We start from the raw sequence: 115,343 nt of genomic DNA, 5'->3' as shown, positions 1-115,343 counted from the left end.
AATCATTCATTATTATGCCGAACAAAAGATACAATTCATTTAATGTCGAAAATTTTCTAGATGATGCAGATTTTCTGCGTTACGTTAAACACAATAATTCTGTTGATGTTTCTTTTTGGGATAACTGGCAAGCTAACATCCCTGAAAATTTAGCATCTTTTAAAGCGGCAAAATTACAGCTCCAGCTTATTTTAAGCGATCAACCTAAAATTGCAACAAGTAATTTTCGGGATCAGTTATTGGCAGACATTAACATTTCAATTGATACCATCCAAAAAGCGAAACGGAGCAAAACAATCCGTTTAATAGTCACATCGGGTATTGCGGCAAGTTTATTTGTTGTTGCTTTTGTTTCCTGGTTTTTCCTTTCTACGGTTACAGTGAAATCTAATTTCGCTGAGAACCGCCTGGTGCATTTGCCAGACGGTTCAGAAATTCAACTCAATGCAAATTCGGTGTTAAGCTACGCCCGTGCCTTTAAATGGAAAGCGCGCAGAGAAGTACGTTTAAAGGGCGAAGCTTATTTCAAGGTAAAGCACATTAATATAAATCCGGATCAGATTAAAAAAGGAGAGTTGTTTGTGGCGATAACCGATGGAGCAAAAGTTCAGGTTCTGGGCACCGAATTTAACCTGAAAGATCGACATAACACGACGACCATAGCCTTAGTAAAAGGTAAAATTCAGGTGAGTTCGAATAAGACAGGCCAAAGATATATTATGCATCCTGGTGATTTTATCGATTTTAATCCGAATGGAAATCGCGTTAAAAATGCTGTTGGTTCAACTAATCAAACCGCCTGGTTAAGCGGAAAAATTATCCTGAATCAAACTACCGTAAGCGAAATTTTAAGAGAATTTGAAGACTTGTATGGCTATAAGGTAATTCTTGACAGCCCTGCACTCGGAAATAAAAAAATAGATGGCGCCATATCTATAAAAAGCGAAGAAAGTTTACTCTTTACCCTTAAAAACATTTTAAATGTAGACATACAAAAAGAAGGAAAAACAATCTACCTGAAGAACAGATGATAACTGTGTAATTAAAATCAACAACCAACCAAACCAATACAAAATGAAAAAAAGATTTACCCGATTATTCGGTTGTATCTCTATGCTATTGATTATTGCTTTTGTACTGCCTTTAAAGGCACAGCAAACGGGGAATAGAATAACATTAGAAGCTGCATTAAATACCATTTCTAAGAAGTATAACACCAAGTTTGCTTACGAACATGATATTGTTCAGGGAAAAACCACATCTGCTGAAAGTGTAAAGGCGAAAAATTTAGATGAAGCACTGAAACAGGTGTTATACCCAAATAATTTATTGTTTTTATACGTGAGTGATGGAAATTATACCATTGTTACCCGTGATGAACGTCTTTTTACTCCGAAAAAGTTCCTGCCGGGCAATCAGTACCAGAAAATAACGATATCTACATTTCCGGAAAAGTTGTAGATGAAACTGGTAATGCATTACCAGGCGCATCCATTAAAGGCAACACATCTAATGCGGTAATCGCTACCGATGCAAGCGGGAGGTTCAGTATGCGGGTTCCGCCTGGAAGTACAATGCTTGGCTTTTCTTATATCGGCTATGAAAATTACAGTTACCCCATTGCGGGTTCGCAAAGTAACCTAAACATTGTTTTGAAAGTATCTACAGGTAATCAACTGAGCGACGTCAATGTAATTTCTACAGGTTTACAAAGGATATCAAAAGAAAGAAGTACGGGTTCAGCGGAATTGATTACGGCCGTACAATTGGAAAAAGTTCCGGTTCCGAATTTATTATACCGTATGGAATCAATGGTGCCTGGGGTTAAAATTAACATCAACGCTGGTGATAATAGTTTTCTATATGGTAACACACGCAAGTCGATAAATGGAGGCTCGCGTACCCGGGGTGCTACAGATTACAGCTTTTTTGTAAGGGGAAAGAGCACCATATCATCTGAAACAGAATCGTTGCCATTAATTGTTGTTGATGGTGCAATTACCGAAAATGATATTTCTGCGATTAATCCTAATGATGTAGCTTCTGTAACTTTCTTAAAAGATGCAGCTGCGGCCTCTATTTGGGGAACAAGAGCCGCTAACGGTGTGATGGTTATTACTACAAAAACTGGTAAAATCGGGCAAACGCCGGTAATCAGTTTCTCACTAAATGCATCAGTTTCAAATCATCCAAATTTGGGCTATTTAAGAACAATGAATGCGGCCCAGGCCATTGCTTATGAGCAGGAATTAGTGGCTAAAAATGTAATTGTTGCGCCACTTAGTACAACTGCTTACAGTACAAACGTAGCTGATGTAAGCGATTTGACCTTCAAACTCAGGGCAGGCACAATTACGCAGGCAGCATATAATAGTATGATTGAACAATATGCTACAAGAGATAGCAGGGATCAGATTGAACAATATTTGTTAAAACCTGCAACATCTCAAAACTATAACTTTTCAATAAGTGGTGGTAATAATTTCTCCAGCTATTTCTATTCGGCATCTTATTCAAAGGAAAATCCTTATGCAACAGGCAATAGCGGCGACCGCCTTACGGTTACTTTAAACAATACATTTAAGTTATTTAAAACTGCCACCTTAACTACAAATCTAAAAGGATCCTTTTTAAATTATAAAAATAACGGCGTTAGCTTAAGCAGTCTTTTTAATCCAAGCCTGGCAACATTTATGCCGTACAATCAAATTGTTGATAGTAACGGCAACCGTGTTTCTTACTCAAAAAAATATTATACGGGTTGGCTGAACACCCTATACCCAAGTGGCTTTCTAAATTGGGGTTACAATGCGCTGGATGAAATTGATAATGCTGATAATAGTCAGAGAGACAATAACTATTCTGCAAACTTCAATCTCAATGTACCTATTGTTAAGGGCCTTTCAGCCAATGCCTTTTTTAATACCGAGCGTAGCTTTACCACAAGTAGAAATTTTTATAACGATAATACCTATTACTATCGCGATTTTTTAAATGGATTTACTCCAATACCTACATCTGGCAAAGCGATTAATAGCTTGGGTTTATCTGGTGGAAGCGGGATTTACAATACAGGCAATGGAACTACGAATAATTACACACTTAGGGGGCAATTAAATTACGATACAACATTAGGTGCTGATCATCAGATCAATGCAATTGCTGGTTCAGAAATCAGACAAACACAGCAGGGTGAAAGTTTGTCTACGCTGTATGGCTATAATATGGGAACCGGTATTTCGCGTCCGGTAAATTTCTTTACACCGTATACAAATATTTTCGGTTTTACGAATAATTTGGGGGGCAATCCAAGTCAGCAGGATAAAACCCGAAGATACTTATCTTATTATAGTAACGGGGCATACACTTATAAATCTAAGTATACGGTTTCTGCAAGTGTAAGATATGATGATTACAATAACTTTGGAGTTGATCGTAAATTCAGAGCAACTCCGCTCTATTCGTTTGGAGGAAAATGGGATGCTGCAAGGGAATCATTTTTGAGGGATGTGAAATGGATTTCTAACTTCAGTCTGAGGGCAACTTATGGGGTGAATGGTAATATTTCGACTTCTATTTATCCATTTACAAATATTGCTTTGGGTGGGGTTGATAATACTACTGGTTTAAGTATTTCAAGTATCATCGCTCCGGCAAACCCTGAATTGCGCTGGGAAAAAACTTATGTTACTAATTTAGGCTTGGATTTCGGTTTTCTACAAAACAGAATTAACGGATCGGTTGAGGTTTACCGCAAGCATGGTACTGACTTGTTTTACAATTTTCCAATCAGCGGAACTTATGGTGTAATCAATTTAATACGTAATACCAGTGAATTAAACGGAAGAGGGGTTGACTTATCTCTTGGAGGTGTTTTTTATACGGCTAAAAATTGGGATATTAACGGAAGGTTGACCTACGCCTACAATACCAATGATGTGAAGGATACCCGATTTATACCTACATCGTCATTTTATTCAAATCCAGCTTACAGTACATTAATTGCAGGTTACCCAACAGATAAGCTTTTAGTTTATCGTAATGCAGGATTAGATGCAACGGGTATGACTTTAATTTACGATCAAAACGGAAATAAAATTGCACCAAATGTAAACTTAAACTCAATTGATGCCCTGACTTATGCCGGTAGATCAACAGCACCCCATTTTGGTAGTTATACACAATCTATCCGTTACAAAGATTTCACTTTAATGGCTGTTGCAACCTATCAATTCGGAAATGTGTTCTTAAAGCCTACAATCAGTTCATACCCTTCATCACGAGCGGGCGTAGTGTATGATTTAAGTGAGGATGTTGCCAAACGATGGCAAAAAGCCGGGGATGAGCAATTTACTTCGGTTCCTGGTGTTGCGGGTACCTTTGCAACAGTTAGTTTAACGCGCTACCAGCAATCAGATATTAATGTTTTAAAAGGAGATTATATTCGTTTACGTGAGCTTTCACTATCTTACAAGATACCTGTTGAGCGTATATCCAAAATGGTTAAGGGGGCAAATTTTGCATTTTCAGCTCGTAATATAGGCTTATTGTGGACGGCTAATAAGGAAGGAATAGATCCTGATTTTACCAGCGGATTAAGCTCCTCATCATTGGGTTTACCTGCAACAGTTTCTTATAATTTTTCACTTAATGTTAACTTCTAACCGAAACCAAAATGAAACCATTATATAAGCTATTTATTGTTTTTATTGGCGTCACGCTCATCACCGGATGCAAAAAATATGTCGATATTAAGACTCAAGGAAGCCTAGTTCCAAATCAGGCAATCAATTATCGCTACCTGCTAAATGGAACGAGTAATTTTGAATCTAATCCAAACCTGGCTGATCTTGCATCTGATGACATCAATATTGTTGATGCAGCCCAAATCAACTCCCTTTCTGGAAGTTTATTCTATGCTTTTTATATTAATTCTTACACCTGGAAACCTGTTATTTACACGTTGGGTACATTATATGAGCAAGACGATAACTGGAACCGAATGTACAATAACATTTTATATTGCAATACCATTATTTCGGAGTTACCCGCGGCAACAGGGACTGATGCAGAAAAAGCGGAAATGACAGCCGAGGCGAAAGTACATCGTGCCGATGCCTATCTGGCATTAGTTAATACCTATGCCAAACCCTATAATAGCGCAACAGCAGCAACAGATTTAGGTGTGCCACTAATCCTTACACAAACGGTTAGCCAAAGTTTAAACCGCGCTTCCGTCCAGGCGGTTTATAACCAAATTATCGACGACTTAACCAGTGCTATTCCTGCACTGCCAACGGCTCAGTCATATAATACCCTGCCATCAAAAGTAAGTGCTTATGGTGAGTTGGCCCGTTGTTATTTGTATATGAACGATTATTCAAACGCAAATCGTTATGCGGATTTAGCTTTGTCGTTACGCAATACTTTGAACGATTTAGGCGCATTAACCAGTGTGAGCAGTGCCAATTACCCCCGCCGCATTGTTGATCCGGAGATTTTATTATCTAAAACAGCTTTTGGTAATCCCTTTAGCTTTTCGCCAACAGCTTTAAGATTAAGTGATGATCTGTTAGCGGTATTAGGCACAACAGATCAACGATATGCTTTATTTACCGTTCCTGCATCAACTATATCATCAACTTATACAGGCCGCTATGGCTATAGAGAAGCCAGGATTGGGGAGGTTCGGAATGTTGGACCCAATGTGCCTGAAATGATGTTGATCAAAGCGGAATACTATGCAAGAAATAACGACGCCACCAATGCTATGCTTTGGGTGAATAACTTAAGGGTTAAGCGTTTTAAGCCGGCTGATTATGTTTTACTTACCGCAACATCTGCGGCTGATGCTTTGAACAAAGTGATTGATGAACGCAGACGCGAGTTTTTCTGCCGTATGTTACGCTGGTGGGATATGCGCCGTTTAAAAAGTGAAACTGCTTTCCAAAAAACTTATACCCGCACAGTAAATGGTACTACCTATACTTTGGCACCAAACAGCAATCGTTATGTCTTTCCGATAGCCGAATACCTGACCAATTTAAATCCTGAATTGGAGAAAAATCCATAAACACAACACACCATAATAAATTACTGCCGGGTGAAAGCCTGGCAGTAGATCAAACGCAGATGAAAAAACAAATAAAATCCCTTGTTGTGCTAAGTGTGGTCTTCCTTTTTTTAATACCACCTCAGCCCAAACAAAACCTAATTTTAGATCAGTTCCTGAAATTGTGAACAATGGCGACACGATTAAAGTTGAATATGATGCAAGTAAAACCTTGTTAAAAGGTCGTAAAGCTGTTTCGGCAGTAATGTATAGTTATCAGGATTATAAATGGTACGCCAAAGATATTACGTTGACCGGCTTTGAAAATAATTGGAGTGTTTCCATAATCGTTCCAAAAGATTGTGGTTTGCTGGCCTTTAAATTTAAGTCGGATACGCTTGTAGATAACAATCGCGATCAGGGATATTTTCTGATGATGCATGATAAGAAAAGGAAAGGTTTGATGGCGAAAGGAGCATACGCTGGCTGGGGATTGTCGCGATCGCCAAAATATGGAATGGATATACCAAATTATATAAAATTTAAAGGCATTTCTGACTCGGCGACCTACCATTGGTTAAACCAGGAAATTTCATATAATCAAGAATCGAAATCAGTTTTGGTTTATCCATACGCGCTCGCTGCTAAAGCAACCTTTAAAGATGATGCATTTCCCAGGTTACAACGGGTTTTAGCTTATCTGAAACGAGCTGAAGCAACAGAGAGCGATTTACTAAATGCCAGAAAGATTTTGTCGGGAATACTTCAGGATAAAACAACAGCCGATTCGGTTGATAAAGCACTGATGCAGAAATTCCCCAACGGCAGTTTAGCAAGATTAGCAGCTTTTAAAGCCATACCCAGAGGCAACGATATGAATGTAATGCTGGCTGGGTTTAAAAAGTTTTTAGCTGATTTTCCAGAGACCGGAACAAATAAAACATTTAATGAAGAGAATCGGATTAATTACGATGTCATTAAACAAAACATTATTATTTTTAGTAGCTACGTTGAAAAAAATTATGCTGACCTGGATAAATATTTAAATGGACTTTCTTTTGGAATGGTTAACTTTCTCTACTATAAAATTGTAGATATTCCATTGAAAAGAAAGGAAGTAGATGAAAAAACCTTACTTCAAATTTCGGAAAAGCTAGTGAAGAGACTGGAGTTTATCAGATCAGATAAGCCAGAAGAATATGGTTATTTATCTAATAAAGAATGGGTCGGAATGGTCAATAACGCATTGGCAACGCAAATTTCTACTGATCACATTCATCTTTTAAATCGTGCAGAAAAATACCCGGTTGCTTTAAAGTATGCCGGTATTGCACAACCCATTTTAGGCTATAAGAGCGCCGCATTTAATAATGAACTTTCCATAACACTAAATCATTTAAAAGAAAATAAAAGGCTCGCTGTGTTATTGGAAAGAAGCATTTATGAAAATCAGGCGAGTACAGAAATGATTGCTTTGTTGAAGTCTTCATATATAAAAGCCAAAGGTAGTGAATTGGGATTTGACACTTATCTTGAAGGTCTTAAAAACTCTACTGGAAGCAAAAAAATGCAGGCTGAAATATTAAGGCATAAAATTGAGGCGCCCATGGTAGATTTCGCCATGCAGGATTTGAAAGGAAAAATTGTGAAATTAAGTGATTTAAAAGGTAAAACCGTGGTGATGGATTTCTGGGCAACCTGGTGTATTCCCTGCAAAGCGTCTTTTCCGGGAATGAAGCTTGCCATTGATAGATATGCCAAAGACCCTAATGTGGTTTTCTATTTTGTAGATACTGAAGAAAGGGGCGACAGCTATAAAAAGGAAGTTTCTGATTATATTAAGTCAAATAATTACCCTTTCAATGTATTGTTCGATAATATGGCAGCAGATGGTAAAGCTACCGGCGAGGTTTTTGACAGATATTGTAAAGCATTTAAAATCTCAGGTATTCCACAGAAGCTTGTTATTGATCAAAATGGTATTATTAGATTTCAGTCAACTGGCTTCAATGGAAGCGCAACGCAACTGGCTGATGAGATTTCAATGATGGTAGATAGCACAAAAGCAATCAAATGATAAGCAAACTAATTTTTGGCTTTGCCCTGCTTTGTAATATGGTTTCGTTTGCGCAAACAACAAAAATTGTTTGCGACAGCGTAACATTTAAAAGTACAGATGGAAAAATTACTTTCGGAGGCACATTTAGTAAACCTGAAGGAAAAAAATCTTTCCCTACAGTTGTGATTGTTTCTGGAACCGGAAAGCAGGATCGGGACGGTACCATGGCGGGGCATAAAATTTTTCTGGAAATTGCCAGCTATCTTAATAAAAATGGCATTGCAGTTCTTAGAACCGACGACCGCGGAACAGGCAAAACTAACGGCACCTATGAAACTGCAACTACAAAAGATTTTGCCGACGATGCATTAGCTGCCATTGCCTATCTGCACACCAGAACGGATATTAATCGTGCGAAGATTGGTTTAATGGGGCATAGTGAAGGTGGAGCGGTAATATCGCTGGCAGCTGTGAGGAGCAAAGAGGTAAAGTTTCTCATCAGTCTGGCCGGATTGGCCATGGGCGGGTTTGATGCCCAGATCAAACAGAACGAAGACCTGGTTGCCCACTCGGCCTTGCCCGACTATGATAAAAAACGTTCGAATGATATCAATCGCATCATGTTTGAAACTGCATTAAGATATGCGAATTCTGATAGTATGGAAGTGAAGTTAAATGACGCTTACAAACGTTGGAAGTTAAAGGATGATATTTATTTCAAAACTTTAAATATACAGTTCGATCATTTCCGATTCCCGGTATATAGTTTTATTAACAACTCAACAGGGCCCTGGTACCGCTATTTTATTCAGTATGATGCCAAAAGAACCATAGCTAAAATTAAAGTGCCTATTCTGGCTTTAAACGGCGATAAGGATTTGATGGTAGCCGCGGATGAGAATTTGTCTAACTGGAAAAATTATTCTTTAACGGGAGGAAATAAGAAAGTAACCACAATGAAGTTGCCTGGTTTAAATCATTTGTTTTTAGCCTGTGTAACGTGTGATAATGCCGAAATTTCAAAAATTAAAACTGGTTTTTCTGAGGATGCATTGTTGATCATCAAAAATTGGATAAAAAAACGATTCAGTAATTCAGGTAATATTAAGATTAGTATAGTTAATGATTAGATCAATGGCCAGGATGGATATTCTGGCCTTAGTTTTGAAAGCGTTAACGAAATTATAATCATTATCCTGTCGGATAATTGGAATGTAGGGAATATTATGATCCAGATCAAATGATTAAGTTCAAAAAAATGGTCTTCTCAAATCCTGACTATCTATTCAAGATTTACTGAACAAATCACTTTGTTTTTCCTTCAAAAAGATCGGTAGTAACAAGTACTAAAACGAAAAGATTGGCCTAGTAACTTTTCAAAAACATATTCGCTTGGAAATGATATGAACCTCAATTCTGTTATTAATATTCCTCTAAAAGGCTACTACAGATATTTTCGTTCATAGCCGTCATCCCGAGACCTGTAGCGCAGCTGAAAGCTACGAAGTAAACCAAGCCCTAATGCGGGCTCATCAAGGTAATTTATTTCTGGAGCTTAATAGCAGGAAACATGAGGCCGTATCAAAAGTAAAATCTAGCAGTTGAGGCCGGAATTTAATTTTGCTCTGGGTCATTCTCGCGCAGATGGACCACGCGGTGTTCAGCGACGCTAATCTTAAATTGCTTTGCAATCGCATTAGAATTCTCAATTAAATTGGGGATGACGATGTATCAAAATATAATTGTTTAGCGGAGCCAGCTTAAATCTTTTTGATAAAGCCTTAAGGCAATCGCGCTAACTTAACGGCTTAAAATCAGTCAGTATGAATAAACATTAACCGAACTCAGGTTAATAACTTTTCAATGGCATTCTTCCTTGCAGTTGGCCTAATTAAAGAGATGTTAACCCAATATCTCCGTTAACTGGTTTTTGAATTGTCACCAAATCAACTTTGTCAAAGTGGAGAAAAGCAAATTTTAAATAAAAAATCGTTTATAATCATAGCTTGAGAGGCGGTATATGTTCATTTGTTGAACATTTGTCTTGTAATATTATTCAATTGTCGAAGCTTAGACGGATGTGTGTTTCTACTTTTGAGGCAGTAAAAGACAAGAAAAAATGCGACCGTCGGTATTTGCTTTCTTGCTCTCTAAATAACCAAATAGTTCGTCTGCCAAGTATGTAGTTGATATTAGCCCAAAATTTATAGTCTGGATTTGGATGGCGTATGAACAACCTGGTAGTTGATTTAAAACCAATTAATAATGAGAATGACTAAAATTTTTACTAAAATCCCCATTTTTATCGTTATCCTGCTATTCTCTTTGTCTGTAGCAGCGCAAGAAATTACGGTTTCAGGCCGTGTGACAGATAAAGCCGGGGGGCATTACCCGGAGTTTCAGTATCGCAGTTAAGCACTACAAAAGGTGCTACTACCAATCAGGATGGTGTGTATAAAATATCGGTTCCGCCAGGGGCTATCTTAAAATTTTCTTCTTTAGGCTTTGTTGCACAATTAATAACCGTAAATAATAAAAAGGTAATTGATGTGCAGTTAAAGGCGGACGTAAAGAACCTGGACGAAGTAGTGGTACAGGTGGGGTATTCCACGATGCGCAAAAGCGATTTGACCGGCGCTGTATCCTCTATCGGGTCGGACGTGTTTGCTAACTCAGTGGTCACTACATTGGATCAGGCCTTACAAGGGCGGATAGCGGGACTGCAAAGCACGATGAATTCCGGTGTACCCGGTGGCGGAAGTTCTGTCCAGATTCGTGGGGTTAATTCCATTAACAGCACCAACGAGCCCATCTATGTGATTGATGGGGTGATCATCAGCGGGCGAACAGGAAACAACGATGTTAACCCCTTGGCCAGCATCAACTCGAATGATATCGCAAGTGTTGAAGTTTTAAAAGATGCTTCGGCCACTGCTATATATGGATCTCAAGGGGCTAATGGAGTCGTGTTGATCACCATGAAAAAGGGAAAGAACGCCAGCCCTGTTCTAAGTTTTAATGCGAGGTATGGGCTTGAAAAGCTGCCGAAGCTTATCAATATGATGAACCTCAGCGAATACGCGCAACACCACAATGATTTTTCGGATGTGCTTGGTTATGGCCGGAGAGCAGACTTTAGTTTTCCGGAGTATCTTGGCGAAGGCACTAACTGGCAGAAAGAATTGTTTAAGACTGCACCTATGCAATCTTACGATTTGTCTGTCCGCGGTGGTAATAAGGCATCTACCTATAGCGTTTCAGGAGGTTATTTGAACCAGGATGCCATTGTGCTGGGTGCTAATTATAAAAGGTTTGTTTTTCGTGTAAATATGGATAACGAAATTCAGCCCTGGGCCAAAATAGGCGCTACGGTCAATGTTACTCAGGATAAGCAAAGCACAGCGATCTCCACATTCGGAGCAGTAGGTAATGCGCTGTTTCAAAGTCCGGCAGTTCCGATTCGTAATGCCGATGGTTCATTTGCCGGTCCAACTTCAGACCTTGATGCCAATACCCTTGGTTTTTCAAATCCGGTTGCGTTAGCGATGTTAAATACCCGGACCAGGGAGCGTTTTGATACCCGTGGTAATTTGTATTTGCAATTGCTTCCGGCAAAGGGAATCAATTTCAGAACCGAGGTGAATGTTGATGCCAACACAGATAATTTCCTGCAGTTTTTGCCGGCCTACCAGTTCGGCGCGTCAATCAAGGCCAATACAGAAAACAAACACGATAAAACGTATAACTTTTACCTGGGATGGAAGAATATCCTGAACATAGATAAATCCTTTGGTGCAAATCATCGTACAAGTTTAATGCTTGGGCAGGAGATGATCAGCAGGAGAGGCGATTACCTGACCGGGAGCCGTCAGTATGGCTCTAACGAACTTACAGGATTAGACGCAGGAGATGCTAATTACGCCACAAACAATGGAAGCGGATATAACTCCAGGCTGATGTCATTTTTTGGTCGTGCTACTTACAATTACAAAGATAGGTATTTGTTTACCGGAACGATGCGTTGGGATGGCTCGTCAAATTTTGCTCCAGGTCAGCAGTGGGGCGCTTTTCCATCGGCAGCAATAGCATGGCGTCTCTCTGAAGAGCCTTTTTCAAGTCGCTTAAGGGAACCATCAGCAACGCCAAATTAAGGCTTAGCTACGGTATTGTGGGTAACTCAAATGTAGCCGCCTTTGCCTATGACAGTAACCTGTCCAATATACGTACTAATAGTCAGGGTACCGGTTTACAAACCGCAAATATCTCAAATCCCAATCTAACCTGGGAAACTACAAAATCCTGGAATGCAGGTATGGACCTGACGATATTAAATAACCGGGTTGAACTGGTATTTGATTCATACATTAAAAAGACCGACGACTTGCTTCTTCGGTTAAGTCTGCCTGCCTTTACCGGTACATCTGACATTCCCGGCTCTGCGCAAGCACCCTGGTATAATATAGGCGCCCTTCAAAATAAGGGTTTCGAATTTACTGTAAATACAAGGAATATTACCAGGGATAACTTCAGCTGGAAAACTACGGCCATCTTTACCTATAACCGGAACCTGGTTACCCGCATGAATACTGCTACAGCGAGCATTCCAATGTACGATACGTCGAACGGAAAAAATATCATCACCTCTACAAGTGCAGGAAGTGCGGTAAGCCAGTTTTATGCTTATCAAATGATCGGGCGTATTAACTCCGCCGCTGACTTTTTGAAAGATAATGGCAATGGTACAAGCACAGTAATTACCCCAACTTTTAAATATAAAACCGGTACCATAATCAATAACAACGATCCAACGCTGATTACATCAACTTACATAGGAGATTTGCTGTTTGCGGATGTTAACCATGATGGTATTGTTAATGAGAGAGATATTACCAATGTGGGTAGCCCATTTCCGAATTTTACTTTTGGCCTTACCAACAGCTTTTCTTATAAGAATTTTGATTTCAGCTTTTTCTTTAACGGATCTGTTGGTGGCAAGGTATTCAATATCATTAGAAGCCGGACTGACGATCCCAGAAGTCTTTCCAATGTTAGTGAAATTGTAACCAACTATGCCAGATTAGGTTACAAAGACGGTAATTCGGCAAATACCAATATCTGGAATGTTTACGTGTTGCCGGGAGCAAACCCCAGTTTAGGCAGAATGTCTGTTCAAAACACGAATAATAGCATTTTTAGCGATAGTTATGTAGAAGATGCTTCTTATTTACGACTTCAAAACGTTTCACTAGGCTACAAGTTCCCTACCAAGCTTTTGGAAAAGTTCTTTATTAAAAGCGTACGTGTTTATACTAACCTGCAAAATGTCTTCACATTCAGTAAATATAGTGGGTATGACCCGGAAGTGGGTTCACTTAACGGTCAAAATATGCTCACTTATGGTGTAGATGGCGGTAGAATACCCTCATCCCGTTTTTACACATTTGGTTTGGATATGAACTTTTAACCCTTATTATCATGAAAAATAAAAATATACTTATTACACTTCTATGTACACTGGGGCTTACCTTTTTTCCGGATGTAAAAAATACCTGGAAGTGCATTCTGATACACAAAAGCAGGTAAGCAACTCTTTTAAAACAATTGAAGATCTTCGGGCAACCACGGCTTTCCTGTATGCAACGCCATGGAATAAATTTAATGATTATGCGCGAACCATTACAGAGGGGCGGGCAAATAATGTTTATGTTGATGGGGTTACGGGCACAATTTCTGCTTTAGCTTTATTTGCCGAAAATTCTAACTTTAACGAATTATTTCAAACCTGGGGATCGTTATATGTAGCGGTAACTCAAGCAGACTACATTATAAATGATTATGTACCATTGAGTATAACCAACGGTGTAGACGCAACACGGGCCAAAGGTTGTGAGGGAGAAGCCCGCTTCATCAGGGGCTATTCTTATTGGTATCTGGCTATGTTATGGCATGATGTGCCAATTATCGATGATCCAAGAAAATATGTACTGAATACGTTGCTGCCTCCTAATTCATTTGAAGATGTGCTGCAATATGCCATTAACGATCTGACGATTGCCGCTCAAACCCTGCCCGCTACAGATAGCAAAGGACGGGTAACCAAATACAGTGCAGAGGCTATGCTTGCCAGAGTACTGCTTACCGGTGCGGATTATGCTATGGGAGATCGGTTTTCAAGCGAATATTTAAAGCGAAATGGCGTAAGCAGCAATACGGAAATGGCACAGAAATATTTTGATTTGGCGAAGCAGTCTTGTCTGGACGTAATTAATCTGTCATCTTATAAAATGCTTGATAATTATGAAGATATATGGAAAGTACAAACAAATAACAATGCAGAAGTGCTTTTTGGCTATCAATTTTTACCTGGCGCTGCAGATTACGGCTTGGGAAATGTATTAAATAATCTTTCTTTTAACGGTGATGTGACCGGTAACCTTACCGGCGGAAGCAATGTATTTATTTCTTATGACCTGCTCCGGTTGCTGGTTCAGGACGGCGCGCAGTCGCGATTGCGCGGTAACGTTTTTATACCAGGGCAAAACTATGCCTACCTGGGTACACAGCTGGCAGCAGGCAGTTTTACAGTGCCATCTAATTCCAAAACCAAATGTAATATCAAAAAATTTGTTGTAGGAAGCAACAAAGATACCGATGGTGCAGCAGTAGCAGGAAACAGCGGTTTGGTATCACCCGCTTTACGGATGTCGGAAGTTTACCTGATGTATGCTGAAGCCATTATGGGGACTGCAACACAAACATCAGATGCAACAGCGCTGGAAAATTTCAATAAGGTTAGAAAACGTGCTTTTTACCTCAATCCAACAGGCTATCAGCCTTATACGTTAGTTACACGAAATGATTTATTATTAGAACGCCGTAAAGAGCTGTTTTATGAAATGACCTACTGGCCTGATCTTGTAAGGCGCTCGTTTTACGATATGGACTGGACACTTAACTTTTTAAACAACAAATTGAAAAACAGTGACCCAACAACCAGTTTTACAAACTACGCTTCTTATTCGTACACCTATGACCCGCCAAAGTTTCCTAATACAGCAGGCTGGGATAACTCTCCACGGGTTCAGGCTGGTTATATTTCACAGCAGGTGGTGCATAACGTTCCTGCGGGCTCTTATGTACATGCTATTGGGTCCAAGTCGAACATCTGGGCCTTACCTTATCCGGCCGCTGAAATTAATAGTGACCCCAATTTGAACGACGCACCTGTTCCTTACAAATTTTAAACTTTATAATTATGAAAAGAGCTATCGATATAAAATATTTTATTTGGGGGATGGGCATCATATTGCTTTCCTGTATTGCGCTGTCATCCTGTAAAAAACAAAACACAGCTGATATAAAGATTGACGGAGTATGGACTAATCAGTACCCGAATCCTACTGTGCAGATCAACATTTCTAATCTAGGCGCGTGGGTGCGTTTGCAAGGGCATGGTTTTTCGGGGCTGCGCGCAATCTATTGCAATGGCGTTGCTACATCTTTCTCGGCGGCAAATGTTACCGATAACAACATTATATTCTCTATACCAGCTGTCCTTCCAACCGGCGGCGATATTGCCGATACTACTGTACGGAACACCATCCGTATCGTTACGAAAAATGGTGAAGCAGTTTATAATCATTTTGTATTCCGGGATATAAATCGTATTCCTGCTATCAATGGCGTTTCGGCTACTATGCCGTTTCCCGGGGATATGGTGATTGTAAGTGGAAAAAATCTCAAGAATACCACTAAGGTGGAGATGCCGGGCAGTCTGGCCGTTTCAATAGCTGCGAAAACCGATACCACCATCGCTTTTACTGTGCCTGCCAATGTCGATATGAATAAAAGCGGCGCAATTAGCCTGACAATTGATGGAACTGTATACTCTACTCCTCCGTACATGTATTACAGGGAAGGGATGTTTATGGAAACAACAACCGATGCACAGGTACCTCAAACAGGAGGAACTGGTTATACCACAATATCAGGCGCTAATGTTGCGGCGGCTACCAAACTGGCCAATAATCCGCAAAATGTTATTGCTATTCCGGCAGCGGCTAAAGATATAGCGGTTGGCACAGGCAACGATGACAAGAACAATACAGGGTTTTTACGTTTCCAGATGGTTAAGGCCTTGCAAAAGGTGATTGATAATTCGGCAAATCAGATAGTGGCCACAACGCAGATGAACAACCTGGGTATCCAGTTTGAATTGTACATGAATCAACCCTGGACTTCGGGTGTAATCTCCTACAGGATGAATATTTCCAATGGGGGCGCTAACTCTTATACTTGCAACAATTTTAGCTGGTGGGCTGGTTTATCAACCGCTTCTTATAATTTTAATAACCAATGGCAAACCGTTACCATACCTTTAAGTTATTTCAAGGCTACCTCCGGAGGATCTTCCTTTAGGTACTTTGCAAAGCTATATCACGGATAACGCAAGTGTAAATTCGGGCGTGGCCTTTGTAAATTATTATCAAAATTTCCCTTCGAAAGCATTGCCGCAATTTCAACTCTTCATGGCGAACTTTCGGATTGTACCAATGGTTACAAATATTAATAATAATTGATGATTTCCGGCTGATCAGGCTGTGTCATTAACATCATTCGGGGTGGCTGTTCCGGCAATTCCGAATGATGTTTTCACATCCATTTGCGCTCATAGTTGAATTTGACCTGATGCTGGTATTTACTTTTACAAATTTTATTCCCCTAGCTTGATTTATTTGTTGTAAATATATACTTGCGATTTTTTTCTATTTTAATGCCTCACCGGTCAGATTCATGGTCGGTTTTTTAAAGGGTTGCTCGTTAAAAAGCAGCCTTTTTTTTATTTTCAGCAGATTATGGTTTAAGGCTTTTTCCGGGTATTTTGTTCTAATGGACCTACGAATTACGGAAACGAATGGTGCATCTTATCAAAGCCGATGTGAAATGGAAAACAACAACTGTTGTATTTTCTGGAGAACTGACAGCATTTTATCCTATAGCATTCATTCTTCCTGCAAAGGCTATATTATCTTCTTAAGTTTTATTCCCTGAAAGCAACAATTTCTTTCTCTTTAGGTAGTTCGTTGTGATGAACTTCAGTAAAACCTTGTTGAAACCCCAGGCGGTAATGATCAATTAAATAAGGTAATCCTTCTCCTTTAAGTAGCATAGGGGAAGTTGTAACCTCGAAATGCAGATGTGGCTCACGCGCATCTCCGGAATTGCCAATTTTGGCTAGTATTTCTCCTTTCCGGACATGATCTCCTGCTTTGACGCGTACACTGCCCGGCTGCAGATGCATATAATGCGCATATTGACCATTACCCAGCTCAATCACTATGTTGTTACCGGCAAGTTTCCCGAAAGTTAGTGGCACAGCAGGATGGAATTCTTTTCCGTGACCCGGAATATTATCAGGTAAGCCGTCATTTGCAGCGATTATTTTTCCGTCAGCAACCGCAAAAACCTGCTCGCCGTAACAAAAATAGGAATGTACATCACGCGGATTGCCGGAAAAAGACAGGCTATCCTTAACCTTTTTCCAGTCGATTGCAAATCTTCTTGAATTAACCGCCCGCCCGTTAAGGATAATAACGCCTCTCCGATGATGATTATCAACGCTGTTGCCAGGACCATCGGCTGCGATCCAATCGGTACCTTTTACGGGTGGCTTAAGTATCTGAAGTTTCCTTTTATGGGTAAAAATTACTGCCCCGTCCAGAGAGTCATTCTCTGTGATTACCCGATGTGTTATTTTGTCGGGAAAAGAAAGGGGATTGTTTAATTTTGCTTCAATAAATACGATGGCGCTCTGACCACCTCCAATAGTAGTAAGATTATCCTTTGAGCCATTTACACCTAAAATTTTGATCATGTTATGCAGTTGTAGCGTATCAAAAGATACAATGGGGCTGCTGTTTTCGTTATTTGTATCTCTTAATTCAATACCACGCAAACTTATTGCTGATGTACTGAAATTGGTTAAGTATAACTCGTATATCAGAAAAGATTTTTGTCCGCTTGGAAAAGAAGTCGGATCAGAAAGTACATGCATTTCCATCTGTAGCGGAAATGAGAAAGGTTTTGTGGTGGGAGTCTTTTTAGAAGGAAGGGTTTGTGCCACCGATGGCGCCCGGAATGAAAAAATGAGGATTACACATGTTATAAATGATAATATATGATTGCTGATTTTCATAAAATACAGTTTTATTATAAGACTTTTAAAAAGGTCTATATGTTACACAATAATGGGTGAAACCAATAGTGTAGGAATAATATTATCAGGCAATCCGATATTCAATGAGAAAACTATCCTGATATAAATGATATAAACAGGTTTAGAGATTTTTTTATAAGAAATTAATAAAATCCAGGTGTTAAAAGAAAAAAAGAACAGATGGTACCATATTAATTTAATTGGCCGGAAATTCTATAACATTGCTGCTGGTAAGTAACTGTTATCAGTTCCGCGACATTTTTGACTTCAACTCTGAATCAAGTTCCTCTGATGGGTATCTACAGTCAACAGACTTAAAACGGCCCATGAGCTTTAGCGAATGATCAGTAATGGATCTGTTCGTAGATTTTTAATTCTGGTTGTTTTCAGATTTGCCAATATGACCCAAATGGGTATAGTTGAAGCCGTTTTCAAGCTTTAATCCATATCCCAACAATCGGTCAAGACTGCTATGTCCGAGTAGTACCAATCCTGCTAGTTCGATATAAGGTTGGTGGAAAATATAACCTAATCCTGCAATAACGACTGCCAATAGCTGATGGTGAAAGATATTATAGGAGATTGCACCAGCTTTGTTATTAATCAGATAGCCCAACATACTCAGATCTGGCAACAGGAAGATCGGAAACCACATCCACCAGGAAATGTTAACTGGTAATGCGGTGATGAGTAGTAAGGAAATCAAAAATGGTACGATGGCTTCTGCCCTGATCAGTTTTTTCATGTTATTTATTTTTTGATAAGACAAATGTCATCAGTCCGGGCTTATCGGGACGTTAACAAAAGATAATAAAATTTTAAGGGCTTATTTTTTGCTGCTTACTCTTCGCCTGATACGACTCAGGCTAACCGGGCTTACGCCAAGGTAATTGGCAATTAAATGCTGTGGTATTCGTTCGATAATTTTATTTTTCTCCGATTTTAACAGCTCAGCGTAACGTTGCTCCGGAGATAAGACCAATAGCTTTACCATTCGGTCTTCCAGTCCTAATGCAATATATTCGGCGAGTTTTCTGCCAAAGCGCTCCCAGGCATGCGACTGCTCGAAAAGAGACGCAAGTACCTGATATGGAAAGGATAATAACTCGCATCTGGTTAAGGCCTCTATAGTCAGCTTCGATGGTGATGCACTCAAGGCACTAAAATAAGCGCTTACCAGTGCGTTCTCAAAATAAAAATAGGTTGTCCGCTCTTCACCGTCCGAAATGTAGTAATGTCTCATGTTTCCTTCAAGGATAAAACCTATATGCTTTTCCTTTTCTCCTTCCAAAATCCACTTTTCCTTTTTTTTTAAGCTGAGGTAACTGATGTGCGGGATTAACAGCGACCAGTCTTCGTCACTAAGGATTACAAAGTTTTCGATAGCAAATCTGAGGCGGGATAACTGACTTGTGTCCATAAAGCTAATTTAGAAGTTTTAGCTGATTTTAATTCAGGACGGACATGCATAATTTTTGCAAGCGGTAATTTACTTTTCTTTCAAGTTATTTTGGACACAGAATTTCGAATCAACTGTGAAAAAACCGTATCAGGCCATGTATCAAGGTTGTTAGCAGCTGTCATTTTGTTTTTGCATCAAACTTCAAGATGTCTTCAGTATCTTATGACATATTTGCGTATTGAAGATTCTCATTATCGAAGACGAACCTGGTTTGCAGCGCAGTATAGCACAATATCTCCTGTCGGAAGGTAATTTGTGCAGTATGGCCTCAACCTATATTCAGGCATTGGAAAGACTTGGGGCATACGAATACGACTGCATTTTGCTCGATCTTACGCTGCCAGACGGAGAGGGACTTCAGCTACTGAACTACCTTAAACGCATAAACAGGACCGAAGGGGTGATCATTATATCTGCGAGAAATTCCATAGACCAAAAGATAGAAGGTTTGAGTCTAGGTGCAGATGATTACCTGACGAAGCCGTTTCATCTTTCATAACTCAATGCCAGAATATTGGCTGTTGTTCGCCGCAAAAGTGCACAGGGAGAACGTCATATTGAATTTAATGAAATCAGGATAGATCTGGATGCAAAAGAGGTAATTGTAAATGGTAAACCACTGCGTTTTAGGTTTGGTAGTGCGATATGTTCTTTCCTAATTCTGTTTTTTTGATTCTCCTGCCACTTGGGATTGAGATCGTTCTTCGGTACAATCTGTGTATTTTGAAAGTAAGATAGCATATTGCCAAAAAAAATGACAACAAAAAATGTTAGGCCGAAAGATAAAGAAGCGGACTTTATCGCTATTCGAGCAGCATTTCCAACTGGAAGCCTGATTGCATAGTTTTCTTCTCCGTTTTTAAACTTTAACCATTAACAAATATTTAACAGATTTTGATTCAAAACTTCAGAATGTCTTCAGACTTTGTCTGTAGTTTTGTTACAAGCAATCGGTTTTATCCCCATTCCCGATGAAAGGATAGCCAAAGCCAACGGAACCCTAAAAGCTTTTTATAGATAGAATTTTTACACGATTTTATTCAGTTCATCCCCGTCGATCACGAAGGGCCATCCATCAGGATATTGACTGAATATTTTATTGCATTGCTCATTTTAACTATAAAAAGAATATGGACAGGAAAGATTTTCTTAACAGCATTGGGATGAGCGCCGCGACTTTCGCCCTGATCAACTGTATCGGTTGCAAAAAGACTGATGGCAGCAGTTCTGCAGATACCAGCGAGCCCACTGGCGTAAACTTTACGCTCGATTTAAGCCTGGCTGCCAATGCAGCACTGCTAAGCGACGGTGGGTCATTAGTATCAAATGGGGTTATCGTGGCCAAAACAAAGGCGGGGGCCTATATTGCCGTGCAGCGATCTTGTACCCATGAAAGTTATACCCTCACTTATCAATCGGCAAACAGCCGTTTTTACTGCCCCAACCATGGCGCAACCTTTTCTGAAAATGGGGCCGTAACCAATGGTCCGGCTTCACGATCTTAACCGTTTATAATACCCAGCTTACGGGTACAACCTTAAAAGTTTATTCTTAAAAATTATGAAACTACTTTTTGTTGCCCTATTGGGGCTATTTGCTATTCCTTTATCGTGGATGGGGAACTTTACTGAAGCGCAAAAACAGGCAAAGATTACACATAAGCAAATCCTGATTAATTTTTCAGGTTCAGACTGGTGCGGTCCCTGCATCCGCCTGCGCAAAGAGATTTTAGAATCCGAAAGCTTTGAACAATATGCCGCTGCCAATCTTTTATTGGTAAGGGCAGATTTTCCAAGGCAGAAGAAAAACCAGCTTCCAAAAGAACAAATTAAACTCAACGAATCATTAGCAGAAGTATATAACAAAGATGGTAAGTTTCCTTTTACTGTCTTGGTTGATGAAAATGGAAAGGTGCTCAAAAGCTGGGATGGATTTCCTGATGAAAGTCCGCAGGCTTTTGTTTCTGAAATTGATAAACTAAAAAAATAAGCTCAAAATGGCTAAACCTGTTTCTGTAAACCGGATACTAAAACTCATGGGAAACCGGTTTGAGTTTACTGTGATTGCTGAGAACGAGCAGGAAGGCAATGTGGCCATAGATGCCGCAATAGATGAAGTGCGAAGGATAGAATACCTGCTCACCACTTTTAGTGATCTCAGCCAAACCAGCCTGATAAACGGGCATGCCGGTTTAAGTCCGGTAAAGGTTGATGAGGAAGTGATCAGTCTTATTGAGCGGTCTGTCAGGATATCAGAAATTACCGACGGGGCTTTTGATATCACCTACGGATCGATAGATAAAAAACTCTGGAACTTTGATCCCAATATGACCAGCTTGCCCGATGAAGCAACCGCCCTGGCATCTGTTGGACTCATCGATTACCGAAATGTGATTCTGAATAAGGAAAAATCGACTGTGTTTTTGAAAAATAAAGGCATGCGCATCGGTTTTGGCGGAATTGGGAAAGGCTATGCAGCCGATAAAGCAAAGTTGGTGCTGCAAAAACTCGGCATAAAAAGCGGAATTGTGAATGCGGCAGGAGATCTGATTACCTGGGGAACCCAAGCCAATGGACGCCCATGGACCGTAGGTATTGCAGACCCCGAACAGACCGACAGGCCATTTTCTGCGCTAAAGATCAGCGATATGGCGATTGCCACTTCAGGCAGTTACGAAAAATTTGTGACGATTAATGGCAAACGCTATTCTCATACCATAGATCCCAAAACCGGGCTACCGGTAAGCGGCGTAAAAAGTGTAAGTATTATCTGTCCAAGTGCCGAGCTTGCTGATGCCCTGGCTACCCCGGTTGTTGTAATGGGCGTAAAAATTGGGCTGGAGCTGATTAACCAGATTAAACAAGTGGCCTGTATTGTGATCGACGATAATGATCGGGTATATACCTCAAACAATATTAATGTGATATAAATATGAAAATTTCAAGAACATTTTTCCTTTCGATGGTTACCGCAATTTCGCTGGGCAGTTTGCTTAGTGCCTGTAGCAGCGTAAAGCCTTATCAGAAAAGTAAACTTAACGATGCCGACATGATCCTGTCGGCCCGAAAGGCCCAGAAATTTGAACAAAGTTTTCAGCTGTACCGTGAAGGCGCATCGGGAGCCAATGGCGGCAAGAGCGGTGGTGGTTGTGGCTGTAACTAGTTTAAGGATCAAAAAATGAAAAAAATATATCTTCATGTGCTTTTTATGTACTTCGGTATATTGAGCACTTATGCCCAAACCAGGCCTGAGCCTGCAAAAGTAGACAGCAGTAAATACCAGTCGCGTAAACTCAAAATCGATGAGATTAACCTGGTTTCGGCATATTACCACCAAAATGGAAATAATTCTGCCGTTACAGGGGGATAGGCACAGAAAAACTGAGCGATTTTGCCAACACTATCGACCTGCAGATGTCTAAATTCAATAAAAGGGGCAGAAAAAATACTTTTCTGTTCGAGCTTGGGGTAGATCATTATACTTCCGCTTCTTCTGATAAGATCGATCCAAGTACCATTTCTTCAGCCTCTTCTGCTGATACCCGTATTTATCCTTCTTTAAACTGGACACATTCTAATGAAGAAACCGGGAATTCCTTTGGTTTCACAGGATCTTATTCAACAGAATTCGATTACCAATCAATGGGAGCAGCCTTCAATTTAACCCGTTTATCAAAAGACAAAAATACACAGTTTGACTTTAAGTTGCAGGCATTTTTAGATCAGTGGACGGTCATCCTGCCGATTGAACTGCGAACGGGAAACACCGGAAGGGGCGGAGAGCAGTATGATACTGCACCACGAAATTCCTTTAGCGCATCTTTCTCCCTGGCCCAGGTGATCAACCAGAAATTTCAGGCTTCGCTGATTTTAGAACCTTCCTATCAGAAAGGCTTGCTTGCTACAAAATACCAGCGTGATTATTTTACGGATGGCTCGCTACGCTCGGAAACTTTACCCGATAAGCGTTACAAACTTCCTATTGGGCTGCGGATGAATTACTTTTTGGACGACCGTTTTGTGATCCGCACTTTTTACCGTTATTATATGGATAACTGGGGCATTAGAGCACATACCGCAGAGCTTGAAATACCGGTTAAGATCAATTCCTTCTTTTCTATAAGCCCATTCTATCGGTATAATAACCAGGTTGGAACCAAATACTTTGCACCTTATGGCCAGCATTCGCCATCAGAACAATATTTTACCAGCGATTATGACCTATCTACACTCACCAGTGATTTTTATGGCGCAGGTATCCGTTTTGCTCCGCCCAAGGGTGTTTTTGGCTGGCAGCGGTTAAATATGCTCGAGTTGAGGTATGGTCACTATTCACGTTCAACAAGTTTGGTCTCCAATATCGTTTCTTTAAATCTTAAATTTAAATAAGACCACATCATTAAGTGGTAAAAATCCAAAATGTTTGCCCTGTTTACCAATTTTATATTAGTCTAATTCACCAGGAATAAAGGATATCACTTATATTCCTGGTGAATTACTATAATCGACATTTAATTTATTCTGGTTTGTAAATACAATAAGTTATAATAGAAAATTATATTGGCGCCTTTAATGATCAGAAAATTCTTTGCTGATTGATCTCAGCAAATCATTATTATTTGATTTTTTAAAGATCACATCCCGGCATTTATTGAACAGGATAAACTCCTTTAAATTTTGGATAAACGTATCAATAGTTTTTTTATCAATTTCAACCGGCTCAAAATGGATATTATGGATGATTAGTGTTTTCTGTTTGCGGTCTGCTTTAGCGTCCATTCTGGCAATAAATCTCTCTCCAGACAGAATCGGGAGTGAGAAATAACCAAATTTTCGTTTTGGAGCCGGTACAAAACATTCAATCTGATAATCAAAGTCGAAAAAATCTTTTAAACGGGCGCGAAATACATTCAAGGTATCGAAAGGTGAAAGAATGAAAACCTCATCTGCAATATCAATATTAATATCGGTGCCCGAAAGCATATATAATGGCCCTTTCACTCCATCTACAATTACCGATTTAACTTCTCCCGACTGAAGCATCCTTTCCAGTTCTTTTTTACCAGGTTACCTTTTACACGGCGGGAGCGCCAGGCCATTTCTTTTACAGAAGAAATTCCCAGGGCACTGAGGGTGCGTTTGATCACATAACGTGCATAATCTTGATCTGTTGGTATGGTTTGATCGGTATCATGGGGCACTACATCCAAAGGCAGGTGGTAAATTTTTGGAAAGCGCTATTGCGGCTGATCATTAACTTGCCTTCCAGATAAAGTCTTTCCAGCGCAATCTTTGCCGGCCGCCAATCCCACCAACCCGAACTGGCCTCTGTACGATCGTTCTCAAAATCGCCGACCATTACTGCTCCTTCACGTTCAACCTGATCTAAAATCTGGTTCATTAAATCCGATTCTTGTTTCGTAAGGGAAGTGCCTCGTATTTCAAATGCCTTTTTAACTGGTAATGAAAAGCGAAAATCGTGCATGGGCAGAAATCCGGCGTCAGAGGTGAAGTATTCAAAAATATCACCCTGTTCACCAAGTTCTGCAAGCCATTCTGTTTGATAATCGGGTACACGGGCAAACATGGTATGATGGTGGGCACGTTCTACCACATAGTTGGTATCTAACTGTACGTAACCCAAATGGTCAATTACACTGTAAACTGCCTCAATACCAGTTCCAAACTGTGCTTTTTTTGAGAGTCCTGCTGCATGGATAATGATTTTCCGTGCCTGCGATCTGTTCAGTACAATAGCTTCCATCTCACTAATATATTGATCATTTACCGGGCATCAAAAACAGGCTTAATTCTTTTTCCACTTCGATAGGCTTGATATTGCCATTTGACCTGGCCTTCTCCACTTAAGTTCGGAGATCAGTGTGGCTAAAAATATCATTCCACCACCAATCAATAGCCTCGATGTAATTGCTTCACCTAAAATAAAATGTGCCGCAATTGCTCCGAAAATAGGTTCGAAAAGATAAATGATAGACACCCTTTCTGCACTAATGTACTTTTGAGAAATATTCGATATGGTATACATGTAGGCCGTTGAAAATAGTGCGCAAAAAATAATACCAATCCAAAATGTTTCTTGCTGAGGAATCCAGGTAGGGTTTCCCTGAATAAACGTTAATACAAAAGTTAATAAGGTGCAGGTGGCAAACATGGGCACAATGGTAGGAATAATATCACCCGTCATCGATTCCTTTTCGATCTGGATTAAATATATGGCGAAACAAAAAGCACCGGTAATGGTATATAAGTCGCCGGTTCCGATGCTCAATTTATCAGTAACCGATATCACAAAAAGACCAGTTAGCGCTGTGCATGAGGCAATCCATATTTTTAGTGCTGCAGGTTTCCGGTAAATAAAAAGTTTAATCACCGGAATCATTACCACCGTTATACCTGCTACAAATGAACATTGCGATGCTGAAGTATGTGTAATGCCCAGTGTTTGCAGGTAAATACCCAGTACCAGCGGAATAGCCAAACCGGCACCTCTTTTTATAGTGGTGGCATCGAGCTTTTTTACATGTTTCCAAAAAATAACCGATAACACCATCGTGGCAAGTAAAAAGCGGTAGAACAAAAACAGAACAGGCTGGTACTGCCCGATAGCAAGTTTGGTGACAGAAAAGGAAATTCCCCAGAATGCGGTACCCAGGATCAGTAAAATCAGAAAAAGAGTTCTTTTTTCCATTAAGATGCTTTTAGTTGGTTCGTGTCAGCCAATTCTTTTTTCATCAACAGGTCTGTTTGTTCGTCATCACCAAGCCAAAACTTATGTTTGCTGAAAGGCGTAAAGCCATTTTTTTCGTAAAATCGTAAAGCCCTGTAATTTTCTTCCCATACCCCTAGCCATACATAACTGGCTTGCATTTCAATCGCAATATCAATGGCTTTTTGATAAAGTAACTGACCAACTTTTTGACCATAAAATGTTTTCAAAAGGTAAATCCGCTCAATTTCTAGCGCATCAGGATTTAGTTTTTCGGTTTGCGCTTGCCCAATGTTGATCTTTAAATAGCCAACAATTTCCCCATCAAGCAGCGCGAAATAGAACTGAGAATCCTGATTAGTCAGTTCTCCTTTCAGTTTTTCGTCCGAAAACCCCTTTTCGAGGTAATCTTTCATGTTTTCCTCACTATTTACTGCTGCAAAAGCTTCAGAAAATGTTGTCCTCCCAATCTCCTGTAATTTTTTAATATCAGCTGGTGTTACCCTTTCAATGATGATCTGCTCCATGGCACGAATGTAAGAACTCTTTAAATGTAATAAAATGCTATTTTATCATTTATTAATGCCTATTTTGCATTAATGGATCTTCAACGAATCAAGTATTTTTTGGCCCTGGCAGAACAACTTCATTATTGGAAAACGGCAGAAAAGGTAAGTATTACACAGTCGGCACTCACCCGCCAGATTCAGTCGCTCGAAAATGAACTGGGTTTGCAGCTTTTCGAACGTAACAAACGTAATGTGAAGCTCACGCCAGCGGGTAAATTCTTAAAAGAAAAATGGGAAGTAGAGTTAAGTGAACTCGAATATATTCACCAGTTTGCCAAACAACTGCATCTTGGTGAACGCGGAACCATTACCATTGCGCACCCGGATTCCATATCGGCTTCTATCATGCCCGATATTTTGGCTAAGATAACGCAGGCATTTCCTCAGCTTCAAATTAAGTTGGTGCAGGTTTTATACGAAAATCAACTCGATTTTTTAAAAAATATAAGATTGATTTGGCCATTACCAGAGATATTACCAGTGAGCAGGGGATTAAATCAAAAAAAATATATTCCGATCACCTGGCTTTGGTGGTGCCATTAGAACATTCCTTTACAAAATTTGAGGATTTATCTACAGAAAGCCTTAAAGCGCAAAAGTTTATTCTACCCACTAAGGATGAGGGCAGTAGCTATAGCGAGATCATTCAGGCGCTTTTCAAATCTTACGATTTTGTTCCTGATGTGTTTCTGCATTCTGAATTTGGATCTACGATTATTGCGCTTGTACGGAAAGGATTGGGAATAGCCATTTTACCCGATTCTTATATGCACCATCAAAGTCCGGGCTTACGGTTTATCCCGCTGCCCTTTAAAACCGATTTATTAATTAATTGGCGGGCCGACGATCACAATCCTGTGCTTGGCAATATTCTAAAACTCGTTTTTGGAGATTAAAAAGTTAATCAAAAAAACTTTTATAGCAGTATATAATTTACATATTTTAAGCAAAAAAAGCATTCAGTTTAAATAACTTTGTTTTTCAATGAAAAGAATCGAGAAATCGATTTAGCTTATCTTAAAACCAAATAACTTAAAATGCTTTTAATTATTCTCAACATTATTTTTTGTATCTCATTTTTGGGTTTTGCTTATGTGAACCTTAATGATAACGATGCTTTTTTATGGGTATCTATCTATTTAAGTGCCGCAATATGCTGCGGATTAGCTGCAGCAGGTAAATTTTATCCTTTTGTTTATCTGTTTTTAACCGCCTTTTACTTAATTTATGCTACAATCCTGTTCTTTGCAAAAGATGGCGTGCGCGATTGGATTACCAAATACAGACGCGAAAGCCTCGTGCAGAGCATGCAAGCCACAAAACCTTACATTGAGCAAACGCGGGAATTCTTTGGTCTGTTAATTATTGCAGGCGCACTATTGATCAACTATTTTGTTTCTGCAGGTATTACCGCATAAGTGCCATTAGATAATTTTATTATGAGAGATGATCATATCAGGGCAGTAAAGGAAATAATAGGGGCTATTGTAAAGAACAATATCAATTTAGTCGCAGAAAAATGGCTGGAAGATTTTATACTAGCTACAGATCAACCGGCACAGTTAGCTAAAGTATTTGTGATGCTGCCACGTAAAACAGGCAAATTACCAATTGCAATTACCGATGATCAGCAAGAAGCACTCCAAGCGGCAGGCTTTAGCTACATCCGTAACTGGACGATTGACAGACTTGCCCGAGTGTGGTTACTGGCAGGTTTTGATCAGGGAGATAAAGAACTGTTCTTTTCAACTATCAACCGTTTATTTCTGTCAGCAGAGGTGAATGAAGCTGTTGCTTTGTATTCGGCACTCCCATTTTTGTCCCACCCCGAAATCTGGGAAAAACGTTGTGCAGAAGGAATCAGGAGCAATATTGGTTCTGTGCTCGAAGCCATTATGGAAAATAATCCATATCCTGCAGCTCACCTGGATGAAGCTGCCTGGAACCAACTGGTGCTAAAAGCTTTTTTTACGGAGAAAAATATCAGCCTTATTGTGGGTTTAGATCAACGAGCCAATCTTCAGCTTGCTTTAACACTGGTAGATTATGCAAAAGAACGCTGGGCTGCCGGCAGGGAGGTACACCCACAGCTGTGGCGCCTGGTTGGTAAATTTACCAATGCCGAAATTTTTGAAACCCTTAAAACCGGTTTGCAGCATTACAACCAGATTGAACAAAGAGCCATTGCACTAGCCATTTCGGAGTCCGGTTACCAGCCGGCAAAAGATTATATTAGTACTTTTCCTGAACTGAAATTGGCTCTGGCCGATGGAAGCTTAAACTGGAATTCATTTAACCCATAAAAATTTAAGATAAAGATATGTGTTGTAGCAGTTCAATACAAAGAGATAAAGCAATGATGGGAGCGCCCGAAGCTTTTGATATCAGTACGGTAAAGGGAATGAAGTTCTTCGATCCACATGTTCACATGACTTCGAGAACAACAGACGATTACCAGGCAATGGCCGATGCAGGAATTGTTGCTTTGATAGAACCCGCATTTTGGTTAGGGCAGCCACGTACCGGATTGGATAGTTTTAGAGATTATTACAGTAGCCTGATCGGGTGGGAGCGCTTCCGTTCTTCTCAGTTTGGCATTAAACATTATTGCACCATTGGCCTTAATTCAAGAGAGGCCAACAATGAAAGCCTGGCTGAACAGGTAATGGAAATACTGCCGCTGTTTGTTTATAAAGAAGGTGTTGTTGGTATCGGCGAAATTGGTTTCGACGATCAGACTGCTGCGGAAGAAAAATATTACCGGCTGCAGCTGGAACTTGCTAAAGAAGCCGGCATGCCCGTACAGGTGCATACGCCACACCGCGATAAGAAAAAAGGTACCCAGCGCAGTATGGACATTGCTTTGGAGCATGGCCTTGATCCTTATCACATCATTATCGATCACAATAATGAGGAGACGGTAAAAGAGGTGTTAGATAGAGGCTTTTGGGCTGCTTTTACCATTTATCCTTTTACCAAAATGGGTAACGAGCGGATGGTAGAAATTGTAAAACAATATGGCGCAGAACGTATTATGGTAAATTCTGCTGCCGATTGGGGCATCAGCGATCCATTAGCGGTACCAAAAACTGCGGCGCTAATGAAAATGCGTGGTTTAAGCGATCAGGATATTGAGCTGGTTACTTACCGCAATGCAATTACAGCCTTTGCGCAGAGCGGACAGCTGGATGAAGCCGATTTTAACGCACAGATAGACCTTACCGAGAAATTTGAAGGAAATACCATCTTACGTGGCGGACAACAACCCAGAACAGATAAATCATCTATCATTATTAGTTAGCATATTGAAAAAAATAATTACCTATCTGCGCATGATGCGCCCTGCTAATATTGTTACTTCAGTAGCCGATATTTTGGCAGGGATTGCTATTTCTGAAGTTTTAAGCAATGGATTTTCCATTCCGTGGTTGTCTATCGCATTTTTGGCCGCATCAACAGCCTGCTTATATGGTGGAGGAATCGTTTTTAACGATGTTTTTGATGCCGATCTGGATAAAATAGAACGTCCGGAACGGGCCATTCCGAGTGGGATAATCAGTTTACAGCATGCAACCATATTAGGAAGTGTATTGCTTTTTGCCGGAATTGCTTTGGCTGCTTTAAATAGTTTAACTTCCGGATTATTGGCGCTCCTGGTGGCTGTTTTTGCTTTGCTTTATAATAAATTTGGCAAACACCATTCTTTTTTCGGACCGTTGAATATGGGCTTATGCCGCGGGTTTAACCTGTTGTTGGGTTTGAGTATTGTACCAGAAATGCTTTATAATCATCACTATCTGGCTATTATTCCAGTTATTTATATTTTCTCCATCACCATGACCAGCCGTGGCGAAGTTCACGGGGGTTACACTAAAAACTTGTATCTGGCCGCCTTCCTGTATGCAATAGTTATCTGTGCAATTGCTTGTTTTGCTTTTGTAAACGATAGGTTCTTGTGGTCGCTGCTATTCCTGGTTCCTTTTACCTTTATGATTTTCAGGCCACTTTTAAAAGCCATAAAAGAGCCTGTTGGTAAAAATATCGGAGGGGCAGTAAAAGCCGGCGTAATTTCACTTATTTTGATGGATGCCGCCTGGGCCGTAACTTTCGATGCCTTGATTTTGGCTTTTATCATTGCAGCTTTACTGCCTTTATCTATATGGCTCTCTAAATTATTCGCGGTTACTTAAACCTCAAACACACATTACCAATTGATATGGAACATTTACATCAATCCTTTACTGTACAATATAACTATAATGTTTTTTTTACTTCATCGCTTTTTTTGCCTGAAAACGAATTATTGAACAGTTTTCTGGTTAACCTGAATCCGGCTGTTGCAGTAAAGAAAATTTTATTTGTAATTGATGAGGGTGTAGCCAATGCACATCAGCATCTTAATACGCAGATTAAGGCATATTTTAACAAATATTCTCAAACGCAGTTAGTTCAGGATATCCTGGTTATCCCGGAGGAGAACAGGTAAAAAACGATACGAAATATTTTGATCAGGTATTGGAAGCGATCAATATTTATGGCATCGACAGGCATTCATTTGTTGCTGCAATTGGTGGCGGGGCCGTACTCGATATGGTGGGTTACGCAGCTACGGTTGCACACAGGGGTATTAAACACATCAGGATTCCAAGTACTGTGCTTTCGCAAAACGATTCGGGCGTTGGCGTTAAAAACGGGATTAATTATTTCCATAAAAAACTTTTTAGGCACTTTTTCGCCACCTGTTGCTGTTTTTAATGATGAAGTTTTTTAAGCACTTTATCCGATCGCGATTGGCGTTCAGGCATTGCCGAAGCGATTAAAGTGGCGCTGATAAAAGATGCTGAATTTTTTGAGTGGCTCGAAGCGAATGCCATTGCCCTTGCAAACCGGGATACCACAGCCATGAACTACCAGATATGGAAATGCGCAAAACTCCATATAGAACATATCAGGAGTGCCGATCCTTTTGAAAATGGTTCTGCCCGCCCACTGGATTTTGGCCATTGGAGTGCACATAAGCTGGAATACCTGACCAATTTCGAAGTGAGACACGGTGAGGCGGTTGCCATGGGCATTGCCTTAGATACCGTATATTCCAATTTATCGGGCAGGATAAGTGCCGAAGATGCGCAAAGGGTAATCACCCTGATCCGGCAACTTGGTTTCGAATTAACGCACCCCTTGTTAGAGGTTACAGAAGGCAATAGTCCAATTTTGAAAGGACTGGAAGAATTCCGCGAACATCTCGGCGGCGAGTTAACCATTACTTTGCTTACCAGCCTGGGTAGTGGAGAGGAAGTTCACGAAATTGATACTGAAGTTTTAAAACAAGCTGCAGAAATATTAAATAAACAAGCTGTTATTATTCAACATTAAGCTATGAAATTAACTTCCGGACATTTAACCTTCTGCACCAATATTTATGCAGGCGAAAACTGGATGGCGCATTTTGCCATGTTGAAGGCTGGTTTTCCAATTTTGAAAGCACAATTATCGCCGGATGCGCCGATGGGTATCGGTTTGCGCCTTTCCAATCTGGCCAGCATTGAATTGCTGGAAGAAAATCAACTGGAAACATTTAAACAATGGCTTATACAGGAAGGTGGGTATGTTTTTACCATGAACGGATTTCCATACGGCGGTTTTCACCATACCAGGGTTAAAGATCAGGTTCATGCACCCGATTGGACTACGGGAGATCGTGTTGAATATACACTCCGTTTGGCCGAAATCCTTTCACAATTACTTCCTGCTGATATGGATGGTGGCATTTCAACATCGCCATTGAGTTATAAACCCTGGTTTATAACTACTGAAGCCAGAAAAGATGCCACAGCCAGTGCAACTGCAAATATTATAAAGGTGGCCAAGGGTTTATATCATATACAAAGTCAAAGCGGCAAGGTGATCCATTTGGATATTGAACCTGAACCTGATGGTTTTCTTGAATCCGGTCCGGAATTTATCGATTGGTACGAAAATGTGCTTTTACCTGCCGGGAGCGATGAAAGCCTGATCAGAAACCACATCCGTTTGTGTTATGATGTTTGCCATTTCGCAATCGGTTATGAGCCGCATACTGCTATTATCAAAGAATTGCAGGATAAAGGCATTAAGATTGGAAAAATACAGATTAGTGCAGCATTAAAGGCTAAATTGCCGGCATCTGTTTCAGAAAGAACTGCGGTGTTAGATCAACTGAGCCGTTTTGATGAGCCTACTTATCTTCATCAGGTAATCGCCAGAAAAGATGATGGTAATTTAATTCGCTATCCTGACCTTAAAGATGCACTTGCAGCGGGCGAAAATCCAGCAGCAGAGGAGTGGCGCGCGCACTTTCATGTCCCTATTTTTGTTGAAAATATGGGCTTGATCCAATCTACACAATCTGATATTATAGAGGTACTTAACCTGCAAAAAAATAATCCTTTTACTGCTCATTTAGAAGTAGAAACCTATACCTGGGAAGTTTTGCCAACGGCTTTAAAAGCGCCATTGAATGATTCCATCGTCAGAGAACTGGCCTGGGTTAAAAATTTATTATGAGTAAGAATATGCACAAAACCGTCGTTATCGATATCGTAGCCTTATCTGCTTCTGTAATTGGAGCACATACGCCTTTTATTCAGAAATATATAGCTGAGAACCATTTAACAACTATAGAGCCATTATTGCCTGCAGTTACGACGGCAGTGCAATCGAGTTATCTGACGGGTAAATATCCTTCAGAAAATGGCATTGTGGGTAATGGCTGGTATGATCATGCGGATGCTGAAATTAAATTCTGGAAACAGTCTAACAAACTGGTAAACGCTGAAAAAATATGGGATCAGGCTAAAAAAGAAGATCCTGATTTTACCTGTGCCAATATGTTCTGGTGGTACAATATGTATTCAACGGCCGATTTTTCAGTAACGCCGCGCCCAAATTACCTTGCCGATGGCCGTAAATTACCCGATTGTTATTCGCAACCTGCCGAGTTGCGCGACCATTTACAGGCTAAACTGGGGCAGTTTCCTTTGTTTCAGTTCTGGGGGCCGGGAGCCAACATTAAATCAACCAGGTGGATTGCCGATGCAGCAATGGAAACCGAAAAACTCCATAATCCTACACTTACACTGATTTATCTTCCCCATCTGGATTATTGTTTGCAAAAATTCGGACCTGATCTGAACAAAATCAGCAACGAATTGCAGGAAATTGATCAGGTGGTATCAGAGTTGGTGCGTTTTTATGAAGAAAGGGGCGCACGCATTATTTTGCTTTCTGAATATGGTATAGCACCCGTAAATCACCCGATCCACTTAAACCGCTTATTCAGGGAAAATGGATTGATCCAGATCCGCGAAGAACGGGGTTTGGAACTGTTAGACCCGGGGGCTTCGAAAGCTTTTGTAGTGGCCGATCATCAGGTAGCACATGTTTATATCAACGATAAAAGTGTAACCGAACAGGTAAAGGCTTTGTTGAAAAATGCAGCTGGTATTGAATTGGTTTTGGATAAAGAAGAACAGAAAAAACACCACATTAACCACGAACGTTCTGGCGATCTGGTATTGGTGGCTAAAGAAAACAGCTGGTTTACCTATTATTTCTGGTTGGATGATGCTAAAGCACCCGATTATGCAAGGGTTGTTGATATCCACAAAAAACCGGGTTATGACCCTGTAGAAATGTTTATGACCTCTAAATTGAGGGCAGGATACAAACTCTTAAGAAAAAAGCCGGCTTCCGTTATGTGATGGATGTAATTCCACTCGATGCTACTTTGGTAAAAGGATCGCATGGCGGTATTAATGGAGCTGAAAAGTTTAAACCTGTTCTGGTTACTTCAAAAGCGATTGATAAAACCTTAAAAGCACCGGATGTTTATCAGGTGATTTGGGATAGTTTAACGGTTTAAAAAGAATGATCGTCCTGCTGATCCGATGGCTATCGAATCAGCAGGACGATCGCATTTAAGACGAATCTTGTTTAGTTTAGGTTCAAATAAATTAATCTTTTTAAGAATCATACCTATAAGATCATTATTATTCCCTTACAAACCTGTAACCGCAACCTTCAAAACAAGGTGGGTTAATTTGGAGCGACTTTGCTGAAACTTTATAGCCGTAAATAAGTGTTTTGTTATAATTTTTATTGGTTACTTCCATTTGTACACTATCCAAAATTTTGTAGGTCAACAATTCCGGAATAGCATCACCCTCAAATTTGCCTGATTTTTCTAAAGTGAGGTATTTAGGCTGGCCGGATACTTTTTGGTATTTTCCGATACTTCCATTACCAGGGTCCTGCATCACCTCAGTTAGTTTCCATTTGCCGTAAACCTCGCCCGGGCCATCGTTATTGCTGCCGTTGTTGTTTTTTTTGCAGGATACAGAAATAATGCACGCAAGAGAGAAGAGAACCAATACTATCTTTTTCATAAAGCTTTAATTTACAGCTTATACGGTGCAACCAACAAAAACGCTACTTAGCTGAATAATTTTCTAAATGCCAGTGGCGAAACCTGTGTTTTGGCCTTGAATAATTTATTAAAAGATTGCGGATGTTCAAAGCCGAGTTCGTAAGCGACTTCACTTACCGACAGCCTGGTGCCAGATAATTTTTCTTTTGCTTTTTCGATCAGTTTCTGGTGGATGTGCTGCTGTGCATTCTGTCCGGTGAGTGAGCGGAGCAGATCGCTTAAATAACTTGGCGAAACATTTAAGTGGTCGGAAAGGTATTGAACTGTTGGCAAACCTTTAAACATGGGCAGTTTATCCTTAAAATAGTCTTCCAACAATTCTTCCAGCTTTTGCAACAGGTCGCTGTTTAATACTTTGCGTGTAATAAACTGGCGTTTGTAAAAGCGGTTGCTGTAATTTAGCAACAGTTCAATCTGCGTAATAATTACATCCTGACTAAAATCGTCGATCCTGCTGTTCAGTTCTTCTTCAATACTTTTAAAAATGGTAATGATGGTATTTTTTTCCTTTACTGATAAGTGCAGGGTCTCATTGGCTGAATACGAAAAGAAACCATAACTTTTGATTTTTTTGGCGATGGGGTATGACAAAAGAAAATCGGGATGAATTAACAAAGTGTATAGTGAACAGACACTTAAGCTTAAATCCTCCTCATGACCAATAATCTGGTTCGGCGCAGCAAATAACAGACCACCCTCATCAAAATCGTAATAACTTTGACCATATTTTAGCCTGCCACCTAATTTAGGTTTGTACGAGATTTTATAAAAATTCAGGATATGCGAATTGGGCTGTCCGTTCATTTCAACCGGATGATCTTCATTGTTGATCAAGCTGATCAGAGGGTGTTTAGGCTGTGTCAGGCCCAACATCCGGTGTGCTTCTGTTAACGAACTGAATTTGTAAGGGCTATTGTCTACCTTTTTCATATTGATGTATACAAATATAACCGATAAGCTGTTGTTTATCGGTGATATAGTTGATTGTACGTTTAATTAACCTTGTGCAGCATTTGATACGGCTTCCCATTCTTCCCAGGTTGATAAGCGCTCTGCATAAGCAGTGCGTACCCATGGTAGGTTATGACTGCCTAAGAAGAAGCGGAGCGGTGGATTTTCAGCATCAACAATTCTAAAAATAGCTTGCGGTGTTGCAGTGGGGTTTCCCCTTTCCAATTGCTGTAACCCTTCAAAAAACTTTGCTTTAAAGTCGGTATATACCTCCAAGCCTTCTGCAAATTTTAATGATTCCTGACTTCCAAATTCTGTGGCATAAGCGCCTGGTTCTATGATGGTTACTTTAATACCAAAAGCTTTAACCTCTGCTGCCAGGCTTTCGTAAATGGCTTCGAAGGCCCATTTCGACGAGCAATAGTAACCGATAACAGGCAGCACCACATGGCCAAGGTTGCTCGAAGTACCTAAAATATGCCCGTAACCCTGCTTGCGTAAAACGGGCAAAGCAGCCTGGATAACGGCCACGGCCCCGAAAACGTTCGTATCGTACATGGCCTTAACCTGATCAATGGTAGCCTCTTCAACAGTACCCACAAGCGAATACCCGGCATTGTTCAAAACAATATCCAATCTTCCAAAATGTTTATGCGCCTGTTGAACAGCTTTTTCTACCTGGTCATAATTGGTTACATCCAGTTCTAATGTCAATACATTTTCTTTGTACCTTTCCTGAAGATCGGCTATACCCGAAAGGTTTCTTGCTGTTGCAGCCACTTTATCGCCACGTTCTAGTGCAGCTGTTGCCCATACGCGTCCAAAGCCACGGGATGAACCTGTAATAAACCAAACTTTATTAGTTGGAGCGGTAGCACTATCCTGATTTTCTTTTTGATGTTCCATAATTTTTCGACTTAAATAAATTGATAACCCAAAGGTGAGAATGGTTCGATGTTATATTGTAGTCTAATTGAGGGCTTTTGTAGCCAAAATGAGAAAGAAAGAGTAGGTTAGCTTGATTTTAAAACAACCAAAATGAGTATAAAACTCAGCATCAGCATAAAAAAGGAAAATTTAAAATAACCGGTAAAAAAAGGGAACTTTTTTTCTTGCGCACCATAATGGATTAAATTTTCCTGAAGTTGTTGTACGTATTTTTCGTTTTCCTGTTGCTCCCGGCTAAGCTGTTTAAAATCTTTAAACTTTTTAAAATCCTGTGATGTTCCCGGCACCAGTATCCAAAGTTTTTGATCAGTTTGCAGGTAGATCACATTTAACAGCAAGGCATTTTTCTTGATGTGGTAGTGCTTCACATTGATGAGGTTATCAGCAACAACAGGACCATTTTCCCATGTAATGTTAATGCGGTGATACGCGTTGTAGATAAAAAGTATACCAACGGCTATTGCTATGGGCAGGATAATTTCTTTGGTTAGGATGGCATCTACAATTTTGGGATAGGGGAGTGAATCGTAAGGATCAAGTTCTCCAATCAGCATAACCAGCATTAAAATATTAATCAGGTTGAAAACAAGACCAACTATAAAATAAGCTTGTTTTAAATCAGCACATTTTAGGTGGACTGGAAACATTTTCTGACCAAGGCCATAGGCTTCGGGTAGTACATTGGGGAAATTATTAACTTTCTGCTGAAATTTTTTATTCCGGTAACGAATAACCATGCCCAATACCACGATGCAGAGAAACGTGATTCCGATAATAAGGTAAATGGTATATTGTGAATTCAAATGTCTAAAAGAGATTTAGATCTTAATACTTCAAACTTTTGTAAAAGACAAACACACAGGCATAAATGTTTTTTTGGTTCTTGCTTTTTGGTTGTTTAAATTATTTTAAAATAAATGTAACTATTGAAAGGGAATTTTTTCTACCTATATTATATGAAACCAAAGCAATACGGGCAGTTTTTGAAAATGGAGATCCTTAGAATCCGAAGTAATCTTTCACACTAGTGATTCTTGCTGCAAAGGTTACTTCCCAAAATTCGGGACAAATTATCATTACTCAAAAATTACAGATTGCCTGAGATTCCATCATCCATTTTACATTTTAACATCTCCCATCATTTTATGTACTTTTCTCCTGTACGACCAATAAAATACGATCGGATACACAAAAAGGTTAAATAAGGTATTCGTAATTAACCCACCAATAACCACAATGGCCAATGGTTTGGATGCTTCGGAACCGATTCCGGTAGAAAGTGCTGCGGGCATTAAACCGATGGCGGCCATTAAGGCGGTCATTAGTACAGGCCTGAACCTGCTGGCAATCCCATCGCGCATGGCATCGGTAAAAGTCCAGGTGGCGTGGTGTTTCAATTCGGTAATGTTGGTTTTGAAACGTGTAATCAGAATCACACCGTTTTGCACACAGATACCGAATAATGCGATAAACCCTATTCCTGCAGAAATATTAAAGTTTACACCTGCGGCCAACAGGGCCAAAATGCCACCGATCATGGCGAAAGGAACATTGTTGAGTACCAATAATGCATCCCTAAAATTACCGAAAAGCACAAAGAGGATAAAAAATATCAGCAATAAACTTACCGGAACAGCCTGCGATAACCTAGCGATGGCCCTTTGCTGGTTTTCGAAATCACCGGCCCACTCGAGCTGATAACCCTGTGGCAATTTGATTTTTACATTTACCTTTTGTTGTGCTTCTGCAATTACGCTGCCCATATCTCTGCCGCGGATCGAGAATTTGATAGCCCCGTAACGTTTGTGTTTATCGCGGTAAATCATACTTGGCCCGGTAATTTTTCGGATGCCCGATATTTCGCCCAATTGTACATTTGAACCTGATAAGGTAGGCACGCGTAATTTACTGATCGAGCTTTCATCATTCCTGAAATCTTCGGGATAACGGATAATGAGATCGAATTTCCGCTCTCCTTCATAAATCTGCGTAGCGGCCTTTCCACCAATGGCCATTTCGATTACCGCATTGGCATCTGCAGTGCTTACCCCATAAAGCGCCATTTTTTTCTGGTCGAGGTTAATTTGCAGTTCTGGCTGTCCAAGATTTCGTAAAATCCCCAGATCTTCAATGCCATTAACCGTTTTTAAAATATTTTCTATTTTTTCTTCCTCCTGTTCAATGTATTCAAAGTTTTCGCCAAATAGTTTTACAACGATCGAACCTTTTACACCTGAAACGGCTTCTTCCACATTATCTGAAATAGGTTGCGAAAAATTAAGACTGATGCCGGGAAAACTCTTTAGTTTTTCCTGCATGCGCTCGATCAGCTGTTCTTTGGTCTGTTTTCGTTTCCATTCTTTCCGCGGGTAAATGTCCACATGAAACTCCATGTTGTAAAAGCCTGTAGCATCCGTTCCGTCATTTGGCCTGCCGGTTTGCGACATCACCTGTTTAACCTCTTCGAAACTTAAAAAGATCTTCCTCATCTCGTTCGAAAGCTTTTTGGTTTCATCTAAAGAAATACTTAGAGGGCCGGTAGCACGCACATAAATAGAGCCTTCATCTAAACTGGGCAGGAACTCGGTACCCAAAAATTTAAAGCTGAAAGCGCCCAACAGGAGTACAATAATGAAAATACTAAAAACGAGTTTCTTTTTTTTGAAACATACATCATAAAATTTAAGTGTTGCTTTGGTAATCCATTCTAAAAAAATGTTGTGTTTCTCTTTAACCTCTTTTTTTAAGAGTACGCTGGCCATGGCGGGTACGAGCGTAAAGGTTAAGATCAAAGCACCCAATAAGGCAAAACTTAAAGTCCAGGCCAGGGGAGAAAACATTTTACCTTCCACTTTCTCAAAGGTGAAAATGGGGAGCAGGCCGGTAATAATGATCAGTTTGGCAAATAAAATGCCTTTTCCGTTTTTCGAGGCAGGCCTTTTTAATAAAACCGAGTTTGCTCATTTTGTTAAACTTTTCCATGCCCAGTTTTTTTGCTTTTGCATCTAATACGACGAAAATCCCTTCAACCATGACCACAGCACCGTCTATAATGATCCCAAAGTCGATTGCTCCCATGGATAGCAGATTGGCCGGCATACCCTTTAATTTGAGACAGATAAAAGCAAAAAGTAAGGCTAACGGTATAATGATCGAAACGATTAAAGTAGTGCGCCAATCGGCCATAAAAAGGAAAACGATCAGGGTTACAAACAAAATTCCCTCGAGCATATTACCCATTACGGTATGTACGGAGTAATTCACGAGGTATTCGCGATCATAAAAGGGCTTGATTTTTACATCATCAGGCAAAATAGTGCTGTTTATGGTATTGATCTTATCTTTCAATCTCGCAATTACCTCGCTGGGATTACCGCCTTTTCTCATCACGATAATGCCTTCTACGACGTCCGGATCCTTATCGCGGCCAACCTGACCTAAGCGTGGCAAGGCCGATTCAGCCACATCCGCAATGGTTTTAACATAAACGGGCGTGCCATTGATATTATCGACCACTACATTCCTGATTTCATCGATGTTGTTCAGTACACCAATACCACGTACCACATAAGCCTGACCGCTCTGCACAATGACATCGCCACCTACGTTGATGTTGCTTTTTGATACCGCCTCAAAAAGTTCGGTTGCACTAACACCATACTGGATGGCCTTTTGCGGATCCACCGTGATTTGATAGGTTTTCACTTCTCCACCAAAACTTACCACATCGGCAATGCCTGAAACGGATAAAAGCTCGCGCTGGATGACCCAATCCTGCAGGGTTTTTAACTCACGGACGGATTTTTTATCGCTGGTTAAAGTATAACGAAAAATTTCTCCCGTTGGTCCGTAAGGTGGCTGTACTCTCTGGCTGGATGCCTTCAGGCAAGTCGGCCTCGTCAAGATGATTGTTTACCTGTACACGTGCCTCCGCATAATCTACATCATCTTCGAAACTTACTTTTACAATGGATAAGCCGAATAGGGAAGAAGAACGGATGCTTGTCCTTTTTTCGGTAGGGTTCATGGCAATTTCCAGTGGCCTGCTCACAAACTTTTCCACTTCTTCAGCGCTTCGGCCGGGCCATTGGGTAATGATGGTGATATTGGTATTGGTTACATCGGGGAAGGCATCGATAGTGGTATGCCTGAAGCTTAAATAACCAGCCAGGATTAAGATAAAAGTGGCAAAAAAGATGAAATATTTATTCTTCAGTGCAAAGCCGATAATGCTTTTTATGAATTTATTCATTTTTAAATCTAGGGGTAAAAATTATTGTGTTTTCAGGCTTTCGAACAAGAAAACCTGTTTAGAGGCAATAATGTGGTCGCCGGCCTGTACGCCTTTGCTGATGTAAGTTTTATCTGCCGTTTTGCGCCCGATTTTGATCTCCTGGATCCTCACTTTATGGTCTTGGTTCAGAACGAGTACATAATTTTTATTTTCATCGAAAATTACTGCCCTTGAGTTTAATACCGGGAGATCGATAGCCGAATTTGCCGAAACTTTAACCGTTCCGAGCATACCTGGTTTTAATAAAAATCCAGGATTTGGGATCACGACCCTCGCATTCATTACTTTGCTATCCTGATCTACCTGATTATATAATTTCTCTATTTTTCCTTTAAAAACTTTATCGGGATAGGATAAGGTAGATAAACTGACTTCATCGCCAGCTTTAACACGCGAAATATCCGATTCGTAAATATTGATCATGGCCCAAACGTTAGAGAGATCGGCAATGGTGAAAAGGCTTTTGTCGTTATCGCCTCTTAACTGCATATTCTGGGTGACATTTTTTTCGATCACAAAACCACTGATCGGAGATTTGATTGCATATAATCCCGTACTGCTGCCTCCATTAAGTTTTAATACCGAACTGGCTCTTTTTGCTTCTGCTTTTTTGATCTGATAGTCATTTTTTGCTTCTTCCAGTTCTTTTGCAGATGATAAACCACTCTCGAAAAGCTGTTCGGCCTGTTTTACTGATCGTTCTGCATTTTTAAGTTCTGCGTTGGCGGCAATCACTTCCTTGTCAAAGCCTGCCATTTCTGAACTGGTGAGGGTTGCCAGTATTTGCCCGCTCGAAACCTGATCGCCTAAGCGTACGCCAACGCGGTTTACCGTTCCACTTACCATAGGGAAAAGTTCTGATCTACGCTCCTCATTTGCGGCAATTTTAGCCGAAAATATTAACTCGGTTTTACTATTGGCCTGCTGCACCGTATCAATTAGCAAGCGATTGATCAGGGAATCGGTGATGGCGAATTTATTGCTTGGAGCGGCTGTTTTATGCTCGTTACAGGCAAAGAATAAACTGATTGCGATAATGAGTACAGTGTTTTTATAGAGATTTTGCATGAGATTGATTTAAAAAATATTAGAACCAGTTACATAATTGAGTTCAGCCCGTGTGCTCATTCTTTCGAACTGGAGCTTATTGAGTTGAAGCGTATTTTCCTTATAGGCATCATAGAGATCCAAAAATTCAATCAGACTAATATTTCTTGCCTTGAAGTTTTTGATGAGGGCAGAAATGAGCGTATTAAAATCGTTTGTGAATGCAGGATCGATTTCTGAATACAATTTTTCGTTACGCAAAGCAGTTTTGTAAGTATTAAATACTTCATTTTCAAGCAGGGTTTCCTGTTTTCTAATAGTTACATCTGCTGCAGCTAACCCGATCTGTGCTTTTTTAATTTCACCCTGGTTTCTGGAGAAAAGCGGAATGGGGATTTTGATGCCTAAACCGGTATATTTTTCGGGATAATTCCCTTTTAAGTCGTAGCTAAGGCCAACTTCTATATCAGGGATGGCCATTGCTTTTTGAAGTTTTAAATTGCGTTCGTTGTAAAGCAGGTCGGTTTTGGCTAGTTTAAGGTCGGCGCGATTGGCCCTGGCTGAATCAAGCAATGAATGATAAGGAATCTTATCCAGTGAAGGGGATTTGAGATCTGTTTGATCCAAAACTAAATCTATAGAAGTCGCTGCGTTAAGCCCGCAGAGCAATTTTAAATCTTTATAATTGTCTTCTAATTCGTTCAATAAGCCAGCTTGTTCAGCTTTGAGGTTGATTAAGAGTGATTTAATCCTGATCATATCCTTTGCGGCAACATTGCCCATTTTTAACTGGAGATCGTAAGCTTTCAACAACTGATCGGTAGAGCTGATTTGTTCCTGATACACTTTAACCGATTGTGCGGAGAAATAGGTTTTATAAAAAGTGTTGACCAGTTCGAATTTTAATGTTCGCATCAGATCGAAATATTCATATTCGGCTCGCTTAACCCCGGTTTGGGCCAGTTTGATATTTTTATTACGCTTGCCTGCCAGTTTAAATAACTGCGAAATTGATCCGGCATATTGTCCGTGAGCATAAGAAGTTTGCAGGAACTTTTTGGTTTCGTGGTTGTAAAAAAGATTTTCGTATTCAAGTGTGGGGTTCTCGAACAGTTTGGCCGTGATGATTTCTGCTTTTGCCTTATCAACATCGTAATTACTGGCCAGGAGGTCGAAATTGTTTTTTAAAAAGAGGCTTTCGGCCTGGCTCAGGTTTAAGCTTAACATATCGCTTTGTGCGAAAGTTGCCCTGGCCGTTAAAACCAAAAAGAAAATGAGCAGCGTACCTATTCTTATCATGCAGCAAAACTATCCTTGCCGAATTAAAGGGGGATTAAATGCGAATTAAAAGGGGATTAAAGTTGGGGTTGACCACTTTCTCAAGTACACGTCATTTCGAGCGGAGTGTAACGCAAGTCGAGAACGAGAAGGCTCTGCGAAGCAAAATCTATCAAGATAGATCTCTCCATTCCACTACGTTCCAGTCGAGATGACGACTCTAGGGAAATCATGTTTGCGCTCGTTTCCAAACGAGCGCATAAATAGTTGCACGATTTTATCGTTGTAAACGATATGCTATTCAACGCTTGTTAGAAACGAGCGTTAGCGAAATGAATGTAATTAATCGCTAAAGTTTTGCCAACCTCACTGTAAAAGTGCAGCCGCCTGGTTCTGGGTTATTAATGGTTATCTCGCCTTTAAGCAGATCAATGATTTTCTGGGCCATGTAAAGTCCCATGCCTTCGCCATAATGGCCCTGTTCTTTTGCCCGGGTGTAAAAGGTTTAAAAATATTCTCTTGTTCATCGGTTGAAATACCTGATCCACTATCGGTAATGTGGATGAGGAAATCATTTTCACCGGTTTCTATAAGAATATTTACCTCCTGATTATTGGAAAATTTAAAGGCATTTGAAATGATATTATCCAAGGCAATCTGTAATAAAATGGCATTCGCTAATATTTCAGGTTGTGTCTCAATTGGGGCTTGATAAATGATTTTGACATCGAGGTTTTTCTGCGATTTCCATTCGTTTTGGATTTTGAAAAGTAAATCATTCAGTCTGATTGGAACAAGCTGCGAATTGATCAGGTCGAGGTCCATTTTTGCCAGGGCCACTAATCCGGTAATGATACGTTCCATTTTTTCGGCATCCTCGAGCATCGAAGCAATCACTTTTTGATAAGCCGCCAGGTCCCTTTCTTTAGATAGGGCGAGTTCGGCGGTCATCATGATACGCGTTACGGGTGTCCGAAGTTCGTGCGAGGCATTGGCTATAAAGGTTTTTTGCAAAATAAAAGCTTGCTCAAGCTCTTCCATCAAGTGGTTAAAACTTTGGGCAATAAGGTTAATTTCATCTTTATTGTGATTTTCCTCTACCCTGAACTCCATGTTTTGCGAGCTGGTCTGTTTTACTTCGAGCATGAATTTTTGCAGAGGCTTCAGCATTTTCTGAGCAATCCACCTGCTTAACAGCAATACGATAAGCGAAATAAGGATGAAGATAAAAATCATGATCTTCAACAATCTGTCGAGTCTGTTGTGTGAGCCCTGGTCATTGGCCGAAGCAAGGATTACAAAATCGCCCTGATTATCTTTATAATAAATACCTACAACCTGCCGCTGACCATCGGTATATTTTAAGCGGCCTTTCTGGCGTACCTGGTCGATAGTGGCTGGGGTCCAGTATTGTGCGGTATCGCCGATGAAAGTGGCCTTGTTCTTTTTATCGTAAACGCGAATTACTTCGCTATTTAACTTTTGAAGGTATTTATGGCGTACAGTGTTTAACGCATCCCGACTGATTTCATCAGCTTCGAGGTACAGTTTAGCAGTAACCATAGTACGGTCGGTTAGGCGTTCGAAGAAATCGGCCTCTAAAAATTTCATAAAAGTAAAATATATGGTACAGAGCACCACGAAGAGCATTGAAGTGCTGATCAGCGTGAAATACAGTGCTATGCGGTCCTTTATTTTCATTTATTTCATGATATAGCCCATATTGATCTTGGTATGGATAAGTTTCCGTTCGAAATCCTTTTCGATCTTTTTTCTCAGGAAATTGATATATACATCAATTACATTGGTTCCGGTTTCGAAGCTGATGTCCCAAGCTTGCTCTGCTATAAATTGCCTTGAAAGTAAACGGTTTGGGTTGCGCATAAAAAGTTCGAGCAGGATAAATTCTTTGGCGCTTAATTCAATTGTTTTACCGCCGCGGCTTACTTCTTTGCTATCGGTATTAAGTACAAGGTCTTCGAAATATAGTTTATGGTCTGTTTTGGTTTCAATAGGCGGCTGCCTGCGCAAAAGTGCTGCCACTCTGGCCAAAAGTTCTTTCAGGTGAAAAGGTTTTACGAGATAATCATCAGCACCGGCTTCTAAACCGGTAACTTTATCATCAATGGTACCCATGGCAGTAAGCATGAGAATTGGTGTTTGCACCATATTTTCCCTAAGGTGTTTACAAAGCTGGATACCATTGAGGCCGGGCATCATTACATCAATAATCAGGAGATTAAGGTTTTCGCTCAGGAAAAGATCCAGTGCATCAATTCCATTGGCAACGGTAAGTACCTGATAATCTTTTTCTTCGAGTGCCAACTTTAACAATTCGGCAATTTTAGGGTCGTCTTCAGCTATTCCAATCTTTAGCATCCTACAAAAATAACCATCTCATCTTAAAACGAGATTAAAATGGATTGCCTTTCTGTTAAATCTAAATTTTCACCAGCCGAAACCAGTAAGATTTGTCAATCAAGCTTATTATATTTGAATAAAAACAGTTTCATGTTCGAAACATTTGATCAGACCAATTTTCATCAGCTATGCGATTTTGTGGGTGGCAGGGATACAGATTTACAGAAAATTTTAGATCGGTATGGCTATCCGCCCTTTTGGTCGAGGCCAAATACCTTCGAATCATTGGTGCACATTATTCTGGAACAACAGGTGTCTTTGGCTTCGGCATTGGCTACGCTGAATAAACTGAAAGAAAAAATAGGAGGGGTTACACCGGGGCGATTGTTATTGCTTACTGGTCAGGAATTAAGGGACTGCTATTTCAGTCGGCAAAAAACAGTTTATGTCCGGCATTTGGCTGAAAGCCTGGTCAGTGGAGTTTTATCGCTGAGTGAAATGGAAACTATGGATGATCTTGCTGTCAGAAATCAGCTCAAAACCATTAAAGGCATCGGAGATTGGACGGTAGATATTTACCTGATTTTTATGCTGCACCATACAGATGTTTTTCCAATAGGCGATTTGGCTGCGGTAAATTCATTAAAGAAAATAAAAGGTTTGGCGACTAGCGTAGGTAAAGAAGAAGTATTGGTAGTGGCAGATCAGTTTAAGCCTTACCGCACCATTGCTGTAATGCTGCTATGGCATGCTTATTTGGAGGAAAGGAAGAAAAAGTAACGCCATGGTCTGTGTCCGTACAGACCATTTAAGTTGTTGTCATTCTGAGTGCAACGAAGAATCTGCAAGCGATAGAAAACAGAACCCAAAACAGGTCGATAATGAGAAAGATTCTTCACTGCGTTCAGAATGACAGAAAGGAGAGAGACTTATTACAACAAAGCCCTATCCAGGTGTACGTAACCACCATCAACATGGATCAACTGGCCGGTGGTATGGCTCGATTTATCTGATAACAAAAATACAGCGGTATTGGCGATTTCATCCACAGTAGTCATCCGGCTTTCGAATGGAATTTTATCGTTAATGCTTTTCAGTTTTTCATCACGGTTCTCAAAAGTATTGATCCATTTCTCATATAAAGGTGTCCAGGCTTCGGCTACGATGATGGCATTTACACGGATGCTGTATGGCAATAATTCTACCGCCCACTCGCGGGTTAAAGCATTTCTGGCACCGTTTGATGCTGCATAACCAGATGTTCCACCTTGTCCGGTTTCTGCAGTTTTGCTGCCAATATTTAAAATTGATCCTTTGTTTTCTTTTAGTGCAGGCAGCGCATATTTTGCCAAAAGATAATAATGCACCACGTTTTTATGTAGCGATTCTATAAAGCCTTCATAAGTGCCACTTTCGAGGCCTACGCCATCGTTAACACCAGCATTGTTTACTAAGCCATCAATTCTGCCATACTTATTCAGTATCGCATCAATAATGTTTTTGCAGTGATCAGGAACAGTGAGCTCTGCTGTAAAATAATCAGCTTTTAGACCTAAATCTGTTATTTCCTGAAGCATTTTTACATTATCGTTTTCACTACGGCCAATAATAATGGGGAAAGCATTTTCAATAGCCAATGCCTTAACAATTGCCGCACCAATGCCTTTTGCACCGCCACTCACCAGTATTATTTTTCCGTCTAAATTTAAATTCATATTCGGTTATGTTTTTATTTTTATTTAAGCAAAGTGCCAGGCGTCCAGGGAATAGAGAGGGACATTGTCTGTGTAGATTTCTCCATTCCGTTTCACTCTAGTCGAAATGACGGTTTTTATTCGGAAACTCTCCATATCACATCTTCCATCTTACGTCATCCACCCTCTATAGGCTTACCCCTCTTTTCCAGGGGATAAAATCATCCTGGTTAAGCTGTACCGCCTTTGGTGTTTCTTCGCCACTAGCTACTTTAATACAGTATTCCAATATATCTTCGCCCATTTCGTTAATGGTTTTTTCGCCATTGATTACTGGTCCGGTATCAATATCGATAATATCACTCATGCGTTTAGCCAGGATTGAATTGGTGGCTACTTTAATGGTTGGACAAACCGGATTTCCTGTTGGTGTGCCTAAACCTGTGGTGAATAAAATTAAGGTTGCTCCGGCGGCGGCTTTACCTGTAGTCGCTTCAACATCATTTCCTGGTGTACATACCAAACTTAAGCCGGGTTTAGTGGCCGGTTCGGTATAATCTAAAACATCTACAACAGGAGAGGAGCCGGCTTTACGCGCAGCGCCTGCTGATTTTATAGCATCAGTAATTAAACCATCTTTAATGTTACCTGGCGAAGGATTCATGTAAAATCCGGAACCAACTTTATGCGCCAGATCATCATACTCTGTCATTAAGCGGATAAACTTTTCAGCAGTTGACTGATCAACAGATCTATCGATCATTTCCTGCTCCACGCCACAAAGTTCCGGGAACTCAGCCAATAAAACCTTTGCCCCCAATGCTACCAATAAATCGGCACAGTAACCCACCGCAGGGTTTGCTGAAATGCCACTAAAGCCATCGCTACCACCACATTTCACACCCACACACATTTTGCTCAACGGAGCTGCTGCACGACTTTGTTTATTAATGAACATCAATCCTTCAAAAGTATTTCGGATTGCATTTTGGATCAGTTGTTCTTCGCTTTGTGTCTTTTGCTGTTCGAAAATTAAAAGTGGTTTATCAAAATCAGGATCGAGTGCAAACAGGTCGCGTTTAAAATCTTCTACCTGCAAATGCTGGCAGCCCAAACTTAAAACGGTTACACCGGCCACGTTGGGGTGATGGGCATAAGCCGCCAATAATTTGCTTAACGTATCCGAATCCTGTCGTGTTCCGCCACAGCCGCCATTATGAGTCAGGAATTTAATTCCATCTACGTTTTTAAAAGTACGGCTGGTCTGATCTACTTTAGGCTCAAAACTAATGTTGTTTATGTCTTCTCCTTGTTCAAAGGCCTGAACCAATTTGTGGGTATAAGATTTATATTTATCATCTACAGCATAACCCAATTCACTATAAAGCGACTCTTTAATAATATCCAGATTTCTGTTTTCGCAAAATACAGTTGGGATAAACAACCAATAGTTTGCGGTACCTACTGCACCATTTTTGCGGTGGTAGCCATTAAAACTGCGGTTGGCATATTTACTCACATCAGGTGCTTCCCATTTGAAATTAACATTGCGATAAGCAAATGGCTCTGCGGCATGTTTTGTATTATCAATACTCATCCGCATGCCCGCTTTCACCTCAAACTGTACCTTTCCAACCAAAACGCCATACATCATTACTTCTTCACCGGTTTTCATATCCTGCATAAAAAATTTATGCTTGGCTGGGATTTCATCAACAGTAGCGTAAGTATTTCCCTCGTGCAGTATTGGAGTGCCTGCTGGTAAATCCTGTAACGCAACTAAAACGTTATCGGCTTTATTAATCTGGATGACTAATTTTTTCATTGTCAATTTATACTTCTAAACTTAATTCTTTTTCGATATGATTGGGTTTCCATCCTTTCCAGCCAAAGTAGAAGACCACTAAAAAGCATAAAAAAGGAACCAGGTACCCATATTGGATATTGTGAGTAGCATCTGATATCAGGCCTAACACTGGAGGTAAAAATGCACCCCCAACAATAGACATTACAATTAATGACGACCCTAGTTTTGTGTCTTTACCCAAACCTGCTATACCCAGCGAGAATATGGTTGGGAACATGATCGACATAAAAAAGGCGACACCGATTAACGCATAAATGGTAACCATTCCACTTGCAAAAATAGATACAAGGGTAAGTACAGCACTGATTAATGCATACAGCATCAATAGTTTATGAGCAGCTACGTATCTCATAAAAAAGTTCCAGCGAACCGGCCAACCATAAAAGCTAAACCTGCAGCGCCTGAATACCATGATGCCTGATCCTGGCTGATATTTGCTGATGAGGTGACGAAACTGATAAATAAACTCAATACGCAAACCTGTGCACCTACGTAAAAAAACTGCCCGATAATTGCCCAGCGCAAATGGCTATGGCTCAACACATGCCCAAAACTGCTTTTCTCATTGGCATTTTCTTCTTCCTTAATATCAGGCAGTTTGGTGAAAATAAATAAAATAGCAACTACAATAATCAGAATACCCAAAATTAGATAAGGTGCTTTTACGGTCGAGGCCTCTTCGAGCATATAAGCCTGTTTTTCTAAAGGCAACATCTTCGCTAATTGAACATCGGTATATTTTACTTCGGTAAAAATAAGTTTACCACCAAGTATTGGCGCTAAAAATGCGGCTAAACCATTAAAAGACTGTGAAAAATTTAAACGCTGTGTAGCTGTTTCCGGTGGTCCTAGTACGGTAACATAAGGATTTGCCGCTGTTTCCAGAAAGGTTAAACCACAGGCAATGATAAAAAGTGCACCTAAGAAAAATATATACTGTGCAGTATTGGCTGCAGGTATAAATAATAAACAGCCGATGGCGAACAAAACAAGGCCTAATATAATACCGCTTTTATACCCATACTTGCGCATAATGTAGCCTGCGGGTAGAGCCAATAAGAAATAAGCAATAAAAACCGAAGAGTCAACCAGGGTAGATTCGAAAACGTTTAGCTGAAAAGCTTTGCGTAAATGCGGAATTAATACAGGATCAAGATTGTGGACAAAGCCCCAGAAGAAAAAGAGGCTGGTGACTAAAATTAACGGAAATAAATATCCCTTACCATTTGTTGGTGTATCGGATACCTGAAAGTTCGTTGATGGAGTGTGGCTCATGTTTATTTGGTTATAAATGGTTTAAGCAGCTTCTGCTAAAATAAAAATAGTTAAACTTCTGGCATAATAAGCAGCAATTACCAATGTTTGTTCGATATCGGCTGTTTTAGATGACCAGATAGCCCAGTAGCCATACCTGGGTATTTTAATGCTGGTATTATCATCTGAAATAGATGGCAAATAATCCAGCTTCATAAAATGTTTTTGGTTACTTGTCGCTTTACAAATTAAACCCTTAAATGCTAATAAAAATTTAACTTTATGATCTAATTATTAAATGATATTGGCTCAATTTTTTACATTGCAAAATAATTTTGCATATTAGATTGATTTTTTTAAGATTTTATGAAACCGCATTTACTTAATGTATCTACCAATTCAGTAGATTCTTTTAGCGCCCGAAGAGATGTTTTGCCCGATATCAACAACCGTTGGCATTACCATTCTGCATTAGAATTAATCTACGTTAAAAAAGGCAGAGGTACGCAGTTTATTGGCGATAGCATTAAAAATTTTAAAGATGGCGATGTGGTTTTGCTAGGGAGCAATTTACCTCATTACTGGCGTTTCGACCCTGAATTTTTTGATGAAAAAGCCTGTGAACCGGTTGATGTTTATGTGATTCATTTTAAGGAAGATTTTTTGGGTAGAGATTTTCTCCATCTTCCCGAAAATCAGGAGCTTAAAAAAGTTTTACTTCAATCAACACAGGGAATTCAGTTACAAGGAATTTCGAAAGAAAAAATTGCCGGTTTAATGCCGCAGATTATTGAGGCAACAGGTACGATGCGAATTATAAAAATACTTGAGGTATTAACAGAAATAGCCAATTGCGAAGAAAAAGGCACATTGGTTTCTCTGGGTTTTAAACCAAACTTTTTGGAGAACGAAAAAGATAGAATCCAATCTATTTATAACTATACCATTAGCAATTACAAGAATAAAATAGAACTCAAGGAAATTGCTGCTGTAGCCAAAATAAGCCCAAATTCATTCTGTAAATTCTTTAAAACCAAAAGTAGAAAAACATATACACAATTTCTGAATGAAATTAGAGTAGGGCAAGCCTGTAAATTATTGATCGAAAATGATCTAACTGTGAAAGAAATTTGCTACGATTGTGGATTTTACAATTTTACCAGTTTCCACAAATACTTTAGGGAAATAACGGGTAAAACTCCATTGAAATATCAGCAGGCTTTTTCTAAACAATAATTACCATTATTAATGGTAGATTATAGGTTTATCGTTTGTATTCCAACTGAATATTTATGAGCAATAGCTCCAATCCTAAACCGGAAAAAAGGGCGAAAAGATGAACAACGTCCATAATGTCTGATACACCCGGTTCCAAACATAAATTTAAAAGATAGCCTGTTTTTGGCTTGTCAACGCTATTTTTTATATCTCCGCGGTTTTATGGCGCATAGCAATTGCTCCCTAATTAATTAGTGGATAAACAATATGAAAAAAAATCATTTAATACAAGGTTTAGCGCAGGCCAAGTTATAACAACATGGTTTTGCTATGAAAATTTAATGTTTTGACTTGAAAAGAGAGGTTAATTTTGATGACGGGAAAAGAACTGATTAAAATTTTTCGTCATCGCTGGGAATCTGCTCAGCGGAGAAATAACAGTACAACATTGATCCAAAAGAGATAATATAAAATACTGCCGTGATTAAAAGAAATGTGCTCATATATATAGATATTTGGTTAGTGTAATTATAAAGTTAAGTTATCTTAAATACAAGAGGATATTGCAATTTATTTTAGATTAATTATTAACATAGTTGGTTTTCAATGTTGAAAACTATTTATTTAGTTTTTAATTGTGGTGTTGGTTACTCTTCTGTCTATCTCAATCGATATTTACTTAGACTGAAATTTATCGCGGTATTGGGTCGGCGTCATCCCAACTGATTTTCTAAACACTTTTCTAAATGCTTTTGGATCGTTGTAACCTGAATTATAAATTACTTCTGTCATTTGCTGCGCAGTTTGCTCTAAAAGTTTTTTAGCTGCTTCTATACGTGTTTGCTGCAGGTACTCGATAGGGGTAATGCCGATTACCTGTTTAAAGCGGCGCACAATATTTCTCCTGCTTGATGGAATATCTTTGATCATTTCTTCAATAGTAGCCACATCCTGATAATTGCTTTCAATTTTTTCTTGCGCAGAAGCAACAATATCGTCATTGTGGTGACGGATTGGCTGAAAAGTGCTAAAGTATAATTGGTTTACACGGTCCATATCTATAGCGAAAATTTTTGCAACTTTCACCGCCATATCTTTACCGCAATGGATTTGTAAAAGGTGTAACAGTAAATGAAAGGTAGAGGTTGCACCTCCGCTGGTAAATAGTTTGCCATCCTGCGTTACTGTTTTATCGGCCTTTAAATGCACTCTTGGAAAAGCCGTAGAAAAAACTGAGCAGGCATCAACGTGTGTGGTTGCCGCTTTGCCATCCAATAATCCCGACGCAGCCAGTAAAAATGCACCAGTACAAAAAGTTGCGATTTCTGCCCCTGCGTCATGCAGTTTGTTCAACCATGGGATATAACTTTTATTGGCTGAAATACATTCCTTAATATCGTTGGTGGCAAAAGATGGGATCAAAATAAGATCAACATCGTTTGCTTTTTGCAAAGGGATACAGGGATGTTCGCTAAAGTTATAATCTTTATTATCCAGGGTAATTAAACTGATATTAAAAGGCTTTTCAAGTTTATCTTTTGTATAGAAACTATTTACAGTATCAAATACATCTAAAATAGCTGCTACGCTTAATAATCTGAAGTTTTGGGGCATTAAAACACCTACTTGTATCATTTGGTTAAAAATTTAGGTATCGTAAATATATAAAAATTGTCTGAAATGCCCCTTAAGATTGACTTTTACGGCAAGGGTAGGCATCGATATTAAGCCATAACTTTATTCTTATACTAACCACCTGATAAAATAATATGAAAAGTAAACCAACCAGTGGCAGAATGTACGGTATAATTGTATTGTACGAAATGCAAACAGATTTTTTATTGAGGGCTTTAGATGGGATAGACCAAAAAGATGCGCAAAAAGATTGGATACCAAAGCCAACCACATTGCATGGATTACCGGAAGTATGGTGCAGGGGCGGTATTTTCTGGCTAAATCATTCGATGTTGATCTTCCATTCATCACCGACGAACTTTTTGCCAATAACAAGGGCATTATTGATGATGTAATTTATCCAGCGCTTGCCGATTTTATAAAAGATTGGAAAAACATTTCTCCAAAACTTCAGGAGGCCTTAACCCAGGCTACCGATGAAAAACTGGAAGAAAAACTCAATATACCCGGGATGGAAATTACCCTTTTCGAAATGATCAGTTTCAGCACTTACCGGGATGCGAACTGTATCGGACAAATTGCCCTGTGGCGTAGGTTATTGGGTTATCCAGGAATGAATTATATGTAAGTTATGGAAAAAGTAATTAATGAAGCGAATGAAACCTTATTGGCATTGGAAAACGCTTTCTCAAAATTTGATGCCGCATTGGTGAATAAGGTGCCTTTTGAAGGCAGCTGGACCGCAGGGCAATTGGCTGAACACCTGGTTTTGTCGAATTCGGGCTTTCTACAGGTTATTAATGGTCCTGTTACCGAGACAGATAAACCAGCTGATTTAATGGTAGGGGCCATTAAAAAAGATTTTTTGAATTTCGATGTGAAGTACGATTCGCCTAAAGAAATTTACCCTGAAGACAGGAACTATAACCCGGCGGAATTATTGGATAATTTAAAGCAGATCAGGATGGGGATATCAGAAGCGGCGGGAAACCTGGATTTAACTAAAACCTGTAGTTCTTATGAGCTGCCCGGTTATGGTTTTCTTACCCGTTTGGAAGCTGTTTATTTTGTGATCTATCATACCCGGCGACACATCCACCAATTAAAAAATATTTACAGTGGCTTAAATCCCAATTGATTTTAACTAAATTTATGAGAAACAACAGGCTTGATTTACTCAATCCATACATTGGTAAATGGAAAACAGAAGGGTTAACCCAATCGGGAGAGGTAATTACCGGAACCGATACTTACGAATGGATTGAGGGTGGTTTCTTTTTAATGCACAAAATAGATGTAACGTTTAATAAGAAAAAGATACAATCTTTAGAAATTATTCATTATGATGATATGGAGGATGTTTTCAGGTCGCAATCTTTCGATAATGCAGGGAAAATTGCCATCTCTACACTTAAAATTTATGACGATATCATTTTAATATTTGCAGATACTGAAAGATTTAAAGGGAATTTTAAGGGCAATACCATCGAAGGGTTATGGGAACAGTTTAATGGTAACAGCTGGGAGCCCTGGATGGATATTAAGTTGACGAAAATAGAACATTAACTGAATTTGTCATGCTGAATACAATGAAGAATCTTGAATAAAGTTGCAAGGAGATCGTTAAATAAGGAAAAGATTCTTCGCTGCGCTCAGAATGACAGTCATAAAATACCCTTCGAGACAGTCTTGAATACCCTTCGACTCCGCTCAGGGTGACAAACCGCACTTTAAATACCTCAATAAACAAACAATTAAACCAACCCGAAAGGGATAAAACAACAAAACAATGGCAACACTTAACACGTATTTAAATTTTAACGGGAACACCGAAGAAGCATTCAATTTTTACAAATCAGTTTTTGGTGGCGAATTTTTGGTCGTGCAACGCTATAAAGATTCTCCTGGCTGCGATGGTATGGCCGTGGGCGATCAGGAAAAACTGATGCACATCGCTTTACCCATTGGCGGTAATATTTTAATGGGAACCGATATTACTCATCCGATGCCGCCAGCAACATTCGGGACAGGTATTTCACTATCGGTTGACGCGAATAGTGAAGACGAGGCTAAACACTTATTTGATAGCCTATCTGCAGGTGGTACCGTAACCATGGCCTTAGAAAAAACATTCTGGAATGCACTTTTTGGTATGGCTACCGATAAATTCGGCATCCAATGGATGGTGAATTATGATTATAAGTAGGTGGGAAGTTCAAAGTCCGTAGTCATGAGTCTTAGTCCAAAATTGCCAATAGAATAATGATCAATTACCAATGATTGATCTACCATGAACTATCAACTATAAATAATTAGAATATTAAGAAGTTAAGGATATTAAGGTATTAGTAATTATTATAAGTTATGTGGCTATCCACCATGGACTATCTAACTATTAACCAAACAGGCGTTTTAAAGTTCTGCGTTTATTATCAATTAACCAACGGCCAATTGAACTAATCAATCAATTTTATTATTTTTAAAATACAAACTAAAACTTAACCACTATGAAAATTGCAGTAATTGTTGTACGCGTGCTTCTAGCCGCCATGTATCTTTTTGCTTCTGTAAGTTTTTTCCTTCATTTAATGCCTAAGGAGGCACCAGTAATGTCGGCTGCTCAAAACACATTTATGTCGGGTGTAATGGCATCTGTTTATTTAATGCCCTTAATTAAAGTTACAGAGTTGATAGGTGGGATACTTTTGCTTATTAACCGTACAGCACCTTTGGCTGCACTGGTAATTTTTCCGGTTACACTCAATATTTTCCTGTATCATGCATTTTTAGGTCCGAAAGATTTACCTATGGTTGGTGTGATGCTTATATTTAATTTATTCCTTTTTTATGCTTATCGTGCTAAGTACCTGCCAATCCTTTCAAAGTAAATTTTACCATTTATAAAACTTTCTCATACTTTTTCCCTTTATTTAGTGTTTCGATATAAGGTGTAATTCATTATCTTTAAAAACTAACTAGAAATAAAAAATATGAGAAAGCTACCATTTTTAATGCTGCTCTTTATAGCGGTATCATTTTCTGCCTTTGCACAGAACAAAGATGCTATTGTTGGCAAATGGCTTAATCCATCAGGAGAAGGACAGATTGAAATTTATAAAAAAGGCGAAAAGTTTTATGGAAAACTGGCCTGGATAAAAGAGCCTAACATTAACGGAAAACCTAAATTAGATGTTAAAAACCCTGATGAAAAGCTACAGAAACGTGCTTTGTTAAATCTGGAAATACTGAAAGATTTTAAATATGATGATGGGAAATGGACCGATGGAACAATTTACGATCCAAAAAGCGGTAAAACCTATAGTTGCAACATGACTTTAAAAAGTGCTGATGTATTAAATATCCGCGGATATGTAGGTATTTCACTTTTGGGAAGATCAGAAACTTTTAGACGGGTTAAATAACAACAGATGAAGAAAATTTTATGGTGCCTTTTATTGGCACCTTTTTTTGCGCCGCGCAGTCGTATTCTATTAAACCTTTAAATGAAAGTGCTAAAACCAGTTTGCGTGGTTTAAGCGTAGTATCCGATCAGGTTACCTGGGTAAGCGGTAGTAACGGTTCAATCGGTAAAACCATTGATGGCGGCAAAACCTGGACCTGGGTAAAACCCAAAGGTTATGAAAAAATCGATTTCAGGGATATCGAAGCTTTTGATGACAAACAGGCCGTTATTGTTGGGATCGCCTCACCCGCTTATATCTTAAAAACTACAGATGGGGGTGAAACCTGGACAGAAAATTATAAAAATGCAGATTCGGCTATATTTTTAGATGGCGTTAGTTTCTGGGATAAAAACAGCGGCATCACCTTCGGCGACCCGATTAATGATAAATTACAATTGCTTAAAACCACCGATGCAGGTAAAACCTGGCAGGATATCTCTTCAAATCTGAAAACCAATTTAACCAAAGGCGAAGCCAGTTTTGCTGCCAGTGGCACAACCATAAAAACATTAGCAGGTGGCAAAACCTGGATTGCAACCGGTGGAACAGTATCCAATATTTATTTCTCACCCGATTACGGCCAAACCTGGCAGGTATTTAAATGTCCCATTTTACAGTGCGAAAACAGTACAGGTCCTTTTTCTATAGATTTTTTGAATGAGAAAACAGGTATAACTGTTGGCGGTAACTACTTAAAAGATAAAGAAAATTCGAATAATGTACTTTTAACCCATGATGGTGGCAAAAACTGGCAAAAACCAAATATACCTGTTTGGGGCTTTCGTTCGGCCGTGGCTTATATCACTGCGAAAACATTAGTTGCTACAGGAACATCAGGTACAGATATTTCAACTGATGGTGGCCAAAATTGGAAGCACATTTCTGATAAAAGCTTTAATGCGGTTCAAAAAGCAAAAAAAGGTAGAGTTGTTGTACTTGCAGGAGACAAGGGAGCGATTTATCAATTGAATGCTGATTAATATTTGGAGTCAAATACGTAACAATTCTAACAATTGTCATTCTAACAGTAAAACAATCATATAAATTTGTTTCTTTGTTAGGAAAACTAAAACTTTAATTTAAAACATACACACACTCGCTCAATGGATTTTTTGCACACGATTTTAGGTGATGATATACAGGCCGGATTATTAATTATTTTAAACCTGATTGTGATTGAGAGTTTGCTCTCGGTTGATAATGCTGCGGTTTTGGCAACCATGGTAATGGATCTGCCAAAATCGCAAAGAGAAAAAGCTTTAAAATATGGTATTATCGGTGCTTATGTTTTCAGGGGTATTTGTTTATTTCTTGCAGCATGGCTAGTTAAAATCTGGTGGTTAAAACCGCTTGGTGGTTTATATTTGTTGTATCTGGCTTTCGATTATTTTAGAAAAAAGAACAGTAAAAAGAATGAGGAAGAAGAGGAAGTAGATAAAAGTAAAAGCTGGATTTATAAATCGACTGTTGGCTTAGTGGGTACTTTTTGGGCTACAGTTGCTTTGGTAGAAGTAATGGATTTAGCCTTCTCTATTGATAATGTTTTTGCGGCAGTGGCTTTTACCGATCATATCTGGTTAATCTATATCGGCGTTTTTATCGGAATTTTGGCCATGCGTTTTGTCGCGCAGGCTTTTGTAAAACTGATGGAAAAATTCACCTTTTTAGAAACGGTGGCCTTTATCGTAATTGGTGTTTTGGGTATTAAACTTACCTCTTCATTATTTACGCATTTTTATCCCGAGTCGCCAATTTCTCATGCCATTGAAGGGGAAAAAACGGATCTTTTCGTGTCTGTTTTTACGGTAGCCATTTTCATTATACCTGTATTAACCTCTCTTTTGTTCAACTATCCAAAAAAACACAAAAGCGATATTGTTATTTCGGAAGAAGCCGAAGAAGTATTAGATAAATCTTGATTTTTGAGGGTTATCTGTCATAAATCTTACAATCAACCGCTTCCAATTATACAATCTATTTTGTAATATCAGGATTTATTAAACAGGGTGCAATGGCTTTTTACAAACATTACTCATTCGATCTTTGGTTAACGTTGATTAAATCTAATCCAACTTACAAGCTGGAACGGGTTCAGTATTTTTTTAGAAATTTTAATGGTAAGCATAAAAGCATTGACGAAATTGCCATTACTTTCCGTCAGGTAGATTTAATGGTAAACGCCATTAATGAAAAAGCCGGAAAAAATGTTGATGCTGAAGAAATGTATTTGATGATCATTAGTATGATCAATGATTACGATTTCGACTTTAGTGATGTAGACCTCAAAGTGCTTGATCATGATATGGAGCAGATCGTATTTAACAATATGCCAAACCTTTATTGTGGTGATTGTTTAGATGTACTGGCCAAGATTAAAGAGTCGGGCAAAAGCTCTACCAATATATTAAGTAATACTGGCTTTATTAAAGGTAAAACCTTAAAAAAAGTAATCGAACATTTGGGTATTGGTCAGTTTATCGATTTTCAGCTTTATTCTGACGAAGTGCGCATGTCGAAACCCAGTAGAGGTTTTTTTCAGTTGATGTTAGATCGCATCGACAGAACAAAACACCCCGAATTATTGTTAACAGATGTCATCCACGTTGGAGATAACCCCCATGCCGATGTTCGGGGGGCAGAAGCAATGGGGATCAATAGTATGCTGATCAATTCCAACAATTTATCTATCTCAAACCTACTCTATGATACCGTATAATTTTTCACTTCATAAAATAGACAATACAGTCGATTTTGGCTTTAGTGCCGACGATTATAGTCGCTTTAAGTTTGGTGACGATCTGGTAGCCAGATCGTTCGGGAAAGACCTGGCCGACGGTTTTATCAGGTACTACCTGGCCGATAATCTAATTACCGGTCAGATTGTGGTCATTTCCAGTCCTTACAGCTTTATCCCTACGGCAACTTTTGCCATGAAAAACTATTTCGTTTGCCAGCTTAACCGCTGGCTGGTCGAAAATGGTGGTTTAGCGGTACAGGAAACCAAAGTGCATAGAACCATTACCTATAAAGAAGATTATGGCGAACTAAGTGCTGCAGAAAGACTTTCGCTGATCGGTAACGATTCGTTTCATATTGATAAGGATTTTCTGGTGGGTAAAATACTTTTGTTTCTGGATGATATCAGGATTACCGGAAGCCATGAGCGCATGATCTTAAAAATGGCAAAAGAATATGGCTTAAAGAACGAAATGCACATGCTTTATTTTGCCGAACTCGTTAATAAGAATATCCATCCCAACGTAGAAAACTTCCTGAATTACCATCAGATCAAATCTATTTTTGACCTGGAAGAAATTATCGATGGCGGAAATTTTTGTTTCAATACCCGTATTGTGAAATACATTTTAAATACTACTTCGAGCAGTTTTACCATCTTTTTAGAACGCAGGAGTACTGACTTTATCAATCAGCTTTACGATCTTTCGTTGGGTAACAATTATCATACGATAGAAGCGTATTCGAAAAACTTACATCTTATAAAAGACTATATCAAAAACAACAATTATAAATTAATTTAAATATGGCTATTAATTTGCAAAAGGGGCAGAGAGAAAATATCGATGCGCCTAAATTTACAATAGGTTTAGGTTGGGATACCAACAGCTCTTCAACAGGTTCTGCATTCGATTTAGATGCTTCGATTTTTATATTAAACGATCAGAAAAAACTAATTTCTGACGAAAACTTTGTATTCTATAATAATTTGGTTTCTCCAGATGGGGCAGTCGAACATACCGGCGATAATTTAACCGGCGATGGCGATGGCGACGATGAGCAGATCAAAATTGATTTAACCAAAGCTGATGCTAAAGTAAATGAAATCTGTATCGTGGTAACCATTCATGATGCTGAAAACAGAAGACAGAATTTTGGTCAGGTGAGAAATTCTTTCATCCGTATTTTTGATGCGGTAACCAATGAGGTGGTCTTGAAATATGAATTAGAAGAAGATTTCTCTATTGAAACAGCTGTAGAATTCGGAAGGATTTACAAACGCGAAGGCAAATGGAAATTTGAGGCCGTTGGCGTAGGTATGAAAGGTGGTTTACAAGATTATTTAAACAAATATCAATAATATTATGGCAATCAATCTTCAAAAAGGACAGCGCATCAGTCTTGAAAAAAGCAATGGCAGCAAACTTCAGAATGTTTGTGTAGGCATTAACTGGGGTGCAATTGAAAAGAAAGGCTTATTCGGCTTCGGATCATCAAAAGAAGCAGTAGATTTAGATGGAAGCTGCGCATTATACAATGAAAACAAGCAACTTTTAGAGGTAGTTTATTTCGGTAACCTTAAATCTAAAAATGGGTCTGTAAAACATAGTGGTGACGATTTAACCGGTGATATGGGTGGTGATGATGGTTTAGATAACGAGATCATCACACTTGATTTTTCACAATTGGATGCTAATGTAAACTATGTTGCCTTTGTATTGAACAGTTTTAGAGGTCACGATTTTGGTACGATTCCTTTTGCTTCGATTCGCATTTATGAAGGAACCACTAAACGCGTAAATGAGGTTTTTGCTAAGTATGATATTGCCAACGGATCTAATTTTGCAGGTCACGTATCAATGGTAATGGGTGTTTTCTATAAGAAAAACGGCGAATGGAAATTTAATGCGATTGGCGAACCAACCAAAGACAGGAAACTGGAAGATACCGTAAAAACTGTAACCCAAAATTATTTATAAGCTGCAAAGCCGATCATATAATCAACTATGGAAAACAACCCAAATCTTCCCCAGGTTCTTACACCGGTTAAGCTGGATAAGGACGGCAATGTTGACCTCGAAAAAATAACGAACGAGGAAACAGCTAAATACCAGGAAATTGGAAAATCGCTCGAACCATCAGACGTAAATTCTATCCTGAATTACGGAAGCGATGCCCAAAACTCAATGGAGAAATACAGTAACGAGTTTTTATCGTCTGTACGTACCTACAATAGTGGCGAAGTTGGTGGTTTAATTAACGAACTGCTAACCGAACTTAATTACATCGATGTTTCTGAATTGGAACAGAGTGGTTTTAAGAGTTTTATCTCTAAAATCCCGTTTTTAAAGAGTTTAGTGGTTGATGTGAAGAAACTTTTTCAGAAGTATGATGTGGTGGTGAATAATATCGATAAAATCACCAACAAAATTAAAGCTGGAAGGTTAAACTCAATTAAAGACAACAGTTCGCTGCAAACCATGTTCGATAGCAATGTTGGTTATATCCACCAGATGGAAGAACTGATTATTGCTGGTCAACTGAAATACAACGAACTGAATATCAAACTGGCCGAAATGGAAGGCAGGCCTGCCGATTACCAGGATTATGAAATTGCCGATTTAAGGGATTTCGTCAGCCGTTTAGATAAGAGACTGGCAGATATGAAGATTGTACGTTTCATTATGTTACAATCTTTAGCACAGATCCGTGTAGTACAGAACAACAATACTTCAATTGCAGAAAAGGCACAATCGATAGTTTCTACAACGATTCCGGTTTGGAAAAACCAGTTGACCATTGCGGTTGCTTTACAAAGGCAAAAAGCCAATGTAGAGATGCAAAAGAAAATTTCAGATACGACCAATACCATTTTGCAGAAAAACGCGGAAATGTTGAAACAGAACAGTATTGATGTAGCTAAAGAAAATGAAAAAACTGTGGTATCTTTGGAAACCCTAAAACGCACCACATCATCATTGATTGAAACGCTTAACGAGGTGAAACAGATTCATGATGCTGGTGCACAAAGCAGACGTGTGTTAGATGGCGAACTTAAAACTCTGGAAGCAGAGTTGAAAAAGAACGTTACGAGGGTGAATTAAATTAATCTATGGATGAATACCGTTTAAATATTATCAAAAAATCAAGCGCAGAGATCAACCGTTTACAGTTGCTCTCTGTGTTTTTTGATGATGAAGTGATTTATAAAATTTACTTACGGAGCCAGGTTATTCATCAGCTTTTTGCCAATAATGAAGAACTGGAGATCGAAAAGCTCGATCTTTTTCATCTTCAGTTTACCGATAGCGTGATCGAACTGCTCAGAAAGATTAAAAAGAGCAATGAGAAAAATGTGTCGCTCATTTACGATGAGATCGACCTCAATGAAGAACTGATAGACCGTATGGCGGGAACGCTGGTTGATCAGAAAAGTTTCCAGCAGGATAGACAGAAGCAATCGCTAAAAGTGAACCTGTCGCTTCGTAAACTGTTCAGTGTGCTGTCTGATCTGAGTACTGATTTTCCTTTTTCTAAAAACATCAACGTTTTCAGTTCTAAATACGCCAACGATTTTTATTTCGATCTTACCACTGATCAGTTTGCACAACTGATTAATTTTCAGGATAAACAGGTATATACCAATGTGCACGCCACTATTGAGAAGAAATTGATGGGGAAACTGTGTAAATATGATTTCCGGACAGAATTTTATATTGGCCTAAAATCTGGTGAGCAGGTAATTGAGGTTTATAAATTTTTGGAAACCGATCATTATTATCTGTTTTTTCCAGGTAGAAACCTGTTTTTGTTCTGCGATTTAGCGGTTTTGAAGGATCTGGATACTTCGACCAATCTTTCCGAAAAGCAGAGGATTATGCAGGAGCTTCAATACAAAAACGATAAGCTGAAAAGTAATGCAGCGGTGTTAAAAACTGCCATCCCGCACGAGGTAATTGATTTACTGGAAGATAGTTATCATAAAATATCAGATATCAATTTCCTGAATCACCTCAATAATTTTGATGTGCAATCGAATATTTTGAAAACCATGTTAAATACGGACTTATTTTAGGGTTGATTGGGAGGTTTCCTCTACTACCAGCGTGATCGTCACCCTGAATTCATTTCAAGGTCTATCATACTAATTCAAGAGATAAAAAATCAGAATAACCTACTTGTTTTTTGAAGCGCAAAACCTGTGATTCTTGGTAAAATACTGTCCCGCTTTTACTTCAAGTCCTCTCCCGATGAAAAATCGGGATCCGGGCTTTTCGTTCAATCGGGGCTATGAATGGTTGGTCCTGCAATAAGCATTAAGGTACTAAAGAAGTCAAGTTTTTAAAACTTAACTTCTTTTTCTGCAATGAAAAATTACCTCGTTAACACTGCCAATTTCTGCTTAAACAGATCAATGGTTCTGCTCCAGGCCAGTTTTGAGGCAGCTTCGTTGTACCGGGTAGGAGAGGTATTGTTGTTGAACGCGTGGTTTACCCCATCGTAAATGTAAATTTTGTAATCAATCTTATTGTCTTTTAAAGCCTGTTCATAAGCTGGAATACCAGCGTTAATCCGCTCATCTAAACCACCATAATGCAGCATTACGCTGGCTTTAATTTTAGGTACATCGGAAGCATCTGGCTGCGCACCATAATAAGCAACAGCTGCCTGTAACTTCGGATCGTTAACGGCCAGTTTATTCGCCATACCACCGCCCCAACAAAAACCAACGCAGCCTACTTTGCCATTCCCATCTTTACGGTTACGCAAATAATCCAATCCTTTTAAATAATTCTGCAGGTTTTTCTCAGGATCCAACTTGCCGATCAGTTCACGTCCTTTATCTTCGTCGGCAGGTGTTCCACCCAGAGGAGAAAGTGCATCAACACCCATTGCAATAAAACCTTCGGCAGCTACACGTTTGGTTACATCAATAATATGTGGATTTAAACCTCTGTTTTCATGGATAACCAATATACTGCCCAAATTCTTTTTGCCTTTAGGTTTTGCCAGCACCGCTTTTATTTCGCCATCAACGCCCGGGTAGGTAATGTTTTCAACCTCAATATCATTACTGCTAAAATCGGCCGCTGCCGCATAATTATTTTCGAGCATGGGCAAAATGGTCATGGCTAATGCCGTGCTGCCAGCCAGTACAGCCAGCTTTTTCATAAAATCTTTTCTAGCGATCTGACTATGGGTGTACTCATCGTACAGGTTGATTATTTTCTGATCCATCTTATTGATTTTGAATTATCTTACAAGATAAAAAAGACGGATGAGATTTAGCTACGCCTTGCCTAAAAGTTACAATACAATTCTACCCATTTTTTAATCAATCCAACCCGGTGTTTGGTATATCGTGGCGTTAAAAAAACGTTCGACCAATCATCATAATTATCGTAAAAGAATTTGAGGAAGAAAATATGGAAGGTGATCCCCAGATAAGGAATGGCCTTTACTTCCTCATCGGTTAATGGTCTTACTTCCTGATAAGCCTTTAAAAAAGTGCCAAAATCTTTTTCAGCCTGTGCTTTAGTAATCAGGTTATTGAGCTGGTGGAAGAAATAATGATTCAAAAAGGTCATTAAATCATTAATCAGGTAACCTTCACCAGCAAAATCGAAATCGAAAAAAGTAATTTTTCCCTTTTCATCAAAGTGGAAGTTTTTAGGAAGGAAATCGTAATGACAATAGCCATAACTGAACGTTGAAGTATCAAATTCTTCAAACTTTTTAGCTACTTTGTCGGCAATGTTGGTCAGGTATTCAAATTCCTCCTGCATTTCAGTAAAATGTGGTTTTAAATCTCGCAAAGGCTCAATTAAGGTGGTTTCGAAGTTGAATATTGGTCTGGGATGATTCAGTTTTATTGATGAGGCAGTTTGGTGCAATTTGGCCATATCATATCCCAACTGGATAAGCTGCTCATCCTCAAGGTCTAAAATTACTTTCCCTTCGGCGTAAGAAAACAATATGCCATTTCTTAAACCTTCAATGGCATTAAACTGTTGGATCTGCTTTCCTTCCACATTAGCTATGGGGTAAGAAACCGAATTTCCATTTGCTTTTAAAATGTTAAGCAATTCTACCTCGCCCTCAATTTCTTTCCTTTTTCGGTGTGCATCGCGGTAAATCTTGAAAATGTATTTCTGGCTGTCATTTTCGAGAATATAAGTGTCGCTTACATTCCTGATTAATAAGCGACAGGTTGTTGATGGATCTAATTGATAAGCTTCAATTAAATGAGTTTTTAAAGCAATAGCTGACAAGGTGGAGTACTGGGCGGGGAAGAAATTCTGCATGTGAATGGTGTTGGGATTTCAAATATAAATTTTCAAAACGACATCTTAACCGTTAAATAAGATTACCTTACCAACCTTAGGCAAGTTGTTTTAAGATTAAACCAATCTGTTGGAAAAAATATTTGATTGCCTGATCGATAGTTTTATTGAAGATAAAGTTGGCATTGCAGACGGATTTTTAAGCGTCTCTCTATCCGATCACCTGAGAGAAAACCTGATTACCCTGTTTGAAAATAAAAAGCTTTTAAATGCAGGGGTGGGGAATGATGTGATTGTTAATCAGGATAAACTGATCAGGAGCGATGTGATCTGCTGGCTGGATAGAAAGCATGATAATCAATATGAAAATGATTTTTTCGATCTGATTGACGGATTTGTGGCTTATCTGAATTGTACCTGTTATACAGGAATCACCGGTTACGAATTTCATTATACGCTATACGAACCGGGTGCTTTTTATAAAAAACATATCGATCAGTTCCAAAACAATGGAAGCAGACAATATTCTATGATTATGTATTTAAATGCCGGTTGGAAAACAGAAGATGGCGGAGAGTTGCGCATTTATCATACTGATGAAGAACAGAATATAGCGCCTAACAGCGGTAAAAGTGTTTTCTTTAAAAGTTCTGATCTGGCACATGAAGTACTCCTCACCAATAAACAGCGGATGAGCATTACGGGTTGGTTAAAGATTGGTTAACGGCTAATCTTCAATGTTGAGGAGCTGTTTGATAATACTCTTAAAATTTTTACCAATGGGCACCTCCTGACCATTTTTAAGCACAATGGTATTGCCCTCAAGATAATCGACATGTCTTTTGTTCAGGAGAAAAGATTTATGAATGCGGATAAAACCGGATGGCAGCTGTTCTTCGAAACTAGCCAGGGTTCTTGGGGTAAGCAAAAAATTATGGTCTTTCCAAACCTTTACATAATTTCCAAGGCTTTCTAAAAACTGTATTTCTTCCGTTTTAATCAGGATATGCTTTTTATCTACTTTGAGTGAAATCTGAGCTTCGTTTTTGGGAATTGTTTTTTCTGTATCGGCAATCTCTAAATTTTGTTTTTTGAGTTGGAAAAGTTCAAGGGCACGGTTCACGGCTTTAAGAAAACGATCGAGTCTGAAGGGTTTTAAAAGGTAATCGCAAACGGCAAGATCGAAACTCTCTAAGGCATATTCTTCGTAAGCAGAAGTAATAATAACGAGGGGTTTTTGTTGTAAGGTCCTTAAAAAATCCATGCCATTTAACTTTGGCATCCTGATATCCAGAAAAATTAGATCCACCTGTTGTTTGTTCAAAAAATCCAACGCTTCTGTAGCGCGGTAACAATGTCCGGCAATGGTAATAAAGGGAATATCTTTTGCATATTCGGTGATTACGCCATGGGCAAGCGGTTCGTCATCTACAATTAAGCAACGTAAGCTCATGTTAGCTGGAGTTTAAGTTCTGCCTTAAAGATATTACCAATTGTGGTAATATGCAATGTGTAACGGTTCGGGTAGAGCAATTCGAGCCTTTTTTAAGGTTATCTATACCAATTCCTTTGCTTTCTCGTATTCCTTCAGAATCGACAGAGTTTTCGCAGGTAAAACTGAGTAAATTATCGGTCGTAATTAATGAAAGCTTTAGCGTAGCGGCATCTTCTGCAGGTTCTATGCCATGTTTAAAGGCATTTTCAATAAAAACGATGAGCAGGAGCGGGGCAATATCGATCTGATCATTTCCGACTTGTTTATCAAACTCAAAATGCAATGTTTTCCGTAAACGGATCTGTTGTAATTGGATGTAATCTTCGATATAATCCAGCTCCTGTGAAAGTTTAACTGTTTTTTCCTGCCCTTTGTATATCGTATAACGCATCAGTTCTGATAATTGCAATATACTCTCTGGTGTTTTATCCGATTTCTGCAAGCTTAATGCATAAAGGTTATTAAGGGTATTAAAAAAGAAATGCGGATTGAGCTGTTGTTTTAATAAATCGAGTTCATTTTGTGATTTTTCTTTTTCCAGTGCTAAAATTTTATTGTTCTGCTTTCCCCATTGCAAAGCCAAAACCACAGGCAAACTGATTAGCATAATGGCAAAGGCCCCAAAAGCATTTTCAAGCTCAAAAGGATTGGCTACAAATATGCTCCGGCCAAATACTGTATTAATGGGGAGTGAAATTAATATTTGTGCCAATAAGGGATAAAGCAGGGCAATGATAGCGGAAAGTGTTAAGAGATACATCAACAATCCTTTTTCTTTTAAGATTTTAGAAACCAAAAATCGGCTGTTGATGAAGAAAAGGAGGTATCCACACAAGTACATGATCAGAAATTGCGAAAAGAAAGCCAGGAAAGTTCCGAAATTGTGCAACAGCATTTTAATATCAAACTCAAAACCCACCAGGCGGAAGCCTTTTCTTTGATAAATCGGATTCTCCAGGCTCGACACCGCCATCACCGAAATAGTCGCGGCCAATAATATAATGGTAATAAGTACCGCATTCTCCAGGCCGATTTTCTTGATCCATTTAATATGCTGCACCTTTTTCTGGTAATATTGATTGGCAATCAACATTATTTCGAGGGTTATTGCTGCCAAAGCTGTTGAAATAAAAACAGTATGGTCAAGCTTCGCAATTTGCAGGTAAAATGCAACGTCAGTAAAAAGCGGAAGCAGGATGAAGAAGCAAGTACACCAGTGGGCAATGTATCGATTTCGAGTGAGTATGTTTTTTAGTCTGACTTTAAGAAAAGAAAAAACAAGTACAGGGAGCAAACAAAAACCCAAAGCCAAAATGCAGCTGGCATAGTTAAGCCAAATTTTGCTGGTTAAGTTGTAAGTATTAAATATAGCTATCCACAACAAAAGGCCAAGAAATATGAAAAAGTCTTGGTACTTATAATTATAGTTGAATTTTTTTGTACTGGGCATTTTGTTAAATAGGATAATATTATTTAAAAGATGTCATCCTGAGGGATAATTTACTGTATAAAAATCAATATGAATGATAGCAATTAATCTACGCATAAAAATCCCCCAATTTATCGTCATTTTGAGCGGAGTGCTACCTGTACCGATTTTACATCGGTAACGCAGTCGAGAACCCGAAGGCTCTGCGAAGCAAAATCTGTTTTGATAGATCTCTCCACTTCGCGTTGCTCCGGTCGACATGACGACCTTTTTTGGAGTCTGTCATTGATAGCGGAGCCGAAAGACAATCTTTTTTAATTGATTTAATTGTGTGGGGCTTCGACTCTGCTCAGCCTGACAATATCATCGTGACTAATCTTTTTAAACAACTTTTAAAGTTATAAAAGTTCGAAGTCCACGAAAAATTTAAATGATGAAAGGTCCATTTTTCATGATGAAAGGAATATCAGGTTATTTTTTTCTTTTTATCATCATTTTAGCTTCGTTCATCACTTAAATTTAACAGATCGGTTTAATCGCTATAATTTGCCTCCATCTTATTTAAAATAAAATGGTACGGCTTAAAATACAGCAACTTACTAAATCTTATCAAAACGGGGTAAAGGCCCTGAATGATGTTAATTTGAACATTGCCAACGGCATGTTTGGCTTATTGGGACCAAATGGCGCGGGTAAATCATCATTGATGCGCACACTCGCTACTTTGCAACTGCCGGATGCGGGACAGATCCATTTTGATGGAAATGATGTACTGCAAAATCCTCAGGAAATGCGGAAGAAGTTGGGTTATTTACCACAGGACTTTGGTGTTTATCCTAAAGTTTCAGCTTTTGATCTCTTAAACCACCTGGCGGTTTTAAAAGGTCTGCAAAATAAGAACGAGAGAAAAGAGCAGGTGCTTTCACTCTTGCAACAAACAAATTTATTTGAAGTAAGGAAAAGATCAGTCAGCACCTTTTCTGGCGGTATGCGACAGCGTTTTGGCATTGCGCAGGCTTTATTAGGTAATCCACAACTCATCATTGTAGACGAGCCCACTGCTGGCCTCGATCCACAGGAGCGAAATCGCTTTCATGATTTGTTGAGTGAGATAGGAGAAGACAGGGTAGTAATCCTATCCACCCATATTGTAGAAGATGTGAACGACCTTTGCTCCGAGATGGCCGTGATGGCCGTTGGTAAACTGATTTTACAGGGCAAACCGGCTGAATTATCCCAAAATTTGAATGGTAAAATCTGGCGGAAGGTAATCGATAAGGTGGATTTAATTTCCTATTCGTCGGCATTTAATGTAATCTCTACCAAAATTATTTCGGGTAAATTACATGTATTTGTACTTGCAGAACAACTTCCGGCGGCGGGTTTCGAATCGGTGTACCCCAGTTTGGAAGAGGTTTATTTTTCTTCATTATTTGGTCCGGCCAATCAACATAAGGAGGTAAAGCTATGATACTGGATTTACTAAAGTTTGAACTGAAATACCAATTCGGACAAATTTCTTTCAAAGTAGCAGCGCTTTTATTTTTTGTTCTGGGGTATTTCTGTGTGGTACAGGGGGGCTTTGGTGGGGAAGAAGTTCATAAAAACTCGCCCTATGTTATTACCAATATTATCGCACTACTTTCACTTTTTTCCATCTTTTCGGGGACTATATTCAGCGCGAATGTGGTATTGAGAGATGCGGTGTTCAGGATGGAAGCTGTTATTTTTACTACATCGGTTAATAAATTCAACTATTTTGGCATCAGGTTTTTAGGATTGCTCTTCGCTGTCTTTAGTCTGTATATATTCGTAGTCCTGGGGATTTTTATTGGCTCCTTTTTCGTCGATGCGGATCGTTTGGGCGCTTTTCGCATCAACTATTTTTTGCAGCCACTATTGGTTTTTGCTTTTCCTAATGTACTGTTTGCGGTGGGAGCATTGTTTTGTACCGCTATATTAACCAAAAGCATCAGGGCAATTTACGTAGTAGGCGTATTGATTTACATCTTATACATGCTGGCTTCGATTTTTGGAAATTCTCCTTTGCTGGCCGCTTCCACAATGAAAGCAAGTAGTCCGGATATTTTGCCTTTATTGTTAGATCCTTTTGCGCTGGCCTCGTTTTTTGGAGAAACCAGAACCTGGACGGATTTTCAACGCAACCAACAATTGTTTCCAGTAGAAGGTGTTTTTTTGTTCAACAGGTTATTGTGGTTGGGTATCACTGCTTTAATTATGTTGGTGACTTACCACTTATTTAATTTTCGTGTACAGCAACAGATACAATTAAAATTAAAGGTACTTAAACAAGAAGAAATAGAACTGATTCCTTATCACACTTTAAAGGTTTTTCCTAATGGTTTACGTTATGTTTTCAGCACATTTAAAACACAATTCAGATTAGAGGCGATCTTCTTATTTAAAAATATCCCAATTATGGTAATGCTTTTACTCTGGGTGTTTTTGTATGGTGTAGAATTAAAAGATCAATTGTTCAGTGGGGTTTACGGTATCCATAGTTATCCAGCAACCGGTATTATTATCGAAGAAATGCGTTCGATGAAATTTGGATTGATCCTGATCTTATTTTATGCTGCAGAAACCATCAGCAGGGAAAAATCGGTTAATATCCATGGGTTAATTTACAGTACCCCTGTTCGGAATTCCGTGTTATGGATGGCGAAAAGTTTCAGCTTGTTTACGTTGGTTTTTATCCTCGTTACGTTAAATATTGTTATCGGTATTGTTTTACAGGTTAGCCACGGTTATTTCCACATCGAATTGCCTTTGTATCTAACTTTATACTATTACAGCGCCTTCCCGATGTTGCTTTTCGTGGTGTTGATTTTATTTACTCAGAATCTGAGTACAAACAAATACCTTGGTATGGTATTAAGTATGGTTATAGTTTTTCTGATCTCTTATGCGGAAAGGTTTGGGCTATCGCATTATCTCTTCCGCTTTGCAACCGTTCCAGATCTTCTTCACTCTTATTTTAATGGTTTTGGATATTATGCTACATCTTTTAACTGGTATATGTTATATTGGACTGCCTTTGCAGCAATTATTGCAGTTTTAACCATTGGAATGTGGCAGTGCAATGTCGAAGTAAAGGTTATTGAACGATTTAAGTTAATTGGAAGAAGCGTGAAGCAGTATAAATGGATTACTGTTTTTGCATTGTTGACCTGGATTTCCTGCGGCACGTTTATTTTTTATCAAAGCAATATTGTCGGAAAGTATCAAAACAAAGAAGCGAAATTAGCATGGAGCCTGGCCTACGAAAAGAAATATAAATCACTGGCAGCTTTGCCACAACCGGTAATAAAATCGGTTAAAACAAATGTCGATGTATATCCAGGTGAAAGTAAATATACTGTTAAAGGCACTTATCAGCTAAAAAATGAAACAACTTTACCCATTTCTAAAATATGGATTTCTGTTAACCCAGCGGTAAACTCATTTTCAGTTGAGGTAACAGGAAGTGAAAAAAGCGAAATGGATGAGCACTATAACCAGCAGTTTATTACGCTGAAAACTCCCTTAAAACCGAACGAAGAGCTGAAAATGGATTTTTCCATTAAAGTTATCCGGTCTGGGTTTACCGCGTTTGATAGTGAAAATTCAATCGTTAAAAATGGAACTTATATCGAACTGGAAAAATTTGTCCCTCAATTGGGCTATGGCTATAATTTTGAAAGCGATGATAAACAAGAACGGAAAAAAGCAGGTTTGGCCGAAATTGCCACTAAACCAGATTATGGACATACATACGAACTGATTGATTTAGAAACCACCATTTCTACGGAAACAGACCAGAAAGTGGTTACCGTTGGCGAATTACAGGAGGAATGGGTATCGGGCAATAAAAGATATTTTACATACAAAACGGTTCAGCCCATAAATTTCATGTTTGCCTTGAGCAGTGCGAAATATGCAATCGAAAATGAGAGATATAAAGGCATAAATCTGCGTATTTATCATCAGCCTGGACAGGAATATAACCTGAAGAGTATTTTTGAGGGTGTTCAGGATGCTTTGGATTATGGTAATAAAAATTTCGCCAGTTATCCGCTTAAACAACTCACCATTGCCGAAATTCCACAATACAAAGGTGCTGCTACCGCTTACCCTGGATTAGTTTTTAGTGCAGAAGGCATTAATTTTTTAGGAAATTATAGTCAAAGTAATAGCATCAATCAGAGTTATGCTATTGCCGCACACGAAACGGCACATCAATGGTGGGCGAATATATTGGCACCGGTTGATGGTGCGGGTTATGCCATGCTAACGGAATCGCTGGCCAAATACACCGAAAATGTGCTGATCGAAAAAAGATTTGGAAAAATGTACTTAAGGAAGTATCTCGCTTATGATAATAACCTCTATTTTTTGAACCGGAACAACAGCGAAAAGGAATTGCCGCTGGCCAAAACTTTAGATCAGTCTTACGTGCATTACCAGAAAGGTGGATTGATGATGTATGCGGTGAAAGAGTTATTAGGGGAGGAAAAGTTTAATGCGGTACTAAGCCGCCAGCTCATTACCGATCATAAAAGCCCGAAACTAAAAGCTAAAGCAACTGATCTGGTTAATGCATTTTTAGATCAGGCTTCAGCTGAACAAAAGAATTTTATAAAAGATTGTTTTAACAAGGTGGTGACTTACCATCTGGGGATCAAATTGCTTCGTTGCAATGCCCTGAATAACGGAAAATATAAAGTTGAACTAGAAATTGCAGCTGAAAGAGTAAGCGATGGTGCGAAACAAAAGCCTGATCTGGAAATAGATTTAGCCTGTTTTGATCAGTTGGAAAGTGATTGGAATGCAAATACTAAGCCGGTTTATTTTCAAAAGTATCACCTCATGCAGAATAAGACCAGGCTTTCGATTATAGTGAATCATAAACCAAAAACAGTGGCAATTGATCCTTACGGATATGTGTTAGATGGTGATAGAAGTGATAATGTCGCGGTGGTGGAATAAAGTAGCTTAGATTATTCTAGTTGTAGCATCTCGCTACGACATGCGATTATTTTTATAGGGTCTTAGCGTCTCGCTAAGACCAGATTGCGTCTAAATGACGATTAATCAATTAGCCCTAAACCCCTTTGGCGTACACTGCATCTGGCGTTTAAAAAATATATTAAAGTTTGCCGGGTATTCAAAACCCAGACAGTAAGCAATCTGTGCGATATTCCACTCGGTGTGTTTCAATAAAGCTACTGCTTCAGTTGCTATTCTTCTCGAAATGTGTTCTGAAGTGGTTTTTCCCGTTACTTCCTTTACCGCATGGTTTAAATGATTTACATGCACCAGCAAGCGGAAAGCAAAATCGTGGGCCGTTTTTAATTCTAAAATATGCTCGGTAGAACCAATAGGAAACTGCCTTTCCAACAGTTCGAGAAACAACGCGGTTAAACGTGCCGATGCATTGTTCTGTTTAAATAAAATATCCTGTGGTTTTACCTTTAATGCTTCGTGAACGATCAGTTGCACATAATTCCTTAACAGATCGTATTTATGGATGTAGTCGCCATCCATTTCTTTCATCATTTTACAGAAAATATCCCTTAACGTTACTTCCTGTTCATTATCAATATGAATTACCGGACTATCGTTTATGCGCCACAATAAAGAATCGCGAAGGGTTTCGTTGCGGTTATGTATAAAATTTTCGGTAAAAAGGCAGAAAAAGCCTGCAGGTTTTGGCGAGGTACTTTCCCAGGAATATGGAATATTCGGATTGGTAAACAGCAATGCCCGACCTTTAATTTCTATGTCAGCATCCGCATAATGCAAAATCCCATTGCCAATAATCAACGAAATTTTATAAAAATCCCTGCGGCTAAAAGCAGAGGGGATGTTGGTGCAAACCACACTTCTGTTAAAAACATTAAAGTGCCCAATATCGTTAATCATCCCCAAGCTTGGCGTAGGAATCTCTGGACGTGTAATTTTCAGCCTATTATAAAAATCCTCTAAAGTTTCCTTTTTTTGAAGCGTAGAAAGCTCCTGGTTTTTTGATAACATAATTAATCCTTAGTCACGTAAAGTTATGGTTTAATCACCATTCCTTCATGCATTTCCTCGGTAGGTTCTGCAACTAATTTGTCACCTTCTGTTAAATGGCCAAAAACTTCAACTTTATCGTCAGTTTCCCTACCTTTCTTTACAGCGACTTTAACCGCTTTGTTATCAGTTACTTTTAATACAAACAAGCCTTCGCTGGTATCTAATAATGCCTTTTTAGAGATGATAAACGTACTGGCATTGGCTGGAAGCGGAATATTCAGCTCAGCTACCATACCAGGTAATAAAACCTTTGAAGCATTTGGAACATCCATCTCCACACGCTCTGAACGTAAACGGACATCTAAAGCACCGGATAAACGTTTCACTTTTGCTTTAAAAGTTTGGTCGGGTAAAGATTTTACAGTGAAACTCACTTCATCGCCAGCTTTTAAATAGCCGGTATAAACCTCTGGAATGGAAACCGCCAAACGCAGGTTTTTCTGATCCTGCAAAGTAAACAAAGGCAGATCAGAGCCCTTACCTGTCGGACCAACATAAGCACCTAAATTCACATTTCTGGCTGAGATAATTCCACTGAAAGGTGCCCGGATGGTTAAATAATCCTGAACCGAGCCTACCTCTTTATAAGCTGCTTTTGCGGCTTCGAGTTGTGCCAGATCGGAGTTCTTTTTGGCCATGGCCTGGTCCAGGTCGTTGGTAGAAATAGTACCAGGGGTTTTACTGGTTTCGTATAAACGGTTGTAATTGGCTTTGCTAGCAGTATAAATGGCTTCCTGTGCTTTAATCCTTGATTGTGTTGCAGCCAGTTGCGAAGTCATTTCCGGTGCTTCCAAAGTCATCAATAACTGGCCTTTGCTCACTTCCGATCCAATATCAACTTTTAATGACTTCACAAAACTACTTACTTTGGCATATAAGTCAACTTGTTGAAAGGCAATTAGTTCGCCTGGTAGATTGAGCTGAGTGGATAATTTTTCTTTTTTAAGATCGAAGGTTGCTATGGCTGCTTCTTTTTCTTTTTTGCCGGAGCTTTTGATTCTGTATGCCCACAGCCGTATATAGCCGTAAGCATTAAAAATCCTGTATTTAATAATCCTGTTGAAAATATCTTCGTATTCATTTGTGATGATGATTTTATTCTTTTTCTTCTAAACCTTTAATGTAATGGATGCTGTCTGTATCTTCCGGGTCAAGCGACATAGAATTGGTTGTCTGCTTTCCCTGAACCCATGCAAATACCAATGGCAATATGATCAATACAGCGAATGTGGAAGCCAATAAACCTCCAATTACTGCCCTGCCAAGTGGCGAAACAGCCCCGCCACCTTCGCCGTGACCGATGGCCATTGGCAACATACCTGCAATCATCGCAATACTCGTCATAATAATTGGACGTAAACGTAATGCAGCAGCTTCACGTGCCGATTCGAGCGCATTGCCATTGTGTTTTCTTAATTGCTCTGCATTGGTAATGAGTAACACGGCATTGGCGATAGATACGCCGACCGACATGATGATTCCCATATACGATTGCAGATTCAAGGTTGATCCGGTAATGGTTAATAATAATAGTGAACCTAAAATAACTGCCGGAACAGTAGCTAAAATAACCAATGGAACTTTAAAAGACTGGAAGTTGGCGGCCAGCATTAAGAAAATAACCACAATGGCCACAAACAAGCCAGATTGTAAACTATCTAAAGTGTCGCCCAATACTTTGCTCAATCCGATTGCGGTAACATTTAAGCCTCTTGGCAGTTCGCCCAGGTTTTTAATCGCCTTTTGCATATCTTTTGATGCAGTTCCCAAATCGGTATGGTAAAGATTTGCGGTTACCGATAGGAAAGGCATGGCTCCAATGTTATCGTTTTCACCAGCAGTAGTATCTGGAGTGATTTTTGCCACATCGCTCAGTACAGGCCGTGCCGAATTTTTTAATAAAGGAATTTCTCCGATATCATCTTTACTGGTCATTTGATTAAGTGGTACCTGAACCTGTACACTATAGGGTAAAGCTGCTTTTTCATCTAACCAGATGTTTTTATCGGTATAACGTGATGATGAAGTTGAGACAATCAATGAGCGCGAAATATCAGCCATATCTACTCCGATCTGTGCTGCGCGGGTTCTGTCGATATCAATATTTAATGATGGATATTTAATCGGTTGCGCTAGCTGAACATCCCTCATGTAAGGGATTTCCTTTAATTCTGCCAATATTTTATTGGCATACTGCTCATTCAGTTTTTTGTTTTTCCCGGCAATACGGATCTCAACAGGAGTAGGGGAGCCCTGGCTCAATACTTTATCTGTTAATTCAATAGGCTCGAAAGAAAGTTTAACATCAGGCAGGAGTTTTTTGATTTTTTCCCTCAACTGATCCTTAAAATCGTCCATATCTTCTTCAAAATCTTTTAAACTTACCTGGAAAACAGCTTCATGCGGACCAGCCATAAACTGGTAGATGGGATTTACCGAAAACTGTGCCGGGTGCTGACCAACATAAACAGAAGAAATACCTACATGCTCTTCGCCAACCATTTTTTTCAGTTCTGCCAAAACAACATTTGCCTTTTCTTCGGTACGTTCTAAACGCGTTCCATCGGGTGCACGTAAACGCAACTGAAACTGACTTGAGTTTACCCTTGGTAAAACATCGCGGCCAATATTAGCCAATAACAAGGCCGCTAAACCGATAATTACTACTAAATAAACCAAAACGACAGATTTTCGATAAGGTAATATGCGATCAAGGAAACGCATAAAGCGGTTACGGAATTTATCGAAGAAACCAATTTTACCGTCACCACTAAAATCTTCACGTTCAACCAGCACCTTTTTTTGGTTGAGGGTATCTTTTTCCGATTCGAGTGTAATGCCTGTTGCTGTAAAATCTGCCTCATCCTGTGTAATTTCCGGATGGTGTTCAGCTCCTTTTTTAGGATGCGCAACCATCAGCCAGTTGGCCATAATCGGCACAAAAGTTTGAGATAATAAGAAGGATACCACCATTGAAAAGCCGATTGCCAGAGCCAATGGTAAAAATAATGCTCCCGGAATACCAGTCATGGTAAAAGCAGGGGCAAACACGGCAAGAATACAGAACAGAATCAGCAATTTAGGGAAAGCGATTTCCTTACAGGCATCCCAGATCGCCAGGGCCTTGGGTTTGCCCATGTCGAAATGCTGGTGGATATTTTCTATCGTTACCGTCGATTCATCTACCAAAATACCGATCGCCAGAGCCAATCCGCTCAAAGTCATGATGTTAATTGTTTGTCCGAATAATTTCAGGAACAAAACGCCTGCAATAATCGAAGTTGGAATGGTGAGGATTACAATCAGGGCGGCGCGTTTATCGCCAAGGAAAAGTAAAACCATTAATCCGGTCAGTATCGCACCAATTGCACCCTCACTGATCAAACTTTTTACCGCATTGATTACATAAACGGATTGATCGAACTCGTAGGAAAGTTTAACATCTTCCGGTAATGAACTTTGGATATTGGGCAGGTTTTTCTTTAAATTTTTCACCACATCCCAGGTAGAGGCATCTCCTGATTTGGCGATACTTAAATACACTGAGCGTTTACCGTTGATTAAAGCATAACCTGCAACCAAATCGGCTCCATCTTTAACCGTAGCCACATCGCGGAGCTGTAAATTTTCTACACTGCCTTTAAATAAAGGAATATTTTCAAAATCCTTCACTTTTTTAATCGTGTAATTGGTTGGGGTAAGGTAGTTTTTATCGCCGATCCTTACGTTTCCTGAAGGTGCCGTCTGGTTATTTAACCTAATGGCTTCTACCACCTGATCTACCGTTAAATTGTGCGAACGGAGTAAAGATGGATTTACATTAATTTCTATCGTTCTGGGGCTACCACCAAAAGGAGCAGGAGAGAGCAAACCCGGGATAGCCGAAAAACTTGGGCGAACATAAGTATTGGCTAAATCCTGTAGTTCGTTGTTGGTGCGGATTGGACTGCTCAATACCAATTGTCCAACAGGAAGCGAAGAAGCATCAAAACGGATCACGAAGGGAGGCTGCGAACCTGGCGGGAAAATAGCCTGCGCCCTGGTAGAAAGCGCACTGAGTTCTGCTGCGGCCTGCGCCATGTTGGTACCCTCATAATAAGTCAGTTTCATCAACATTAAACCCTGTGTGTTTTTAGTTTCGATACTTTTGATACCATTTGCAAAAAGCAGGATGTTAACGTATTGTTTACCAAAATAAGCCTCCATCTGGTCGGGAGTATAACCGCCAAAAGGATGGGCAATATAAATTACCGGAAGGTTCATCTGCGGTAGGATATCAACCTTGATCTGGTTGATGGCCCCTATACCGAAAAAGAAAAGTCCGGCTACTAAAACTAAGATGGATATGGGTTTGCGGAGTGCGAAACGTATTAAATTCATTGATATAGCCAGATTAAAATTCGTTGATAAATATATCGTAATTGCCCAAAGCAGCCGACTTTAACAATAAAGCCTGCCAAACATTGGTAAAGGCAATATCCCGATCCGTTTCGGCTCTGTTTAAAGTGAAAAGTGCCTGGGTAAGATCAACCAAGGTGGTCAAGCCGTTCTTGTAGAGGGTGTTTTTTTGTAAATAAGCATCAGAAGCTGCTTTTACCTGAATAGGTGCTTCCCTATAATTGGCTAGGGCGTTGTTCAATTTGGTTTCGGCAAGTGCCAGTTGCGCCCTTAATTGCTGATCGACCAAGTTGTATTCTTCCTTTAAACCCTGGCTAATGTATTCTTGTGCACGTACTTGCGGATGGTTTTTTAATAAGGTAGATAAATTCCAGGTCATTCCTATTCCAATCAAATAGTTTCCACGCGTAGGATTGATACCATCTGCATAACTGGTAGAATAAGCGCTTTGATCTAAGGCATAACCTGGGCTAAATCCCGATCCCCGTCCCTGCATTACACCGAAGAAAGTAAAGGTTGGATAATAAAGTTTTTTGAAATAATTAACCTGTTGATCGCTTACATCTACCCTGTTTTGGTAAAATTTTAAAAGGGGATGCGAACTTTTAACCACTGTATCTTCAAGGAGATTACCCGGTATGCGCGTAATGAAAGCGGTATCCAAATCGTATGAGGTAGCCGTTAAACCCATTAAAAGGCCTAAACGATTGGCTTGTTCCTGCTCCAGGTCTTTTGCTTTGGTTAAGGCAATTTTTGCATTTGAAACTTCTGCTTTTGCAAAGGAAGAATCTACTCCTGCAATTAATCCGTTTTTAGCCCTGATGATGGCTGTATTTTGAAAAGTAATCGCACGATAGAGATTTTTCTGTTGCGACCTGGTTAAGCGCTGTGCAGCCAATAAATTTAAATATGCGCCCGAAACGCGGATTTCTTGTTGGAATTTTTCCTGTTCTAAATCATTTTTATCCCTTTGGTAAGTCGCATTGGCCACTTTTATCCGGTCTCTGATTCTTCCGAAGGTGAAGAAATCCCAGTTTACGTTGGCTAAATACAATCCGCCAAATGCAGCGTTCCAGTTTTGCCTCTCTAAGGCCGGACCAGAAGAAGCCGCTCCCAAACCGCCCAAACCATACTGCGGGCCGTTTTGGCCATTAATGGTTCCATAATCCTGTTGGGCACTTAAACTAAAGTTTGGCAGATACTCCCTTTTCGCCTGTTGAATGTAAGATTTTGAGGCATCTGCATAGTTGTATTTGGCCTTTATCGTACCGTAATTGGTTAATGCAGTATTAACAGCCTGTTTTAGACTTAGTGTTTGAGCATTTGCGCCAATAGATAAACTAATAAATAATAATAGTGAATAATAAAATAAAGATATGCGTGGCATAGTGTATAATTTACACGGCAAATGTAAATTATGGCGGCAATATCAAAGTATTCCGTTCAAATCAAAAATTATGCGAATCAAATAATAATCGAAATGTTACTTAATGAACAATGAAAACACCCTTTTAACTAATTTTTATTGATAATTTTTGATGTACGTATGCAAGTAAGACAAAAGGATTACAAAGCCAGGCTACTTCACATGAGAGAATATGTCATTATAAGGAGCATTTATTAGTAGGTCGTCATTTCGAGCGGAGCGCAACGAAGCCGAGAACCCAAAGGCTCTGCGAAGCAAAATCTGTCTCGGAGTAGATCTCTCCAACTCCACTGCGTTCCGGTCGAGATGACGGCATTTATTGAAAGTACTATCCCGCTTCAGTATAGTTCTTAAAGTTATCCAGAATAGTCTGCCATCCGCCACGCTGCATCTCGATAGGGTTGGTCGATTCCGGATCAAAAGTTTCAATCACCTTGGTCTGCTCGCTTAAGGGCTCGAAAATGATGCTTACTTTTCTACCGTCTTCTAAACTGTATTCAATTTTTTTGTTGGTATCAATGGTGGTGTAGGTTCCGCCAAAATCGAAACTCATGCTGCCATCTTTTGCAGCCATGGTACTTTTAAATTTGCCGCCAACTTTTAAATCGTTTTCCGAATAGGGGGTATGCCAATCGGGAGAAGCAAAACTCCATTTTGTAATGTGATCAGGATTGTTCCAAAATTCCCAAACTTTTTCTACTGGTGCATTTACTGTTGTTTCTACTGTAATGTTTTCCATTTTCTTAGCTCTTTTAAATTGTATGGTAAAGTTATATGAACTTTTACAGCCCCAAAAGTGTAAATGCGACAAAAGTGGGGTGAAATACCACCACTTTTTAGTTGTTTATAAAATAAATGGTGTTTTCGCTAGTGTAAATCAGTATAAATAAAAGTAACGGTATCTCTGGATGCCAGGCCGCTCATGTTTCCACCTGTATAAACGGCTTTATAACTCGCCCCTTTTTTTAGGTCGTAAGCTTTAAGCAAATCGGCATTTGCAACCAGGCTATCACCTGGATTTACATTTGTATAACTAGAGGCTGGAGGTGGCATAATCCTTTTGGCCATTGCACCTTTGTATGGGGCTTCTTCTCCTTTTTCGTTGGTAATGCTTAAATAACTGCTCATTAAAGGTTCGAAGGGAGTATGCCAGATGCAGAATTTTTTTGTGCTGTCGGTATTGTTATGCACCACAAATCTCAACAACAATGGCTCGCCACTGGTTACATTGCCATTTATCTTTAGTTTGACCTCGAGCGAATCAGTTTTGTTGGCAGTAATTTGATTGGTGCTTTCGTTTTTAGTGGTAGCGGTGTTTCTTGTAGCTTCGCTACAGGCCGAAAATAAAACCAAAAGTGCAGGAATAATTAATTTGATGTTTTTCATGTGTTGTTTTTGTTTATATAAGCAAATGGAAATTGATATTGTTTGTTAAGAATTGATTTTACTAAAACGTTTTTTTAGTTTCGAAATTAAAAATACTCATCATTTTAACTATGATTGGAAAAATCTGTATATGTAATCTAAGACAAGGAGTTAAGAGGCGATACAATCGCGATTCTCATATATCCCCTTTACAAGCGGGGACGATGCAAGGCTTGATCGATCTGGATTGCAAATCAAGGCTAATAGTTAATTACCATTTACTAGGAAATAAGCTATACGACAGGTATATCCTGTAGATTTTGGATGGTGATATTCGCTGGTGCGTACGCTCAGTTTGTGTTCTCCACCGCCCAATTGGTCGCCCAATAATAAATACCAGGGTAAATGCAGACTTGCGCTCCATTGGGTGTACAGATCGATTGTTTTCTCTTCACCACCATCAATGCGGTAATGGAGCATACCTGCATCAGGTCCTGATAAAATAGCGATACCTACCGCATTACCTTTAAAAATTAAATCGAAACCGCTGTTTCGCGTACTGCTTTCCAGTACAGGTATGTTTATAAAACCCGGTCTGGCTTCTAAACCATCACCTGGTTTCCAGTTTTTGTTGATGCTAAAAGTATTTAGGTTTTCTGCCTTATTAATATTTACGTATTGACCTTTGGTATAGGCAAATTTGTCGATGATTTTAGGCAGACCAACGCTTTGTTTTCTGTTGGTATTTTTCTGGTTTTCTTGCAGGAAGGTTTTAATCGTATTAAAATAAAGCTGCTGGCCAAAAGGCGCCGGATGGAGGTCTTTAAAATCGGTAGCCCAGGTAAATTCTTTATTGGCAATACGTTTATCTACTTCTAAAGCCAGATTAATGAAAGGCAAATGATAATATTCGGCTAAATCGCTGTGTACTTTTACCTCAACCGGGATTTTCCCATTGTCGAAATCATTGTTTTTATCTTCATCGGCAAAAGCCATTAATACGATATTGGTTTTCGGGTTTTTGTTTAAAGTATGTCTAATGATACCTTCTAAAGCGCGGCGTTGTGTTTGTTCTGCGGTTTTATTTACGTGATCATTAACGGCTGATTCTACGAATAATAAATCTATTTTGCCGCTGTCGAGCACATCGCGCTGCAGGCGGAAAGCATGAGGCAAACTGCCTAGTGATGGGATGCCCGCATTAATGAACTTAAATTTGGTTTGTGGGTAGGTTTTAGTCAGGTAGTTGCATACCAAAGCCCGCCAGCCCTCCATATTGGTAATTGATCCACCTAAAAAGGCGACCGTTGGAGCTTCGCTTTTTCCGAGTTTTTCGGCAAAGTTGTTACTATAACCGTTAAAAGTAATGAATGAGGCAGATTGAAGCTTGTTTTGGGCAAAACTTTTAGAAATTAGTGCTGTTAATAGCAGGCAAAGAAAAGAGATCCGTTTCATGTTAATTAGAATAAACCAAAAGTAGTAAAATTTACAATTGATTTAATAGTGTAGCTTAGATGGGTAAAGATAATTTTTGATCCGTTTGGGAAGATTAAACGTAAGTAGGAATAAATCCTTAAATAAAAATGATGAAAATAAATATAGCAGCAATTATGGTAGTTGTTTTAGGCCTGATCGGAATAAGAACTCCTGCGCAGGAATCGAAACCTAAAGGTAAAAATCCACCGCTTGAAGTTGGGAGCAAAATCCCCAATTTTACCCTTAAAGATGATAGCGGAAAAGATTTTAAAGTGAGCAACTACATCGGAAAGAAAAAACTAGTGATCTATTTTTATCCAAAAGATGAAAGTAGTGTTTGTACCAAAGAGGCTTGTGCATTCAGGGATAATTATGAGGAGTTTAAATCAACCGACGCGATGATTATTGGCATAAATTCTGGCACTGTGCAAAACCATGCCGATTTTAAGAAACACCATAATCTGCCTTTTACCCTGTTGAGCGACCCGGATAATAAAGTCCTGAAAATGTTTGGCGTTAAAGATGTGATGTTTTTAACCGGAAGAGAAACTTTTTTGGTTAATCTGGATGGGAAAGTGGCATTTAAATTTAAAGGAATGCTAAAAGGAGATGAGCATGCCAGCAGTGTTTTGGCTTTTTTGAAAAAGAAGTAATTTTTCTCGATTAATTAGAGTCCGTTTGCGTGGGCGGTTTTTTTAAAGTTTTTAATCGTAAATGGGAGAGCAAATTTGGTACAGCTATTATTGCTTCTTCCCGCTTTTCGTTTTGCTTCGCGCTCACTTCAATCGGGTCTGGGTGGCGCAGCCTGTAATAAGATTATAGGCTGGTGTTTAAGGATGAGTGAAAGTTTAGATTTTGTTCAGCACCATTGTTCAATAAACCCGAGAGTAGCGGGCATCCCGATTTAAGCACTGGTTTATATTATGTTTTGGTGGTGCTTGCTTGTTTCACAGGTTTTTCTATCGGGATAAAGCGGATAACGGGTCTGCTGTTCCCGAAAAGCCGCTAAACGATCGTTTTCAAAAAAATAATTTATTACTATGTGGCAAGTTTTTCTTTATATGGAGCGCAATTTGGTAAAGCTATTATTGTTTCTCCCCGCTTTCCGTTTTGCTTCGCGCTCACTTCAATCGGGGCTAGGTGGCGCAGCCTGTAATAATATTATAGGCTGGATGTTTAAGCACGAGTGAAAGTTTAGAGTTTTCTCAGCAACCATTGTTTAATAAACCTGGTAGCAGCGGTTCCGATTTTTCATCGGAATTAGCGAATAACGGGGCTGCTGTTCCCGAAAAGCCGCTGAACGATCGTTTTCAAAAAAAATAATTATTATATGTGGCAAGTTTTTCTTTATTTGGAGCGCAATTTGGTAAAGCTATTATTGTTTCTCCCCGCTTTCCGTTTTGCTTCGCGCCCACTTCAATCGGGGCTAGGTTGCGCAGCCTGTAATAAGATTATGGGTTGCGTGTTTAAGCACGAGTGAGATATTTTTTTAGTGAATTATCTGTTTATGCAGCAACCATTGTTTAATAAACCTGGTAGCAGCGGTTCCGATTTTTCATCGGAATTAGCGAATAACGGGTCTGCTGTTCCCGAAAAGCCGCTGAACGATCGTTTTCAAAAAAATAATTATTAATATGTGGCAAGTTTTTCTTTATATGGAGCGCAATTTGGTACAGCTATTATTGTTTCTCCCCGCTTTCCGTTTTGCTTCGCGGCCACTTCAATCGGGGCTAGGTGGCGCAGCCTGTAATAAGATTATAGGCTGGGTGTTTAAGCATGAGTGAAAGTTTAGAGTTTGTTCAGCAACCATTGTTCAATAAACCCGGTAGTAGCGGGCATCCCGATTTAAGCACTGGTTTATATTATGTTTTGGTGTGCTTGCTTGTTTCACAGGTTTTTCTATCGGGATAAAGCGGATAACGGGTCTGCTGTTCCCGAAAAGCCGCTGAACGATCGTTTTCAAAAAAATAATTTATTACTATGTGGCAAGTTTTTCTTTATATGGAGCGCAATTTGTTACAGCTATTATTGTTTCTTCCCGCTTCCCGTTTGCTTCGCGCCCACTTCAATCGGGGCTAGGTGGCGCAGCCTGTAGTAAGATTATGGGTTGCGTGTTTAAGCACGAGTGAGATATTTTTTTAGTGAATTATCCGTTTATATAGCAACCTTTGTTTAATAAACCCGGTAGCAGCGGTTCCTATTTTTCATCGGAATTAGCGAATAAGGGGGCTACAGTTACCGAAGTACTACTAAACACTCATTTCCAAAAAATAGAAAGATATTATATTAGCTGGTTGCCATTTTTTTCTTCCTCCTAAACCTTTTCACCTGCCCCATGTGTTCTGTGGGGATATTATCGCCGAGCAGTTTACCCCATGGTTTAAGTCCATCTATCCGGTCAAATATAATTTTCAATACAGCAATAAAAGGAATAGAAAGGAACATGCCAGGTATGCCCCAAAGAGCGGCGCCCATTAACACAATTACAATAGAAATAAGGGCATTGATCTGTACCTTGCTCGAAACAATGCGTGGTACAAGGATATTATTATCAATAAACTGGATCAGCGCATAAGCACCTATAATTAAGAGTTGGGTAGTAAAACCATCCTTGGTTAGGGTGGCCATTAATACTGGTAAAGCAATGGCTATAATACCGCCAATATATGGGAGCAGGTTTAATATAGCGCCGATAACACCAATTAAAATGGCATTTTGTACACCAAGGATTAATAAGGCGGCAGAGTTCATTACGGCAACAATAGAAGTTTCGATCAATAAACCTATAATATAGCTTTGGATGGCCGCTTTCGTTTCGCCCAGAATTTCTGCAACTTTTTGTTTATTTTCTTCTGAAAATACTTCGTAAATGAAGTTTAAGATCAGCGTTTTATATAATAAGATTAAAAAAGTATAAACCGGAATCAGGAAAACGACACTTAAAACCCCCATCAAACCACTTAGCGTCTGGCCGATCAAGGCTTTACTGCCATTAGCGGCATCGTTAACCATCTGCATCTGCTTTTGTGTAGAGATGCCAAAGGTTCCTTGTAACCAGCTTCTGATCTGCTCAAGCAACTGCGATAATTTCTGTTTAATGCTATCCAGGTCATCAAAAAAGTGGGCAACCTGTGAAGACAAAAAATAAAGTACGGCCGCCACCACCAGCAAACCAATGAGCATAGAAAGAATAATGCTGAGTATTTTGGGCATTTTTCTTTCGAAACGGTTGGTAAGCGGATTTAGTAAAATGGCAATTAGGGCTGCGAACGCAAGCGGCACAAGAATATCTCTCAGCACACTCATAATAAATACCGTAATTACTAATCCTAAAAGAATTACAGGCGCTTTGATGTAAAATGGGTAGGTTTTAAGCATTTTTTAGATAAGTTAACCGTTCAACAACCTAAAAGGTACTAAAATTGTTTTAAAGTTCTTAGCCGTCTAAGGAATAGGTAAGCAGGGCATGATCCTTTTTTGAGTTTCAACTCGCAGAAATGGCAAACAATAGCCAGTTATTTTATAAATTTAGCACCACATTATAATCATGATAAAAATTACCCATGAAAAATAGCTTTTTGATAACTGCCTGTTTGTTTTTGTTTAGCCATGTTTTAAGTGCTGCAGAGGTAGATACTGCCTTAACCTATAGCAAATCTATGAACAAAACTATTAAAGCTGTGGTAATTAAGCCCGATAGCTATAAAACCGGAAAAAAATTTCCGGTCGTTTATCTGCTCCATGGCGCAGGGGGAACTATGCAGAATGGGTTAAAAAAGTACCGGGGATTAAAAACCTGGCCGATCAATATCAATTTATAGTGGTATGCCCTGATGGGAATGTAACCAGTTGGTATTTCGATAGTCCGGTAGACCCCGAATGGAAATACGAAACCTATGTAGCTAAAGAATTGGTGAGTTATGTTGACGAACATTATAAAACCATTGCCGAAAAAAAGGGCAGGGGCATTACGGGTTTAAGTATGGGTGGACATGGTGCGCTTTACCTGGCTATTAAACACCAGGATGTATATGGAGCCGTAGGGAGTATGAGTGGTGGTGTAGATATTAAACCTTTCCCGAACGGATGGAATATCTCCAAAAGATTGGGTACAGAGGATGAATTTCCGGAGCGCTGGAAACAGAACAGTGTGATTGATATGATCTACCGCATTAAACCCGGATCGCTGGCAATTGCCATTGAATGTGGTACTGAAGATTTTTTCTATAAAATGAATGTACGTTTGCATGATGAACTCTCTTACAACAATATTCCCCACGATTTTACCACGAGGCCTGGTGTACATAACTGGGATTATTGGGCCAACGCGATTAAGTTTCAGAGTGTATTCTTAAGTAACTATTTTAACGCAAAGCCCTAACATTGTTTATGCAGCAAGTTGTGCGCTTACTTTATTGATGAGGTTGTCGATATCGAATGGTTTGGCGATGAAATCGTTAGGATAACAAATGATGCCTTGCATATCGCTTAAGTTATGGCTGGCCGAAATCATAATTACCGGAATGTGCAGCATTAACTGGTCTGATTTGAGCAGATTACAAAGATCCCGTCCATCCAGGGCACCTAGCATCACATCCAGTAAAATTAAATCGGGTTTAAATTCTCTAATCCGCTGCTTAAAATAACTTGCATCCATTAATCCATTTACCTGATAGCCTTCCAGTCTTAAAATTAATTCTATAACCTCTAGTATTTCCTGATTATCATCAACCACTAATATTTTTTTCATTTTCTCGTTCTCCTTCAAGTTATTGTGATTGTATTAACCTATTGTAAATAAATAACTTCTGATTGATTAACAAGGGCGGGGCTAAAAGGTTTCGATCTATTTTGACGAAAATACAACGGTCAGTTTTAGTCAGACCTGTAATCCAGTCAAAAAAATAATTAGCAGATTCTTAGTTATTCCAATCGCAGTGAAATCAAATGATGTAGCTATAATAATGTCGCTTGCATGAAAATAATACATCATTTTAAGTAAAAAATTAACTTTTAGATTACATACAAAATAAAGACTTACCATATTTTTGAGCGTTCTCGAAATCTTATTTTTAAAGCAGGAAACCGAACATTTAACAAAAATGAAATACTTAGTCAAAGAAATCAGTGACGGAAACTGTGATATCACATTATTGCCAGAAAACCTGAATGATAGAAATCTTTTAGCCGAAACTACAAAAAGCCTTCAGCACGATTATCAGCAAACTATTCAATCGCATTACGAACATGCATTGAAAAATGAAGTTCATGGCAATGCTGCATTTGTTTCCTTAAATAAAGAAGAAAGCAATTATCCGAAAAGAGTAAATGTGAATTACCAGATTATTTTAAGCTAAATTAGTTTAATTTGCTTGAGAAAGGCTTTCTTTACCATTAAAGAAAGCCTTTTTTATTTCTAAACCGGTAATGAGAATTTCGTCTACGGTCCGATTACATTAAAGGCTTTTTTCATTGGGTTAATGCTTGAATATTAGACATTTGTTTGTCATTATGAAATTAATGGCATTTGAAGAAAAACACTTTTCTTATAGCCATATTTTGAATCTTATTTTTTTATTACTTGCTTAGTATATTTGAAATGAAATTGCGTTTTTGGGATGATAACGAGGTAAGCATTAATCGATATTAAAATATTTTAAGCGGAAACCTAAAACCAAGCCTACATTTTATTTTTAGCCTGGATTAAAAAGCAAGAACAGGCTGCTGATTGATAACAGAAAGTTATAAATGCTAATCAAAAGAGCAGCCAATGCAGTAAGAGCATAAAACAACTAAACAAAAAACTCAAACAAATGATATCTTTAAACCACACCAATCTTGAACAATCTTATGCTATTGGGATTGATGTTGGTGGCTCTTCGCTCAAATGCGGTATAGTAAACCAGCAAGGCGAAATTTTGTATTCCACGCTGATTCCGCTAAAAAAAGCAAAAACTCAGGGTGCAATTATCGCACTTATTGTGGAGGCGATCCAAACCTGTGCAGCAAAAGTGAAACATCCTATTTTAGGTGTGGGAGTAGGATTTCCGGGTACGATATACAATAATAGAATTATTGCCGGTGCCGACAATCTACCGGGCTTTAAACAACTGGCCCTTGGCGAAATCCTGCAGGATGTAACCCGTTATAATATTGTTATGGATAACGATACCAATTTGATGGGGCTGGGTGAAATGTGCTATGGTGCTGCTAAAGATTGTAGTGATGTGGTTTTTCTTACTGTTGGTACAGGAATTGGCGGAGCCGTTATGATTGACAATAAACTGTATGGCGGATTCAGAAGCAGGGGGACAGAATTGGGCCATATTATTGTACAGCACAATGGCTTGGCCTGTGTGTGTGGCCTAAAAGGATGTTTGGAAGCTTATGCTTCAGTAACTGCATTATTAAAACACTATAAGTTTATTCATCCGGGCATACCCGAAAAAGATGAAGTTGATGGGCGTTATATTATAGAAAAGTACCTGGCTGGTGAAGAGTATGCTATTAAAGCCATGGAGCAGCATTTCGATTACCTGGCAACAGGTATTACCAGTTTTATCAACATTTTCAGTCCAGAAAAAATTGTGATTGGGGGCGGAATAAGTGAAGCTGGTGCCTTTTATACCAGAGAAATAGAACGCAGAATCAAAACCTTAGCCGTTCCGGTGGCATCAGCCAATGCTTTGGTTGTTCCGGCAAAATTGGGTAACAAAGCAGGTTTACTGGGTTGTGCCGCAAATGTTTTTCGAAAATTTAAAGCATTCGGTTACGTAAGCACCTAAATTATTACATTATCAGGGCTTATTTGCTGTATTCCTTATCTTGCACTGTCCAAACCAGGTCCTTGGTTTGATACCCGAGATCATTTGCTTTTCTTAAGTAATCTGCCTTTACTGCGTCTGGAATGTACTTTGTCCGGGAAAGTATCCAAAGATATTCCAGGTTATTTCCGGCTATCAGGGCGTACTGGTAATCATTGTCGATCTCAATTACATTGTACCCGGCATAGAAAGGACCGAAAAATGAGACTTTTAACCTCGCTTCGTCATTGCCCTTCACAAATTTGGCCTTTCCAATGCTTTGCTTCCATTTGTTTTTTACCGTGTCATAACCCTTATTGTCGACCTTAATAGACCCTTCATCATTTTTTGAATAGGTAGCGGTTACGTTCTTCAGGTTTTTTTCGAACTTGAAATCCATTCTGGCAATTTCGTACCAGGTGCCCAGGTATTTATCCTTTTTAAATGGCTTAACTGCTGATGCTCCCTTAGGAATTGAAACCTTACAGCTTGCATAGACTGCCGCTATGATCGCTAATGTCGCTAACAAAAGCGTATTCCTGTATTTTGTTGCCATTATTGTAATTTTAAATAATTGCAACAATGATGAGGCACAAATGTTTGAGCGCTTAAGGTAAGATTGAATTTATTCCGGTTTCGCTAAGCTTTTTGAACGTCGGCATTTTGACTGCACGCCATACAAACGGGCATATACGGACCGGACATGTTTTTATGGGGAGGTGCTGCTTTTTTACATCCTTTATAAATTGAATATTTTAGAATTATAATGTCCAGCCTACTAGTTGCTTAATAGATCTCTTTGTATGGATAGATGAAAATTTATTTTAATTCACCGACATTTGCGCTTACTTAACCAATAGCGTAAAATAGCCTATGAAATATTTATTCTTGTTTACAGCTTTAATATTCTTGCATTACAATAGCTTCAGCCAAAAGAAAAAGGCTAGAGCCGAACCGCCGCCGCCGCCAAAGGAAAGCTTAATAGAATTTTCGGAAAAACCATTCACCCTGCAGCCATATTCATTCCCTATTTTGTTTAAATGGGAAATAAATGCAGATACCACACTTAAAACGGGTACCGTTTTTAAAAAAGTAATAAAGCTTACCTATGAAAAAACAGAGGTAAACGGTTATTACAGCCAACAGGATGTTACCTTTAGAAGGTCGAAAACGGGCCTGGAAAATTCAGAACAGAAAATTCCAAAATTGATTACAAAGGTTGATTATTATGATGTAGAAATTGTAAATGGTATCGTCATATTTAAAGAGAGGGATCGCAAAGTAATGTATTTGAAAATTATATATGATAAAAACAATCGTGTAAGTCGCTTAAAAGACGTAGATGATGGAACTGTTTATAACCGCGTCAAATCAGAGGAACATCCAGTCGTTGCTCCAAAGCCTGGTAGTTAGGAACATAAGTAATGAGAAGATCATATTGATTTCATAGGCATTCAATTTCATTGTTGATCAGTAACAACTGATATTGATTGGCCGGGACGGTAATTAAAATCCACAAAGACAAAATTTAAATGCGTTCATTTAATTCTTTGTCCGGTAATCATTTGGTGTGACGCCTGCTTTTTGTTTAAATAAGCGGGTAAAATGTTGCGGGTATTTAAAACCCAGTTCGTAGGCGATTTCACTTGCAGATTTATTTCTGTCGAACAACCGCTCTTTCGCAACATCTATCACTTTTGATTGAATGTATTCCAAGGCAGATATGCCGGTTTCTTTTTTCACCAGATCACCAAAATAGTTGGGAGATAGATGCAGGACTTCGGCGCAATAAGCTACCGAAGGAAGGCCTTCGTTCTGCGGTTTGTCAGATAAAAAGTAGTTTTTCAATAAGTATTCAAACCTTTCCAGGATTCCTTTATTTGCAATATTGCGCGTAATAAACTGTCTGTCGTAAAAACGTACGCAGTAATTGAGGAGCAACTCGATGTTGGACGCGATCAGCCCTTTAGTGTGCTTGTCTATATTTTGATCGAGTTCATACTCGATTTTTGAAAAGCAATCAATCACAATACTCTTTTCTTTATCTGACAGATGAAGCGCTTCGTTTACATCATACGAAAAGAAAGAATAATCCTGAATGCGTTTGCCTAACGGGGTGCCCTTTATCAGATCGGGATGAAACAGCAATGCCCAACCTTTCGTGGCAAATACTTCTACGCCAGGTTGTACACCTATAACCTGTCCGGGTGCTATAAATATCAGGCTCCCTTCCTGGTAGTCATAGTCCCGTTTTCCATAGCGCAATTGACCATAGTCCGTTTCTTTCAAACCCACAGCATACAAACCATAGTTGAATGTTTTTGCTGGCATCGGTTGCGCTTTCGAGAGGTCGATCACCGTAATCAACGGATGTTTGGTAGTTACACCCCTCATGGTATTGTATTGTGCGATAGTGCTAATTTTTACAATATCTTCCATACCTAATTCTTTTATCGCTACAAAATTACAAGTTTCGGGTAGCTCTTTTGATACTGGTTTGCCCAATCGGTATTATTGGTACAAAAACCTGTAATCTGTGTACAAAGCAGCTTCTCATTCCTTCATAATTTTGCACTAGAAAACATACAAAATGAAAACACGACAATTAGGAGCCTCAGGGTTAGCCGTGTCCGAACTTGGTTTCGGCTGCATGGGATTAAGCGTTGGTTATGGACCGGCGATCAATGAAAACGATGCCATTGTACTTCTACAAAAAGCTTATGAATCGGGTGTTACCTTCTTTGATACTGCAGAGGTATATGGCCAAGGCACTAATGAAGAGTTGGTAGGAAAAGCACTGCGCCATGTTCGTGATAAAGTAATCATCGCGACCAAGTTTGGCTTTAAAAACGGCAAGGTTACAGATGGGGTGAATAGTCGCCCGGAACGTATCAGGCAGGTGGCAGAAAATTCACTCCGAAATCTGCAAACCGATTATATCGACTTGTTTTATCAACACCGCGTAGATCCGGATGTGCCTGTTGAAGACGTTGCCGGAACCGTAAAAGATTTGATCGCCGAAGGAAAAGTAAAACACTTTGGCATGAGTGAAGCCAGCGTGCCAAGTATACGCAACGCGCATGCCGTACAACCTTTGGCAGCCTTGCAAAGTGAATACTCCATGTTTTGGCGCGAACCCGAAAAAGAAATCATTCCATTGCTTGAAGAATTGGGCATTGGCTTTGTTCCGTTTAGCCCGTTAGGCAAAGGGTTTTTAACGGGTAAGATAAATGCAGACACTGAATTCGACAAGACCGATGCCAGGAACCTATTTCCCCGTTATTCTAAAGAAAACCGCGGAGCGAATCAAACCATTGTTGACCTTCTAACTAAGATTGCGGTCGAACATAACGCTACGCCGGCGCAGATAGCATTGGCATGGCTACTGGCGCAGAAGCCGTGGATTGCTCCAATTCCGGGGACGACAAAAGTGACCCGCTTAGAAGAAAATATAGGTGGTGCAAACCTATTTTTAAACGATGATGATTTAGCCAATATCCATAAAGCTTTGGACAACATCAGCCTTCAGGGAGAACGCTATCCCCCAAGCATGGCAGACCTGCAGGCCAGGTAGCAAGAAGTACTGCTAAATAAGTGGGATTATAGAAAGATTACCCATAAAGTAACGAACGGTAATTTCATCGAAAAAACCTTTTGAAATTAAATTCTGGCCGCAATACTCTTCTGGATTAATATTTTTTCAAAAAGATCAATATGATAAGAGCCCTCAGAAAGTTAGAACTTAGCAAGTTCAAAGTAACCGGTTAAACCTTCAGGAAGTATTAATGATAGTATTGAGCTGTCCAAAACAATAATGTCGTGCAAAATTACACAAACGTCTCAACTCCAAATTTTTTTTGCTTGGCAACTTTACAAGCATAAGCAATTGAAATTCAAAGAAAAGGGTTGCTCTTTTATGGAGCAACCCTTTTTAGATATGGGATAAATAAATCCCATCCGTACTCGGGGCGGGAATCGAACCCGCACGCCTTTGAAAGCACAGGATTTTAAGTCCTGCGTGTCTACCAGTTCCACCACCCGAGCATTAGCCTGTTCCGAAATCCTTCGGTATGTTAACTTTAAAATAAATGCCTTCGGTTAGGAAGGCATTTGGAGCGAAAGACGAGATTCGAACTCGCGACCCCGACCTTGGCAAGGTCGTGCTCTACCAACTGAGCTACTTTCGCAAATTAAATACAGCTGTTGTATTCCTTTGGGGTTGCAAATATAGAAATATAAATATCACTATCAAAAATAATTTTATTTTTTTTGCTTTAAAGATAGGTTAAGGAGCTTTTTGCACTGAAATAATGAGGAATAACTATTTTGTTTTCTATGATTTTTATCTTAAAATTTAAAGATTATCAGGTAGTTAAAAAGCAGTTTGGTAATTAGGGTTAATAGGACTAATCATACTTAAAAAATGAAATTATTTTTTCTGCGGAGAGAAAAATTAAAAAATGCCAGCTAATCAGTGCATTTGCAGCAATTGATTGTTTTTTTTGATTAATATTGGTGTATTTGAATGCAAAGTGTTTTAAGGGAGCAAGACGGGCAAAGGGAACTATAGAAGTAGAATGATATATATGGTAATGGTTGCCAGGTACAACTATGGTTTTCCCTTTGATATAATATATCAGGCTTCAGAATAGTTTAAATATGAAAGATGAGATAATAAGTTAACCGAATGAATAAACTGATAAATGCAATCATCATTATGGCGTTATGCGGTCTGTTGGCCTGCCATTCAAAAACAGCTGAGAAACAGAAGCTGGATAAGCCAGGTCCTGCTTCAGGAAAAGCTGTTGCCAAACAAAAACAAAATAATAAGCTTGAGCATGTTGATCTAATGACTTTTGTGCAATATCTTGATGACGGTGATTATTTTCAACTGTTGGCAAAAAAGGATGGTAGTACATCTAGTTTTATCAATGAAACCGACTCCACCAGAAACCTAAATCGGGGAGACCACATACAAGTTACCTGGAAGAATAGTACGGTTACCATACCTGGAGATAATGATGCTGAAATGCCGGCACAGTTAATAATTTCCATCAAAAAAACAGGTGACGGTCCGGTAACTGCATTCAGAAATACATACGGCAAAAAATTAAGATATACGTGGTCTACTGATGAGGAATTCACTTCGTCTTATCTGGACAAAGTATATTTATTGACTGAGTATTATCTCACTCAAACAAAGAATCCATTATTGCAGGCTACCATAAAAAATCGGGAGGAGTTAACTTATTCCATTGAGTCAAGGGAAAGGAATGGTCGCAATTATAAAGTAATTGGCATTGCGCCGGCAGGACCAAATGGCAGTAATGTTGTTCAATGGCTTTACGTTGGAGAAGAGGATGGGCGGATTTATGAGTATGATCTTTCTGGGGATAAACTGGTAACATTTGATTGATACCGTATTTTTTAGACCAGACGTTTTTTTATAAAGCTTATAATTGACTAACTCCAAAAACTGGTTAACATTAACAATGAACAAAATTATTTTAAAATACTGGATGATAGATTTACTAATAGGTTTCGTTTTATATGTTGCCTACAGAATTACCATTATGAATATAAGTGCTGCTGGTGAAGGCCTGTTGGCAAATATCCTGTATATTTTAGACATCATTTTAAATATAGGGCTTTCATTACTTTACCTTGCCGCAGTTGTGATTTGCTCTTTTGCAGTTTTTTTGAACTTCATCAGTAAGATAAGGAATAGTTCTCTTCTTTCGTGGCTTAGCTTTTCCGGACTGCCTATCTTACTGCTCGCGGCGCTTATTATTAGTTTATGGGTAGACGCTTATGACTTTAGCGGAAAAGTCATGACAAAAATTTTGATCTTTTCTATACTTTATCCATGTATCACTACGGTGTTATATCGTCAGTTCAGAAAAAATATACGGAACTAGATAGCGCCATTAACACGAGCGTAGTAGCTGGGTATTGAAAATAGGTTTATGGTAACTATGCCTGAAAATTTGTGTGTAAAGTGTTTTTTTCGGAATAAACATGTTTTTTTAAGACTATTGAAATACTAATCTCTACTTACAAAATAAATACGGTATTTATCGAATCAGCATAACGATCGCCTTTCAATTGCCTATAATTCACAAATATTTCATGATATCACGGAATATTATGCTATTCTAACCCAGCGTTAAAGTCTATTCCAAAATTAAAATCAAGAAGTGCTGTTGGATGGATTTTTAAACCTATAGCCAATCTCATTATAGTAATAAAACTTGGGCTGGTTTCTCCATTTTCATATTTAATAATATCTCCTGTATTAACTCCACTTCTCTTGTAAAATTCACGATAAGAAAGTTCCTGTTTCTCTTTTAAAGATTTTAAATGCTGACCGAATCTTTTCAGAATTATTTTTTCTTTCTCACTAATCATTTCATTGCTAATAAAAATATAATTAGCAATGTCTTTTATATTTTATTTAAAAACGTCATGTAATTACTTGACATTTGTATTTTTTTTATTTACATTTACGTAACGAAAAAAATAAAAACTAATAAAAGGTAAAATTAAGAGTCTTGCAACCTCAAATCTCACGCCGTTGGAGCAGGACAGCAGATTTTATCCCATTTCTTATAGCGGAATTGCTATCTTTAGCTTTCCAAAATAAGAGTGGGCTTCTGCTGTAATTCCATTTCAACGTAAGGCGTGAGAAACATTATGAGGTTATGGTTTGAGAAGCCCACTTTTTTCTCTCCATCAAGACTCATAACATACGGTCATGAGCAAGCAAAAAATAGGTTGGATTAACTGGTTGGTACTTACTGAGGTGAGTATGCCCCAATATATTATTTTAATTGTTCGCCATTTTCAAGTATTTCTTTACCAGTCTCTGTTAAGTTGTCCTTTTGATCGGCTTTATGCCTTAAAACCCAAAAATCCAGAATAACTCTTTTGATAAGGCAGGCTAACCTTAAAGGTTAATAATGATTTAGGTTTTTAATGATGAAGGCCTGCCTTATTCCTCTTTGAAGAGATTATTTGATATTCTAATAAAACTTAAGTTTTTGCAGAATTCTTTATAAAAAATAAGTGGCTTATGCTGCAATGGGATTGTTATGTCTAAATTTTTCGCCTTTTACATGCTCTTTTCTTTCATAACAAACTTTCAATGACCTAAAGTTTTACGATTCAATTTAACTAATTACGCAAATCAAATTATGAAATTCAACAATTCTTACTTGCCGCTTTTTTTCTTTTGCTGTGCATTGTTGTATGCGCCATTGGTTATGCTAACGAATGGCAAGCGTGAGCATTGTAAAGAAAAAGCATATACTAAGGCAGGAATTGGAAAACATCACAATGCAGTTAAGCAAACCGTGAAAGAAACCGATACCTGTAGTAGTGACAGCACTCTGTTTTCGGATTACTTTATGATCAACACTTTACCTTATTAACCTGTATGGCCATGCGATCTGATTAACTTTCAGAACGGTAAATATTTTTCCGCTACAAAAGCTCCTGCCGCAAAAAGGGGCGAGCAGCAGGCTGGACTGTCCCGGAAGATTCTTTCCGGGCGGCTATGCCGGCAGAATAAACGGACCATACAAACTAACCAAACTAAAAATGATAGAAAATATTTGTACAATTTTATTGCTCATTCAGCTATTTGCATGTAGTGGATTTGCACAGCAGGCGCTGCCGAAAATTACGCCTGTAGCCGTTGGAGATCAATTGCCGAAGACTTTTTGGAATTTTAAACATGTATTACTTAAACCGGGTGTACCACGTGAATATGCCCTCTCTAATGATAAGGGGGAGCTCGTAATAATAGATTTTTGGGCCAAAGTAAGCGGTTTCTTCCTGAAACGTTATAGGCTGCAAAGCCTCAAGTCCATATAAAATTGTCGGCCCTGCTTTTAAGAAAATAGGTTCCCTTAATCGTAGACGAGCTGGCAGGTTTTCTTATTTATATTTCAACTTAACCAATACTAACCATCAGCTATTTTTTGGTGTGGCAGGTTTATGCCAAAAAATTAAACAGTTTAAGGTAACCAACGCCGGTTCCGCCTGCTCCGCAAAGCAGGTACGGCAGGCTTTAGTCCGGTTTTGATGCCGGCTAAAGCTTTCAAGGTGCTAACTGCTGCTGATATAAACCAAAATTTATGAAACAAATTATTTTAACGGGCTTACTGCTTGTTTTTTCTCTTTTTTTATTTGCTCAGGAGACTATTAAGGCTTTGCATGTGGGCGATAGGGTGCCTAATACCTTCTGGACAATGCCCCGAAAATTTATGGTAGGGGGCAAGGTGGTGCCGGGAGACCTGTCGAAGTTTAAGGGCAAACTGTTGATTATAGATTTTTGGGCAACCTTTTGTATTCCGTGTATTAAGGGAATGCCGGAACAGGAAAGGCTTGCCAGGTTGTTCGGGGAGAGCTTAATATCGTAAGCGTAACGCCGGAGGGCGAAAAACTGGTTTCGGCTTTTTATTCTTCTGAAAGAAACCCCATAGGCAAGGCATTTAATTCCATTGTTGACGGTAAGGAGTTAAGTGGTTTGTTTCTGCATAACAAAATCCCGCACCTGGTGTGGATTGATAAACAGGGCAGGGTGAGAAATACCACGGAGGGTGATGCACTAACAGCGGAAAACATCAGGGCGGCTTTGTCTGAAACGTTAAGTTTAACGCCGCTCCATTACATTTATCCCAACACGGTTTTAATGATGGATGAGAACCCTAAGGGGATGCAATCCTTTAACCTGTTAATTAAGGGTGAAATACCGGGGATTTCGAATTCCATGGTCCGTTCTAATGGATCAAATACCGGATTGATCATATTTAACCATCCACTAAGGTGGATTTACAGTGTGCTGGCCAGAGCAGAGTTTAGGTGGTTTTCTGATCAGCGGATAAAGCTTGACTTTCCTGATGTAGCGGGCTTCAATAACCCATCGTTAAAAACTGAAGACCTATGGACTGTTGATTTCTGGGCACCGACAGCGAAATCAGGCTCATTAAAAAAACAGACTATGAAGTATCTGAACGAAAATTCCGGCTACTCGGCAGCGGTAAAAGTGATTAATACGCAGGTATATCAATTACGGTACGCTTCGGGGAAAGCTAAACGTGAGCTAAAGACCGGGGGTGGCAAACCGGCTAGTTTGGGCTTTCATAAAGGTTCAAGATTTATCAACCAACCGATAGCCAACCTGGTAAATGATATTCAGGACTGCGCCTTTATAAAAAATCCTGTATTAAACGATACTGGTCTGTTGTTTAATGTAGATATGGAGCTTTCAGACGTAAGGGATCTGGAGGGTCTGAATGCACTGCTGCAACCGTATGGGTTATCGCTGGTGGCTGATCATCAGGAGCTGGAAATGTTGGTAATTAGTAAAACAGATAATCTAAACTAACATGAGATACATTCTATTTATAACTGTGTTACTCCTTTCACTTAGGGCCGTTGGTCAGGATAAGTTGGCGATACAGGTTTTCAATGCTGAAACAAAAACGCCGTTGGAAGGGGTAGTGCTGAAATTTACAACAATTAATAAAATGCTGTTGAGTGATGGCGAGGGTAAAATTTTAGTGCCTGGGTACACTGGAGAATATACAATAGAAATAGGTCATATAGGCTTTGAAAAAGTATTAGTTAAGGTGAGTTTACCTTTAAAAGTCGGTTTAAAAATTTATTTGACACCTGTGGTAAAACTTCTTGATGAAGTACAGGTGCATACAGGTTACCAGACTTTGCCAAAAGAGCGCTCAACGGGATCTTTTACCACGCTGGATAATAAGCTATTGGCTCAACAGGTAGGCTCCAACATTGTTTCGAGGTTGGAGGCCATTTCCTCCGGACTGATCGTAGACAGATCTACCAACGGCGGGGGAAGGCTTATGATAAGGGGACTGAGCTCAATTCAAGGCCCTAAGGCCCCACTGATTATCCTGGATAATTTTCCTTATGAGGGCGATATCAGTAATATAAATCCGAATGATGTAGAAAACATCACGATTTTGAAAGATGCATCGGCTTCAAGTATATGGGGCGCAAGGGCGGGGAACGGGGTTGTGGTCATCACGTCAAAAAATGGAAGGTTCAACTCGAAAGTAAAGATCGATGCGAATATCAATACCAGTTTTTCTCAAAGTCCTGACCTTTCCAGATTAAAGCAAATTACTTCGGCAGATTATATTGACAATGAAATCTTTCTTTTTTCAAAAGGTTTTTATCAATCTCAGATCAATAATTCGCAACAGCCAGCCTTAAGCCCTATAGTAGAATTGTTGTTGAAAAAGAAAACGGAACGGTATCGGGTTTGGCAGCTCAAACAGAAATTGAACGGCTAAAATTGCTGGATGTAAGGGATCAGTATCAACAGTATTTTTATTCAGCAGGATTGAACAACCAGGCTTCTATAAATATATCCGGTGGGCAGGAATTATTCAAATGGTATTCTTCAGTTACCATCGATGACAACAGATCAGTAACTGATGCTGTTTTTAGAAAGTTAAATTCAAAAATGAGCATGAGTTACCGGCCATATAAAAGTATGGAAATTAGCACAGGATTTTATTATACCAATAGCAATGCACGCACTGGAAAGCCAGATTATGGTAGTATCAGTTCTGTTTCAGGAAATCTATACCCCTATGCGGAGTTTGCAGATGCAAACGGCAATGCAATTGCTCTTCCAAAGGATAGGCGTGCGTCATATCTGAATGGATTGGCCGGCGGACTTTTAGACGATTGGAAGTATTATCCGTTGACAGACTATCAGCATGTTAACAACCAGACTAAAATCGGGGATCTGATTCTTGATGCATCTTTGCAGCAAAAGCTGCCCTATGGCTTTTCTTTAACTTTAAAATACCAATATGAAAACCAGGAGCGGAAAAATACGGTTCTTAGCGATGGACAAAGTTATTTTGCACGGAACCTGGTTAACGATTTTGCCCAGTATGCAAACAATATCGTAACCTATAAAATACCAAAGGGGGAATACTGGATAATTCATTTAATTCTTTGCAGGTACATAATGTAAGAGGGCAGCTTAATTATAGCTTAAATACAACAGCGCATGTTATAGCAGGATTTGTCGGGGCCGAAACAAGGCAATCGTCGGTCAATGGGCTATCTTCCAGGTTGTATGGTTTTAGAGATGATATTATTTCTGCCGCCGTAGTTGATTATACAAGCGCATATCCTTCGCTTACCACTGGAAATAATTCGGTTATACCAGACAGGAACGGGATAGTGGCTACTAATACAAGATTTGTTTCGGTTTTTTCAAGTCTTTCTTACTCCTATAAATCCAGGTATACCTTTACGCTGAGTGGCAGAAGGGATGCTTCAAACCTTTTTGGCGTCAATACAAATGATAAATGGAATTTACTTTGGTCTGCAGGGATATTATGGGATGTATCGAATGAGGTTTTTTTAATAAAGACCTGTTTAGTTCGCTAAAGATCAGGGCAACTTATGGACTTACCGGTAATATTGATCCTACTATGGCTTCGGTTTCTACTATCGTCTACGTGGGAAATTCTACCAATACAGGACTGCCATTTGCCAGATTCAGTACCTATTCAAATCCCTCTTTAAAGTGGGAAACTTCCGCAATGACAAATCTGGGCGTCGATTTCTCGATATTGAAAGACCGCTTGTCGGGTTCTCTGGAGTATTTCCATAAAAAAGGAAAAGATTTATTTGGTATTGCAAGTTTAGATTATTCTGGTGGTGTAGGACAATCAATTGTTAAAAACGTGGCGGAGATGAGCGGAAACGGTTGGGAGATCCAGCTTAATTCGATAAATACCCCGGGCAGGTTAATCTGGAAAAGCAGTTTTAATATAAGCGGTTATAAGGATAAGATCGATAAATATTTATTGTCAAATTACCAGGGGAGCAATTTTTTGGGCCTTGCAGGTGGACCTTCAGTTTCGGGCATAATTGGAAGTCCGGTTTACTCGATATATGGTTACAGGTGGGGCGGCTTAGATCCTGCTAACGGCGATCCCATCGGTTACCTTAATGGCAATACCAGTAAGGATTATAATCTGATTACAGGGCAGGGTACACAGCTTTCTGACCTGGTTTATTATGGTTCTGCTGTGCCCAGGATATTTGGTGGTCTGGGGAACGCTTTTAAATATGGTAACCTCGAACTTAATATTCAGTTTAGTTTTAAGCTTGATTATTTTTTTAGAAGAAATTCAATTCAGTACGCTAACCTGAATACTACGGGGCAGGGCCATGCAGATTATGGATCGCGCTGGAAACAACCAGGAGATGAACTCAACACGGACGTACCTTCCCAAATATACCCCACAGTTAGTGCCAGAGATAATTTTTACAGGGGGTCAGAGGTACTGATCTCAAAAGGCGACCATATCCGGTTACAGTATATCAATATGGGGTACAGCCCAAATATCAGGTCAAAGGTATTCAGAAGTTTAACTGTTTATGCTACAGTTTCAAATTTAGGCTTGATTTGGGCAGCCAATAAACAGGGCCTGGATCCTGATTACGAAATTGGTTTAAATGGTCTAATTCCTCCTAAAACAGTTTCAATTGGCGTAAGGACAAGCCTTTAATTTTAAAATAAATTATATGAAAATATTATATCTAGTAGCTATTGTGCTGGCCATGTCAATACTTAGCTGTAAAAAGTTTTTGGATGAAAAATCTGATATGAAGCTGGCGGTGCCTGAGCGACTGGACGATCTGCAGGCTTTACTGAACAACGAAAATTTGAACAATGCTGTAGATCCGGGTGCGGCTGAGGTTAGTGCTGATGACTATTTTGTTACTGATGCAGACCTGAACAGTTTATCATCTGAGCAAAATAGGAGGCTTTATACTTGGGAGAAGGATAATTTATTTACAAGTGTAAATTTTCCCAATGACTGGGAATACCTGTACACGTTAATTTATACCGCCAATACGGTTCTGGAGAATCTTGAGAAAATTGAGCGGATTTCTTCAAACGCTGCCCAATACGACAATATAAAAGGGCAGGCATATTTTAATCGTGCGCGTGCTTACTACAATATCTTGCAACTGTGGTCTGTTGGGTATGATAGTAATACTGCGGATAACGATTTAGGGCCTGTGATAAGGGAATCGACCGATTTTAACAAAGCTTCGGTCAGGTCATCTGTGGCCAAAGGCTACAGTTATGTTCTTTATGATCTTCTTGAAGCTAATCGCTTGCTGCCAAAATTATCAGTACATGCGCTCCGTCCAGGTAGGCAGGCTTCGTTTGGCTTTCTTGCCCGTGTTTACCTCAGTATGAGAGATTACAGAAAAGCAGCTTTATATGCAGATTCATGTATTAAGGTTAAAGCTGTTTTATTGGATTATAACCTGATTAGTAATACGCCTGCATTTCCTTTTACCAGGTTCAATGCCGAGGTTATTTATGAATCTGCTGCTGCTATTCCGCAGATTCTGAATAATTCAAGAGCAAAGATTGTTGCAGATTTGATTACCCAATATGCAGATAACGATTTGAGGAAAGTTCTTTATTTTAAAAATAACAATAACGGAACCTTCGGCTGGAGAGGGAGTTACAGGGCAGGACAGGGTGTATTTCCCGGTGTTACAATTGATGAGCAATACCTCATCCGGGCTGAATGTAATGCCCGTTTAGGAAATCTCCAAAATGCGGTAGATGATCTGAATACCCTATTGATAAAACGTTTCAAAAGTGGTACTTACATTCCTTATACGGTAAATTCATTGGATATTTTAGGTGTGATTTTAAAAGAGCGTAGGAAGGAGCTTGTTATGAGGGGCTTGAGGTGGTCTGATTTAAAGCGGTTTAATCTTGAGGGAGCAAATATTACGTTGAGAAGAACTGCAAATGGAATTAACTATGAACTAAATCCAAATGATAAAAGATATGCCCTGGAAATTCCTCAGGATATTATCTCAATAAGTGGTATTCAGCAAAATCCGAGATAAAATTAGTGGGGAAAATTTCCCCACTAATTTTAAGACTATTGTTCTGGTGTGCGCTCTGCTGATAATGCAAGTATATCGCTATTGGTTTTTCCCACAAAAAAATCTTGAAGATCTGTTTGGGAGGTAACTGTTTCCGGAACTTCAATAACACAAGGTAATGGCTCATTATCTTCTGTGCACTGGGCTGAAGGTGTTGAGGTATGGATATACTTGGTGTAATCCCTTAAATTATTGCTTGCATTAGGTTGGTAGGCCCAGAAAGTAGTTGCTTTAGTTGTAAAAGCACTTTGTGTAGCGATTAAGGCCGAACCCCAAAACGAGGGCTGCAAAGCCTAAATTGATTTTTTTAACATGTTTTTTTTAGTTTGATATTCTGCTTATCAAATAGGGCTTAAGCAGCTAGCCCGGCTGTTTGTTTTTTCTTGGCCATCAATACAGCTTGTGGTTCTTATTTTTGGCCTGGCCAGATCCATTGTTTAACCTTAATCTTTGTCGCGTACCTCCAGCTTTAGTTTAATAAATAGTGAGAGAATTGCAGCGCTAAGAAAAAAAATATTGAAAATGAGGTGAGCTTTCCAGCCCATTGCTTTAATTACTCCACCACAACTGCATGGTGTTTTGGGGAAATACCCTGAAATAATGAGCACAATATATCCCGTAAAAGCGAGCATGAGTAAGAGCGATAAGACTAAGCCCAACTGATTGGTTTTTTTGATCAATAACAGTATTGCAGATAGTATTTCAATCAATGGTATTGCGTTTAATAGTACAGCTGTAAAATCTGGACTGAAAACCTGTAGATTCATTTCCTGTTTGTAAGACTGGAAGTCGGCCAACTTGCTTCCTGCTGTATATACCCAGAGCAAAATAAATGCTGCTGAAATAACCTGTGGTACCTTTGTTTTCATATCCAACTTTCTTTGCTATTCCGAAATTGGATTATTGCCTTCTAAATCGCCTCACATCCAGATGGGAAAAAACGGTAACTTTTAGAAAAAATATGACAGCTAAGTGGGTTATAATGGTATTATTTAGTAAGGAGCAACTTGAATTATTGTATATGTTTTTTGTTTTTATTCCTCATCGCACTCAGCGTACTGCTATGAATTCCCAGGTATGATGCAACATCTTTTACTGCAATTTGGCTAAAAACTGTTGGGAAAGATTCAATTAGTTTATCAAGTCGCTGGTCTGCATCGTGGATTTTTAGCGCCGTAGATATGATGATTATTTTTGCAAGTATTTCTGCGTTTATTTCGGTAATTAAAGTGGCGGATTCGCGGAATAGTTTATGTATGTTATCGGTGTGTTTATTGGGGATGCTAAGCAGTTCGGTATCTTCTGGAAATTGCATGAAAAGCTGACCTTGCACATACTTAGAGATAGATTTAAGATCAGGTAACATATCCTGGGCCTGGAAGAAAAGGATAGTAATTTGTTGCTCGTTTTCAATATCATAAATAAATAATCTTCCACTGCCTTTGGCCAGGTAACAAAAACTGCCTGGCTCCATGCTGTCAAGTGAAATTTTTTCCATTTTACTAAAATTAGTTTGGTACACCGCATAATTAAGATATGCGCTGAGGCCTACCGAAAGTTTTTGATAGGACGATAATTTGGAGAGGTATTGTTCTTTTTCCATAACCTGTTTTTAAGGGTAAAGAAATGCATATTTTCAAGTTTGTCAAGTTGCTGATCGAGCAACCTCCGGCAACCCCTTTATTTTTTTGTTTTAAAGGAATAAAAAGGCTCAGATCTGTTATATTTGAGCCATGAAATAAAAATTAATTACATATTGATATTGTAGCGACAGCTATTTTACTGTTTTAGAAAACCGCAAAACTTCAAAAGACACAGGAAAAAATAGATGGTTGCCTACGCTATGCGTGGGTGCCTGTTTATCTTGTGTCTGGGCATTTTGCGGTGCCTCTAAAGCGGATATCGGGTTAACCCACGCTTTTTATGGATAGCTTTTCCCAATCAAATCACTTTCTCCTTAATCTGCCAATTGCGGAACTTCCACTTTCTGAGAATTTTAAGCTTAGAAGTAAACTAATGGGTTTTTTTACAATTCTGGATATTATTGGAGCCAACCAAAAAGAATTACCTGAACTGGATGACTATTCAGAGCATTGGTATTTTGAATTTGTTGATTTTTTACGCAGGAAGGATTTGTTAAATCTTCTTGGTTAATATTTGTCTTCTGCAATGCCCAACATGGTGCTGATTTTTTTGATCACTTTTTGAACATCGTTTCCAACATTTCCGTAGTATGCATTTTTAAAGCTTTTTTCTGAGATGATATCTTTTTCTGCAGTACTATAGTGTTTCGTAACATATTGATGCAATGCTTTGGGGCTATGGGTGGTGATGATTCCCGCCTCAACTTGAAGGCGGATAAATATAGCAAGCTGCTTTACAGTGAAGGTTACTTTAAAATTGCTGTCTAAAATACCACCATCACTCAGGTCTTCAGCTAGGGTATCTATTGATTTGAGGTAGCTGATTTCACTTTTAATATATCTTAGTAATGATTCGTCAATATTGGGCAGATTTCTATTATATGGTATACTTATGGTTTTAAAAACCTGCCCAATGAGTTTTTTAAAGAAATGAATTAATCTATATTGATCGCTAATGCTTTCGCATTTTTGAAGTTCACGATTAAAATGGCTGCAGCAGGAATGATAAAAAGATGGGTGATTAAAGTTTAAGGAGACGAGCAGTAGGATAATCTCAGGAATATCCAAAGGTGGTGCAAATTTATTCAATGCTATTTTAAGCGACTCAAAAAAATCACGTAGATATGTAACCTGTTCGAAAGTGAAACGCCCCGGACCGCTATTAAGGTTTTCGAAGATAAGCTTAAAAACGGCGATGGTTTCATTATCGGCATCCCGTTCTTCAAGGTTTTTCAGGACCTGGCTGGAATTTTCTGCAATATTTAATAACAGTTGTTTCTGGGTGGATAAGGAAACAGGGCAACCATAGTCAAAATAATAGGGTAAATATTGCTGAAGATCTAAAACCATTTGGTTGAGTAGATTTACTATGCTACTAATTTCTTCATTTTTGTTTTTTTGACAAGCGTTAAGGTTATCCTCACCTATCATGGCTGCTAACTCATCCATTAATTGTATCAACCCTCTTTGATGTTGTCTTATATAGGCTTTTGATCTATCAGGCGCCATTTGCGTAACATTATGCTGAATGGAACTGATTATTCGTTTACTTTCCTTTTAAAATTTCATTTTGCAGTTCCTTACCGGACCATTGATATGCAGCGCCAACTTTAATGGCATCTAATATCGTTTCCCTGAAGCTGATAAGTTCGTACATCATTTATCTGGTAGCCGCTTTGCTTAATTCTAAGCTTTTATTTTCCTTTTTTGGTATTAACGTGGTAAAACGGACCGCTAACGTGGTGAAACTTAATTTTAGCAATTTTTTTTGCTGGTATTAGGATGTCATTTGATTTAAGAAGGCAGGATGGACTATTCAAGGATATTTAATGGTGAGCAATGGGATGCTTTTATGCATCATACAGAAAATTATATAGCAGGGGTTAATTATGCGAAGCTTTATTTAGATCAGTCTGGATGTCGATGATTATTAACATGAAGACAAATATTATTTATATAGGAAAATGTTGTTCTTGGCCGTAAGGTTGATGAAAGGAGTAAGGCAAAGTGAATTTGTGCTAAAATGCCAGTGCTTTTCAACAGAGCATTTAGTTAAATAAAGAATGGAATAGTAGAAAATAGGTGTTACTAACTAATTTTTTGAGTACATTTTACCTTATGTTATTCTAACTATAGTAGGTAGTTTTCGATTGCGCCAGAGATCTGGTTGATCTCGGCCACACCGAGGGAAAGGTGACTGTTTCCGGTCAATGCATGTGCGCGTTCTCCAGGATCAATCTCTTCTGCTTTGAGTAAGATCCAGTCAGATTCCTGTTTTTTTATTGCTCCTAAAATACCTCCTGAATAAACAATCTTAAAATAATCAGCTTTTGGGATAATGGTTAAGGTGATTACCTGATCATTATGGTCTATTTCAATGTTAAATGCTGTCATGATTTCAAAACCAATGCAGCCCGCTTATTGTTTTACTAAAATAGAGCCGTTATCAGATTAACTCCCATGCAACAGGAGTGAATGAATAGTTGAAATAGAGTCTTTTAATTCTGCTTATACTTTCTTAACTATTTAACCGGTTAATTGTTTAAATTGAACTAGCGCTCAACAATTAACCGGTTTAAATAATTTATATACAATTAACCTACTCTTCCGGGGTATTGCTTCAATGCTACTTCCAAACAGTCCATAGCTGCATTTAAATCATCGGTATTTAATACGTATGCCATACGAACCTCGTTTTTACCAGAACCTGGGGTAGAGTAGAAACCAGTTGCAGGGGCCATCATTACTGTTTGGTTATTATGGCTAAAATCCTCTAAAATCCATTGACAGAATTTATCAGCATCATCAATAGGGAATTTTGCTACTACGTAAAACGCTCCGCCCGGATTAGGACAGAAAACGCCTTCGATATTATTTAACCGACCAACCAAAGTATTACGGCGTAAAGTATACTCGGTATTTACTTTTTCAAAATAACTATCCGGCGTATCAACAGCTGCTGCACCGGCAATTTGTTCAACCATGCCCGGGCTTAATCTTGCCTGCGCAAATTTTAATCCTGAAGAAATAACCTCTTTATTTTTAGTAATTAAACAGCCTAAACGAGCACCACAAGCGCTGTAACGTTTAGAAACCGTATCCATAATAACCACATTTTCATCTAAACCGTCTAAATGCATGGGGGAGATAAATTCCCGTCCATCATAACAGAATTCGCGATAAGCTTCATCAGAGAATAAAAACAGATCGTATTTAACACAAAGTGTTTTTAAAGCTTCTAATTCTGCTCTTGAATATAAATAACCAGTAGGATTATTAGGATTGCAGATAATAATCGCTTTGGTTTTTTCAGTAATCAATTTTTCGAATTCAGCAATCGGTGGTAATGCAAAACCATTTTCAATGTAAGAAAGGATTGGTTTTACGACTACATTGCTCATACAGGCAAAGCCATTGTAATTGGCATAAAAAGGTTCTGGAATGATAATTTCATCACCCTCGTTTACGCAGGTTTGCATGGCAATGGTGATGGCTTCAGAGCCACCAACAGTTACCAGTATATTTTCTGGCGTAATATTGTAGCCGAGTTTATTATAGTATTCTGTCAGTTTTAAACGATATGCAAGTGTACCTTCAGATGGCGTATAAGCCCAAACATTAAAATCAATGTTTTTAATGGCGTTTAACATTCCTTCTGGTGTTTCTATGTCTGGCTGACCAATATTTAAATGGAAAACTTTTTTACCATCTTTTTTAGCTTGATCTGCAAATGGGGTTAACTTTCTGATTGGCGATGCAGGCATCTGCACACCTTTTTGTGAAATTTTTGGCATGGCACAAAAATAAAAAAGTCCCGATGAAAATCGGGACTTTTTAAATATTATCGTTTAAAAATTATTTTGAAGATGCGGCAACCGTTTCACCTTTGATATAAAGCACTTTAATTGGTGTTTTAGCATTTGAAGTAATGGTTACGGCTTTCGAAAAAGTAGAAGGACCAGCAGCAGCGTTAAATGTTACCGAAATTACACCTGTTTCACCCTTTTTTAATGGAGTAGAAGTGTATTTAGGGACTGTACATCCGCAACTAGCTTCAGCTTTGGTAATAATTAAAGGCGCTTCGCCAATGTTCGTGTATTTGAAATCGTAAGTTACTGGTTTGTTTAAAACAATTTTACCGAAATCGTGAGTTTCCGATTCGAATTTAAACTCTGCAGGCTTGGTTTGTGCATTTACTGCAACACCTAAACCTAAAACAAAAGCGAATAATACTAAGATCTTTTTCATGTTATGTGGCTGTAATTTATTTTTTAAAATTCTATAACAAATTTAATGTTTTCCTACTAAAACAAAAACTATTCCAAATATATTTTACAAATCGATATATAATTTTACAATAGAGGATAAAGGCAAACTTTTAATTTTGTATATATTTGCCGCAACCAATCTTTGATTACTATGCCGAATGAAAAATTGATGACCAACGCTATTGATGCTTCTGAACTCAGTTTTAACGATTTTAAATCTATCGTTATAAATGACTATAAAATAGCCTTTGAAAGTAGGCAGGCCAGCATTTTAGGCCGCAGAGAAGTATTAACAGGGAAGGCTAAATTTGGTATTTTTGGCGATGGTAAAGAGGTGCCGCAGTTGGCTATGGCAAAGGCTTTTAAAAACGGAGATTGGCGCTCAGGTTATTACCGCGATCAAACTTTCGCCTTTGCAACAGGTATTTCTACCATTAAAGAATTTTTTGCACAGCTTTACGCCAATCCAACCGAGGGCGCTGATCCATTTTCAGGCGGTAGACAAATGAACTGTCATTTTGCAACAAAATCTGTTAATGAAGATGGTAGCTGGAACGATTTAACACAGATTAAAAACTGCTCATCAGATATTTCACCAACCGGTGGCCAGATGGCCCGCTTGGTTGGTTTAGCTTATGCTTCTAAATTATTTAGACAAAATAAAGAACTCGATTACTTAAAACACTTTTCTGTAGACGGAAATGAGGTTGCTTTTGGTACTATCGGTAATGCATCAACTTCGGAGGGTGTATTTTTTGAAGCCATTAATGCTGCAGGTGTTTTACAGATACCGATGGCCGTTTCTATTTGGGATGATGCCTATGGTATTTCAGTTCCGGCAAAATATCAAACGACCAAAGAAGATATTTCTGAGGTTTTAAAAGGTTTTCAGCGTAATGCTGATCAACCAGGTTATGAAATTTATAAGGTAAAAGGCTGGGATTATCCGGCTTTATGCGAGGTATATGAAAAAGCGATAAATGTTTGCAGAGACGAACATGTACCTGTTTTAATTCACGTTACCGAACTTACTCAGCCTCAGGGGCATTCTACCTCTGGTTCGCACGAAAGGTACAAATCAAAAGACCGGTTATCTTGGGAAACAGAATACGATTGTATTCAGAAAATGCGTGCGTGGATGCTCGATTCGGCGGTAGCAACAGAAGAGGAAATTGCAGAGGTTGAGAAGAATGCCAAGGTTTTTGTGCGTAATGCACAAAAGGAAGCCTGGAACGAGTTTTTGGATAATATTAAACCAGAACAAAAGCAAGTTATTGATTTAATCGGCGGTTTAGCTAAACATCAACCCGAACTGGCTAAAATTGCCGCAAATCTGGCCTCAACTGCCGATGCACAACGTCGGGAGGTTTTTACTGCTGTACGCAAAGCCATACGCTTATCGGCCAGTTTTAGCTCTCGCGAACGTAATGAACTTTTAGCCTGGTACAAGCAGCAGTCTAAGTTTAACCACGACCGATACAATTCTAAACTGCATACTGACGGCAAAGAAAGTCCGGATATGATTGCAGTGGTTAATGCTGTATATGATGAGCAATCGAAAATGGTTGACGGTAGGGAGGTGCTCAATGCCTGTTTTAATGAAAACTTTGCCCGCGATCCTCGTTTAGTTGCTTTTGGAGAAGATCTGGGAAATATTGGTGATGTAAATCAAGGTTTTGCAGGATTACAGGCCAAATATGGTGAATTAAGGATTACCGATACCGGAATTAGAGAAATGACCATTATGGGGCAGGGTATTGGTCTGGCCATGAGGGGTTTAAAACCGATAGCCGAAATACAATACCTTGATTATTTAATTTTTGCATTAAATGTACTTAGCGACGATTTGGCTTCGCTTTCCTACCGTACCAAAGGAATTCAAAAAGCACCGGTTATTGTGCGGACACGCGGCCATCGGTTGGAAGGGATCTGGCATTCGGGCTCTCCAATCAGCATGATTTTAGGTGCTTTAAGAGGGATGCATTTATGCGTACCAAGAAATATGACGCAAGCTGCCGGCATGTACAACACCCTTTTCAGGGCTGACGAACCTGCAATAGTAATTGAATGTTTAAACGGTTACAGACTTAAAGAAAAGCTACCAGGTAATGTCGGCGATTTTACTGTTCCATTAGGCAAAGCGGAGGTTTTGGAAGAAGGAACTGATATTACCGTAATATCTTACGGTTCTTCATTAAGAATTGTTCAGGAGGCAGCAGAAGAATTGAGCTTATTGGGTATTTCTGTAGAAATTATAGATCCGCAAACGCTCTTGCCTTTCGATACTACACAGGTTTGTGTAAACTCGCTTGCTAAAACCAATAAATTACTTATAGTAGATGAGGATGTTCCGGGAGGTGCATCTGCATATATCCTGCAAAAGGTTCTGGAAGAACAAAAAGGTTATTTCCATTTAGATGGCCAGCCAAAAACATTATCGGCTAAAGCGCATCGTCCACCATTTGGATCAGACGGTGATTATTTCAGTAAACCATCCGTTGATGATGTTATAGAAACCATTTACCAGATGATGCATGATGCAAATCCAACTAAATACCCTTCACTCTTTTAATGGAGCAATAGCTGGCGTATAAATTAGGAGCCTGTTTAAATTTTTATAACAAATATAAATGGCTTTTTGCTGTCACACTGAGGGATAGTTATTTCATAAAATCAATATAAAAGACAGATCTTTTTGGCAAAATGGTTGGCTGCGAGAGATCGTCATTCGCAACTCGATTGGGAACCACGGAGTGCTCATGAATGCCTTTGAAACAAGGGAAACTTATGAATAATCGTCATGCAAGCGCTTTAAGATTCCTGCCTTTGCGGGAATGACGACATGTTAATGGATTCTGTCTATGTTAGCGTAGTCGATTGCTTTATTATGCGTTGAAATGGTCTTCGACTACGCTCAGACTGACATAGGAAATAAATTTTATTTAATTTTTAAACCGGCTTTAAGTGTTTTAGCTAATTTTTAAAGGGATTATAATCAGTTTATTACTGAAATGATTTAAATTTTGGTGAAAAGATAAAAAAAACTGCTTACCTATTGATTTATTTAGAGAAAAGGTATTTTTTACTTAGCCTTAAGTTAAAATGTGGATTTTGTATGATCCAGAGATTAGTTTATAGATAAATGTGATATTAACTTTTATTTTTGGTGTTTCTTTTCTCCAGTGTATAATTTCTCGCCAGCTTTTACGCCCAATTGCAGGTCGTTTTCTTCCGGTGGTACAGGGCAGCGGTATCCATTACTATAGGCACAGTAAGGGTTGTAGGCTTTATTAAAATCGATTTCAATGTAATTATCTACGATTTCTTTTGCATCCAGATCGATGTACCTGCCACCACCATAAGTTTCCTTATTGTTGGTTTCATCAGTAAAAGGCAAAAATAGATGATCTTTATAAATTGGGTTGTTTGACAAAGAAATGCTTTTATATAAAGTCATTTGAATTTTCTTGTTAGCCAAAACAAAGTTTACGTGTGCATATTTATAGTAATCGCTGCTTGAACCATTGAAAGTAGGCATTTTGAAAACTTTTTCATTCTTCAGTATTTCTACATCAGCCAAAATTTTATACGTACTGTCAGCATTATAAAAGTGAAGGTTTTGCAGGTCGTCTTTCTTGAGCGGTGACCGTTCATCTTTAATGAAATCCAATTTATAGGTTTCACGGTGTTTTGCAATCTGCTCAGCATAACTTTGTGCAAAGCTATTCATGCTGACCAATAGTAATAAAAAGGTGATGGTTCTCATTTGCGAAAATTAAATCACAATTGCTTTGTTTCTTAAAAACTGATCGGCTAAAACCAGTGCAGCCATAGCCTCAACAATTACTACTGCTCTGGGTACCACACAGGGATCATGTCGGCCTTTGCCTTTAATTTCCGAAGCTTCGCCAGCTGCATTTATGGTTTGTTGGTTATGCATAATGGTTGCTACAGGTTTGAATGCCACTTTAAAGGTAATATCCATCCCATTAGAAATGCCACCCAGAATGCCACCGGCATAATTAGTTGTGGTTTTAAAAACTTTAGAATCAGCAGCTTTTGGCTGAGGGATATCGTTGTGTTGCGATCCTCTTAATTCACTTCCGGCAAAGCCAGAACCATATTCGAAACCATGAACGGCGTTAATGCTGAGCATGGCTTTACCTAAATCAGCATGTAGTTTGTCAAAAACAGGCTCGCCTAAACCAGCCGGACAACCTTTTATTACGCAGCCGATTTTGCCGCCTACGGTATCGCCATCTTTTCTAACCGAATCGATAAACTCAATCATTTCGTGTGCTGTTGCCGGATCAGCACAGCGCACAATATTATCTTCTCTGACGTTTAAAAGCAACGATAAATCATTGCTTTCTAAATTTGGTGCATCAATAGCG

At 39.1% G+C, this 115,343-nt stretch carries 114 protein-coding genes, 2 tRNA genes and 3 pseudogenes (1 of these 119 cut by a window edge); 68 read left to right on the top strand and 51 right to left on the bottom strand.

What is annotated here, in order from left to right; genetic code table 11:
- The first annotated feature begins 14 nt into the window (after positions 1 to 14).
- The 10 genes and pseudogenes from ACQ86H_RS18720 (at position 15) to ACQ86H_RS18675 (ending at position 16,557) form a co-directional block, all read left to right on the top strand.
- Positions 15 to 1,031 carry a FecR family protein gene (locus tag ACQ86H_RS18720; protein WP_168202386.1) on the top strand — a complete coding sequence of 339 codons (1,017 nt, stop codon included), beginning with the start codon at positions 15 to 17 and terminating at the stop codon, positions 1,029 to 1,031.
- A 43-nt stretch (positions 1,032 to 1,074) separates the two neighbouring features.
- Positions 1,075 to 1,461 (top strand): STN domain-containing protein, encoded by a 387-nt coding sequence (locus ACQ86H_RS18715; RefSeq protein WP_431292095.1) that lies wholly within the window; start codon positions 1,075 to 1,077, stop codon positions 1,459 to 1,461.
- Positions 1,437 to 4,664, top strand: a complete 3,228-nt coding sequence (locus ACQ86H_RS18710; protein WP_431295429.1) for a SusC/RagA family TonB-linked outer membrane protein — start codon at positions 1,437 to 1,439, stop codon at positions 4,662 to 4,664. Before ACQ86H_RS18715 ends, ACQ86H_RS18710 begins: the two co-directional genes overlap by 25 nt.
- Positions 4,665 to 4,675: 11 nt before the next feature.
- Entirely contained in the window at positions 4,676 to 6,073 is a 1,398-nt protein-coding gene (locus ACQ86H_RS18705; RefSeq protein WP_431292094.1) for a RagB/SusD family nutrient uptake outer membrane protein, read from the top strand.
- 163 nt (positions 6,074 to 6,236) lie between these two features.
- The gene (locus ACQ86H_RS18700; protein WP_431292093.1) at positions 6,237 to 8,129 is read left to right on the top strand and encodes a TlpA family protein disulfide reductase; all 1,893 of its coding nucleotides are present in this window, start codon (positions 6,237 to 6,239) and stop codon (positions 8,127 to 8,129) included.
- Complete coding sequence (locus tag ACQ86H_RS18695; protein WP_431292092.1) at positions 8,126 to 9,241, top strand: alpha/beta hydrolase family protein; 1,116 nt, start codon at positions 8,126 to 8,128, stop codon at positions 9,239 to 9,241. Before ACQ86H_RS18700 ends, ACQ86H_RS18695 begins: the two co-directional genes overlap by 4 nt.
- Positions 9,242 to 10,555: 1,314 nt before the next feature.
- A pseudogene (locus tag ACQ86H_RS18690) lies at positions 10,556 to 12,262 on the top strand (SusC/RagA family TonB-linked outer membrane protein); the annotation flags it as partial.
- A 17-nt stretch (positions 12,263 to 12,279) separates the two neighbouring features.
- Entirely contained in the window at positions 12,280 to 13,575 is a 1,296-nt protein-coding gene (locus tag ACQ86H_RS18685; protein WP_431292091.1) for a TonB-dependent receptor domain-containing protein, read from the top strand.
- Positions 13,576 to 13,618: 43 nt separating this feature from the next.
- Positions 13,619 to 15,355 (top strand): RagB/SusD family nutrient uptake outer membrane protein, encoded by a 1,737-nt coding sequence (locus tag ACQ86H_RS18680; protein WP_431292090.1) that lies wholly within the window; start codon positions 13,619 to 13,621, stop codon positions 15,353 to 15,355.
- An 11-nt stretch (positions 15,356 to 15,366) separates the two neighbouring features.
- A complete protein-coding gene (locus tag ACQ86H_RS18675) occupies positions 15,367 to 16,557 on the top strand; it encodes a glycan-binding surface protein (protein WP_431292089.1) in 1,191 nt (396 codons plus the stop codon).
- 594 nt (positions 16,558 to 17,151) lie between these two features.
- On the opposite strand, the gene ACQ86H_RS18670 is transcribed toward ACQ86H_RS18675, so the two are convergent.
- From ACQ86H_RS18670 to ACQ86H_RS18660, 3 genes are all read right to left on the bottom strand, one after another.
- Positions 17,152 to 18,306 carry a M23 family metallopeptidase gene (locus tag ACQ86H_RS18670; protein ID WP_431292088.1) on the bottom strand — a complete coding sequence of 385 codons (1,155 nt, stop codon included), beginning with the start codon at positions 18,304 to 18,306 and terminating at the stop codon, positions 17,152 to 17,154.
- A gap of 391 nt (positions 18,307 to 18,697) precedes the next feature.
- A complete protein-coding gene (locus tag ACQ86H_RS18665) occupies positions 18,698 to 19,072 on the bottom strand; it encodes a DUF4260 domain-containing protein (protein ID WP_431292087.1) in 375 nt (124 codons plus the stop codon).
- 81 nt (positions 19,073 to 19,153) lie between these two features.
- A complete protein-coding gene (locus tag ACQ86H_RS18660; RefSeq protein ID WP_138823068.1) occupies positions 19,154 to 19,747 on the bottom strand; it encodes a Crp/Fnr family transcriptional regulator in 594 nt (197 codons plus the stop codon).
- A 220-nt stretch (positions 19,748 to 19,967) separates the two neighbouring features.
- Between ACQ86H_RS18660 and ACQ86H_RS18655 the strand changes: the two genes are divergently transcribed.
- The 7 genes from ACQ86H_RS18655 to ACQ86H_RS18625 all read left to right on the top strand — a co-directional run bounded on the left by ACQ86H_RS18655 (position 19,968) and on the right by ACQ86H_RS18625 (position 24,177).
- A complete protein-coding gene (locus ACQ86H_RS18655) occupies positions 19,968 to 20,288 on the top strand; it encodes a response regulator transcription factor (protein WP_246862739.1) in 321 nt (106 codons plus the stop codon).
- 631 nt (positions 20,289 to 20,919) lie between these two features.
- A complete protein-coding gene (locus tag ACQ86H_RS18650) occupies positions 20,920 to 21,294 on the top strand; it encodes a ubiquinol-cytochrome c reductase iron-sulfur subunit (RefSeq protein WP_431292086.1) in 375 nt (124 codons plus the stop codon).
- Between the two features lie 55 nt (positions 21,295 to 21,349).
- The gene (locus ACQ86H_RS18645) at positions 21,350 to 21,778 is read left to right on the top strand and encodes a thioredoxin family protein (RefSeq protein WP_138823070.1); all 429 of its coding nucleotides are present in this window, start codon (positions 21,350 to 21,352) and stop codon (positions 21,776 to 21,778) included.
- A gap of 7 nt (positions 21,779 to 21,785) precedes the next feature.
- Positions 21,786 to 22,718: an FAD:protein FMN transferase gene (locus tag ACQ86H_RS18640; RefSeq protein ID WP_138823072.1), complete on the top strand. Its 933-nt coding sequence runs from the start codon at positions 21,786 to 21,788 to the stop codon at positions 22,716 to 22,718.
- A 2-nt stretch (positions 22,719 to 22,720) separates the two neighbouring features.
- Positions 22,721 to 22,951 (top strand): DUF4266 domain-containing protein, encoded by a 231-nt coding sequence (locus ACQ86H_RS18635; RefSeq protein WP_138823074.1) that lies wholly within the window; start codon positions 22,721 to 22,723, stop codon positions 22,949 to 22,951.
- Positions 22,952 to 22,966: 15 nt separating this feature from the next.
- A complete protein-coding gene (locus ACQ86H_RS18630; RefSeq protein WP_431292085.1) occupies positions 22,967 to 23,158 on the top strand; it encodes a hypothetical protein in 192 nt (63 codons plus the stop codon).
- A 44-nt stretch (positions 23,159 to 23,202) separates the two neighbouring features.
- Complete coding sequence (locus ACQ86H_RS18625; RefSeq protein ID WP_431292084.1) at positions 23,203 to 24,177, top strand: DUF3570 domain-containing protein; 975 nt, start codon at positions 23,203 to 23,205, stop codon at positions 24,175 to 24,177.
- Positions 24,178 to 24,357: 180 nt separating this feature from the next.
- Here the strand turns inward: ACQ86H_RS18625 and ACQ86H_RS18620 are convergent, their stop codons facing one another.
- Genes ACQ86H_RS18620 through ACQ86H_RS18600 form a run of 5 tightly spaced genes read right to left on the bottom strand, consistent with a single transcriptional unit; the run spans position 24,358 to position 27,042 of the window.
- Positions 24,358 to 24,831: a DNA glycosylase AlkZ-like family protein gene (locus tag ACQ86H_RS18620; RefSeq protein ID WP_431292083.1), complete on the bottom strand. Its 474-nt coding sequence runs from the start codon at positions 24,829 to 24,831 to the stop codon at positions 24,358 to 24,360.
- A complete protein-coding gene (locus ACQ86H_RS18615) occupies positions 24,801 to 24,998 on the bottom strand; it encodes a hypothetical protein (RefSeq protein WP_431292082.1) in 198 nt (65 codons plus the stop codon). The genes ACQ86H_RS18620 and ACQ86H_RS18615 overlap by 31 nt, the downstream gene beginning before the upstream one ends.
- Positions 24,989 to 25,552: a DNA glycosylase AlkZ-like family protein gene (locus ACQ86H_RS18610; protein WP_431292081.1), complete on the bottom strand. Its 564-nt coding sequence runs from the start codon at positions 25,550 to 25,552 to the stop codon at positions 24,989 to 24,991. The genes ACQ86H_RS18615 and ACQ86H_RS18610 overlap by 10 nt, the downstream gene beginning before the upstream one ends.
- Before the next feature lie 42 nt (positions 25,553 to 25,594).
- On the bottom strand, positions 25,595 to 26,497 hold the full coding sequence (locus ACQ86H_RS18605) for a DMT family transporter (protein ID WP_431292080.1): 903 nt from the start codon (positions 26,495 to 26,497) through the stop codon (positions 25,595 to 25,597).
- On the bottom strand, positions 26,497 to 27,042 hold the full coding sequence (locus ACQ86H_RS18600) for a GNAT family N-acetyltransferase (RefSeq protein ID WP_431292079.1): 546 nt from the start codon (positions 27,040 to 27,042) through the stop codon (positions 26,497 to 26,499). The genes ACQ86H_RS18605 and ACQ86H_RS18600 overlap by 1 nt, the downstream gene beginning before the upstream one ends.
- Before the next feature lie 72 nt (positions 27,043 to 27,114).
- Between ACQ86H_RS18600 and ACQ86H_RS18595 the strand changes: the two genes are divergently transcribed.
- The 12 genes from ACQ86H_RS18595 (at position 27,115) to ACQ86H_RS18540 (ending at position 34,987) form a co-directional block, all read left to right on the top strand.
- On the top strand, positions 27,115 to 27,627 hold the full coding sequence (locus ACQ86H_RS18595) for a LysR family transcriptional regulator (RefSeq protein ID WP_431292078.1): 513 nt from the start codon (positions 27,115 to 27,117) through the stop codon (positions 27,625 to 27,627).
- Positions 27,540 to 27,980: a LysR family substrate-binding domain-containing protein gene (locus ACQ86H_RS18590; protein WP_431292077.1), complete on the top strand. Its 441-nt coding sequence runs from the start codon at positions 27,540 to 27,542 to the stop codon at positions 27,978 to 27,980. Before ACQ86H_RS18595 ends, ACQ86H_RS18590 begins: the two co-directional genes overlap by 88 nt.
- A 141-nt stretch (positions 27,981 to 28,121) precedes the next feature.
- Positions 28,122 to 28,502, top strand: a complete 381-nt coding sequence (locus ACQ86H_RS18585) for a transmembrane 220 family protein (RefSeq protein ID WP_431292076.1) — start codon at positions 28,122 to 28,124, stop codon at positions 28,500 to 28,502.
- A 21-nt stretch (positions 28,503 to 28,523) separates the two neighbouring features.
- Positions 28,524 to 29,387 carry an EboA domain-containing protein gene (locus ACQ86H_RS18580; RefSeq protein WP_431292075.1) on the top strand — a complete coding sequence of 288 codons (864 nt, stop codon included), beginning with the start codon at positions 28,524 to 28,526 and terminating at the stop codon, positions 29,385 to 29,387.
- A gap of 53 nt (positions 29,388 to 29,440) precedes the next feature.
- Positions 29,441 to 30,385, top strand: a complete 945-nt coding sequence (locus ACQ86H_RS18575; protein ID WP_246862741.1) for a TatD family hydrolase — start codon at positions 29,441 to 29,443, stop codon at positions 30,383 to 30,385.
- Positions 30,386 to 30,389: 4 nt separating this feature from the next.
- Positions 30,390 to 31,274 (top strand): UbiA-like protein EboC, encoded by an 885-nt coding sequence (gene eboC / locus ACQ86H_RS18570; protein WP_431292074.1) that lies wholly within the window; start codon positions 30,390 to 30,392, stop codon positions 31,272 to 31,274.
- Positions 31,275 to 31,300: 26 nt separating this feature from the next.
- Positions 31,301 to 31,570, top strand: a complete 270-nt coding sequence (locus tag ACQ86H_RS18565) for a hypothetical protein (RefSeq protein ID WP_431292073.1) — start codon at positions 31,301 to 31,303, stop codon at positions 31,568 to 31,570.
- A 29-nt stretch (positions 31,571 to 31,599) separates the two neighbouring features.
- Entirely contained in the window at positions 31,600 to 31,839 is a 240-nt protein-coding gene (locus tag ACQ86H_RS18560) for a hypothetical protein (RefSeq protein ID WP_431292072.1), read from the top strand.
- 66 nt (positions 31,840 to 31,905) lie between these two features.
- Complete coding sequence (locus ACQ86H_RS18555; protein ID WP_431292071.1) at positions 31,906 to 32,460, top strand: 3-dehydroquinate synthase family protein; 555 nt, start codon at positions 31,906 to 31,908, stop codon at positions 32,458 to 32,460.
- 3 nt (positions 32,461 to 32,463) lie between these two features.
- The gene (gene eboE, locus ACQ86H_RS18550) at positions 32,464 to 33,630 is read left to right on the top strand and encodes a metabolite traffic protein EboE (protein ID WP_138823092.1); all 1,167 of its coding nucleotides are present in this window, start codon (positions 32,464 to 32,466) and stop codon (positions 33,628 to 33,630) included.
- A complete protein-coding gene (locus ACQ86H_RS18545) occupies positions 33,627 to 34,826 on the top strand; it encodes an alkaline phosphatase family protein (protein WP_431292070.1) in 1,200 nt (399 codons plus the stop codon). The genes eboE and ACQ86H_RS18545 overlap by 4 nt, the downstream gene beginning before the upstream one ends.
- A complete protein-coding gene (locus ACQ86H_RS18540; protein ID WP_431292069.1) occupies positions 34,826 to 34,987 on the top strand; it encodes a hypothetical protein in 162 nt (53 codons plus the stop codon). Before ACQ86H_RS18545 ends, ACQ86H_RS18540 begins: the two co-directional genes overlap by 1 nt.
- 127 nt (positions 34,988 to 35,114) lie before the next feature.
- On the opposite strand, the gene ACQ86H_RS18535 is transcribed toward ACQ86H_RS18540, so the two are convergent.
- From ACQ86H_RS18535 to ACQ86H_RS18495, 9 genes and pseudogenes are all read right to left on the bottom strand, one after another.
- Positions 35,115 to 35,510 carry a hypothetical protein gene (locus tag ACQ86H_RS18535; protein WP_431292068.1) on the bottom strand — a complete coding sequence of 132 codons (396 nt, stop codon included), beginning with the start codon at positions 35,508 to 35,510 and terminating at the stop codon, positions 35,115 to 35,117.
- A gap of 47 nt (positions 35,511 to 35,557) precedes the next feature.
- Positions 35,558 to 36,481: a helix-turn-helix domain-containing protein gene (locus tag ACQ86H_RS18530; protein WP_431292067.1), complete on the bottom strand. Its 924-nt coding sequence runs from the start codon at positions 36,479 to 36,481 to the stop codon at positions 35,558 to 35,560.
- A 66-nt stretch (positions 36,482 to 36,547) separates the two neighbouring features.
- Positions 36,548 to 37,408 carry an SDR family NAD(P)-dependent oxidoreductase gene (locus ACQ86H_RS18525; RefSeq protein WP_431292066.1) on the bottom strand — a complete coding sequence of 287 codons (861 nt, stop codon included), beginning with the start codon at positions 37,406 to 37,408 and terminating at the stop codon, positions 36,548 to 36,550.
- A gap of 107 nt (positions 37,409 to 37,515) precedes the next feature.
- Entirely contained in the window at positions 37,516 to 38,253 is a 738-nt protein-coding gene (locus ACQ86H_RS18520; RefSeq protein ID WP_431292065.1) for a hypothetical protein, read from the bottom strand.
- A 315-nt stretch (positions 38,254 to 38,568) separates the two neighbouring features.
- Positions 38,569 to 41,702: pseudogene (locus tag ACQ86H_RS18515) on the bottom strand (efflux RND transporter permease subunit).
- A 21-nt stretch (positions 41,703 to 41,723) separates the two neighbouring features.
- Positions 41,724 to 42,812 (bottom strand): efflux RND transporter periplasmic adaptor subunit, encoded by a 1,089-nt coding sequence (locus tag ACQ86H_RS18510; protein ID WP_431292064.1) that lies wholly within the window; start codon positions 42,810 to 42,812, stop codon positions 41,724 to 41,726.
- A gap of 9 nt (positions 42,813 to 42,821) precedes the next feature.
- Positions 42,822 to 44,090, bottom strand: a complete 1,269-nt coding sequence (locus ACQ86H_RS18505) for a TolC family protein (RefSeq protein WP_168202387.1) — start codon at positions 44,088 to 44,090, stop codon at positions 42,822 to 42,824.
- A gap of 328 nt (positions 44,091 to 44,418) precedes the next feature.
- Positions 44,419 to 45,215: pseudogene (locus ACQ86H_RS18500) on the bottom strand (sensor histidine kinase).
- A gap of 555 nt (positions 45,216 to 45,770) precedes the next feature.
- The gene (locus tag ACQ86H_RS18495; protein WP_138823108.1) at positions 45,771 to 46,448 is read right to left on the bottom strand and encodes a response regulator transcription factor; all 678 of its coding nucleotides are present in this window, start codon (positions 46,446 to 46,448) and stop codon (positions 45,771 to 45,773) included.
- Positions 46,449 to 46,580: 132 nt separating this feature from the next.
- On the opposite strand from ACQ86H_RS18495, the gene ACQ86H_RS18490 reads away from it, so the two are divergent.
- Positions 46,581 to 47,210: a DNA-3-methyladenine glycosylase family protein gene (locus tag ACQ86H_RS18490; RefSeq protein ID WP_431292063.1), complete on the top strand. Its 630-nt coding sequence runs from the start codon at positions 46,581 to 46,583 to the stop codon at positions 47,208 to 47,210.
- Between the two features lie 152 nt (positions 47,211 to 47,362).
- Here the strand turns inward: ACQ86H_RS18490 and ACQ86H_RS18485 are convergent, their stop codons facing one another.
- The 5 genes from ACQ86H_RS18485 to ACQ86H_RS18465 form a co-directional block, all read right to left on the bottom strand.
- Complete coding sequence (locus ACQ86H_RS18485; RefSeq protein ID WP_431292062.1) at positions 47,363 to 48,145, bottom strand: SDR family oxidoreductase; 783 nt, start codon at positions 48,143 to 48,145, stop codon at positions 47,363 to 47,365.
- Between the two features lie 166 nt (positions 48,146 to 48,311).
- Complete coding sequence (locus tag ACQ86H_RS18480) at positions 48,312 to 49,949, bottom strand: UxaA family hydrolase (RefSeq protein WP_431292061.1); 1,638 nt, start codon at positions 49,947 to 49,949, stop codon at positions 48,312 to 48,314.
- Positions 49,950 to 49,956: 7 nt separating this feature from the next.
- Positions 49,957 to 50,313 carry a hypothetical protein gene (locus ACQ86H_RS18475; protein WP_431292060.1) on the bottom strand — a complete coding sequence of 119 codons (357 nt, stop codon included), beginning with the start codon at positions 50,311 to 50,313 and terminating at the stop codon, positions 49,957 to 49,959.
- A 26-nt stretch (positions 50,314 to 50,339) separates the two neighbouring features.
- Positions 50,340 to 51,266, bottom strand: coding sequence for a sugar MFS transporter (locus ACQ86H_RS18470; RefSeq protein ID WP_431292059.1), 927 nt, complete (start codon positions 51,264 to 51,266; stop codon positions 50,340 to 50,342).
- 21 nt (positions 51,267 to 51,287) lie between these two features.
- Positions 51,288 to 51,461: a hypothetical protein gene (locus ACQ86H_RS18465; protein WP_431292058.1), complete on the bottom strand. Its 174-nt coding sequence runs from the start codon at positions 51,459 to 51,461 to the stop codon at positions 51,288 to 51,290.
- 150 nt (positions 51,462 to 51,611) lie between these two features.
- On the opposite strand from ACQ86H_RS18465, the gene ACQ86H_RS18460 reads away from it, so the two are divergent.
- Entirely contained in the window at positions 51,612 to 52,481 is an 870-nt protein-coding gene (locus tag ACQ86H_RS18460; protein WP_138823118.1) for an AraC family transcriptional regulator, read from the top strand.
- 657 nt (positions 52,482 to 53,138) lie between these two features.
- On the opposite strand, the gene ACQ86H_RS18455 is transcribed toward ACQ86H_RS18460, so the two are convergent.
- Complete coding sequence (locus ACQ86H_RS18455) at positions 53,139 to 54,098, bottom strand: GlxA family transcriptional regulator (protein WP_431292057.1); 960 nt, start codon at positions 54,096 to 54,098, stop codon at positions 53,139 to 53,141.
- 250 nt (positions 54,099 to 54,348) lie between these two features.
- Here ACQ86H_RS18455 and ACQ86H_RS18450 point away from each other — a divergent pair, with 250 nt between their 5' ends.
- The 14 genes from ACQ86H_RS18450 to ACQ86H_RS18385 all read left to right on the top strand — a co-directional run bounded on the left by ACQ86H_RS18450 (position 54,349) and on the right by ACQ86H_RS18385 (position 64,373).
- A complete protein-coding gene (locus tag ACQ86H_RS18450) occupies positions 54,349 to 54,726 on the top strand; it encodes a DinB family protein (RefSeq protein ID WP_431292056.1) in 378 nt (125 codons plus the stop codon).
- A 3-nt stretch (positions 54,727 to 54,729) separates the two neighbouring features.
- Positions 54,730 to 55,236 carry a DinB family protein gene (locus ACQ86H_RS18445; protein ID WP_431292055.1) on the top strand — a complete coding sequence of 169 codons (507 nt, stop codon included), beginning with the start codon at positions 54,730 to 54,732 and terminating at the stop codon, positions 55,234 to 55,236.
- 14 nt (positions 55,237 to 55,250) lie between these two features.
- Positions 55,251 to 55,664: a hypothetical protein gene (locus ACQ86H_RS18440; protein WP_431292054.1), complete on the top strand. Its 414-nt coding sequence runs from the start codon at positions 55,251 to 55,253 to the stop codon at positions 55,662 to 55,664.
- Between the two features lie 223 nt (positions 55,665 to 55,887).
- Positions 55,888 to 56,304, top strand: coding sequence for a VOC family protein (locus ACQ86H_RS18435; RefSeq protein WP_431292053.1), 417 nt, complete (start codon positions 55,888 to 55,890; stop codon positions 56,302 to 56,304).
- 301 nt (positions 56,305 to 56,605) lie between these two features.
- Positions 56,606 to 56,986 (top strand): DoxX family membrane protein, encoded by a 381-nt coding sequence (locus ACQ86H_RS18430; RefSeq protein ID WP_138823130.1) that lies wholly within the window; start codon positions 56,606 to 56,608, stop codon positions 56,984 to 56,986.
- A gap of 102 nt (positions 56,987 to 57,088) precedes the next feature.
- On the top strand, positions 57,089 to 57,520 hold the full coding sequence (locus ACQ86H_RS18425; RefSeq protein ID WP_138823132.1) for a DUF2147 domain-containing protein: 432 nt from the start codon (positions 57,089 to 57,091) through the stop codon (positions 57,518 to 57,520).
- A 20-nt stretch (positions 57,521 to 57,540) separates the two neighbouring features.
- Positions 57,541 to 58,542, top strand: a complete 1,002-nt coding sequence (locus ACQ86H_RS18420; protein ID WP_431292052.1) for a WD40/YVTN/BNR-like repeat-containing protein — start codon at positions 57,541 to 57,543, stop codon at positions 58,540 to 58,542.
- A gap of 123 nt (positions 58,543 to 58,665) precedes the next feature.
- Positions 58,666 to 59,481, top strand: a complete 816-nt coding sequence (locus tag ACQ86H_RS18415) for a TerC family protein (RefSeq protein WP_138823133.1) — start codon at positions 58,666 to 58,668, stop codon at positions 59,479 to 59,481.
- A gap of 92 nt (positions 59,482 to 59,573) precedes the next feature.
- On the top strand, positions 59,574 to 60,278 hold the full coding sequence (locus tag ACQ86H_RS18410; protein ID WP_431292051.1) for an HAD family hydrolase: 705 nt from the start codon (positions 59,574 to 59,576) through the stop codon (positions 60,276 to 60,278).
- Positions 60,265 to 61,101, top strand: coding sequence for a phosphoribosyltransferase family protein (locus ACQ86H_RS18405; RefSeq protein ID WP_138823137.1), 837 nt, complete (start codon positions 60,265 to 60,267; stop codon positions 61,099 to 61,101). The genes ACQ86H_RS18410 and ACQ86H_RS18405 overlap by 14 nt, the downstream gene beginning before the upstream one ends.
- 2 nt (positions 61,102 to 61,103) lie before the next feature.
- Positions 61,104 to 61,658, top strand: a complete 555-nt coding sequence (locus ACQ86H_RS18400) for a TerD family protein (protein WP_138823139.1) — start codon at positions 61,104 to 61,106, stop codon at positions 61,656 to 61,658.
- Positions 61,659 to 61,662: 4 nt separating this feature from the next.
- A complete protein-coding gene (locus tag ACQ86H_RS18395) occupies positions 61,663 to 62,277 on the top strand; it encodes a TerD family protein (RefSeq protein WP_138823141.1) in 615 nt (204 codons plus the stop codon).
- A gap of 27 nt (positions 62,278 to 62,304) precedes the next feature.
- Entirely contained in the window at positions 62,305 to 63,402 is a 1,098-nt protein-coding gene (locus ACQ86H_RS18390; protein ID WP_431292050.1) for a toxic anion resistance protein, read from the top strand.
- An 8-nt stretch (positions 63,403 to 63,410) separates the two neighbouring features.
- Positions 63,411 to 64,373: a hypothetical protein gene (locus ACQ86H_RS18385; RefSeq protein ID WP_138823145.1), complete on the top strand. Its 963-nt coding sequence runs from the start codon at positions 63,411 to 63,413 to the stop codon at positions 64,371 to 64,373.
- A 299-nt stretch (positions 64,374 to 64,672) separates the two neighbouring features.
- Here ACQ86H_RS18385 and ACQ86H_RS18380 read toward each other — a convergent pair whose 3' ends face one another.
- Both ACQ86H_RS18380 and ACQ86H_RS18375 read right to left on the bottom strand, forming a co-directional pair.
- The gene (locus ACQ86H_RS18380; protein ID WP_431292049.1) at positions 64,673 to 65,536 is read right to left on the bottom strand and encodes a dienelactone hydrolase family protein; all 864 of its coding nucleotides are present in this window, start codon (positions 65,534 to 65,536) and stop codon (positions 64,673 to 64,675) included.
- 62 nt (positions 65,537 to 65,598) lie between these two features.
- On the bottom strand, positions 65,599 to 66,603 hold the full coding sequence (locus ACQ86H_RS18375) for a phosphotransferase enzyme family protein (RefSeq protein ID WP_138823149.1): 1,005 nt from the start codon (positions 66,601 to 66,603) through the stop codon (positions 65,599 to 65,601).
- Between the two features lie 109 nt (positions 66,604 to 66,712).
- Here ACQ86H_RS18375 and ACQ86H_RS18370 point away from each other — a divergent pair, with 109 nt between their 5' ends.
- Positions 66,713 to 67,306 (top strand): 2OG-Fe(II) oxygenase, encoded by a 594-nt coding sequence (locus tag ACQ86H_RS18370; RefSeq protein WP_138823151.1) that lies wholly within the window; start codon positions 66,713 to 66,715, stop codon positions 67,304 to 67,306.
- Between the two features lie 3 nt (positions 67,307 to 67,309).
- Here the strand turns inward: ACQ86H_RS18370 and ACQ86H_RS18365 are convergent, their stop codons facing one another.
- Positions 67,310 to 68,035 carry a LytR/AlgR family response regulator transcription factor gene (locus ACQ86H_RS18365; protein ID WP_431292048.1) on the bottom strand — a complete coding sequence of 242 codons (726 nt, stop codon included), beginning with the start codon at positions 68,033 to 68,035 and terminating at the stop codon, positions 67,310 to 67,312.
- A 1-nt stretch (position 68,036) separates the two neighbouring features.
- On the bottom strand, positions 68,037 to 69,194 hold the full coding sequence (locus ACQ86H_RS18360) for a sensor histidine kinase (RefSeq protein ID WP_431292047.1): 1,158 nt from the start codon (positions 69,192 to 69,194) through the stop codon (positions 68,037 to 68,039).
- Between the two features lie 883 nt (positions 69,195 to 70,077).
- Here ACQ86H_RS18360 and ACQ86H_RS18355 point away from each other — a divergent pair.
- Positions 70,078 to 70,977 carry an ABC transporter ATP-binding protein gene (locus tag ACQ86H_RS18355; protein ID WP_431292046.1) on the top strand — a complete coding sequence of 300 codons (900 nt, stop codon included), beginning with the start codon at positions 70,078 to 70,080 and terminating at the stop codon, positions 70,975 to 70,977.
- A complete protein-coding gene (locus ACQ86H_RS18350; protein ID WP_431292045.1) occupies positions 70,974 to 74,495 on the top strand; it encodes a M1 family aminopeptidase in 3,522 nt (1,173 codons plus the stop codon). The genes ACQ86H_RS18355 and ACQ86H_RS18350 overlap by 4 nt, the downstream gene beginning before the upstream one ends.
- A 105-nt stretch (positions 74,496 to 74,600) precedes the next feature.
- Here the strand turns inward: ACQ86H_RS18350 and ACQ86H_RS18345 are convergent, their stop codons facing one another.
- The 8 genes from ACQ86H_RS18345 to ACQ86H_RS18310 form a co-directional block, all read right to left on the bottom strand.
- Positions 74,601 to 75,542, bottom strand: coding sequence for a helix-turn-helix domain-containing protein (locus ACQ86H_RS18345; RefSeq protein ID WP_431292044.1), 942 nt, complete (start codon positions 75,540 to 75,542; stop codon positions 74,601 to 74,603).
- Between the two features lie 23 nt (positions 75,543 to 75,565).
- Entirely contained in the window at positions 75,566 to 76,597 is a 1,032-nt protein-coding gene (locus ACQ86H_RS18340) for an efflux RND transporter periplasmic adaptor subunit (protein ID WP_431295428.1), read from the bottom strand.
- Positions 76,543 to 76,665 (bottom strand): hypothetical protein, encoded by a 123-nt coding sequence (locus tag ACQ86H_RS18335; protein WP_431292043.1) that lies wholly within the window; start codon positions 76,663 to 76,665, stop codon positions 76,543 to 76,545. Before ACQ86H_RS18335 ends, ACQ86H_RS18340 begins: the two co-directional genes overlap by 55 nt.
- Positions 76,666 to 76,679: 14 nt before the next feature.
- On the bottom strand, positions 76,680 to 79,964 hold the full coding sequence (locus ACQ86H_RS18330; protein WP_431292042.1) for an efflux RND transporter permease subunit: 3,285 nt from the start codon (positions 79,962 to 79,964) through the stop codon (positions 76,680 to 76,682).
- A gap of 13 nt (positions 79,965 to 79,977) precedes the next feature.
- On the bottom strand, positions 79,978 to 81,369 hold the full coding sequence (locus ACQ86H_RS18325) for a TolC family protein (RefSeq protein WP_431292041.1): 1,392 nt from the start codon (positions 81,367 to 81,369) through the stop codon (positions 79,978 to 79,980).
- A gap of 367 nt (positions 81,370 to 81,736) precedes the next feature.
- Positions 81,737 to 82,147, bottom strand: coding sequence for an SRPBCC family protein (locus ACQ86H_RS18320; RefSeq protein ID WP_138823169.1), 411 nt, complete (start codon positions 82,145 to 82,147; stop codon positions 81,737 to 81,739).
- Between the two features lie 128 nt (positions 82,148 to 82,275).
- The gene (locus ACQ86H_RS18315; RefSeq protein ID WP_431292040.1) at positions 82,276 to 82,794 is read right to left on the bottom strand and encodes a protease; all 519 of its coding nucleotides are present in this window, start codon (positions 82,792 to 82,794) and stop codon (positions 82,276 to 82,278) included.
- A 246-nt stretch (positions 82,795 to 83,040) separates the two neighbouring features.
- The gene (locus ACQ86H_RS18310) at positions 83,041 to 84,228 is read right to left on the bottom strand and encodes an SGNH/GDSL hydrolase family protein (RefSeq protein WP_431292039.1); all 1,188 of its coding nucleotides are present in this window, start codon (positions 84,226 to 84,228) and stop codon (positions 83,041 to 83,043) included.
- 128 nt (positions 84,229 to 84,356) lie between these two features.
- Here ACQ86H_RS18310 and ACQ86H_RS18305 point away from each other — a divergent pair, with 128 nt between their 5' ends.
- Positions 84,357 to 84,902: a peroxiredoxin gene (locus ACQ86H_RS18305; RefSeq protein WP_431292038.1), complete on the top strand. Its 546-nt coding sequence runs from the start codon at positions 84,357 to 84,359 to the stop codon at positions 84,900 to 84,902.
- Between the two features lie 1,633 nt (positions 84,903 to 86,535).
- Here the strand turns inward: ACQ86H_RS18305 and ACQ86H_RS18300 are convergent.
- The gene (locus ACQ86H_RS18300; RefSeq protein ID WP_431292037.1) at positions 86,536 to 87,627 is read right to left on the bottom strand and encodes an AI-2E family transporter; all 1,092 of its coding nucleotides are present in this window, start codon (positions 87,625 to 87,627) and stop codon (positions 86,536 to 86,538) included.
- A gap of 185 nt (positions 87,628 to 87,812) precedes the next feature.
- On the opposite strand from ACQ86H_RS18300, the gene ACQ86H_RS18295 reads away from it, so the two are divergent.
- Both ACQ86H_RS18295 and ACQ86H_RS18290 read left to right on the top strand, forming a co-directional pair.
- Positions 87,813 to 88,070, top strand: coding sequence for an alpha/beta hydrolase-fold protein (locus ACQ86H_RS18295; protein WP_431292036.1), 258 nt, complete (start codon positions 87,813 to 87,815; stop codon positions 88,068 to 88,070).
- Positions 88,070 to 88,630 (top strand): alpha/beta hydrolase, encoded by a 561-nt coding sequence (locus ACQ86H_RS18290; protein WP_431292035.1) that lies wholly within the window; start codon positions 88,070 to 88,072, stop codon positions 88,628 to 88,630. Before ACQ86H_RS18295 ends, ACQ86H_RS18290 begins: the two co-directional genes overlap by 1 nt.
- A 6-nt stretch (positions 88,631 to 88,636) precedes the next feature.
- Here the strand turns inward: ACQ86H_RS18290 and ACQ86H_RS18285 are convergent, their stop codons facing one another.
- Positions 88,637 to 88,999, bottom strand: a complete 363-nt coding sequence (locus tag ACQ86H_RS18285; protein ID WP_431292034.1) for a response regulator transcription factor — start codon at positions 88,997 to 88,999, stop codon at positions 88,637 to 88,639.
- Positions 89,000 to 89,351: 352 nt separating this feature from the next.
- On the opposite strand from ACQ86H_RS18285, the gene ACQ86H_RS18280 reads away from it, so the two are divergent.
- Positions 89,352 to 89,606, top strand: coding sequence for a hypothetical protein (locus tag ACQ86H_RS18280; RefSeq protein ID WP_138823181.1), 255 nt, complete (start codon positions 89,352 to 89,354; stop codon positions 89,604 to 89,606).
- A 456-nt stretch (positions 89,607 to 90,062) separates the two neighbouring features.
- Positions 90,063 to 91,034 carry an ROK family protein gene (locus tag ACQ86H_RS18275; protein ID WP_431292033.1) on the top strand — a complete coding sequence of 324 codons (972 nt, stop codon included), beginning with the start codon at positions 90,063 to 90,065 and terminating at the stop codon, positions 91,032 to 91,034.
- 19 nt (positions 91,035 to 91,053) lie between these two features.
- On the opposite strand, the gene ACQ86H_RS18270 is transcribed toward ACQ86H_RS18275, so the two are convergent.
- Complete coding sequence (locus ACQ86H_RS18270; RefSeq protein ID WP_431292032.1) at positions 91,054 to 91,608, bottom strand: lipocalin family protein; 555 nt, start codon at positions 91,606 to 91,608, stop codon at positions 91,054 to 91,056.
- Positions 91,609 to 91,925: 317 nt separating this feature from the next.
- On the opposite strand from ACQ86H_RS18270, the gene ACQ86H_RS18265 reads away from it, so the two are divergent.
- A complete protein-coding gene (locus ACQ86H_RS18265) occupies positions 91,926 to 92,465 on the top strand; it encodes a hypothetical protein (RefSeq protein ID WP_138823187.1) in 540 nt (179 codons plus the stop codon).
- A 129-nt stretch (positions 92,466 to 92,594) separates the two neighbouring features.
- Here the strand turns inward: ACQ86H_RS18265 and ACQ86H_RS18260 are convergent, their stop codons facing one another.
- Positions 92,595 to 93,557, bottom strand: coding sequence for a helix-turn-helix domain-containing protein (locus tag ACQ86H_RS18260; protein WP_431292031.1), 963 nt, complete (start codon positions 93,555 to 93,557; stop codon positions 92,595 to 92,597).
- An 85-nt stretch (positions 93,558 to 93,642) separates the two neighbouring features.
- Here ACQ86H_RS18260 and ACQ86H_RS18255 point away from each other — a divergent pair, with 85 nt between their 5' ends.
- A complete protein-coding gene (locus tag ACQ86H_RS18255) occupies positions 93,643 to 94,626 on the top strand; it encodes an aldo/keto reductase (protein WP_431292030.1) in 984 nt (327 codons plus the stop codon).
- A gap of 386 nt (positions 94,627 to 95,012) precedes the next feature.
- Here the strand turns inward: ACQ86H_RS18255 and ACQ86H_RS18250 are convergent.
- Together ACQ86H_RS18250 and ACQ86H_RS18245 are read right to left on the bottom strand one after the other, a co-directional pair.
- Positions 95,013 to 95,096: transfer RNA gene (locus ACQ86H_RS18250), tRNA-Leu, on the bottom strand.
- A gap of 67 nt (positions 95,097 to 95,163) precedes the next feature.
- A tRNA-Gly gene (locus ACQ86H_RS18245) sits at positions 95,164 to 95,239 on the bottom strand.
- A gap of 500 nt (positions 95,240 to 95,739) precedes the next feature.
- Between ACQ86H_RS18245 and ACQ86H_RS18240 the strand changes: the two genes are divergently transcribed.
- Positions 95,740 to 96,468: a hypothetical protein gene (locus ACQ86H_RS18240; protein ID WP_431292029.1), complete on the top strand. Its 729-nt coding sequence runs from the start codon at positions 95,740 to 95,742 to the stop codon at positions 96,466 to 96,468.
- Positions 96,469 to 96,544: 76 nt separating this feature from the next.
- The gene (locus ACQ86H_RS18235; protein WP_431292028.1) at positions 96,545 to 96,970 is read left to right on the top strand and encodes a hypothetical protein; all 426 of its coding nucleotides are present in this window, start codon (positions 96,545 to 96,547) and stop codon (positions 96,968 to 96,970) included.
- 232 nt (positions 96,971 to 97,202) lie between these two features.
- On the opposite strand, the gene ACQ86H_RS18230 is transcribed toward ACQ86H_RS18235, so the two are convergent.
- Entirely contained in the window at positions 97,203 to 97,460 is a 258-nt protein-coding gene (locus ACQ86H_RS18230) for a helix-turn-helix domain-containing protein (RefSeq protein WP_138823197.1), read from the bottom strand.
- A 785-nt stretch (positions 97,461 to 98,245) separates the two neighbouring features.
- On the opposite strand from ACQ86H_RS18230, the gene ACQ86H_RS18225 reads away from it, so the two are divergent.
- From ACQ86H_RS18225 to ACQ86H_RS18185, 9 genes are all read left to right on the top strand, one after another.
- The gene (locus ACQ86H_RS18225; protein WP_431292027.1) at positions 98,246 to 98,482 is read left to right on the top strand and encodes a hypothetical protein; all 237 of its coding nucleotides are present in this window, start codon (positions 98,246 to 98,248) and stop codon (positions 98,480 to 98,482) included.
- Between the two features lie 169 nt (positions 98,483 to 98,651).
- Positions 98,652 to 98,927, top strand: coding sequence for a hypothetical protein (locus ACQ86H_RS18220; protein ID WP_431292026.1), 276 nt, complete (start codon positions 98,652 to 98,654; stop codon positions 98,925 to 98,927).
- A gap of 263 nt (positions 98,928 to 99,190) precedes the next feature.
- Positions 99,191 to 99,475, top strand: coding sequence for a hypothetical protein (locus ACQ86H_RS18215; protein WP_431292025.1), 285 nt, complete (start codon positions 99,191 to 99,193; stop codon positions 99,473 to 99,475).
- A gap of 161 nt (positions 99,476 to 99,636) precedes the next feature.
- Positions 99,637 to 100,443 carry a hypothetical protein gene (locus tag ACQ86H_RS18210; protein WP_431292024.1) on the top strand — a complete coding sequence of 269 codons (807 nt, stop codon included), beginning with the start codon at positions 99,637 to 99,639 and terminating at the stop codon, positions 100,441 to 100,443.
- Position 100,444: 1 nt separating this feature from the next.
- Entirely contained in the window at positions 100,445 to 101,380 is a 936-nt protein-coding gene (locus ACQ86H_RS18205) for a TonB-dependent receptor plug domain-containing protein (protein ID WP_431292023.1), read from the top strand.
- Positions 101,350 to 102,075, top strand: coding sequence for a hypothetical protein (locus ACQ86H_RS18200; protein WP_431292022.1), 726 nt, complete (start codon positions 101,350 to 101,352; stop codon positions 102,073 to 102,075). The genes ACQ86H_RS18205 and ACQ86H_RS18200 overlap by 31 nt, the downstream gene beginning before the upstream one ends.
- Positions 102,057 to 102,497, top strand: coding sequence for a TonB-dependent receptor domain-containing protein (locus ACQ86H_RS18195; protein ID WP_431292021.1), 441 nt, complete (start codon positions 102,057 to 102,059; stop codon positions 102,495 to 102,497). The genes ACQ86H_RS18200 and ACQ86H_RS18195 overlap by 19 nt, the downstream gene beginning before the upstream one ends.
- Positions 102,498 to 102,568: 71 nt before the next feature.
- Complete coding sequence (locus ACQ86H_RS18190; protein WP_431292020.1) at positions 102,569 to 103,627, top strand: TonB-dependent receptor domain-containing protein; 1,059 nt, start codon at positions 102,569 to 102,571, stop codon at positions 103,625 to 103,627.
- A 16-nt stretch (positions 103,628 to 103,643) separates the two neighbouring features.
- Entirely contained in the window at positions 103,644 to 104,999 is a 1,356-nt protein-coding gene (locus ACQ86H_RS18185) for a RagB/SusD family nutrient uptake outer membrane protein (protein ID WP_431292019.1), read from the top strand.
- 35 nt (positions 105,000 to 105,034) lie between these two features.
- On the opposite strand, the gene ACQ86H_RS18180 is transcribed toward ACQ86H_RS18185, so the two are convergent.
- The 3 genes from ACQ86H_RS18180 to ACQ86H_RS18170 form a co-directional block, all read right to left on the bottom strand.
- Entirely contained in the window at positions 105,035 to 105,328 is a 294-nt protein-coding gene (locus tag ACQ86H_RS18180) for a hypothetical protein (RefSeq protein WP_431292018.1), read from the bottom strand.
- 153 nt (positions 105,329 to 105,481) lie between these two features.
- Entirely contained in the window at positions 105,482 to 105,907 is a 426-nt protein-coding gene (locus ACQ86H_RS18175) for a MauE/DoxX family redox-associated membrane protein (RefSeq protein WP_138823211.1), read from the bottom strand.
- A gap of 143 nt (positions 105,908 to 106,050) precedes the next feature.
- The gene (locus tag ACQ86H_RS18170; protein ID WP_138823213.1) at positions 106,051 to 106,641 is read right to left on the bottom strand and encodes a hypothetical protein; all 591 of its coding nucleotides are present in this window, start codon (positions 106,639 to 106,641) and stop codon (positions 106,051 to 106,053) included.
- Between the two features lie 320 nt (positions 106,642 to 106,961).
- Between ACQ86H_RS18170 and ACQ86H_RS18165 the strand changes: the two genes are divergently transcribed.
- On the top strand, positions 106,962 to 107,192 hold the full coding sequence (locus tag ACQ86H_RS18165; RefSeq protein WP_138823215.1) for a hypothetical protein: 231 nt from the start codon (positions 106,962 to 106,964) through the stop codon (positions 107,190 to 107,192).
- On the opposite strand, the gene ACQ86H_RS18160 is transcribed toward ACQ86H_RS18165, so the two are convergent.
- The 4 genes from ACQ86H_RS18160 to ACQ86H_RS18145 form a co-directional block, all read right to left on the bottom strand.
- The gene (locus ACQ86H_RS18160; protein WP_431292017.1) at positions 107,189 to 108,130 is read right to left on the bottom strand and encodes a hypothetical protein; all 942 of its coding nucleotides are present in this window, start codon (positions 108,128 to 108,130) and stop codon (positions 107,189 to 107,191) included. The two genes, ACQ86H_RS18165 and ACQ86H_RS18160, sit on opposite strands and share 4 nt — an antisense overlap.
- Positions 108,131 to 108,811: 681 nt before the next feature.
- Positions 108,812 to 109,075, bottom strand: a complete 264-nt coding sequence (locus ACQ86H_RS18155; RefSeq protein WP_431292016.1) for a hypothetical protein — start codon at positions 109,073 to 109,075, stop codon at positions 108,812 to 108,814.
- 200 nt (positions 109,076 to 109,275) lie between these two features.
- Positions 109,276 to 110,475: a pyridoxal phosphate-dependent aminotransferase gene (locus tag ACQ86H_RS18150; protein WP_138823221.1), complete on the bottom strand. Its 1,200-nt coding sequence runs from the start codon at positions 110,473 to 110,475 to the stop codon at positions 109,276 to 109,278.
- A 61-nt stretch (positions 110,476 to 110,536) separates the two neighbouring features.
- Positions 110,537 to 110,929, bottom strand: a complete 393-nt coding sequence (locus ACQ86H_RS18145) for a DUF1573 domain-containing protein (RefSeq protein ID WP_138823223.1) — start codon at positions 110,927 to 110,929, stop codon at positions 110,537 to 110,539.
- A 171-nt stretch (positions 110,930 to 111,100) separates the two neighbouring features.
- Between ACQ86H_RS18145 and ACQ86H_RS18140 the strand changes: the two genes are divergently transcribed.
- Positions 111,101 to 113,521: an alpha-ketoacid dehydrogenase subunit alpha/beta gene (locus ACQ86H_RS18140; RefSeq protein WP_431292015.1), complete on the top strand. Its 2,421-nt coding sequence runs from the start codon at positions 111,101 to 111,103 to the stop codon at positions 113,519 to 113,521.
- Between the two features lie 585 nt (positions 113,522 to 114,106).
- Here the strand turns inward: ACQ86H_RS18140 and ACQ86H_RS18135 are convergent.
- Together ACQ86H_RS18135 and aroC are read right to left on the bottom strand one after the other, a co-directional pair.
- Entirely contained in the window at positions 114,107 to 114,715 is a 609-nt protein-coding gene (locus ACQ86H_RS18135; protein WP_431292014.1) for a DUF1684 domain-containing protein, read from the bottom strand.
- A 9-nt stretch (positions 114,716 to 114,724) separates the two neighbouring features.
- Positions 114,725 to 115,343 carry the 3' portion of a chorismate synthase gene (aroC, locus tag ACQ86H_RS18130; RefSeq protein WP_431292013.1) on the bottom strand. It continues 479 nt past the right edge of the window, so the window shows 619 of its 1,098 coding nt (coding positions 480-1,098); its start codon lies beyond the right edge, outside the window; its stop codon occupies positions 114,725 to 114,727.

Origin of the sequence: Pedobacter sp. P26, assembly GCF_050632135.1 — a bacterium.
Classification (GTDB): Bacteria; Bacteroidota; Bacteroidia; order Sphingobacteriales; family Sphingobacteriaceae; genus Pedobacter.
Note: the sequence above shows the minus strand (reverse complement) of the source record. Positions and strands in the feature narration are given on the sequence as shown.

Excerpts from the sequence above, each read along its gene's own strand:
- ACQ86H_RS18325 (WP_431292041.1), bottom strand. The coding sequence starts at position 81,369 with ATGCCACGCATATCTTTATTTTATTATTCACTATTATTATTTATTAGT.
- ACQ86H_RS18225 (WP_431292027.1), top strand. The coding sequence starts at position 98,246 with ATGAAATTCAACAATTCTTACTTGCCGCTTTTTTTCTTTTGCTGTGCA.
- ACQ86H_RS18580 (WP_431292075.1), top strand. The coding sequence starts at position 28,524 with ATGAGAGATGATCATATCAGGGCAGTAAAGGAAATAATAGGGGCTATT.
- ACQ86H_RS18255 (WP_431292030.1), top strand. The coding sequence starts at position 93,643 with ATGAAAACACGACAATTAGGAGCCTCAGGGTTAGCCGTGTCCGAACTT.
- ACQ86H_RS18460 (WP_138823118.1), top strand. The coding sequence starts at position 51,612 with ATGAAACCGCATTTACTTAATGTATCTACCAATTCAGTAGATTCTTTT.
- ACQ86H_RS18465 (WP_431292058.1), bottom strand. The coding sequence starts at position 51,461 with ATGAAGCTGGATTATTTGCCATCTATTTCAGATGATAATACCAGCATT.
- ACQ86H_RS18155 (WP_431292016.1), bottom strand. The coding sequence starts at position 109,075 with ATGACAGCATTTAACATTGAAATAGACCATAATGATCAGGTAATCACC.
- ACQ86H_RS18285 (WP_431292034.1), bottom strand. The coding sequence starts at position 88,999 with ATGAAAAAAATATTAGTGGTTGATGATAATCAGGAAATACTAGAGGTT.
- ACQ86H_RS18330 (WP_431292042.1), bottom strand. The coding sequence starts at position 79,964 with ATGAATTTAATACGTTTCGCACTCCGCAAACCCATATCCATCTTAGTT.
- ACQ86H_RS18670 (WP_431292088.1), bottom strand. The coding sequence starts at position 18,306 with ATGAAAATCAGCAATCATATATTATCATTTATAACATGTGTAATCCTC.
- ACQ86H_RS18420 (WP_431292052.1), top strand. The coding sequence starts at position 57,541 with ATGGTGCCTTTTATTGGCACCTTTTTTTGCGCCGCGCAGTCGTATTCT.
- ACQ86H_RS18475 (WP_431292060.1), bottom strand. The coding sequence starts at position 50,313 with ATGCTGTATGCATTAATCAGTGCTGTACTTACCCTTGTATCTATTTTT.
- ACQ86H_RS18645 (WP_138823070.1), top strand. The coding sequence starts at position 21,350 with ATGAAACTACTTTTTGTTGCCCTATTGGGGCTATTTGCTATTCCTTTA.
- ACQ86H_RS18600 (WP_431292079.1), bottom strand. The coding sequence starts at position 27,042 with ATGGAGCAGATCATCATTGAAAGGGTAACACCAGCTGATATTAAAAAA.
- ACQ86H_RS18625 (WP_431292084.1), top strand. The coding sequence starts at position 23,203 with ATGTCTAAATTCAATAAAAGGGGCAGAAAAAATACTTTTCTGTTCGAG.
- ACQ86H_RS18375 (WP_138823149.1), bottom strand. The coding sequence starts at position 66,603 with ATGCAGAATTTCTTCCCCGCCCAGTACTCCACCTTGTCAGCTATTGCT.
- ACQ86H_RS18480 (WP_431292061.1), bottom strand. The coding sequence starts at position 49,949 with ATGAAAAAATTAGTCATCCAGATTAATAAAGCCGATAACGTTTTAGTT.
- ACQ86H_RS18470 (WP_431292059.1), bottom strand. The coding sequence starts at position 51,266 with ATGAGCCACACTCCATCAACGAACTTTCAGGTATCCGATACACCAACA.
- ACQ86H_RS18320 (WP_138823169.1), bottom strand. The coding sequence starts at position 82,147 with ATGGAAAACATTACAGTAGAAACAACAGTAAATGCACCAGTAGAAAAA.
- ACQ86H_RS18490 (WP_431292063.1), top strand. The coding sequence starts at position 46,581 with ATGTTCGAAACATTTGATCAGACCAATTTTCATCAGCTATGCGATTTT.
- ACQ86H_RS18170 (WP_138823213.1), bottom strand. The coding sequence starts at position 106,641 with ATGGAAAAAGAACAATACCTCTCCAAATTATCGTCCTATCAAAAACTT.
- ACQ86H_RS18565 (WP_431292073.1), top strand. The coding sequence starts at position 31,301 with ATGGAACATTTACATCAATCCTTTACTGTACAATATAACTATAATGTT.
- ACQ86H_RS18135 (WP_431292014.1), bottom strand. The coding sequence starts at position 114,715 with ATGAGAACCATCACCTTTTTATTACTATTGGTCAGCATGAATAGCTTT.
- ACQ86H_RS18400 (WP_138823139.1), top strand. The coding sequence starts at position 61,104 with ATGGCTATTAATTTGCAAAAGGGGCAGAGAGAAAATATCGATGCGCCT.
- ACQ86H_RS18680 (WP_431292090.1), top strand. The coding sequence starts at position 13,619 with ATGTACACTGGGGCTTACCTTTTTTCCGGATGTAAAAAATACCTGGAA.
- ACQ86H_RS18230 (WP_138823197.1), bottom strand. The coding sequence starts at position 97,460 with ATGATTAGTGAGAAAGAAAAAATAATTCTGAAAAGATTCGGTCAGCAT.
- ACQ86H_RS18705 (WP_431292094.1), top strand. The coding sequence starts at position 4,676 with ATGAAACCATTATATAAGCTATTTATTGTTTTTATTGGCGTCACGCTC.
- ACQ86H_RS18650 (WP_431292086.1), top strand. The coding sequence starts at position 20,920 with ATGGACAGGAAAGATTTTCTTAACAGCATTGGGATGAGCGCCGCGACT.
- ACQ86H_RS18185 (WP_431292019.1), top strand. The coding sequence starts at position 103,644 with ATGAAAATATTATATCTAGTAGCTATTGTGCTGGCCATGTCAATACTT.
- ACQ86H_RS18405 (WP_138823137.1), top strand. The coding sequence starts at position 60,265 with ATGATACCGTATAATTTTTCACTTCATAAAATAGACAATACAGTCGAT.
- ACQ86H_RS18310 (WP_431292039.1), bottom strand. The coding sequence starts at position 84,228 with ATGAAACGGATCTCTTTTCTTTGCCTGCTATTAACAGCACTAATTTCT.
- eboE (WP_138823092.1), top strand. The coding sequence starts at position 32,464 with ATGAAATTAACTTCCGGACATTTAACCTTCTGCACCAATATTTATGCA.
- ACQ86H_RS18430 (WP_138823130.1), top strand. The coding sequence starts at position 56,606 with ATGAAAATTGCAGTAATTGTTGTACGCGTGCTTCTAGCCGCCATGTAT.
- ACQ86H_RS18665 (WP_431292087.1), bottom strand. The coding sequence starts at position 19,072 with ATGAAAAAACTGATCAGGGCAGAAGCCATCGTACCATTTTTGATTTCC.
- ACQ86H_RS18345 (WP_431292044.1), bottom strand. The coding sequence starts at position 75,542 with ATGTTATCAAAAAACCAGGAGCTTTCTACGCTTCAAAAAAAGGAAACT.
- ACQ86H_RS18175 (WP_138823211.1), bottom strand. The coding sequence starts at position 105,907 with ATGAAAACAAAGGTACCACAGGTTATTTCAGCAGCATTTATTTTGCTC.
- ACQ86H_RS18585 (WP_431292076.1), top strand. The coding sequence starts at position 28,122 with ATGCTTTTAATTATTCTCAACATTATTTTTTGTATCTCATTTTTGGGT.
- ACQ86H_RS18205 (WP_431292023.1), top strand. The coding sequence starts at position 100,445 with ATGAGATACATTCTATTTATAACTGTGTTACTCCTTTCACTTAGGGCC.
- ACQ86H_RS18220 (WP_431292026.1), top strand. The coding sequence starts at position 98,652 with ATGATAGAAAATATTTGTACAATTTTATTGCTCATTCAGCTATTTGCA.
- ACQ86H_RS18455 (WP_431292057.1), bottom strand. The coding sequence starts at position 54,098 with ATGATACAAGTAGGTGTTTTAATGCCCCAAAACTTCAGATTATTAAGC.
- ACQ86H_RS18215 (WP_431292025.1), top strand. The coding sequence starts at position 99,191 with ATGAAACAAATTATTTTAACGGGCTTACTGCTTGTTTTTTCTCTTTTT.
- ACQ86H_RS18530 (WP_431292067.1), bottom strand. The coding sequence starts at position 36,481 with ATGAAAAAGGTAGACAATAGCCCTTACAAATTCAGTTCGTTAACAGAA.
- ACQ86H_RS18525 (WP_431292066.1), bottom strand. The coding sequence starts at position 37,408 with ATGGAACATCAAAAAGAAAATCAGGATAGTGCTACCGCTCCAACTAAT.
- ACQ86H_RS18355 (WP_431292046.1), top strand. The coding sequence starts at position 70,078 with ATGGTACGGCTTAAAATACAGCAACTTACTAAATCTTATCAAAACGGG.
- ACQ86H_RS18630 (WP_431292085.1), top strand. The coding sequence starts at position 22,967 with ATGAAAAAAATATATCTTCATGTGCTTTTTATGTACTTCGGTATATTG.
- ACQ86H_RS18675 (WP_431292089.1), top strand. The coding sequence starts at position 15,367 with ATGAAAAGAGCTATCGATATAAAATATTTTATTTGGGGGATGGGCATC.
- ACQ86H_RS18150 (WP_138823221.1), bottom strand. The coding sequence starts at position 110,475 with ATGCCAAAAATTTCACAAAAAGGTGTGCAGATGCCTGCATCGCCAATC.
- ACQ86H_RS18295 (WP_431292036.1), top strand. The coding sequence starts at position 87,813 with ATGAAAAATAGCTTTTTGATAACTGCCTGTTTGTTTTTGTTTAGCCAT.
- ACQ86H_RS18390 (WP_431292050.1), top strand. The coding sequence starts at position 62,305 with ATGGAAAACAACCCAAATCTTCCCCAGGTTCTTACACCGGTTAAGCTG.
- ACQ86H_RS18140 (WP_431292015.1), top strand. The coding sequence starts at position 111,101 with ATGCCGAATGAAAAATTGATGACCAACGCTATTGATGCTTCTGAACTC.
- ACQ86H_RS18640 (WP_138823072.1), top strand. The coding sequence starts at position 21,786 with ATGGCTAAACCTGTTTCTGTAAACCGGATACTAAAACTCATGGGAAAC.
- ACQ86H_RS18445 (WP_431292055.1), top strand. The coding sequence starts at position 54,730 with ATGGAAAAAGTAATTAATGAAGCGAATGAAACCTTATTGGCATTGGAA.
- ACQ86H_RS18315 (WP_431292040.1), bottom strand. The coding sequence starts at position 82,794 with ATGAAAAACATCAAATTAATTATTCCTGCACTTTTGGTTTTATTTTCG.
- ACQ86H_RS18145 (WP_138823223.1), bottom strand. The coding sequence starts at position 110,929 with ATGAAAAAGATCTTAGTATTATTCGCTTTTGTTTTAGGTTTAGGTGTT.
- ACQ86H_RS18160 (WP_431292017.1), bottom strand. The coding sequence starts at position 108,130 with ATGGATGAGTTAGCAGCCATGATAGGTGAGGATAACCTTAACGCTTGT.
- ACQ86H_RS18535 (WP_431292068.1), bottom strand. The coding sequence starts at position 35,510 with ATGAAAAAGATAGTATTGGTTCTCTTCTCTCTTGCGTGCATTATTTCT.
- ACQ86H_RS18495 (WP_138823108.1), bottom strand. The coding sequence starts at position 46,448 with ATGCTAAAGATTGGAATAGCTGAAGACGACCCTAAAATTGCCGAATTG.
- ACQ86H_RS18280 (WP_138823181.1), top strand. The coding sequence starts at position 89,352 with ATGAAATACTTAGTCAAAGAAATCAGTGACGGAAACTGTGATATCACA.
- ACQ86H_RS18720 (WP_168202386.1), top strand. The coding sequence starts at position 15 with ATGCCGAACAAAAGATACAATTCATTTAATGTCGAAAATTTTCTAGAT.
- ACQ86H_RS18335 (WP_431292043.1), bottom strand. The coding sequence starts at position 76,665 with ATGAATACGAAGATATTTTCAACAGGATTATTAAATACAGGATTTTTA.
- ACQ86H_RS18425 (WP_138823132.1), top strand. The coding sequence starts at position 57,089 with ATGAGAAAGCTACCATTTTTAATGCTGCTCTTTATAGCGGTATCATTT.
- ACQ86H_RS18385 (WP_138823145.1), top strand. The coding sequence starts at position 63,411 with ATGGATGAATACCGTTTAAATATTATCAAAAAATCAAGCGCAGAGATC.
- ACQ86H_RS18165 (WP_138823215.1), top strand. The coding sequence starts at position 106,962 with ATGGATAGCTTTTCCCAATCAAATCACTTTCTCCTTAATCTGCCAATT.
- ACQ86H_RS18275 (WP_431292033.1), top strand. The coding sequence starts at position 90,063 with ATGATATCTTTAAACCACACCAATCTTGAACAATCTTATGCTATTGGG.
- ACQ86H_RS18435 (WP_431292053.1), top strand. The coding sequence starts at position 55,888 with ATGGCAACACTTAACACGTATTTAAATTTTAACGGGAACACCGAAGAA.
- ACQ86H_RS18695 (WP_431292092.1), top strand. The coding sequence starts at position 8,126 with ATGATAAGCAAACTAATTTTTGGCTTTGCCCTGCTTTGTAATATGGTT.
- ACQ86H_RS18620 (WP_431292083.1), bottom strand. The coding sequence starts at position 24,831 with ATGCTTCAGTCGGGAGAAGTTAAATCGGTAATTGTAGATGGAGTGAAA.
- ACQ86H_RS18485 (WP_431292062.1), bottom strand. The coding sequence starts at position 48,145 with ATGAATTTAAATTTAGACGGAAAAATAATACTGGTGAGTGGCGGTGCA.
- ACQ86H_RS18240 (WP_431292029.1), top strand. The coding sequence starts at position 95,740 with ATGAATAAACTGATAAATGCAATCATCATTATGGCGTTATGCGGTCTG.
- ACQ86H_RS18635 (WP_138823074.1), top strand. The coding sequence starts at position 22,721 with ATGAAAATTTCAAGAACATTTTTCCTTTCGATGGTTACCGCAATTTCG.
- ACQ86H_RS18715 (WP_431292095.1), top strand. The coding sequence starts at position 1,075 with ATGAAAAAAAGATTTACCCGATTATTCGGTTGTATCTCTATGCTATTG.
- ACQ86H_RS18605 (WP_431292080.1), bottom strand. The coding sequence starts at position 26,497 with ATGGAAAAAAGAACTCTTTTTCTGATTTTACTGATCCTGGGTACCGCA.
- ACQ86H_RS18380 (WP_431292049.1), bottom strand. The coding sequence starts at position 65,536 with ATGGATCAGAAAATAATCAACCTGTACGATGAGTACACCCATAGTCAG.
- ACQ86H_RS18575 (WP_246862741.1), top strand. The coding sequence starts at position 29,441 with ATGATGGGAGCGCCCGAAGCTTTTGATATCAGTACGGTAAAGGGAATG.
- ACQ86H_RS18305 (WP_431292038.1), top strand. The coding sequence starts at position 84,357 with ATGATGAAAATAAATATAGCAGCAATTATGGTAGTTGTTTTAGGCCTG.
- ACQ86H_RS18595 (WP_431292078.1), top strand. The coding sequence starts at position 27,115 with ATGGATCTTCAACGAATCAAGTATTTTTTGGCCCTGGCAGAACAACTT.
- ACQ86H_RS18440 (WP_431292054.1), top strand. The coding sequence starts at position 55,251 with ATGAGAAACAACAGGCTTGATTTACTCAATCCATACATTGGTAAATGG.
- ACQ86H_RS18540 (WP_431292069.1), top strand. The coding sequence starts at position 34,826 with ATGGATGTAATTCCACTCGATGCTACTTTGGTAAAAGGATCGCATGGC.
- ACQ86H_RS18610 (WP_431292081.1), bottom strand. The coding sequence starts at position 25,552 with ATGGAAGCTATTGTACTGAACAGATCGCAGGCACGGAAAATCATTATC.
- ACQ86H_RS18505 (WP_168202387.1), bottom strand. The coding sequence starts at position 44,090 with ATGATAAGAATAGGTACGCTGCTCATTTTCTTTTTGGTTTTAACGGCC.
- ACQ86H_RS18395 (WP_138823141.1), top strand. The coding sequence starts at position 61,663 with ATGGCAATCAATCTTCAAAAAGGACAGCGCATCAGTCTTGAAAAAAGC.
- ACQ86H_RS18410 (WP_431292051.1), top strand. The coding sequence starts at position 59,574 with ATGGCTTTTTACAAACATTACTCATTCGATCTTTGGTTAACGTTGATT.
- ACQ86H_RS18545 (WP_431292070.1), top strand. The coding sequence starts at position 33,627 with ATGAGTAAGAATATGCACAAAACCGTCGTTATCGATATCGTAGCCTTA.
- ACQ86H_RS18365 (WP_431292048.1), bottom strand. The coding sequence starts at position 68,035 with ATGAGCTTACGTTGCTTAATTGTAGATGACGAACCGCTTGCCCATGGC.
- ACQ86H_RS18235 (WP_431292028.1), top strand. The coding sequence starts at position 96,545 with ATGAACAAAATTATTTTAAAATACTGGATGATAGATTTACTAATAGGT.
- ACQ86H_RS18510 (WP_431292064.1), bottom strand. The coding sequence starts at position 42,812 with ATGCAAAATCTCTATAAAAACACTGTACTCATTATCGCAATCAGTTTA.
- ACQ86H_RS18660 (WP_138823068.1), bottom strand. The coding sequence starts at position 19,747 with ATGGACACAAGTCAGTTATCCCGCCTCAGATTTGCTATCGAAAACTTT.
- ACQ86H_RS18350 (WP_431292045.1), top strand. The coding sequence starts at position 70,974 with ATGATACTGGATTTACTAAAGTTTGAACTGAAATACCAATTCGGACAA.
- ACQ86H_RS18300 (WP_431292037.1), bottom strand. The coding sequence starts at position 87,627 with ATGCTTAAAACCTACCCATTTTACATCAAAGCGCCTGTAATTCTTTTA.
- ACQ86H_RS18415 (WP_138823133.1), top strand. The coding sequence starts at position 58,666 with ATGGATTTTTTGCACACGATTTTAGGTGATGATATACAGGCCGGATTA.
- ACQ86H_RS18265 (WP_138823187.1), top strand. The coding sequence starts at position 91,926 with ATGAAATATTTATTCTTGTTTACAGCTTTAATATTCTTGCATTACAAT.
- ACQ86H_RS18270 (WP_431292032.1), bottom strand. The coding sequence starts at position 91,608 with ATGGCAACAAAATACAGGAATACGCTTTTGTTAGCGACATTAGCGATC.